Annotated in this window: 100 protein-coding genes, 3 tRNA genes and 1 pseudogene (2 of these 104 cut by a window edge); 58 read left to right on the top strand and 46 right to left on the bottom strand. The window is 61.1% G+C overall.

Annotation, left to right across the window (positions count from 1 at the left end):
- Window positions 1-92, bottom strand: the 5' end (the start) of a protein-coding gene (gene lptF, locus ACE3OA_RS17915) for an LPS export ABC transporter permease LptF (protein ID WP_374313258.1). It extends 1,117 nt beyond the left edge of the window; 92 of the gene's 1,209 nt are visible here — the first part of the coding sequence; its start codon is at window positions 90-92; its stop codon lies beyond the left edge, outside the window.
- Between the two features lie 43 nt (window positions 93-135).
- Window positions 136-1,104 (bottom strand): metallophosphoesterase, encoded by a 969-nt coding sequence (locus tag ACE3OA_RS17920; RefSeq protein WP_374313260.1) that lies wholly within the window; start codon window positions 1,102-1,104, stop codon window positions 136-138.
- A 186-nt stretch (window positions 1,105-1,290) separates the two neighbouring features.
- Here ACE3OA_RS17920 and ACE3OA_RS17925 point away from each other — a divergent pair, with 186 nt between their 5' ends.
- Genes ACE3OA_RS17925 through ACE3OA_RS17940 form a run of 4 tightly spaced genes read left to right on the top strand, consistent with a single transcriptional unit; the run spans window position 1,291 to window position 4,913 of the window.
- Entirely contained in the window at window positions 1,291-2,403 is a 1,113-nt protein-coding gene (locus ACE3OA_RS17925; protein WP_374313262.1) for a CDP-alcohol phosphatidyltransferase family protein, read from the top strand.
- Window positions 2,298-3,362: a diacylglycerol kinase family protein gene (locus tag ACE3OA_RS17930; RefSeq protein WP_374313264.1), complete on the top strand. Its 1,065-nt coding sequence runs from the start codon at window positions 2,298-2,300 to the stop codon at window positions 3,360-3,362. The genes ACE3OA_RS17925 and ACE3OA_RS17930 overlap by 106 nt, the downstream gene beginning before the upstream one ends.
- Before the next feature lie 20 nt (window positions 3,363-3,382).
- Window positions 3,383-4,294, top strand: coding sequence for a hypothetical protein (locus ACE3OA_RS17935; RefSeq protein WP_374313267.1), 912 nt, complete (start codon window positions 3,383-3,385; stop codon window positions 4,292-4,294).
- A gap of 43 nt (window positions 4,295-4,337) precedes the next feature.
- Window positions 4,338-4,913, top strand: a complete 576-nt coding sequence (locus ACE3OA_RS17940) for a DinB family protein (protein ID WP_374313269.1) — start codon at window positions 4,338-4,340, stop codon at window positions 4,911-4,913.
- 67 nt (window positions 4,914-4,980) lie between these two features.
- Here the strand turns inward: ACE3OA_RS17940 and ACE3OA_RS17945 are convergent, their stop codons facing one another.
- The 4 genes from ACE3OA_RS17945 to ACE3OA_RS17960 form a co-directional block, all read right to left on the bottom strand.
- Window positions 4,981-6,201, bottom strand: coding sequence for an aminotransferase class I/II-fold pyridoxal phosphate-dependent enzyme (locus tag ACE3OA_RS17945; RefSeq protein WP_374313271.1), 1,221 nt, complete (start codon window positions 6,199-6,201; stop codon window positions 4,981-4,983).
- A 1-nt stretch (window position 6,202) separates the two neighbouring features.
- Entirely contained in the window at window positions 6,203-6,478 is a 276-nt protein-coding gene (locus ACE3OA_RS17950; RefSeq protein WP_374313273.1) for an acyl carrier protein, read from the bottom strand.
- Between the two features lie 184 nt (window positions 6,479-6,662).
- On the bottom strand, window positions 6,663-7,610 hold the full coding sequence (locus ACE3OA_RS17955) for an NAD-dependent epimerase/dehydratase family protein (protein WP_374313275.1): 948 nt from the start codon (window positions 7,608-7,610) through the stop codon (window positions 6,663-6,665).
- A gap of 15 nt (window positions 7,611-7,625) precedes the next feature.
- Window positions 7,626-9,365, bottom strand: a complete 1,740-nt coding sequence (locus tag ACE3OA_RS17960; protein ID WP_374313277.1) for a fatty acyl-AMP ligase — start codon at window positions 9,363-9,365, stop codon at window positions 7,626-7,628.
- A 209-nt stretch (window positions 9,366-9,574) separates the two neighbouring features.
- On the opposite strand from ACE3OA_RS17960, the gene ACE3OA_RS17965 reads away from it, so the two are divergent.
- The 3 genes from ACE3OA_RS17965 to ACE3OA_RS17975 all read left to right on the top strand — a co-directional run bounded on the left by ACE3OA_RS17965 (window position 9,575) and on the right by ACE3OA_RS17975 (window position 13,976).
- Entirely contained in the window at window positions 9,575-11,572 is a 1,998-nt protein-coding gene (locus ACE3OA_RS17965; RefSeq protein WP_374313279.1) for a hypothetical protein, read from the top strand.
- 102 nt (window positions 11,573-11,674) lie between these two features.
- On the top strand, window positions 11,675-12,256 hold the full coding sequence (locus ACE3OA_RS17970) for a hypothetical protein (protein WP_374313281.1): 582 nt from the start codon (window positions 11,675-11,677) through the stop codon (window positions 12,254-12,256).
- Window positions 12,257-12,260: 4 nt separating this feature from the next.
- A complete protein-coding gene (locus ACE3OA_RS17975) occupies window positions 12,261-13,976 on the top strand; it encodes an ABC transporter ATP-binding protein (protein WP_374313283.1) in 1,716 nt (571 codons plus the stop codon).
- Here ACE3OA_RS17975 and ACE3OA_RS17980 read toward each other — a convergent pair.
- Entirely contained in the window at window positions 13,913-15,850 is a 1,938-nt protein-coding gene (locus ACE3OA_RS17980) for an ABC transporter ATP-binding protein (protein WP_374313285.1), read from the bottom strand. The two genes, ACE3OA_RS17975 and ACE3OA_RS17980, sit on opposite strands and share 64 nt — an antisense overlap.
- Window positions 15,851-15,998: 148 nt before the next feature.
- Here ACE3OA_RS17980 and ACE3OA_RS17985 point away from each other — a divergent pair, with 148 nt between their 5' ends.
- Both ACE3OA_RS17985 and ACE3OA_RS17990 read left to right on the top strand, forming a co-directional pair.
- Entirely contained in the window at window positions 15,999-16,901 is a 903-nt protein-coding gene (locus tag ACE3OA_RS17985) for a hypothetical protein (RefSeq protein ID WP_374313287.1), read from the top strand.
- A 138-nt stretch (window positions 16,902-17,039) separates the two neighbouring features.
- Window positions 17,040-17,894: a hypothetical protein gene (locus ACE3OA_RS17990; RefSeq protein ID WP_374313289.1), complete on the top strand. Its 855-nt coding sequence runs from the start codon at window positions 17,040-17,042 to the stop codon at window positions 17,892-17,894.
- A gap of 58 nt (window positions 17,895-17,952) precedes the next feature.
- Here the strand turns inward: ACE3OA_RS17990 and ACE3OA_RS17995 are convergent, their stop codons facing one another.
- Both ACE3OA_RS17995 and ACE3OA_RS18000 read right to left on the bottom strand, forming a co-directional pair.
- Window positions 17,953-19,248, bottom strand: a complete 1,296-nt coding sequence (locus tag ACE3OA_RS17995) for a CDP-alcohol phosphatidyltransferase family protein (RefSeq protein WP_374313291.1) — start codon at window positions 19,246-19,248, stop codon at window positions 17,953-17,955.
- A gap of 96 nt (window positions 19,249-19,344) precedes the next feature.
- Entirely contained in the window at window positions 19,345-20,514 is a 1,170-nt protein-coding gene (locus ACE3OA_RS18000) for a mitochondrial fission ELM1 family protein (protein ID WP_374313293.1), read from the bottom strand.
- A 226-nt stretch (window positions 20,515-20,740) separates the two neighbouring features.
- Between ACE3OA_RS18000 and ACE3OA_RS18005 the strand changes: the two genes are divergently transcribed.
- Both ACE3OA_RS18005 and pbpC read left to right on the top strand, forming a co-directional pair.
- Window positions 20,741-25,948: an MG2 domain-containing protein gene (locus tag ACE3OA_RS18005; protein WP_374313295.1), complete on the top strand. Its 5,208-nt coding sequence runs from the start codon at window positions 20,741-20,743 to the stop codon at window positions 25,946-25,948.
- Window positions 25,949-25,960: 12 nt separating this feature from the next.
- Window positions 25,961-28,057, top strand: a complete 2,097-nt coding sequence (gene pbpC, locus ACE3OA_RS18010) for a penicillin-binding protein 1C (protein WP_374313297.1) — start codon at window positions 25,961-25,963, stop codon at window positions 28,055-28,057.
- 15 nt (window positions 28,058-28,072) lie between these two features.
- Here the strand turns inward: pbpC and ACE3OA_RS18015 are convergent, their stop codons facing one another.
- Together ACE3OA_RS18015 and ACE3OA_RS18020 are read right to left on the bottom strand one after the other, a co-directional pair.
- Window positions 28,073-29,473 carry an aminotransferase gene (locus ACE3OA_RS18015; protein ID WP_374313299.1) on the bottom strand — a complete coding sequence of 467 codons (1,401 nt, stop codon included), beginning with the start codon at window positions 29,471-29,473 and terminating at the stop codon, window positions 28,073-28,075.
- A 20-nt stretch (window positions 29,474-29,493) separates the two neighbouring features.
- A complete protein-coding gene (locus ACE3OA_RS18020; RefSeq protein WP_374313302.1) occupies window positions 29,494-31,248 on the bottom strand; it encodes a tetratricopeptide repeat protein in 1,755 nt (584 codons plus the stop codon).
- Between the two features lie 57 nt (window positions 31,249-31,305).
- Here ACE3OA_RS18020 and ACE3OA_RS18025 point away from each other — a divergent pair, with 57 nt between their 5' ends.
- Complete coding sequence (locus ACE3OA_RS18025) at window positions 31,306-32,616, top strand: D-alanyl-D-alanine carboxypeptidase family protein (RefSeq protein WP_374313304.1); 1,311 nt, start codon at window positions 31,306-31,308, stop codon at window positions 32,614-32,616.
- Between the two features lie 67 nt (window positions 32,617-32,683).
- Entirely contained in the window at window positions 32,684-33,271 is a 588-nt protein-coding gene (locus ACE3OA_RS18030) for a hypothetical protein (protein WP_374313306.1), read from the top strand.
- A 3-nt stretch (window positions 33,272-33,274) separates the two neighbouring features.
- On the opposite strand, the gene ACE3OA_RS18035 is transcribed toward ACE3OA_RS18030, so the two are convergent.
- Entirely contained in the window at window positions 33,275-34,129 is an 855-nt protein-coding gene (locus ACE3OA_RS18035) for a tetratricopeptide repeat protein (RefSeq protein ID WP_374313308.1), read from the bottom strand.
- A 105-nt stretch (window positions 34,130-34,234) separates the two neighbouring features.
- On the opposite strand from ACE3OA_RS18035, the gene ACE3OA_RS18040 reads away from it, so the two are divergent.
- Window positions 34,235-34,960 (top strand): DUF502 domain-containing protein, encoded by a 726-nt coding sequence (locus ACE3OA_RS18040; RefSeq protein ID WP_374313310.1) that lies wholly within the window; start codon window positions 34,235-34,237, stop codon window positions 34,958-34,960.
- On the opposite strand, the gene recG is transcribed toward ACE3OA_RS18040, so the two are convergent.
- On the bottom strand, window positions 34,952-37,033 hold the full coding sequence (gene recG / locus ACE3OA_RS18045; RefSeq protein ID WP_374313312.1) for an ATP-dependent DNA helicase RecG: 2,082 nt from the start codon (window positions 37,031-37,033) through the stop codon (window positions 34,952-34,954). The genes ACE3OA_RS18040 and recG overlap by 9 nt on opposite strands.
- A 76-nt stretch (window positions 37,034-37,109) precedes the next feature.
- On the opposite strand from recG, the gene ACE3OA_RS18050 reads away from it, so the two are divergent.
- The gene (locus ACE3OA_RS18050) at window positions 37,110-37,403 is read left to right on the top strand and encodes a succinate dehydrogenase assembly factor 2 (RefSeq protein WP_374313314.1); all 294 of its coding nucleotides are present in this window, start codon (window positions 37,110-37,112) and stop codon (window positions 37,401-37,403) included.
- Window positions 37,403-40,882, top strand: a complete 3,480-nt coding sequence (gene mfd / locus ACE3OA_RS18055; RefSeq protein WP_374313316.1) for a transcription-repair coupling factor — start codon at window positions 37,403-37,405, stop codon at window positions 40,880-40,882. The genes ACE3OA_RS18050 and mfd overlap by 1 nt, the downstream gene beginning before the upstream one ends.
- A gap of 6 nt (window positions 40,883-40,888) precedes the next feature.
- Here the strand turns inward: mfd and ACE3OA_RS18060 are convergent, their stop codons facing one another.
- The 4 genes from ACE3OA_RS18060 to ACE3OA_RS18075 all read right to left on the bottom strand — a co-directional run bounded on the left by ACE3OA_RS18060 (window position 40,889) and on the right by ACE3OA_RS18075 (window position 45,299).
- Window positions 40,889-41,536, bottom strand: coding sequence for a DsbA family oxidoreductase (locus ACE3OA_RS18060; protein ID WP_374313318.1), 648 nt, complete (start codon window positions 41,534-41,536; stop codon window positions 40,889-40,891).
- 75 nt (window positions 41,537-41,611) lie between these two features.
- Window positions 41,612-43,831, bottom strand: a complete 2,220-nt coding sequence (locus ACE3OA_RS18065) for a N,N-dimethylformamidase beta subunit family domain-containing protein (protein ID WP_374313320.1) — start codon at window positions 43,829-43,831, stop codon at window positions 41,612-41,614.
- 7 nt (window positions 43,832-43,838) lie between these two features.
- Window positions 43,839-44,141 (bottom strand): hypothetical protein, encoded by a 303-nt coding sequence (locus ACE3OA_RS18070; protein WP_374313322.1) that lies wholly within the window; start codon window positions 44,139-44,141, stop codon window positions 43,839-43,841.
- Window positions 44,142-44,150: 9 nt separating this feature from the next.
- Entirely contained in the window at window positions 44,151-45,299 is a 1,149-nt protein-coding gene (locus tag ACE3OA_RS18075) for an aminotransferase (protein WP_374313323.1), read from the bottom strand.
- Window positions 45,300-45,444: 145 nt separating this feature from the next.
- Here ACE3OA_RS18075 and ACE3OA_RS18080 point away from each other — a divergent pair, with 145 nt between their 5' ends.
- Window positions 45,445-46,329 (top strand): sulfite oxidase heme-binding subunit YedZ, encoded by an 885-nt coding sequence (locus tag ACE3OA_RS18080; RefSeq protein WP_374313324.1) that lies wholly within the window; start codon window positions 45,445-45,447, stop codon window positions 46,327-46,329.
- A gap of 96 nt (window positions 46,330-46,425) precedes the next feature.
- Window positions 46,426-46,974, top strand: a complete 549-nt coding sequence (locus tag ACE3OA_RS18085) for a PAS domain-containing protein (RefSeq protein WP_374313326.1) — start codon at window positions 46,426-46,428, stop codon at window positions 46,972-46,974.
- A 19-nt stretch (window positions 46,975-46,993) separates the two neighbouring features.
- Here the strand turns inward: ACE3OA_RS18085 and ACE3OA_RS18090 are convergent, their stop codons facing one another.
- From ACE3OA_RS18090 to ACE3OA_RS18100, 3 genes are all read right to left on the bottom strand, one after another.
- Window positions 46,994-47,605, bottom strand: coding sequence for a PAS domain-containing protein (locus ACE3OA_RS18090; RefSeq protein ID WP_374313328.1), 612 nt, complete (start codon window positions 47,603-47,605; stop codon window positions 46,994-46,996).
- 156 nt (window positions 47,606-47,761) lie between these two features.
- Entirely contained in the window at window positions 47,762-48,235 is a 474-nt protein-coding gene (locus ACE3OA_RS18095) for a hypothetical protein (RefSeq protein WP_374313330.1), read from the bottom strand.
- A gap of 34 nt (window positions 48,236-48,269) precedes the next feature.
- Window positions 48,270-48,359 (bottom strand) — tRNA-Ser (locus tag ACE3OA_RS18100).
- Between the two features lie 309 nt (window positions 48,360-48,668).
- On the opposite strand from ACE3OA_RS18100, the gene ACE3OA_RS18105 reads away from it, so the two are divergent.
- The 7 genes from ACE3OA_RS18105 (at window position 48,669) to ACE3OA_RS18135 (ending at window position 55,947) form a co-directional block, all read left to right on the top strand.
- Window positions 48,669-49,619: a septal ring lytic transglycosylase RlpA family protein gene (locus ACE3OA_RS18105; protein WP_374313332.1), complete on the top strand. Its 951-nt coding sequence runs from the start codon at window positions 48,669-48,671 to the stop codon at window positions 49,617-49,619.
- A gap of 114 nt (window positions 49,620-49,733) precedes the next feature.
- On the top strand, window positions 49,734-50,879 hold the full coding sequence (locus ACE3OA_RS18110; RefSeq protein ID WP_374313334.1) for a D-alanyl-D-alanine carboxypeptidase family protein: 1,146 nt from the start codon (window positions 49,734-49,736) through the stop codon (window positions 50,877-50,879).
- Window positions 50,880-50,885: 6 nt separating this feature from the next.
- A complete protein-coding gene (tmk, locus tag ACE3OA_RS18115; protein WP_374313336.1) occupies window positions 50,886-51,518 on the top strand; it encodes a dTMP kinase in 633 nt (210 codons plus the stop codon).
- Window positions 51,519-51,522: 4 nt separating this feature from the next.
- Window positions 51,523-52,659, top strand: a complete 1,137-nt coding sequence (locus ACE3OA_RS18120; protein ID WP_374313338.1) for a DNA polymerase III subunit delta' — start codon at window positions 51,523-51,525, stop codon at window positions 52,657-52,659.
- Between the two features lie 146 nt (window positions 52,660-52,805).
- Window positions 52,806-54,359: a methionine--tRNA ligase gene (gene metG, locus ACE3OA_RS18125; protein WP_374313340.1), complete on the top strand. Its 1,554-nt coding sequence runs from the start codon at window positions 52,806-52,808 to the stop codon at window positions 54,357-54,359.
- 2 nt (window positions 54,360-54,361) lie between these two features.
- On the top strand, window positions 54,362-55,144 hold the full coding sequence (locus ACE3OA_RS18130) for a TatD family hydrolase (RefSeq protein WP_374313342.1): 783 nt from the start codon (window positions 54,362-54,364) through the stop codon (window positions 55,142-55,144).
- Window positions 55,141-55,947: an MBL fold metallo-hydrolase gene (locus ACE3OA_RS18135; protein ID WP_374313344.1), complete on the top strand. Its 807-nt coding sequence runs from the start codon at window positions 55,141-55,143 to the stop codon at window positions 55,945-55,947. Before ACE3OA_RS18130 ends, ACE3OA_RS18135 begins: the two co-directional genes overlap by 4 nt.
- Here ACE3OA_RS18135 and ACE3OA_RS18140 read toward each other — a convergent pair.
- From ACE3OA_RS18140 to gfa, 3 genes are all read right to left on the bottom strand, one after another.
- Window positions 55,944-56,927: a DUF4105 domain-containing protein gene (locus ACE3OA_RS18140; protein WP_374313346.1), complete on the bottom strand. Its 984-nt coding sequence runs from the start codon at window positions 56,925-56,927 to the stop codon at window positions 55,944-55,946. The genes ACE3OA_RS18135 and ACE3OA_RS18140 overlap by 4 nt on opposite strands.
- Window positions 56,928-56,958: 31 nt before the next feature.
- Window positions 56,959-58,095, bottom strand: a complete 1,137-nt coding sequence (locus ACE3OA_RS18145; RefSeq protein WP_374313348.1) for a patatin-like phospholipase family protein — start codon at window positions 58,093-58,095, stop codon at window positions 56,959-56,961.
- 227 nt (window positions 58,096-58,322) lie between these two features.
- A complete protein-coding gene (gene gfa / locus ACE3OA_RS18150; RefSeq protein ID WP_374313351.1) occupies window positions 58,323-58,892 on the bottom strand; it encodes an S-(hydroxymethyl)glutathione synthase in 570 nt (189 codons plus the stop codon).
- Between the two features lie 184 nt (window positions 58,893-59,076).
- Between gfa and ACE3OA_RS18155 the strand changes: the two genes are divergently transcribed.
- A complete protein-coding gene (locus ACE3OA_RS18155) occupies window positions 59,077-59,469 on the top strand; it encodes a RidA family protein (RefSeq protein ID WP_374313353.1) in 393 nt (130 codons plus the stop codon).
- Here ACE3OA_RS18155 and ACE3OA_RS18160 read toward each other — a convergent pair.
- Genes ACE3OA_RS18160 through ACE3OA_RS18170 form a run of 3 tightly spaced genes read right to left on the bottom strand, consistent with a single transcriptional unit; the run spans window position 59,355 to window position 61,931 of the window.
- Entirely contained in the window at window positions 59,355-60,266 is a 912-nt protein-coding gene (locus ACE3OA_RS18160; RefSeq protein WP_374313355.1) for a hypothetical protein, read from the bottom strand. The two genes, ACE3OA_RS18155 and ACE3OA_RS18160, sit on opposite strands and share 115 nt — an antisense overlap.
- A 9-nt stretch (window positions 60,267-60,275) precedes the next feature.
- Window positions 60,276-60,749, bottom strand: a complete 474-nt coding sequence (locus ACE3OA_RS18165) for a CinA family protein (protein WP_374313357.1) — start codon at window positions 60,747-60,749, stop codon at window positions 60,276-60,278.
- Between the two features lie 9 nt (window positions 60,750-60,758).
- A complete protein-coding gene (locus tag ACE3OA_RS18170) occupies window positions 60,759-61,931 on the bottom strand; it encodes a bifunctional 2-C-methyl-D-erythritol 4-phosphate cytidylyltransferase/2-C-methyl-D-erythritol 2,4-cyclodiphosphate synthase (protein ID WP_374313591.1) in 1,173 nt (390 codons plus the stop codon).
- A 100-nt stretch (window positions 61,932-62,031) separates the two neighbouring features.
- Here ACE3OA_RS18170 and ccsA point away from each other — a divergent pair, with 100 nt between their 5' ends.
- From ccsA to ACE3OA_RS18240, 14 genes are all read left to right on the top strand, one after another.
- Window positions 62,032-62,829, top strand: coding sequence for a cytochrome c biogenesis protein CcsA (gene ccsA, locus ACE3OA_RS18175; protein WP_374313359.1), 798 nt, complete (start codon window positions 62,032-62,034; stop codon window positions 62,827-62,829).
- A gap of 93 nt (window positions 62,830-62,922) precedes the next feature.
- On the top strand, window positions 62,923-63,909 hold the full coding sequence (gene dusB / locus ACE3OA_RS18180; RefSeq protein ID WP_374313361.1) for a tRNA dihydrouridine synthase DusB: 987 nt from the start codon (window positions 62,923-62,925) through the stop codon (window positions 63,907-63,909).
- Entirely contained in the window at window positions 63,906-65,051 is a 1,146-nt protein-coding gene (locus ACE3OA_RS18185; protein WP_374313363.1) for a nitrogen regulation protein NR(II), read from the top strand. The genes dusB and ACE3OA_RS18185 overlap by 4 nt, the downstream gene beginning before the upstream one ends.
- 4 nt (window positions 65,052-65,055) lie before the next feature.
- Window positions 65,056-66,501: a nitrogen regulation protein NR(I) gene (ntrC, locus tag ACE3OA_RS18190; RefSeq protein ID WP_374313365.1), complete on the top strand. Its 1,446-nt coding sequence runs from the start codon at window positions 65,056-65,058 to the stop codon at window positions 66,499-66,501.
- A gap of 3 nt (window positions 66,502-66,504) precedes the next feature.
- Window positions 66,505-68,820: an ATP-binding protein gene (locus tag ACE3OA_RS18195; RefSeq protein WP_374313367.1), complete on the top strand. Its 2,316-nt coding sequence runs from the start codon at window positions 66,505-66,507 to the stop codon at window positions 68,818-68,820.
- A 16-nt stretch (window positions 68,821-68,836) separates the two neighbouring features.
- Window positions 68,837-70,243, top strand: coding sequence for a sigma-54-dependent transcriptional regulator (locus ACE3OA_RS18200; protein ID WP_374313369.1), 1,407 nt, complete (start codon window positions 68,837-68,839; stop codon window positions 70,241-70,243).
- Window positions 70,244-70,271: 28 nt separating this feature from the next.
- Entirely contained in the window at window positions 70,272-71,135 is an 864-nt protein-coding gene (locus tag ACE3OA_RS18205; RefSeq protein ID WP_374313371.1) for a D-amino-acid transaminase, read from the top strand.
- On the top strand, window positions 71,132-71,782 hold the full coding sequence (locus tag ACE3OA_RS18210) for an HAD family hydrolase (RefSeq protein WP_374313373.1): 651 nt from the start codon (window positions 71,132-71,134) through the stop codon (window positions 71,780-71,782). The genes ACE3OA_RS18205 and ACE3OA_RS18210 overlap by 4 nt, the downstream gene beginning before the upstream one ends.
- Window positions 71,783-71,969: 187 nt before the next feature.
- Window positions 71,970-72,221, top strand: a complete 252-nt coding sequence (gene hfq / locus ACE3OA_RS18215; protein WP_298684627.1) for an RNA chaperone Hfq — start codon at window positions 71,970-71,972, stop codon at window positions 72,219-72,221.
- A 79-nt stretch (window positions 72,222-72,300) separates the two neighbouring features.
- The gene (gene hflX / locus ACE3OA_RS18220) at window positions 72,301-73,626 is read left to right on the top strand and encodes a GTPase HflX (RefSeq protein ID WP_374313593.1); all 1,326 of its coding nucleotides are present in this window, start codon (window positions 72,301-72,303) and stop codon (window positions 73,624-73,626) included.
- On the top strand, window positions 73,626-73,883 hold the full coding sequence (locus ACE3OA_RS18225; RefSeq protein WP_374313376.1) for a hypothetical protein: 258 nt from the start codon (window positions 73,626-73,628) through the stop codon (window positions 73,881-73,883). Before hflX ends, ACE3OA_RS18225 begins: the two co-directional genes overlap by 1 nt.
- Window positions 73,880-74,701, top strand: coding sequence for an inositol monophosphatase (locus tag ACE3OA_RS18230; RefSeq protein ID WP_374313378.1), 822 nt, complete (start codon window positions 73,880-73,882; stop codon window positions 74,699-74,701). Before ACE3OA_RS18225 ends, ACE3OA_RS18230 begins: the two co-directional genes overlap by 4 nt.
- Before the next feature lie 43 nt (window positions 74,702-74,744).
- Complete coding sequence (locus ACE3OA_RS18235) at window positions 74,745-75,611, top strand: NAD(P)-dependent oxidoreductase (protein ID WP_374313380.1); 867 nt, start codon at window positions 74,745-74,747, stop codon at window positions 75,609-75,611.
- Between the two features lie 82 nt (window positions 75,612-75,693).
- On the top strand, window positions 75,694-76,182 hold the full coding sequence (locus tag ACE3OA_RS18240; RefSeq protein ID WP_374313382.1) for a heme-degrading domain-containing protein: 489 nt from the start codon (window positions 75,694-75,696) through the stop codon (window positions 76,180-76,182).
- 28 nt (window positions 76,183-76,210) lie between these two features.
- Here the strand turns inward: ACE3OA_RS18240 and ACE3OA_RS18245 are convergent, their stop codons facing one another.
- Window positions 76,211-76,768, bottom strand: a complete 558-nt coding sequence (locus tag ACE3OA_RS18245) for a flavodoxin family protein (protein WP_374313384.1) — start codon at window positions 76,766-76,768, stop codon at window positions 76,211-76,213.
- A gap of 135 nt (window positions 76,769-76,903) precedes the next feature.
- Here ACE3OA_RS18245 and ACE3OA_RS18250 point away from each other — a divergent pair, with 135 nt between their 5' ends.
- The 4 genes from ACE3OA_RS18250 (at window position 76,904) to ACE3OA_RS18265 (ending at window position 81,394) form a co-directional block, all read left to right on the top strand.
- On the top strand, window positions 76,904-77,881 hold the full coding sequence (locus ACE3OA_RS18250; protein ID WP_374313386.1) for a LysR substrate-binding domain-containing protein: 978 nt from the start codon (window positions 76,904-76,906) through the stop codon (window positions 77,879-77,881).
- 8 nt (window positions 77,882-77,889) lie between these two features.
- On the top strand, window positions 77,890-78,597 hold the full coding sequence (locus tag ACE3OA_RS18255) for an HAD family hydrolase (protein ID WP_374313388.1): 708 nt from the start codon (window positions 77,890-77,892) through the stop codon (window positions 78,595-78,597).
- A 179-nt stretch (window positions 78,598-78,776) separates the two neighbouring features.
- Window positions 78,777-79,298, top strand: coding sequence for a MarR family winged helix-turn-helix transcriptional regulator (locus tag ACE3OA_RS18260; protein ID WP_374313390.1), 522 nt, complete (start codon window positions 78,777-78,779; stop codon window positions 79,296-79,298).
- A 371-nt stretch (window positions 79,299-79,669) separates the two neighbouring features.
- Entirely contained in the window at window positions 79,670-81,394 is a 1,725-nt protein-coding gene (locus ACE3OA_RS18265; RefSeq protein WP_374313392.1) for an ATP-binding protein, read from the top strand.
- Here the strand turns inward: ACE3OA_RS18265 and mazG are convergent.
- The gene (mazG, locus tag ACE3OA_RS18270; protein ID WP_374313394.1) at window positions 81,385-82,206 is read right to left on the bottom strand and encodes a nucleoside triphosphate pyrophosphohydrolase; all 822 of its coding nucleotides are present in this window, start codon (window positions 82,204-82,206) and stop codon (window positions 81,385-81,387) included. The genes ACE3OA_RS18265 and mazG overlap by 10 nt on opposite strands.
- A gap of 107 nt (window positions 82,207-82,313) precedes the next feature.
- Here mazG and ACE3OA_RS18275 point away from each other — a divergent pair, with 107 nt between their 5' ends.
- From ACE3OA_RS18275 to ACE3OA_RS18290, 4 genes are all read left to right on the top strand, one after another.
- Window positions 82,314-83,315, top strand: coding sequence for an isopenicillin N synthase family dioxygenase (locus ACE3OA_RS18275; RefSeq protein WP_374313396.1), 1,002 nt, complete (start codon window positions 82,314-82,316; stop codon window positions 83,313-83,315).
- 222 nt (window positions 83,316-83,537) lie between these two features.
- Window positions 83,538-83,765 carry a hypothetical protein gene (locus ACE3OA_RS18280; RefSeq protein ID WP_374313398.1) on the top strand — a complete coding sequence of 76 codons (228 nt, stop codon included), beginning with the start codon at window positions 83,538-83,540 and terminating at the stop codon, window positions 83,763-83,765.
- 112 nt (window positions 83,766-83,877) lie between these two features.
- Window positions 83,878-84,402 carry a GNAT family N-acetyltransferase gene (locus tag ACE3OA_RS18285; protein WP_374313400.1) on the top strand — a complete coding sequence of 175 codons (525 nt, stop codon included), beginning with the start codon at window positions 83,878-83,880 and terminating at the stop codon, window positions 84,400-84,402.
- 5 nt (window positions 84,403-84,407) lie between these two features.
- A complete protein-coding gene (locus ACE3OA_RS18290; protein ID WP_374313402.1) occupies window positions 84,408-85,253 on the top strand; it encodes a class I SAM-dependent methyltransferase in 846 nt (281 codons plus the stop codon).
- Window positions 85,254-85,276: 23 nt separating this feature from the next.
- Here the strand turns inward: ACE3OA_RS18290 and ACE3OA_RS18295 are convergent, their stop codons facing one another.
- Window positions 85,277-85,768 (bottom strand): PAS domain-containing protein, encoded by a 492-nt coding sequence (locus ACE3OA_RS18295; protein WP_374313404.1) that lies wholly within the window; start codon window positions 85,766-85,768, stop codon window positions 85,277-85,279.
- A gap of 183 nt (window positions 85,769-85,951) precedes the next feature.
- Here ACE3OA_RS18295 and ACE3OA_RS18300 point away from each other — a divergent pair, with 183 nt between their 5' ends.
- A complete protein-coding gene (locus tag ACE3OA_RS18300) occupies window positions 85,952-86,236 on the top strand; it encodes a DUF3303 domain-containing protein (RefSeq protein ID WP_374313406.1) in 285 nt (94 codons plus the stop codon).
- Between the two features lie 66 nt (window positions 86,237-86,302).
- Here ACE3OA_RS18300 and ACE3OA_RS18305 read toward each other — a convergent pair whose 3' ends face one another.
- Window positions 86,303-87,550 carry a caspase family protein gene (locus ACE3OA_RS18305; protein ID WP_374313408.1) on the bottom strand — a complete coding sequence of 416 codons (1,248 nt, stop codon included), beginning with the start codon at window positions 87,548-87,550 and terminating at the stop codon, window positions 86,303-86,305.
- A 574-nt stretch (window positions 87,551-88,124) separates the two neighbouring features.
- Window positions 88,125-88,331, bottom strand: a pseudogene (locus ACE3OA_RS18310) (alkylphosphonate utilization protein); the annotation flags it as partial.
- A gap of 207 nt (window positions 88,332-88,538) precedes the next feature.
- Between ACE3OA_RS18310 and ACE3OA_RS18315 the strand changes: the two are divergent.
- Entirely contained in the window at window positions 88,539-89,393 is an 855-nt protein-coding gene (locus ACE3OA_RS18315; protein ID WP_374313410.1) for a hypothetical protein, read from the top strand.
- A 171-nt stretch (window positions 89,394-89,564) separates the two neighbouring features.
- Here the strand turns inward: ACE3OA_RS18315 and clpX are convergent, their stop codons facing one another.
- From clpX to ACE3OA_RS18370, 11 genes are all read right to left on the bottom strand, one after another.
- Window positions 89,565-90,833, bottom strand: a complete 1,269-nt coding sequence (gene clpX / locus ACE3OA_RS18320) for an ATP-dependent Clp protease ATP-binding subunit ClpX (protein WP_374313412.1) — start codon at window positions 90,831-90,833, stop codon at window positions 89,565-89,567.
- 278 nt (window positions 90,834-91,111) lie between these two features.
- Window positions 91,112-91,756 carry an ATP-dependent Clp endopeptidase proteolytic subunit ClpP gene (clpP, locus tag ACE3OA_RS18325; protein WP_374313595.1) on the bottom strand — a complete coding sequence of 215 codons (645 nt, stop codon included), beginning with the start codon at window positions 91,754-91,756 and terminating at the stop codon, window positions 91,112-91,114.
- A gap of 152 nt (window positions 91,757-91,908) precedes the next feature.
- On the bottom strand, window positions 91,909-93,249 hold the full coding sequence (gene tig / locus ACE3OA_RS18330) for a trigger factor (RefSeq protein WP_374313414.1): 1,341 nt from the start codon (window positions 93,247-93,249) through the stop codon (window positions 91,909-91,911).
- Window positions 93,250-93,353: 104 nt separating this feature from the next.
- Window positions 93,354-93,438, bottom strand: a tRNA-Leu gene (locus tag ACE3OA_RS18335).
- 122 nt (window positions 93,439-93,560) lie between these two features.
- Window positions 93,561-93,998, bottom strand: coding sequence for an N-acetyltransferase family protein (locus ACE3OA_RS18340; RefSeq protein ID WP_374313416.1), 438 nt, complete (start codon window positions 93,996-93,998; stop codon window positions 93,561-93,563).
- Complete coding sequence (locus tag ACE3OA_RS18345; RefSeq protein ID WP_374313418.1) at window positions 93,995-95,500, bottom strand: NAD(P)H-hydrate dehydratase; 1,506 nt, start codon at window positions 95,498-95,500, stop codon at window positions 93,995-93,997. Before ACE3OA_RS18345 ends, ACE3OA_RS18340 begins: the two co-directional genes overlap by 4 nt.
- Window positions 95,501-95,502: 2 nt before the next feature.
- Window positions 95,503-97,203 carry an SPOR domain-containing protein gene (locus tag ACE3OA_RS18350; protein ID WP_374313420.1) on the bottom strand — a complete coding sequence of 567 codons (1,701 nt, stop codon included), beginning with the start codon at window positions 97,201-97,203 and terminating at the stop codon, window positions 95,503-95,505.
- Between the two features lie 33 nt (window positions 97,204-97,236).
- Window positions 97,237-97,653: a nuclear transport factor 2 family protein gene (locus tag ACE3OA_RS18355; RefSeq protein WP_374313422.1), complete on the bottom strand. Its 417-nt coding sequence runs from the start codon at window positions 97,651-97,653 to the stop codon at window positions 97,237-97,239.
- Between the two features lie 62 nt (window positions 97,654-97,715).
- The gene (locus ACE3OA_RS18360) at window positions 97,716-98,513 is read right to left on the bottom strand and encodes a FecR domain-containing protein (RefSeq protein ID WP_374313424.1); all 798 of its coding nucleotides are present in this window, start codon (window positions 98,511-98,513) and stop codon (window positions 97,716-97,718) included.
- A 69-nt stretch (window positions 98,514-98,582) separates the two neighbouring features.
- The gene (locus ACE3OA_RS18365) at window positions 98,583-98,720 is read right to left on the bottom strand and encodes a hypothetical protein (RefSeq protein ID WP_374313426.1); all 138 of its coding nucleotides are present in this window, start codon (window positions 98,718-98,720) and stop codon (window positions 98,583-98,585) included.
- Window positions 98,721-98,879: 159 nt separating this feature from the next.
- Entirely contained in the window at window positions 98,880-99,797 is a 918-nt protein-coding gene (locus tag ACE3OA_RS18370; RefSeq protein WP_374313428.1) for a FecR domain-containing protein, read from the bottom strand.
- A 289-nt stretch (window positions 99,798-100,086) separates the two neighbouring features.
- Here ACE3OA_RS18370 and mce point away from each other — a divergent pair, with 289 nt between their 5' ends.
- Genes mce through ACE3OA_RS18385 form a run of 3 tightly spaced genes read left to right on the top strand, consistent with a single transcriptional unit; the run spans window position 100,087 to window position 101,325 of the window.
- Window positions 100,087-100,491 carry a methylmalonyl-CoA epimerase gene (gene mce / locus ACE3OA_RS18375; protein WP_374313430.1) on the top strand — a complete coding sequence of 135 codons (405 nt, stop codon included), beginning with the start codon at window positions 100,087-100,089 and terminating at the stop codon, window positions 100,489-100,491.
- A gap of 21 nt (window positions 100,492-100,512) precedes the next feature.
- Window positions 100,513-100,758 (top strand): DUF1467 family protein, encoded by a 246-nt coding sequence (locus tag ACE3OA_RS18380; RefSeq protein ID WP_374313432.1) that lies wholly within the window; start codon window positions 100,513-100,515, stop codon window positions 100,756-100,758.
- 9 nt (window positions 100,759-100,767) lie between these two features.
- A complete protein-coding gene (locus ACE3OA_RS18385; RefSeq protein ID WP_374313434.1) occupies window positions 100,768-101,325 on the top strand; it encodes a DNA-3-methyladenine glycosylase I in 558 nt (185 codons plus the stop codon).
- 716 nt (window positions 101,326-102,041) lie between these two features.
- Here ACE3OA_RS18385 and ACE3OA_RS18390 read toward each other — a convergent pair.
- Window positions 102,042-102,118 (bottom strand) — tRNA-His (locus ACE3OA_RS18390).
- Between the two features lie 240 nt (window positions 102,119-102,358).
- Between ACE3OA_RS18390 and ACE3OA_RS18395 the strand changes: the two genes are divergently transcribed.
- Entirely contained in the window at window positions 102,359-103,543 is a 1,185-nt protein-coding gene (locus tag ACE3OA_RS18395; protein WP_374313436.1) for a pyridoxal phosphate-dependent aminotransferase, read from the top strand.
- A gap of 73 nt (window positions 103,544-103,616) precedes the next feature.
- Here the strand turns inward: ACE3OA_RS18395 and ACE3OA_RS18400 are convergent, their stop codons facing one another.
- Window positions 103,617-104,030, bottom strand: a complete 414-nt coding sequence (locus tag ACE3OA_RS18400; protein ID WP_374313438.1) for a DUF805 domain-containing protein — start codon at window positions 104,028-104,030, stop codon at window positions 103,617-103,619.
- A gap of 245 nt (window positions 104,031-104,275) precedes the next feature.
- On the opposite strand from ACE3OA_RS18400, the gene ACE3OA_RS18405 reads away from it, so the two are divergent.
- Window positions 104,276-107,212 (top strand): hypothetical protein, encoded by a 2,937-nt coding sequence (locus ACE3OA_RS18405; RefSeq protein WP_374313440.1) that lies wholly within the window; start codon window positions 104,276-104,278, stop codon window positions 107,210-107,212.
- Here the strand turns inward: ACE3OA_RS18405 and ACE3OA_RS18410 are convergent.
- The gene (locus tag ACE3OA_RS18410; RefSeq protein WP_374313442.1) at window positions 107,209-110,289 is read right to left on the bottom strand and encodes a CHAT domain-containing protein; all 3,081 of its coding nucleotides are present in this window, start codon (window positions 110,287-110,289) and stop codon (window positions 107,209-107,211) included. The two genes, ACE3OA_RS18405 and ACE3OA_RS18410, sit on opposite strands and share 4 nt — an antisense overlap.
- 133 nt (window positions 110,290-110,422) lie before the next feature.
- Between ACE3OA_RS18410 and ACE3OA_RS18415 the strand changes: the two genes are divergently transcribed.
- Both ACE3OA_RS18415 and ACE3OA_RS18420 read left to right on the top strand, forming a co-directional pair.
- Complete coding sequence (locus ACE3OA_RS18415) at window positions 110,423-111,745, top strand: NAD(P)/FAD-dependent oxidoreductase (RefSeq protein ID WP_374313445.1); 1,323 nt, start codon at window positions 110,423-110,425, stop codon at window positions 111,743-111,745.
- 128 nt (window positions 111,746-111,873) lie between these two features.
- Window positions 111,874-113,748 carry a hypothetical protein gene (locus ACE3OA_RS18420; RefSeq protein WP_374313447.1) on the top strand — a complete coding sequence of 625 codons (1,875 nt, stop codon included), beginning with the start codon at window positions 111,874-111,876 and terminating at the stop codon, window positions 113,746-113,748.
- Here the strand turns inward: ACE3OA_RS18420 and ACE3OA_RS18425 are convergent, their stop codons facing one another.
- Window positions 113,749-115,029 (bottom strand): flavin monoamine oxidase family protein, encoded by a 1,281-nt coding sequence (locus ACE3OA_RS18425; RefSeq protein ID WP_374313449.1) that lies wholly within the window; start codon window positions 115,027-115,029, stop codon window positions 113,749-113,751.
- 244 nt (window positions 115,030-115,273) lie between these two features.
- Between ACE3OA_RS18425 and ACE3OA_RS18430 the strand changes: the two genes are divergently transcribed.
- Window positions 115,274-115,343, top strand: the 5' portion of a protein-coding gene (locus ACE3OA_RS18430) for a P-II family nitrogen regulator (protein WP_133613898.1). Its footprint extends 269 nt past the window's final position; 70 of the gene's 339 nt are visible here — the first part of the coding sequence; the start codon lies at window positions 115,274-115,276; its stop codon lies beyond the right edge, outside the window.

The following is a 115,343-nucleotide window of genomic DNA, read 5'->3' on the forward strand; positions in this document are numbered from 1 at the left end:
AACAGCAACGCTGCCATAGCGATGCCAACCGTCGCAAGCAACGGCAGGGCCACGCGCTTCAGGATATAGAGGTCTATACGGAGGAATTTCATGAAACGATGAGTGCCTCAAGCCAACGCACGGCGCGGGTGAACATCATGCGGCCGCTCCGGCGACCGAGACATTTTTTGATACTATCAGGGGAATCGTAAGCGCCATACTGCCTTGCGGCACGAAAGCATCCTGGGTTGTGTTGAGACCGCGGATATCGACCTCCACCCGCCATGAATCGGCACTACGGCTGATTCGATAGAGGTGATAGCGGGATGGGTCCTTGTGGCCAGCGGCCACGGCCGATGCAGAAGGGACGCTGATAACAGGAATCGGTCCCTGAGGTGTCTGGATGCGTGCCAGACCCGACACATGGGTGTGGCCATGGAGAACGAGCTCGGCCCCGGCGTCTGCCAGAACCTCCTGGAAGTCCTGAGCGTCGAGCAGAGATTTCCGCTTATAGGCACCACCGCCGAATGGCGGATGGTGAATCAGAACGACACGAAACAGGCCGTCACGGCCCAGGTAACGCAATTGGTCGCGTAGCCGGCAGAGTTGTTCAGCCCCCAGGCGCCCAGCGGCGATGAAGGGCGGCATAGGAACGGCGGTCGATGTGCCCACAAGCGCTATGGAGCCGACGCGACGGACGAAGGGAAAGTCAGCCCCATTTTGAGGCAGCGTTTCCGGGCCGCCGGGAGCACGGGAGCCAAGCATATAGGGCGCCCAGCAAGCCAGAGAATCAGCCCACGGCATCGCAACATAGGCGTCATGGTTGCCAGGGATGATGGTGACATTGTCCGGCGTGCCGACAGTCTCCAGCCAGCGCGCTGCGGCTTTGAATTCGGCCGGCAGCGAGATGTTAACCAGGTCTCCCGTCACGGTGATGTGGTCCGGAGACTGAGCTTTCAGATCTTCGACCAGTAGTTTGAGGACCGCTGGCTTGTGAATTTTGACCCGGTTTCGGGTCCAGGAAAATAAACCTGACGCCCGCTTGTTGGCCAAATCCTGCCAGCTGGCGGCGGGCAGGGGGCCAAGATGCGGGTCGCTGAAATGCGCCAGGGTAAAGCCAGTCACGCGTCGTTCCTTGCAATGGGTGCCGTCATGGACGATCCGCCGCTCGGGGGGTGCTTTATCTGGGCCGATTATCTCGTTCGGTCAAGCTTCTAACACCTTTTGTCACCCACTGCCGATTTGGCTAGACGGGATAGCCCAATCGGCGCTAACAAAGCCCGTCACAGCCGCCGGTGCGATTAAAATAGCATGGTAATTCAATCGGATAGAGGATCTGAGGCGATCTTCGTCCACGAGTCGGGCGAGATCGTCTGGGGGCTGTCGCCGCGCCAGCGTTTGGAGCGTGCCTTGCGGCGCGCAGATACCGGCGTGGACCTGGGGCGCTTGGTCTTCCGGGCCGATTCCATTTTCGATGAGGCGCTTGTAAAGGCGCTGCTGCTACAGCCGGGAAAAGTGTTGCTCGACGGCGCCGGCCGACCGGTCGCTGCGCATTGCGTCAGCCTGCAGGAAACGGCGACCGTCCGTGCCGCGATCGAGCGGGGCGATATGACCGGTATGCCTACAGATCTCGTGCCGGTCGACGCCGCCGGTCTCGCCAGCAACTACAACAAGGCCCTCCGTCGTAAAGGTGCGCCCTATCTTTTCGCTGTCGGCCAGTTGCCGACGCCCGAGATCGAACGGCGCATGTATATGGAATCATATAAGGGTGTCACCGACGTCGTCACGAAGCATGTCTGGCCGATACCGGCCCTCCATGTCACGCGCTTCTGTGCCCAGAACAGGATTTCACCCAATATGGTGACCCTGATCAGCTTCATTTGCGTCCTCCTTGCGACCTGGGCGTTTGCGGTTGGGGCGTTTGGACTGGGGCTGATTGCCGCCTGGGCGATGTGTTTTCTCGACACGGTCGATGGCAAGCTTGCGCGCGTGACGCTGACGTCGAGCAAATGGGGCAATGTGTTCGACCATGGCACGGATCTGGTGCATCCGCCCTTCTGGTACTGGGCGTGGTATGCGGGCCTCGGCGGGGCAGCTGCCGTCGCGCCGTGGACCTTTTGGGTGATCATCGCCGGATACATACTCGGCCGTGGTCAGGAGGGGCTTTTCATCTGGCAGTTCGGCATCGAGATGCATATCTGGCGGCCGCTGGATTCAGCCTTCCGGCAAATCACGGCGCGGCGCAATCCCAACCTCATCATCCTCAGCATCGCCGTACTGCTGGGTGCGCCGGCTTTCGGCTTTGAACTCGTTGCCTGGTGGACGATCATCTCCTTTGCTTTCCATTGCTTTCGCATCGCCCAGGCATTCGTCGCGCGTGCACAGGGTGTTCGCCTGCAATCCTGGCTCACCGAGGTCGCCTGAGCATGGTGCGGATCGGCGTCATCAGCAATGCGCACAGTAAGCGCAATAAGATTTCGATGCGCGAGATCCACCATCTGCTGGCCGAACATCCGCATGTAAAGCACCGGTCCTTCAATCACATCAGCGAGTTGCCCAATTGCCTCGCGGAGATGGCGGCGGCGGGCATCACGCATCTGGCCGTCAGCGGTGGTGATGGCACCGTGCTGGCGGTCGTTTCTGCATTGCTCAACAACAGCCCCTTTGCCACGCCGCCTTGTCTCAGCCTCCTTTCCGCCGGCATGACCAATGTCATTGCTCACGAAGTCGGCCAGCCGGGTCTTCCTGCAAATGGCCTTAAGCGCCTAGTGATGCGCGTGGAGGCGGGTGAGCCGGGTGAAGTGCTGGAGCGGCCAGTGCTGTCGGTGGATTTTGGAGATGGCCGTGCTATCGAGCGTGGTTTTCTCATCGGCGGAATTGGCTTCTATCAGGGCACGCAGCTGGTACGGCGCGACATTCATAGCCTTGGGGCAAAGCAGATATTTGCCGCAAAGCTCGGTATCGCCTGGTCGATCATCAAGATCCTTGTGTTCGGCCCCGGACGGCGTTCCGGTTTTCATGGCGAGACCATCGGTCTGACCGTTGACGGGGTATCCGAACAGCGCGATTGCTTCATCTTTTTGGGATCGACGCTCAATTCGGTCCTGCCTGGCGTCGCCCCCTTCTGGGGTGAGGGGCCGGGCCGATTGCAGCTTACGACAATTGATTCACCGCCCCGCCGCCTTGCCTCCGCAGCCCTATCCGTCCTTCGCGGTAAACCGAAGTCTTGGATGCACAGCGCCGGCTACGTCAGTCGTCGCATCGAAAAACTTGAGCTTGATATCCGGTCGCCGGTGATGATTGATGGTGAGTGCTTCCAGCCGCCGGCCAGCGGACGTATCGTCGTCACGGCCGGACCGGTGATGCAATTCCACCGCTTCTAGCAGGGGAGATTTCGCGGGACATGGCGCCGGACGTGCTTGCCGCCTTGATCGCCGCGGAACTCCACGTTCCGGTGGGACCGGCCGCACGCGCGATGGCGGAATTTTGCCATACGCGGCATGGCGATGCCGCCGTTGCAGTTCTCTTTTATGGTTCCTGCCTGCGTCAGCCCGACCAGACCCTGGCGGACGCCCTGCTCGATTTTTATGTCATCGTCGACGACTATAAGCATGCCTATGACGGGAACCTCCTGGCGTGGGCCAATGCGATGCTCCCGCCCAATGTGTTCTACGTGGAACTGCCTTGGCAGGGCGTGCAACTGCGCGCCAAATATGCAGTCATTTCGTTGCGGCAATTCGCCGAAGGCTGTGCCCCGATGGCGCGGAATGTCTCGATCTGGGCGCGCTTTTGCCAGCCGACCCGGCTCATCTGGTGCCGTGATGACACGACTGACAAGGCGCTGACGGCTGCCTTGGCGCAGGCCTGCCGCACGATGTTCGCAAATGCCCTGCCGTTGTGCGAAGGGGTTGATGCCGCCGACCCGTTGGCGGTCTGGCGAGCGGGGTTCCGGGCAACCTACGCTGCCGAACTGCGGTCGGAATCCACTGAGCGCGCAGTTTCGATTGTCGCCGCAGATGAAGCCCGGTATCGCGCTATTGGCGTAGCCATGCTCAAGGAAATGCAGGGAGTGGTATCGTCGCGGGAGACCGCGCTGCGCAATTGGCAAAAACGACGCCGTCTTGGCAAGGCACTCAACTATTTGCGGCTGGTGAAGGCTGCCTTCACCTTTGACGGCGCTGTGGATTATGTGATGTGGAAAGTCCGGCGGCATTCCGGGGTTGTCATTCCCGTGAGTGATTGGCAACGCCGCCATCCGCTGCTGGCGGCGCCGACGTTGGCGTGGAAGCTCTATCGGCGCGGAGCGTTCAGATAGCGGCACAAGAGTCGCAATTGGGAAGCGCAATGGGGAGGGAAGCATGGCGAGTGGTGCTGGTCTCTATTTTCTGGCCATGGCACGCAACAATGCGTGGGCCAATCACCGCCTGCTGAAGGCGTGCGCACGATTAAGTGCCGATGAATTTGCAGCAAAGCGAACCAGCTTCTTTCCGTCGATCATGGAGACCTGCAACCACATCCTTGTCATCGACTGGTTTTATGTCGACGCGATGGAAGGCGGCACACTGGGGCCGAAAGCCTGGGAGAACGAAGTGCCGTTCCCGGATTTTGCCGGGCTTCGTGCCGCTCAGACCGCCGTCGACCTGCGTCTGATCAAATACTGTGACAGCCTTGATGATGCGAAGTTGGCGTTGCCAGTCAACGTGCACAGGGCAAAGCACATTCAGGTCGATCGCGCCGACCGGCTCCTTCTGCACGTTTTTGAGCATCAGATCCATCATCGCGGCCAGGTACATGCGATGCTGGCCGGGACGAATGTGCCGCCACCGCAGCTCGACGAATTTTTCTCCGAAGGAGACGCCAGGTTTCATGCCGAGGATTTTGCCGAACTCGGTTGGCGCGAGGAAGATGTCTGGCACGGCCTTGAACGGCGCTAAAAACAAAAGGGCCGATGCTTTCGCATCGGCCCTGTGAGACAGGTCTTAGGTTACCTACTCGAGAAACTTATTCAGCGGCCACTGCATGTGCCGGCGATTTCAGCAGGCCAAGGTCGCGACCGATATTGGTCAGGATCGCGACGACCTGTTCCAACTGCTCCGTGCTGTGCGCAGCCGAAACCGAGCAGCGGAGCAAGGCGGTACCCGACGGCGTCGCCGGCGGCAGGGCCAGATTAACATAGACCCCGTTGAGCAACAGCGCGCGCCAGGCGCGGGCAGCCAATGCCGGATCGGTGAGATGGATGGCTACCACCGGACCCTTCTGCTTGCCGACCGTGAAGCCGGCGTTCTGGGCGCCGTGATAAAGCGTGTCGACGTTCTGCCACAGCTTGTCCATCAGGCCCGGGTTCGCGCGGAGCTTGGCGAGCGCCATGCGCACCGAAGCGATTGTCGCGGGCGGCAGGGACGCCGTGAACATATAGGGGCGGCAGGCAACGCGCAGGACGTCGAAATCGTCCATGTTCGAGACCAGGAAGCCACCGACGGCGCCCATGCTCTTCGAAAAAGTGCCGGTAATGAAATCGACATCTTCCAGCACGCCGTCATGCTCGACGACACCCTGGCCTGTCTTGCCCATGACGCCCATCGAATGGGCCTCGTCGACCAGGATATAAGCGTTGTGCTTCTTGGTGACGGCAACGAATTCCTTGAGCGGAGCGTGGTCACCGAGCATCGAATAGATGCCCTCGACGACGACGATCTTGTTGCCAGGCTGATCGGCCAGACGCGCGAGACGCTTGTCGAGATCGGCCGGATCGTTGTGCTTGAAACGGATTACGGTGGCCGAACCGAGCTTGCAGGCATCGTAGATGCTGGCATGGCTGTCGGCGTCGATGATCAGGAAATCGTCCGGACCCGCGAGGGTCGAGATGGCGCCGAGATTGGCCTGATAGCCGGTCGTGAAGACCATGCAATGCTTCTTGCCGTAGAAATCGGCAAGATCGCCTTCGAGCGCTTTGTGGTCGTTGTAGGAGCCGTTGGCGATGCGTGAGCCGGTGGTGCCGGTGCCGCTCGTCTCAAGCGCCTTCTTGGCAGCTTCGATGCAATCGGCGTCGAAGGTGAAGCCCAGATAGTTGTTGGAACCGCAAAGGATGGTACGGCGGCCCTCGATCATCGCCTCGGTGGAGGACACGATCTTGTCCATCTTCACACCGAACGGATCGGCGCCGCAGGTTTTCACCGCGGCATGCAGCTCGCGCTGCGCCTTGAAGCGATCCATCAATCCCATCTTACGCCCCCTTCTTCGAATCGATCACGGTCTGGGCAAGCTGTCCGACCGTGGCAATCTCCGGCACCATGTTGAGCGGGATGGAGACGTCGAATTTGTCTTCAAGCTCCATCAGCAGATCCATGACTGCCAGCGAATCCATGTTGAGGTCACGAGCGATATCCGTTGCCGCGGTGATCTCGATGTCTGACTTCTTGAACGGCACCAGTGCGGTGGCGATCTCCGCCACGACATTGTCCAAATTGAAACTGGGAATCTGCGCTGCACTCGCCGTCACGATGCCGGACCAATCTGTTCTAATTGTCGAATCTGTTAACTTTGGGAACCCCTTAGGCCGGAAAGCGACTCACGCCGACCGTCCTGCTGAGGTTGTCGTAAATTTTGCTGCTAAAGTTAAATGACGAATTGTTACCGAATGTAACAAGTCATCGATTCCAACCGCTTAAGGCAGGAATCTAACCTCACAAAAGAGCCTCGGCGCGGTACCAGCGAAGGGTATCGGCAAATCCGTCAGCAAGACTGAAACGCGGCCGCCAGGGTGCCAATTCCGACAACCGCGGCCCACGGGCGACCCAGTCGGCATGGTAAAGTTCCGCCACTTTCTGCCACGACAGGACTTGGGCGTGGCCGGTCAGGGCGGAAACGATGCTCATGCCCCAGGCAATCGGCTCCATCATGGGGCGAGGCAGGCGGACGGCTTGTGGGTGCTTTCCGAAACAGTGGCCCAGGGTCTCGACGATTTCCATCCAGTCGTGACCGCCGGGATGCTCATCATCGAGTTCCACGATCCGCTGGGACCAGATGGGCATTTGAAGGGTAGAGACAATCGCCGTCGCCAGATCCGCCACATGAATTGTCGAAACGCGGGCTCCCGGACTGGCGGGATAGGCCAAGAACCCTAATTTGGCTGCTTTGAACAAAGGCAGCAGTTCGTGGTCATGAGGGCCGTAAACTGCCGGCGGCCTCAGAGCAATCCAATCCCGGGCCCCGGCTAGCGCCGCAAGTTTGGCTTCGGCCGCCTGTTTGCTGGCGGCATAGGGGGACAACTGCGGCTCACGTGCCGCCAAGGAGGAAATCTGCAAAAAGCGGGCGGTCGGCGCTATCCGGGCCGCTACTTCCAGCAGTTGAGCCGTGCCGCCCTCATTAACGCGGAAGAATTCGAGCGGGGTGAGGGCACGGACCAGACCGGCACTATGGACGATGGCATCGCAGCCGCCGAGCAGGCGCTGAAGGCTTGCTGCATCGTCAAGATCGCCCAGGACAACTTCCAGACAGTGATCCGGCATCAATGCCGCCTGGGGCATGCGCCGTACTAGAACCCGAACCCGCCAGCCGGCCGCAGCCAAACTGCGCGCCGCCGCAGCCCCGACAAAGCCGGTGGCGCCGGTCAGCGCGACAATGCCGGACATCAGCCCTGAACCTGATCAGGCACTGATGCCGAGATCGGCATCGGCATAGACGCCCTGAAGGAAGTTGGCCTTGGCCTTGGCACGCGAGAGTTTACCGGATGACGTCTGCGGCAGGCCCTTTGGCGGCACCAGTTCAATACGCGCCTCGACGCCCATCGAACGTTGCAAAAGGCCGGCAATATCCTGTTTCAATTTGGTGCGGGCGGCGAGATCGCTCGTGCGGCACTGAACCAGCACAACCACCTGCTCCTGCTCATCATCGCCGACGATCGAGAAGGCGGCGGCGTCGCCCCGACGCAGGTCTGGCAGAGTCTCCGCTGTCCATTCCAGATCCTGCGGCCAAATGTTACGGCCGTTGATAATGATGAGGTCCTTGGCGCGGCCGGTGATGACGATCTCGCCATCCTGGAGGTAGCCGAGATCCCCTGTATCCAGCCATCCATCCGGGCTCAAGGCTTCCGCGGTCAGTTCCGGCTGGCGAAAATAGCCGGTCATGACGCTGGGACCCTTGAAGAAAATACGGCCAATCCGGCGTTCCGGCAGCGGATTGCCTGCTTCGTCCCGTATTTCGAAGGCATGGCCTGGGAGAGCGGGACCGCAGGCGACTAGGCTGCGCGCGGCCTTACCCGCAGGCGCCGGCGTCGCCAACTGATTCTCGAGATCGGCCCGGTCGACATGATCGACGCGATATTCCGTTTCGAGCGGCGCGAAGCTCATCGCAAGGGTCGTTTCTGCCATCCCGTAGCTGGGTACGAAGGCCTTATGCTGGAAGCCGAAACGCGCGAAGGTCTCGCTGAACCGGCGCAAAATGGTGTCCTGCACCATGTCGCCGCCGATGCCGGCGCCGCGCCAGCTGGAAAGATCGCCGGCAAAGTCCGTATCGCTCCGCATGCGCTTGACGCAGAGCTCATAGCCGAAGGTCGGGGAGTAGGCGAGCGTGCCGCGATTCTCGGAGATAAGCTTCAGCCAGGTAAGCGGGCGGCGGGCAAAATCACGGGTCGCGATGTAGTCGACCGACACCTGTCCGGTCGCCGGCACCAGCAGGAACCCCACCAAGCCCATATCGTGGTAGAAGGGCAACCAGGATGCACAGCGATCAATCTCCATGATCGCCAGGCCATGATGCGTGATGGCGTACGCATTGGCCATCAGCACGCGCTGGTGGATTTCGATGCCTTTGGGAAATCGCGTCGAACCCGAAGAAAACTGCAGATAGCTTGGTTCATTGGCGGCAAATGGCCTTGCCTCAGCCTTGTCCGCTGGCAGGGCCATGAAGTCGGCAAGAGTCCCTACCATGCGCAAATGCGGCAGGCCGGCGGCGGCTTCGTTCAGAAAGCCCATGAGGGCTTCGGGTCCGATGGCGAGGCTGGCTTCGCAGCCCGACAATTGCTGCCGCAACTGGCTGATATAGGCATCGCGTCCGCCAAGGCTGGTCGGCACGGCCACGGGGACCGGCAACAGACCCGCATATTGCGTCGCAAAGAAGGCGGTCACGAAATCGGCATCTGTATCCGCGATCAGAACGACGCGGGACCCACGTTCCAGCCCCATACCGGCGAATCGCTGGGCCAAGTCGCGGGCCCGGTCCCGCAACTCGGCATAGGTGAGTACAGTGGCGAGATCACCCTTGGCCGTGTAGAAATTGAGCCCGGTTGCGCCGCCAGCAGCATAATCCAGCGCCTCCCACAGCGTCTCGAAGGTGCTGCGGCGATGTTTCAGGCTGGAATTGGTGGTGGCGGTTGGTTTCAAGGTCATATCGTCTGGGCTGTTCTTTTAGGCTCTGCTGAGATTAAATCTATGTATCGTGGGACCTTAGGTCGCAGTTGGATGAATTGCGTACAGGCCTTGTGGCCCCTAGGATTTCGCGGTCCATAGCAAATGTCCGGACCTCGGACAAGGCATTGCACATTGGACGCGCCGGGTGGACCATAAAACAAGCGCGTCCGTTTTAGGGAAGTTACCTAATGAAGACCTCGGATCTTGAACTGTCGGTAGCCCAGCGTTCCGGCGGTAAGGAGCATAAGTCTGGTGCAACAGGCCTGTTCGATTGGCTCCTCCCCAAGCCCAAGGCCAAGAAACAGAAGTTCAAGGCGGGTACGCCGCCCGTGGCTGCACCCGACGCGAAGACCAAGGTAAGCCAATCAGTCGCCGATGTGCTCGGCCTTCTGCGCGCCGATGGCGCGCGCCGCGTTGCCGTGCATAGCGATCAGGCCTTCTACGACGCCTTCCGCGGCGAATCGGATGGGCTTGAGACGATCTGGCTCTCGACCGACATCATCGGAGACCAACCCAAGGGGGCCAAGCCGGTCAACGCGGAGACGGTCAAGGATTGCGATGCGATCGTTACCGGCGGCACTGACGTCGGAACGAAGTTCCGCTACAGCCTGCGTCTGATCCATGCCCATGCACCGGCCACGCCGGTGCATTGGGTTGCGCAGAACTGGGAATTTTGCGCCGGCACGGCGGCCGTTCCGCTCGAAATCGAGGACGTGGACGCACTGGCCTTCAATCATTTCGAAGAATTCTTCGGCATCAAGGATCCGCTGCAGTTCCGCTTCGAGGTCATTGCGGAAGGCGAAACGCGCCGCTCCTATCTGGTGCTGGGGCCGAGCCAGTCGGTCAATCTCAACCTCAAATCCCTGATGCCGGACCGCAAGGGCGCGGTCTGCATGAAGGTTTTCGTGGCCCATCCGTTTCTGACTCGCGGTCGTCATTACCGCTTCCGTATATGCGGCGATGTGTTCTGGAAGGACAGCTTCACGATCATCCATGGCTCGCACCAGTTCTTCAAAAATCCAAATAAGGTACAGCCGTTCCGTCTGATCGACTCCGTCGTGCGCAACGGTGAAGTCATCATGACGGTGCCCAATTATGATCTCGATATGGGCGCCGATGACGAAGTGAAGATCGGCACAGGCTCCGCCAAATCGGCGATCAAGCGCTCGCGCACGCGGCCGGTTGAAGAGGTGCATTTCAAGCGCAACCCGGGACCGTCGAACGAGCGCAACTACTTCGCCGCGTCCTATGCAGGGTACGGCACATCGTTCTGGTATGCACTTGATCAGGGATTCTCGCCGCAACCCGGCAAGATCGCATCGATCGCGGCCAACCATCTGTGTCGCGTCGGGGTCGATAATCGTGATGACATTCTTTTCACGCCCGATGAGCGGCGCATCGTCGAAACAGCGATCAAATCCGGCTTCATGATTCATCCCTGCTGCCTGCCGGTGACACCGGCCAGCGATGCACTCTCGTTTGGCTTCAATTTCGACGCTTCCAATCCGCCCTTCGATGATTACTGGCTACGCTTCTACGACTCGCGCGGCGGCTTCGTGGGTGAGATGCGCTACCACAAGGATTTCATCGGCCCGGCCTATCTCGACGACGTCATGGCCGGCTGGTCCCATCCGCGCAAAAGCGAAGTCGTTATGGCGCTGGTGTGTCCGGACCACCTGAAGATCGGCCTTGCTCCGCAGCGCCTGGTGACGACGTCGGACATGGCGGTAAAGCACCGGGTGACGGGCGACCAGGATTTCACGGAGTTCCAATCTTCCTGGCGCAATGTCGGTGCCGATATTCCGACTCTGCCACATTGGCTGCACCCCTCGATCGGTATCATGGGGCGCACCAATCTGATTGGCCGGGTGCGCACGCGCGACTGGTTCCGCACCGGCGTGTTCGTCGCCAATGCCAGCGGCAATCTCAAATATGATATGCCGGCAAAGGTCGAGCTGGCGGCCATCAATCACGCTGGCGAGCGGCTCAGCTATTTCGTGACATTGCCGGCGTTTGGTGCGGACATCATTTGGCTGGATGACGTCTTGCCCACCTTGCGGCAGCATGTCGGGGAAAGTGGTATCGCGACTTTGCAGGTGAAATCGGCCGACGCCGATCTCACGGCGCACGTTCTCGGCACGTCACCCAAGGGTGCGGTCGGCTTGCAGCATCTCTGGGGGTATTGAGACAGCATGGGGAAATTGGGGGAGGGCATCCGGCGCGCCATCGCGCCGCTTTCCCTCAGGTTCTGGCCATCGCTCGAAAACCCCGCTTGGAATCTCGCCACCGTGGCCGAACGGGAGTTGGGGGCCTCGCTCAAAGTCACGGTCGATCCACGGCGTGTACGGCGTAAGTTGACGGCAAAGGCCGTCGCGCCGCTTAAGGATTGCTTTCTGGTGGAAGGCCTTGGGCGCTTGCCGTCTGACCTCCTGAAAGACCTTTATACTTATATGGATATGGCCGATATCGCCCGGTTCGAGAACGATTTCCCGCGCACGAGGCTCTATCAATGGCTTAAGGCGGCTTGGCAGGCCGGGCGGCCGGCGGAAGGGCGTGGCCAGATTTTCAACAGCGAGGCCGCGATCGAAGCCTATTGCCGAACTTACCTGGACCTATATCGCTCGCTGCAACGGGACGGCTACCGCTACTGCGGCGACGACGAAATTTGCCTCGGCCTGGCCGCCGATGGCGAAATCATCCATATTCGTCGCGGTACCCATCGAATGGCGGCAGCGCAAATACTTGAGTTGCCAAGCGTTTCGGCAAGGATTACCCATGTCGATAAGAGCTTCGCGCGCTCGGCCATAGGGTCCAGCGGCATGGACGTGCGGGCCGCGCTCATTAAGGCTATCGAAGTGGCGACGAGTTAGATTCGTGCGAGACGTATTCAGGATCTTTTTCAATACCGGCTGGCGACAGCAGATGCTCATACTGCTGGCACTGCTGGGTTCCGGCCTGGTGGAAATTGTCGGCATTGCAACGCTGTGGCCCGTGATTGGCCTCATCGGCGGGCAGCCCACAACCAAGTCGCATGCCATTGACGAATATGTGCGCTGGGCTCTCGACAAGCTGAACCTGCCGTTGACGATCGAAATCCTGCTATTGGTCGTGGTCGGCGCAGCGACGCTTTCCTTCGTGTTCGGGACTGCCGGATCCGTGTTCGTGGGGCGCACGGTTGCCAATTTCGGCATCAGCGTTCGACTGCAGCTGATCGACGCGTTAGTGCATGCGAAGTGGAGCTATTTCGTCGCGCAACCTGTTGCACGCTATACCGCAGCTATCAATTCGGATGCCGACCGAGCGGCAATCGCTTTCAAGTCCGCCAGCCTGTGTCTTGCCGGTTTGGTACAGACCTTGGTTCTGATGACAGCTGCGCTGTTCGTCTCTTGGCCGTTCTTCCTGGGCGCCGTTGCAGTTTCGGCCGTGCTTTGGCTTGGTGTCGGCCGCTACATGCGCATGGCCAAAAAAGCAGGTCGCGGTAAGTCCAAGCATAATTTGGCATTGCTGCACTCGGTGACCGATGCATTGACCAATGTAAAGGCTCTGAAGGCAATGAACCGTCATGGCTTCATTGGCCACACTTTTGCTGTGCACGTCGATCGCTTGCGTCGGGCGACCCAGGCGGAGACCTATAGCACGAGCGCCGTGCGCGCTATTCAGGAACCACTGTTCACGGTGCTCATACTGGCGGGACTCTATGTAGGGCATGCCATGCTCGGCATGGATCTGCGCGTCATGTTGGGTTCGACATTGTTGTTGAAGCGGATCGCCGATTCCATCGGGACGGTGCGCTCCAACTATCAGCGCGTCATTCTGGAGCGCCCATCCTTTTGGCAGTTGCAGCATCTGCTCCAGGAAGTGCGCGACAATCGCGAAGTGCTCGCGACGGGCAAGTTGCCGCCACTGCCGGCTACCATTGAACTAGACAAAGTCGGTTTCTCTTATCCCGGCAAGCGCGTGATGAGTGATGCCACAATCGATCTTCCCGCAGGAGACTTGACCACAGTCATCGGTCCATCAGGGGCCGGCAAGACAACCATTGCCGATCTAGTTGCAGGCCTTCACAAATCTTCCGAGGGAACCATCAGGATCGGGGGCATACCCATCGATGAACTCGATTTGGCCGGTTGGCGCCGTCAGCTCGGTTACATTCCGCAAGACAGCATCCTCTTCAACGATACAATCATCAACAACGTCACTTTGGGTGACCCGAGCATATCGCAAGGCCAAGTTGAGGCAGCCCTAAAAGCGGCCGATGCTTGGAGCTTTGTCTCCAAGCTGCCAGAGCAAATGGAGTTTATGATTGGTGTTCGGGGCAGCCTGCTGTCAGGTGGCCAGCGCCAGCGTCTCGCTATCGCCCGGGCCTTGATCGGTGATCCGAAGCTATTGATTCTTGATGAAGCGACCAGCGCCTTGGACAAGAAGACCGCGCGTGAAATCAGCCGTGCGGCACGGGCGTTAACCGGGAGCCGCACAATCCTGGCAATTACGCACCAGGCCCTTTGGGTGGATGCGGCCGATCGTGTCTACGAGATACGCGATGGAAAGGTAACGATGGCGCCTGTAGCGGGGACAGCCGAGCCGGCCTGAGTCGATATCATCTCTGCCGGCTGGTTGGTATGCTGGCCTGCCTGATCGTCGAAGACACTACCCTGGTCAATTCTATAGACCCGGTCCGCCAGTTCAACCCAAGCGGGTTGATGGGTAATTGCAAGCACAGTCAGCTTGCCGCGCTGCCGACCTACCGCCGCGCAGATCTCAGCCTCGGTCTCTGGATCGAGCGCGCTCGTGGCTTCATCCAGAATGAGGAGGGTTGGCTCTGTCACAAGTGCCCGCGCCAAGGCAATGCGCTGCCGCTGACCGCCCGAGAGTAGTACCCCGCGATCCCCTACGATGGTGAACAGGCCGTTCGGCAACTCGGCAACAAAGCGCATGGCCCCGGCCGTTTCCAGCGCGCGGATTGCCGCTGCTTCGCTGATGGTTGGGTCGCCCAGGGTGACGTTGGCAAGAATTGTATCATTGAACAGGAGGATCTCCTGCGGCACGTAGCCGACCTGGCTCCGCCACCGGCCGATGTCAATGTCATGCATCGGAACGCCGTCCAAGGTGATGCGCCCCTGTTCTGGTTCAAAGAGGCCGAGGATCAGATCAGCAATGGTCGTCTTGCCAGAGCCGGACTCTCCGACCAGCGTCGTGATCGACCCGGGTACGAGTTCAATCGAGACGTTGCGAAGCACCGGTGCGCGACCATAGGAAAAAGTCACGTTCTCCAGCCGGCACGCCACCTTGAGGCTTGGTTCCGCACGGCCACGGAAGGACTCGGCGGCCGCTTCCGTCTCCCGCAGCGTATCCATGAACGACCAGTATCCGACCTCGGCATGCGCGGATTCGCGAGTCGCTCGGTTTACTTTCGCGACGGAGCGGGTCAGGCCCAAAATAAGAAGCCCCGAAACGAGGATACTCGACAGGTCGAGGTGTAAGACGCTGACCGAGAAATAGGCAACTCCTGCCAGCATAATAATGATCAACAGGTCCGGCATCTGGCCTGCCAGCTGCTCCAAAAGCACCAATTCACGTAGCGATTGGCGGAGCGACTTCGTTTCGTGGCGTAGTTCCTGGATGAGCGCTTCGTGCCGATGCATGGCTTTCATCGGCTTGAAACTGACGACCACGTCGTTGAGATCTGTCACGATCGTTCTGCTCGTCATGAGCATGCGACGCCCGAATGTACGGGAACGGCGGATGAGGACGCGCATCGCAACGCCAACGACAACCGCAATTGCCGAGCCAACAAGAGCTACCCGCCAATCGACAAGGAAAACAATCGCCGCGAAGATTACGGCCTGGATGGACGCAATAATGAGGTTGAGAGAAGTCCGGTAGATCGCCGAACCCCAATTGGCTTCCGTAGTAATTGCGCCGGCAAATCGGCCGATCGGATTTACCGTATAATAGGACCAACGCGCCGCCAGCATGGCGTCAACCATCCGTGAGCGCATCTCGGTCGCGATTTCGGCGACTAGAAACCCGACATAGCGACTGACATTGAGCGATATGATCGCTTTAAGAATGGCAAAAGCGCCGAGGAGAAGGATGAAAGCGCCCAAGGTCGGCGAAATATGAAGCATGTCGAACGCCATCAAGATGAAGCGCTCTAGCTTGTTTGGCTTCTCGGTGGAGTCCCCCGAAACGATCGTGAGGATCGGAAACAGGCTGGCAACTGAAAGCCCTTCGAGCAAGCTGGCCGCCATGACGCCGATCATCACCGGAACTTGCCGCCATAGCCCATGCTTCCGAATCACGCCAAATGCGTTAGTCAAAGCGGAGGGAGTCTGCTTCGAATCCAGGGTATTCGTAAGTTCGCGGTCTGAACCGGCCAAGGGCGATGCCTTTAGAAAGACAAATCGGCCCGGCAAGGCCGATGGTTTCGTTTTGATATCACTCGGGCCGGGGAAGTCAATCACGGCCCGGCCCCACCACCGATTATCCCCTGGATTTTGCGGCAATTCGGCGCATTTTCAAGCGGTTCGGTTGCTCCTATGAGTTCGGACGATTATCATTCGCCGCAAAGGGGCAGGTGGGTGCCCATTGACCCGCATGAGGGGGCAATTCGTGCAGAACAAACTGTTCATACAATCGAACGACGAACAATATCTGGGTGCCCTGGTCGCTGGCTACGCGGCAAAGCGGAATAGCCGTCAGCCGGACGCGTTCGGCGTCGAGATCATGCATTTCAAGGACTATCCTTGGTTGAGCGCCCGGGTCGGTCAGAAATTTCTGCGCGGATTGGAGAATCGGGTCTGGACCGATGCGGATCTGCAATCCTTCACCCCGGTACGCTTCACCCCACCGAAGGCGATGGGTTATCAAGGGCGGGCAGTGGTGATCGATCCCGATTGCTTTGCCGTCGGCGATATCATGGAACTGTTCAACCGCGACATGAAGGGCGCAGGCGTCATGTGCTGTATGCGCCCGGCTCTCAAGGAGATGCCACCTTACCGCGCCTCCAGTGTCATGCTGCTGGAGAACGCCAAGCTGACACACTGGGATGCCGAACAGACCTTCGGCGAGTTGTTTGAGTTCAAGAAGGACTATCTGAAATGGATCAAACTCGAATACGAGGCTGATTCGAATGTCGGCATACTTGAGCCCGAATGGAACGACTTTGATCATTTGACGCCGGCCACCAAGATCCTGCACACGACCTACCGGCGGACGCAGCCATGGAAGACAGGCCTGCCGATCGACTTTTCAATCCGCGAAAAACCAAAGAAGTCGCTGGCCGGCAATCTGGTGAAGGCGCTTAAGAAGGGCATTGGCGTATCCCGACCCCGGGCGGTAAAGGACGGCTACTATCAGCCACATCCCGACCCCAATCAGGAGCGGTTGTTCTTCAGTTTGCTGACCGAAATGCTGGACAAAGGCATTGTCGACGTGGCGATGGTGGAACGGGAAATGGCGCTGAACCACGTTCGTCACGATGCCCTGGACCTTTGCCGCAAATTGGCTGCTTAGGCTGCGGCGACCGAACGTCGCTGCGGCGGGTTGTCAAATTGTAATCTGGCAATGATGTCAGCCAAAGTGCGACGGTTCCGATGAAATTTCCCTGGCGGCGATAAGACCGCGGCGGGGGCAGGAGTGGAGATAGAGTCGATGTTGGCAGCCATGGTTGAACAACGCGCACCTCACATGCTCGAAGGCGTTCGTCCCGAAGAGGTCGTTACCGAGCCCTACGCACATTATGCGCGCCCAAATGCCGTGCCTGCCGACGTGTATCGGCAACTGGAAGCCGACTTTCCCAGCCTTGAAACGATCCTCAACGGTCGTACTGAGCCCGGCAGCAATATTGCTGTCCGATTGACCGTGAAGCAGGTATTGGGCGACCGGCGCATTTCTCCGCTGTGGCGCGAGTTCTTTGAATACCATACGTCAGGTGACTATTGGCGCGACGTGACCCGCCTTTTCGGCGACCAGCTGCGTAGCGAGTTCCCGGATCTTGAAGCCAAGATCGGCCGGCGCTTTGAAGACTGGCGTGTCATGCCCCGCGGTTTCTCCGGCGAAGCGGATATTCGGCTGGACTGTCAATTCGTCATGAACACACCCGTTCGTCAGGTGACGAGCGTGAAGACGCCGCATGTCGACCTGTGCGACAAGATTTTCTCGGCCTTGTTCTATTTCCGCGATCCGCGCGACAATGTCAGTGGCGGCGATTTTGACATTTATCGTTGGCGTCGCGAGCCGCGCTTCATCAAGCATCGCTCGATGGATCGTGATGTCGAGTTGGTGAAGACGCTCAAGTATGCTGCCAATTCCTATGCCTGCTTCGTCAATTCTGCGAAGGCAATCCATGGCGTCAGCCCGCGTGGCATCACGGACATTCCCCGGCGGTATATTAACTTCATTGCCGAATTGCCGTTCAAGGCTTTCGAGCCCAAGCAACTCAATCGCCTGCAGCAGATCTGGTACTCGAAGGATGTGAGTGCCGCCGTGCAGGATGACAAATACTGACGACCGATCACCCAGGCTGAATCAACTGCGCCGCCCATTCTGGGCGGCGCTTTTCTTTTCAGTCGACCTGCTTGAGGGCGGCAGCGACGTCCGTCGGGCGCCGATCCTTGAGATGCGCGCGGTCCACCACCAGAATCCAGAATGTGCGCCCGCCGTGATAGGCCGCGGTCAGGATCTGCCAGGCAACGATCAGATAAAATGCCTCAAGGGCATAGCCCAGCGCATAGCCGACAATGAACATCGGCAATGTGATGTTCCGCCGGGCGATGAATGTCCGCATGCGACCGTCGAGCTTCGAATGCGTATGGAAGGCGCGCTGAAAGAAGGTCGGATAGACCTTGAGGATCAGCCGATCGACAACGTAGAAAGCCATGATCAGGATGGTCGCCAAGCCCAGCGTCGACCCCCAGCCCAAGGTTGCCAAGCCCAATCCATAGGCCCAGGAGAGGTACCAGAAAGGCGGGTGCACCATGTCCAGCCCATGGTCTAGGAAGTTGCCCAAGCGGGAGTCAGTGAAGGTGAGGCGCGCAAGCTTGCCGTCGACCGAATCCAGGACGCTCATGCCGTAGGCCATGGCAAAGCCTGTCCAGAACGACCAGGTTTCGCCGATCGCCCAGATCGGAATGGCCCCCAGGGCCAGGATGATGCTGAAGATCGTGACGGCGTTGGGGTGCACCCGCGCGCGCGCCAAGGGGCCGACGGAGATCCAGACCAAGGGAGGATAGACGTAACGGGTGAAGAAGTCGGTGGAACCCTTGTAGTTCGACCAGAACATGAATTTCTCGACCTTTGCCGCTTTGTCGGCCGATTCAACACGGAACATGTAGTAGGGGATGGTTCGCCGCAGCTTGCGAATGAAGCCGTTGAATTCGCCTTGGCCGTAAGCTCGGACGGTCCCAGCGGCGAGCAGTTTGACGGCGAGAGCCGGCAGGTCGGCAGCATCAATCGTTGCGTTGTTGAGGCGACCCGGTTCGAGGCGGACGATGGCGGCGCGCTCTTCATCCTTGGGCGCCAACACGGCAACCGAGTCAGCAAGGCCCGTCAGCGAGGCATGAAGGCGTGCGTCCGGCAGCGTCGTGCCGTCCAGCAGCATGACCGGCATATCCCCGGACTCGGTCAGGAAACGTTCAAGGCGCGCAGCAAAATCGCCGGACTCCTGACGCCACTCGATCGGGAATGCGTCGTTGAGGCTGGGATCGATTTTCGGCTTTTGTCCGTCAGAACCGAGGTCGACCACGACGCGTGCCGGGCGGGGCAGGGAGCGCTTCAACGCCTGCAAGTGCCGTTCGACCAGGGTCAGGCCAAAAATCTTCGGAGCCCGTCCACATTGGACGGCATCGATCCAAACCAGCATTTATCGGGATTCCCAGGGAAATTTCATGCGCGCGTCATATCATGCGGCTTGCACCGGCCTCAAGCTTTGGCTCGAGGCAGATAAAGCAATAAAAGCCTATTGCATTGATAGTCTATCGGCCCAAAGCGCATTTATCCGTCGCAGGACCTCCTCCCGCTCCCTGCCAAGCTGGGCAAAGGCCGCTGTGACCTTTTCGCCCTCGGTGGGGCCTGACCCGGACAAGGGTTGGGCTATACCCATGCCGATCAGCCGGTTCTCCAACTGGTCGATGTCCCGCCGCGGACGGGCCTTTCCGCGCCTGGTCCAGAAATCATAGAGCTTATCGAGCGGGTCAGCCGGCAAATCGGCGTCCTGGCGCGCCTTGCGCCGCAGCCGCCAATTGCGCGACAGGGCGGATTTGAGCCCCGGCTTCACCTTGGGCGGGATCTTCGGCAGGTGGAACAGGTGGATCGGCTTTTGTCTTGTCGCCGCCTCGGCCACCATCGAAGCACTATCGACGGAAATGACGAAACTGTCGGCCAGCGCCAACATGGCCAAATAGGGATTGTCGCTATCGCGGGCGAAGGGGAAGAAGAGATGCCCTGACGGGCCCAGGCCCTGCAAGCCGCTGCTAAGAGCCTCACTAACCTCGACCGGTGTTCGCGGCGACGTCGTGACAAGCAGACTTGCGCCGGCTTTGGCCCGGAAGGCCAGCAATTCGGCCAGCATTCGCTCGGCTTCAGCCGGGCCGAAAGCCAATTGCGGGGTCGGCCCGCCAACCATGACCGCTGTCCAAGGGCGGGGAACCTGCGCAAAGCGGTCGTGCCAGCTGCCTGCGGCCCGGCCCAGGGCCTCGGCATCGACCGAAACAAAGGGAAGGGTGATTTCAATCACATTCTCGGCTTCGGGCAGATTGTATTGAGGGGTGGTGACGACGAGGTCAAACAACTCAAGCTCCACCCGAGGGCGCCCCAGATGCACATGAAGGATCGGCGACGGCGACTGCGCGCGGATCCAGCGTGCGATCGGCACGGAACGGCGGCCGATGGCAATAAGCACGTCGGGCCATGGTCCGGCCAAAGGGGTACTGGCGGCGAGGTCAACCCCTGTCAGGCTGGCGCCGCGATCCTTGAAGTCGATCGTGCAGCTATCGTCATAGCGGATCTGCTTCACCGTGCAGGGCCAGCCGAGGGCCCGGCCCAAGGCGAGTACCTGAGCGTTGTCGCCGGCGCGCTCGCCGAGGATCAGCCAGGTCGTCGGCAGCTTGTTGGTGGCAGGAGTGTTCATGGTCGGCGGACCTTAGCAACCGAATCGGACAGCGCCAAGGCAGCGAAAAAAATCGCGGCAAAGTGGTATCGCGCCCAAATCCTGTCGCAATCATCGGGTATCAAATCAGTCCGTCGGCGCTATAATTGGCGACCATGGATTTGCGGGAAGGGCAAATCGATACCGGCTTCGATCGTCAATCGTCGACACGGCCATCTGACTCATTCGTTCATGCGGGATCATTGACATGCGCGCGCCCATCTTCCGCCTCGGTTTTTTCCTCCTGCTCGTCCTTCAACTCCTCCATCCGCAAATCGCCAAAGCAGCCGACCTGACCGATATCGCGCGGGAAGCTGCGGCCTATCGAGCTGAACTTCTCGCGGCGGCCAAGGGCGATGACCCGCGCCGGATCGATCTTCTTGTCCAGCAGTCAAAGGCGGAAGGCGATGCTCATAGGTTCAGGGAGGCGGCGACCCTGCGGGCCAGGGCGATCGGCCTGGGCGACGAAAGCTATGACAGCTGGATCACACTGGCGAACTTGCTTCAAGGTGCGGGCGAGAAGCGCAAGGCAGCGCTCGCGGCCTATCGCGCTTTCGTCGAGACCAACCAATATGAATTGCAGGCGTCGTCCATGAATATGGTTGCCAAGCAGTTCGATAATCTGGACGAAAAGCGCTTGGCGCTGGCAGCCTATGAAGAGGCGCAGCGCTACAATTACGACGAGCAGGCAGCCAATCGCGCCGAGCAGATTCGCCAGATGCTGGCCTTTTCCCTCACCAACACCAAGCTCAACACGGAAGGCGAGACGCCGGAGGCCTGCCTTGAATTCCGCGGTGACCTCGCCACACCGGACGCCGTGAACTATCAGGACTATGTGCGCGTGGAGCCGGAGGTGAAGGCGACCTATCGCGTGTCCGGCGCGCAGCTTTGTGTCGGCAATCTCAGTTTCGGCGAATCATTCAAACTCACTGTGCTGCAGGGTCTGCCCGCGCTCGATGGACAAAAGCTGACCGAGAACGAGGCGTGGGCCTTCACTATTGGCGACCGTGCCCCCAGTATTGGCTTTCGCAACCAGGCCTATGTGCTCCCGAAGATCGGCAGCACTGGCGTGCCGCTAATCACGGTCAATGTCGACAAGGCAAAATTGCGCCTGATGCGTATCAACGACCGCAACTTGATCAACGAACTCTATGATGGCCGTTTCCTCAACAATCTCGAGGAATATGACCGCGAACGCATTGCGGAGAAGTCGGGCGAAGAGATCTGGACCGGTGAGATGGACGTTGCCATCGACCGCAACAAGCGCGTGGTGACGGCGTTCCCGATCGATGAGGTCGTCCCGGACACCAAGCCAGGCATCTATATTCTGATGGCGCACAATGCGGCCGACGAGGAAACCCAGGATGATTATTCCTGGCGTTGGCAGCCGCAGGCGACACAATGGCTGGTCGTCTCCGACGTCGGATTGACGGCCTTCAGCGGCACGGATGGTCTCAACGTGCAGGCACGTTCGCTGGAAAGCGGGCGGCCGATGCATCGGTTGGAATTGCGTCTCATCGCGCGCAACAACGAAGTGCTGGGCAAGGTGCTGACCGATACGGCCGGCATGGCCCGTTTTGATGCGGGCCTTTTGCGTGGCGCTGGCGGCCGCACGGCAACGGCGGTGATGGCCTTCCGGCGCGACGGCGATTTCAGTTTTCTCGACATCAGCGGTCCGGCCTTCGATCTCTCCGATCGAGGCGTCGGTGGGAGGGCCATGCCGGCCGACCTCGACATCTTCTTCTACACAGATCGTGGCGTGTATCGCCCGGGTGAAACGGCACATGTGATGGCCCTCTCGCGCGACCCCGCCGCGGCGGCCCTCAGGGATCAGAAGCTGACATTCCGCCTGCTGCGCCCGGATGGCATTGAAGCGCGTCGGTATGTCGATGTCACGGATACCGGCGGCGGTTATTCCGTCGATGTCGACCTGCCTAGCTCTGCTCGCACTGGTCCCTGGACACTGGAAGCCTATCTCGATCCCGAAGGTGATGCGCTTTCCAGTACGCATTTCCTGGTCGAGGATGTCGTTCCCGCGCGCATCGAGGCCAAGCTAAGTGCTGCTGCTGAAGTGCTGACGCCGCCGGCGCCACTGCCAGTCCAGATCGACGCCAAATATCTCTATGGCGCCCCGGCGGCCAATTTGCCGGTGAAAGCTGAAGTTGTTATCGCCGCCGATCCCAAGCCGTTCCCGGAGTTGGTCGGCTATCGCTTTGGCCTGGCCGATGAAAAGGTCGAGGCGGAACGTCTTGCCTATGACGATACGACCACCGATGATCAGGGGCATCTCGAACTCGACATGTCCTTTGACACGGTCCCGGAGGCCCAGGTTCCCCTGGCGGCGACCTTAAGGGTTGAAGTCTATGAATTCGGCGGCCGACCGGTTATCGAGACGCTGACCAGGCCGATCCGCGACAAGCAACTTTATCTCGGTATCAAGCCGCTCTTTGCAGACGACCAGGCGCAGGAAGGTTCGCCAGCCGAGTTTGAAGTGCTCGCCGTCGGCAGCGACGGTAAGACCAAGGCGCTGCCGAACCTCTCCTACCGCCTCGTGCGCGAGGATTGGGACTATGTCTGGTTCTACCGCGACAATCGCTGGGACTACGACTATGTCGTCCGCGATGCCGAGTCCTCAACCGGCACACTGAGCGTCACGGCCGATCAGCCGGGCAAGCTGAGCATGCCGGTCGACTGGGGGCGCTATCGCCTGGAGATCTTCGATCCGTCCAGCGGCAGCGCCAGTTCGGTTCGCTTCTATGCGGGCTGGTGGTCGGCGCCGGGTACGGGCGGCACGCCGGATAAGATGCAGGTCGTAGCCGACAAGGAACTCTACAATGTCGGGGAGAAGGCGGAAATCCGCCTCAGCGCGCCGTTCGCCGGCGAGGCACAGGTGACGATCGCCACCGATCACATCCTCGACAGCTTCGCCGTTTCGATCCCCCAGGACGGCAAGACCATCAAGATTCCGGTCGACAAGAAATGGGGCGCCGGCGCCTACGTACTGGTCAATGCCTATCGCGCAGGTAAGGTCAATGAACATGGACCGGGCCGGGCCATTGGTCTCAGCTGGCTCGCCATCGACCCGCAGCAACGTGCCATGCAGATATCGATGAGCGTGCCGGAGACGATGAAACCGCGCCAGTCGATCGACATCCCTATCGCTGTCACCAACCTTGCCGGCAAGGATGCTTATGTCACCCTGGCGGCGGTTGATGAGGGCATTCTGCAACTGACCGATTTCGCCAGTCCGGACCCGATCGACCACTATTTCGGCAAGCGCCGGCTTGGTGTCGAAATTCGCGACCTCTATGGCCAACTCATCGACGGCAAGGAGGGGAAGCGCGGCGTCATCCGCAGCGGTGGTGACGGCGAAGGTCTCGCAAAGCGCGGCGCGCCCAAGGAGATCAAGTTGGTTGCGCTGTTCTCCGGCATCGTGAAACTCGATGCCGCCGGCAAGGCAACGGTGAAATTCGAAGTGCCCGATTACAACGGCCGCCTGCGTCTGATGGCCGTGGCCTGGGACGACCAGAACGTGGGGGCCGCGGAGGCACCTCTCATCGTGCGCGATCCGATCGTCGCCTTGGCATCTGCCGCGCGCTTTCTGGCGCCCGGAGACAACAGCAATGTCTCGCTCTCATTGCAGAATGTCGAAGCAGCTTCCGGTGCCTATGAGATCGATCTCACAGCCAGCGACAATCTGCGCCTTACAGGCGAAACGCATCTATCCGTGGACCTGGCCAAGGGAGCCGGCAAGGATTGGCGGACCGGCGTCCAGGCACTCGCGGTGGGCGAAGGTCATCTCACCATGACGATGAAGGGGCCGGATGGCTTTGCGCTCACGCGCGAGATCAATCTGCCGGTCCGGCCGGCCCAGGCCGCCATCAGTCAGACCTTGACGGAACGTCTGCTGCCGGGTGCACCGCTCAAGATTTCCGCCAACGCCATGGCCGATTTCCTGCCGGAGACGGCGGAATTGCGCCTGTCCTTCAGCCCGCATCCCAATCTTGACGTACAGAGTGTGCTGGCCAACCTTTATCACTATCCCTATGGCTGCCTCGAGCAGACTACCAGTGTGGCCTTCCCATTGCTCTTCACCAACGAAGTGGCGGAGATCTGGAGCCTCGAGAACAAATACGCCAAGAGCGACCCGAAAGAAGTGCAGATCGCCATTGGCCGCATTCTCGAGCGTCAGCGCAGCGATGGCCTCTTTGGCCTCTGGACCAGCTTCAGCCCGCCAGAAAATTGGCTCTCGGCCTTTGCCATGGATTTTCTGACCCAGGCACGGGCACGCGGTTATGAGGTGTCGGACATCGCTTACAATCACGGCCTAGATGGGCTGCGGTACGTGGCGACCGACTACAACAATGACAGTGCCGACAATCTGGCCGCCCGCGCCTATGCCGTCTACGTTCTGGCAAAAGCCAAGGAGGGGAAGCTCAGCGAACTGCGCTATCTGGCCGACAATTATCTCGACCGTATGCCTACCGGTCTCGCTTTGGCTCAGCTCGGCACGGCCCTGGCGCTCAACGGTGATATCGTGCGCGCCAACGCGGCTTTCGACGCGGCAATGCTGGCGGCCAATCGCGCGCGCCGGCATATGCTGGATTACGGTTCGGATCTCCGCGACATCGCTGCGATCATCACGCTGCTCAGCGAAGCCAAGCTGCCGGGTCGAGATCCGACCCTCTATTTGGATACGCTAGCCAATCTCCAGGCCGGCCGCGGATATCTCAGCACCCAGGAGGAAGCCTGGATTCTGATGGCGGCGAAAGCGACGACGTCAACATCGCAGCCCGTGGTGAGCATCGGTCGTGACGCCCAGGCCGCCGTGAAACAGTCCAAACCCTATTACCTGCACATGGCATCGGAGGATCTGGGGGCAGGCTCGGTCTTCACCAATAACGGCACCGATCCCATCTATGCCAAGGCGACGGTCGCCGGTGTTCCCATCGCCGACCTGCCGCCGGAACAGAGCGGCTTCGAGATCACGCGCGTCTTCTACACTTTGACCGGGGAGCCGGTTGATCTGAAGAATGTCCGCCAGAACGACGTCCTTGTTGCCGTCATCAGCGGCAAGATCAAGGCCGCCGACTACCGCCGCGCCCTCGTGGTGGACCTGCTGCCGGCGGGGTTGGAGATCGAAAACGAAAGGCTGACCGATACCCGGCGCACGGGCGACCTTTCCTGGCTACCCACCTTGGCGTCGCTCACCTACAGCGAGTTCCTGGATGATCGCTATATCGGGGCTCTCGATGTCGACGCAGAGAGCGAAACGGCCAACTTTAACCTGGCCTATATGGTTCGCGCAGTAACGCCTGGAAGCTATACAGTGCCGGCGGTGCAGGTTGAGGACATGTACGCCCCGGATATTAGGGCGCGCGGTGGCAGGGACATGCTCAACGTTACGGCCTATTGAGGCGTCGGCTTGGTGTCGCTCCGACATCAATACCTGAAACGCTCCGCTTTCATCGCTGGCGGGTTCGTCCTGCTGGCGATGATGGGCGGATTGTTGGCTGATGCCCTCTATCCGCCCTTCCTGGGTCGGTTGCGGGATCATTCGACGCTCGTCCTGGCGGCGGATGATAGCGTATTGCGCGCCTTCGCCACGGCCGACGGCGCCTGGCGGTTTCCGACCAGGACGACCGACGTTGATCCGAAATTCCTGCGCTATCTGAAGACGTTCGAAGATGGCCGCTTCGGCTGGCACCCGGGTGTCGATCCGCTGGCCGTCCTTCGCGCAGGCTTCCAGGCTGCAGCGGCGGGGGAGGTCGTCTCCGGCGCCTCGACCCTGACCATGCAGACGGCTCGCTTGCTGGAACCGAGACCGCGCGGCCTCAGGGCCAAGGCCATCGAGGCCTTGCGCGCTTTCCAGCTTACCTGGCGGCTGGGCGGCGAAGGGGTCTTGGATATTTACCTAACGCTGGCACCTTATGGCGGCAATCTTGAAGGCGTTCGGGCGGCAAGCCTCGGTTACTTCGGCAAGGAGCCGTCGCATCTGACCGAGGCTGAGGCGGCACTCCTGGTCGCATTGCCGCAGAGCCCGGAGCGGTTGCGTCCGGATCGTTTCCCTGCGGCGGCCAAGCGGGCGCGCGACAAGGTGCTGGCGCGCCTCCTCGCCGATGGCGATCTCGACGCGGCAACATATCAGACGGCGCTTGCTGAACCGATCCCGGCACGGCGATTGCCGGCCCTGAGCGATGCACCGCATCTGGCGGAACGGTTGGCTCGAGAACGGCCCGGTGATGCCGTCATCCACACAACCATCGATCACGATCTGCAACGCAATCTGCAGGCGCTGCTCGCGCGACGGTCCATGAACCTAGAGCCAGGCGCAACGGTTGCAACCCTGGTAGTCGCCAACGATAGCCGCCGCGTACTCGCCTATCTGGGTTCAGCCAACTATTTCGACCATCGCCAATTCGGGCCGATCGACATGGTTACAGCGATCCGCTCGCCGGGCTCTGCGCTCAAACCCTTCATCTACGGCATGGCTTTCGATGGATTGGTCGTACATCCGGAGACCATCATGGTCGACCAGCCGATGCGTTTCGGTGAATGGGCACCGGAGAATTTCGACCACCTATTTCGCGGCGAAATTTCGGCCCGCGAGGCGCTTCAGCTGTCCTTGAATCTCCCCGCCGTGACTCTCATGGACGCCATAGGCGCGCCGCCTTTTGCACAGAGGCTGGCCGACGCAGGTATTCCGCTGCACTTGCCAAAGGAAGCTGGGCGGCCGGGGCTGCCCATTGCCCTTGGCGGCGTCGGTATTTCGCTTGAGGAAATGGTGACCCTTTATGCCGCCTTCTCCGAACAAGGAGTCGCGCGGTCGCTGAACTATATCAAGGATCAGCCGGCAGGCGATGCCAAGCCGTTCATCGGCCCGCTGGGTAGCTACTATGTCACCCGGATTCTCGAAGATACGCCGCCGCCGGCCTCGTGGCTTGCCAGTGCCAACCGGCGGCAGGCCAGTCGCATCGCCTACAAGACCGGCACGTCCTATGGCTATCGTGACGCATGGGCCATTGGCTACACGAAGGACTATACGATCGGCATCTGGGTCGGTCGTCCGGACGGCTCATTCTCGGGTGGTCGCATGGGCCGCGATGCTGCGGCACCTATATTGTTCGAAGCCTTCGACCAGTTGCCGCCGAGCGACAGCGCCTTGCCGGGTATAGCACCCGTCGGGGCGCTCCTGGTCGGCAACACGAGCCTTCCAGCCAATCTCAGGCGCTATGACATCGGTCCGGCTCTAAGCTCGGCGGAGCGTCCCCAAAATCGACTGCGCATCGCCTTTCCATTGGATGGCTCGACGGTACCACTCCCGGAAACCGAACTGCCGATGGCGCTGGTGCTGAAGGCAGAGGGCGGCAATCTGCCCCTACGCTGGCTCGTCAATGGAAAGCCGGTCAGTGCGCCGCCCTATCTCAGGCAAGCGCAATGGGATCCTGATGGGAAGGGCGCGCAACGTGTAACCGTCATCGATGCGGATGGTCGCTCTGCCAGCGCGGAAATCTGGCTGAAATAGCCGCCAGGCTTGGTGTCACCCCTGCCAGAGACCTTCGCGCTTCAAATCATCCATTACCTGAAGAATACCTTGCCGCAGCGTTTCGACGGCAAAGTCGATCTGCGCGCGGTTGATGATGAGCGGGGGCGACATGACGATCAGATGCCCCATCGGCCGCGCCAGCAAACCTTTGCCTTGGCACTTCTCGAAGATGCGTTTGCCGACATTCCATTCCGCCGGCGGGACGGTCTTGTTCTTCTTGTCCGACGTGCATTCGACGCAAACCATGAAGTGACTGCCGCGCACATCGCCCACCATATCGATATTGATGAGCTCGCTAAGGCGGTCCCGGAAATATGGGCCCGTCTGGCGGACGTGGCCGCAAATATCTTCGCGCTCGAAGATATCTAGATTGGCCATCCCCGCGGCGCAGGAAACCGGATGTGCCGAATAAGTATAACCGTTGGCGAAAGTCTGGCCGCGGCCGGCCTTGTCGGTCAGCGTCGAATAGAGTCGGTCGGAAACGATCATGGCACCCAGGGGCACATAGCCCGACGTCAGGCCCTTGGCGCAGGTGATGATATCCGGCTCGATATCGAAAACATGCTTGGAGGCAAAGATATGCCCCAGGCGACCGAAGCCGGTTACCACTTCGTCGGAGATATAGAGCACGTCATATTTGCGGCAGATTTCCCAGGTGCGCCGTTGATAGCCCGGCGGCGGCACGATAACACCGCCCGAAGCCAGAAGCGGCTCGGCAATGAAGGCCGCAACATTGTCTGGGCCCAGTTGCAGAATCTTGTCTTCGAGATCTTTCACCTTGGCATCGCAGAAGGCTTCGAGCGACATGCCTTCCGGCCGGCGGTAGGGGTTGGGTGCTGGTAGATGATGAATAAAGCCGGTCTCAAGATCCATGTTGCCGCGATCGGCCGGCTTACCGGAGACCGAGGCAGTCAGATAGGTCGATCCGTGATAGGCATATTCGCGGGTGATGATCTGCTTTTTCTGCTTGCGGCCATGGAAATTGTTGAAGAAATGGACGAAGCGCAAAGCTGAATCGACTGCAGTCGAACCACCGGTGGTGAAGAAGACATGCTTCAGATCGCCTGGCGTGTGCTGCGTCAGGCGATGCGCGAACTCGATGGCCGGCGGATTGCCAATGACGCCGAAGGGTGAAAAATACGCCATGCGGCGGGCTTGTTCCGCCATTGCATCGGCGATTTCGCCGCGACCGTAGCCCGCATTGACGCACCACATGCCGCCGATGCCGTCCAGCATCTTCTGCCCATGCACATTGTAGACATAGGCACCTTCGGCCGCGGAAACGATCAGCGGTTCCGTATCCTTGACCAGTCCCAGGTCCACCCAGGGATGAATGAGGTGTGCGCGATCCTTAGCGGCAAGATCGACCGCGTCGAAGGCGAGATTGCTGGACATGGAAAACTCCGGAAAAGCGGTCACTCTTTCTTGACAGAACTTTTGGCGAGTGACTTGGCATCATCGATATCGTCCAGAGTCATGTTCGCCGTCAGGACCGATAGCAATTGCTGCGACCAAATCGTGACGGGCTGCCCAGCCGGCCCCTTGGCCGCCAAACTGGTCCAGCGATATGCCTCGATCATGTCCTGCGGAACCGTCGGGCTGTTGAAATAAAGCGTACCGGCCTGATACTGGGCCTTGGCATTTCCGCTGGCCGCGGCCATCAGATACCACTGCAGCGCCTGGACGTCGTCCTGTGGCACACCCTGGCCATAATCGTACATGTTTCCGACCAGCACCTGCATGTTGCTGTTGCCTGCCTCCGCCAGCGATTTGAAGACGGCAAGCGCCTCCTCATACTGGCCTTGCTCGAAGGCCTTCCATCCAGCTGCGGCCTTGTCATCGTTGGCCGTCGCCGATTCTGCGAACGCCGCCTGTTCCTTCAGAGTGTATTGAGGGGCAGCGCCCACGGGCGCGGAAGGCGCGGGCGAGGCCGCGGCCGCCGTGTCGGCTGCAGGCACGCTTGCGGGCTCAGTGCTGACAGTCGGCGTGCTGGTTGGCAGGCCTGACGAGGACGCACCGCCGCCGATGATCGGCGTGGTCGCCGGCACGGGTGAGGGCTCCGTGGTGCCGGTGGCAGGCGACGCAGCCGATTGTGTGGCGCTAGGGACAGCACCACAGCGGCGATAGGCGATGCCCAAAAGTGATTTCGGCATCGACGGCGGGATGCTGACGATGATCATCTTGTCGGGCCCGCTGCGCTGATAGGTGTATTGCTGAGCGGCACCGTCGCTGCCGGAGGCGTTGACGACGATATTGTCGCCCGAAACCTGATAGGTCGTGGCGAGACGCACGGCGACCTGTCCGTCAAACCAGCTCAGCGTCTCATTCTCGGTGAACTCAACGCCGCCACCCTTGGGGCAGCCCAGAGATGGGCCCTGCCACTGTCCGATCAGCCAGTTGCCGTCGGTGCGCGCCGGGGCGGGTTGGATCGGTGTGATGGAGGCTTGCTGCACGGGCGCCGCCGGTTGCGCCGCGGCGCCACTGGAGGCCGGCATGGTAACGGTATTACCGCCAAGATCGAGTGCAATCGGCGCATCAGTGGACGGCGCAGGCGCCGCTGGTGCGGCTGGCGCATCGGCGATGACCAATTCGTCTTCGCTAGTTGCCGGGGCCATTGCACCGGAAGTTGCTGGTGCAGCGCCTTCGACGGGTTCGGCCAGATTGCCGGTCGTGCTCGGCGCGCTGAAGGTGGGCGAAGCCGCCGCAGCGGCGGAATCCGTCGGAGGTGTCGTCGCCGGCCGCAAATGAGCGAGCAGCGCGGCCGATTGTTGGTCGCCAAGGGCCGCTGCCTTTTCATACCATTGCTTGGCAAGCTCAAGGTCGAACGGAACGCCGTGGCCGGTAGCGTATTGATTGCCGAGATTGCGCATCGCCAGAGGCAGGCCCTGCTGGGCGGCCATTTCGTACCAGCGCGCTGCCTCGGCATTGTCTTCCATGACACCGAGGCCGTGATCATAGAGTGCGCCCAGGCTGTTCTGCGCCACCGCGTCGCCGGCTTCCGCCAAGGGCAGCCACTCATTGTAGGCAGCCTGGAAGTCGCCTTTGTAATAGGCGTCCACCCCCGTCTGATAATCCGCCCAGGCGGGCAGGGCGGCCGCCACGACTGCACCGGCCGAGATGGCGAGGCGCAAGCAGCCGCCAACCATGAGATTGCGCGTGATTCGGATCACAGATACCCCCAAAAGCCGTCCAATTCCGTCACCATAACGTCGCCGAATGCAGGAACAATGCCTAAAACGGCTTGTAACCCGTCGCAGACTCATGTCTTAACATCCAACCCGATTTTGGGACTTGAGGGAAGTATGTTGCACAAAGCAAGGCCGCTATTGATTTGGCCGATTTTGGCGCTTTTTCTGGTATTGAACCTGAGTTTGGCGGCTGTGCCAGCTGTGGCCAGGAGCGTCAATGTCCTGGTCGATGCCAAGGATGGCACGGTTCTGCGTGCCGACGGTGCCAATGCCCTCTGGTACCCCGCTTCCCTCACCAAAATGATGACGGCCTTCATGGTTTTTGAGGCAGCCAAGGCCGGCGAGATCCACCTGAGCGACAAGATCACAGTTTCCGCCAACGCCGCTAGCCAGTCCCCCACCAAGTTCGGCTTCAAGACCGGGCAGAAAATTACTATAGAACAAGCGCTTACGGCGATGATTGTGGTGTCGGGCAACGACGCAGCCGTGGCGCTTGCTGAGGCAATCGGTGGCTCGGAGGAACATTTTGCACAGATGATGACTGCGACCGCGCATCGCATCGGCATGACGCGCAGCGAGTTTCGCAACGCATCCGGTCTTCCGAATGCCGGTCAGGTCACGACCGCCCGTGATATGGCGGAGCTTGCCATGCACATCCTGGAAAGCTACCCGGAGCACTATCATTTCTTCGGTAAGCGGAGTGTTACCATCGCTGGCCGGACACAGCCTTCGGTCAACGGAATCCTCTCCTCCTATCAGGGGGCCGATGGCATGAAGACCGGCTTCACCTGCGGCTCCGGTTACAACCTGGTGGCTTCTGCCAAGCGAAATGGCCGGCGTTTGATCGGCGTCGTCCTTGGCGGCAGCAACCGTGGCGAGCGGGCGGCCCTAATGACCCAACTTCTCAATGCCGGGTTCCAGCAGGCTTCTGCCGAACGGCCCAAGCTCAGGGACATGGCAATCAAGGTTGCGGCCGAGGAGCAGGGGCCGCCGCCGACCCTCTTGAAGGGGGGGGATTGCGATCAGCGCGTGGCCGAAGACGGTAACTCAACCATCACGACAACGGCGCGAATTTCCGGCTGGGGCGTCGTCTTCGGCGCTTTCCCGCAGAAGGGCCAAGCCGAGAAGACGGTCGCGACGATGAAAACGCGTCTCAAGGACACCATTAAGAAGGGGCGGCCGGCCATCATCCAACGGACCTGGGAAGGGCTCACGCGCTATTCGGCCCTGCTGGTCGGCCTCGATCAGGCAGAGGCTGGTAAGGCCTGCAAGAAGGTCTGGGCGGAACAGGGATATTGCCTGGCGCTCAGCCCGGCCGTGCTCTCGAATCCGGATGCCGATTGGCGCTGATCACTTTTCCTTGAGTGGGTTGGGGGGAGTGGCAGCGGTTAGGCCTCAGCGATGTTATGATCGCCCCATGAGGATAGTACACATTTCCCTGCTCCTCGGCCTGATTGCCGCTTTGGCAGCCTGTACGACACCGCCGCCGCCGCGACCGGCGATGCAGGCCCTGTCGGCGGCCGGCAATTTTGGCTTCATGGACCGTGTCGTTGATGCCGATACGATCGAGGTCACCTATCTCGGCGCAGAGGTGAGAGTTTCGGCCAGCAACCCCCGCGGCGACACCAGGGTCGCGGCGGAAAAGGAAAAGGTCCGTGATCTTGCCGTGCTGCGGGCAGCCCGCATGGCGCAGGAGCGTGGCATTGTGGCCCTGCGCATCGTCACCGAGAAGACCGACAGCGACATCAACGTGCAATCCTATCCGCATTGCCGGCCGGCGCCGTTCTGGGGCTATCCCGGCTTTGGCTATTACGGGCATCGCCATGGCTATTATGGCTGGCCAGACGACTACATCTGCTCGGAGCGGCGCTGGGCGACCGCCAGGGCCAAATCGATCATCATCGTCGATTTCGTCGCCGCGCCAGTGGCGGGCGATCTTTCGGTTTCCACGGCCGAAACCGTCACCCGCCTGGAAAAGATCTACGCGGGTGCGACTTACCAATAGACGTCATTGAGGCGCCGGTTGGTCCTGCGCTTCCGGCTTGGGATTACGGATGGCGATAACGCGCTCAGCGGCTTTGATGGCGCCATCCTCGAGCCGACCCTCCAGTTCTTCAACCAGCGAAGCGGCCCTCTTCGAATCCTGGCCCGGCTGCAGTCGGTCAACGGCGATGCGCGCCCAGACATAGGCCTCGATGTCGTTCTTTTCGGCGCCATTGCCGGTGGCATAGATTTGCCCCATCAGCAGCGCCGCCTTGGCATTGCCGGCGTGAGCGGCTTTGAGAGCATAATCCGCCCCTTTCACCGGATCGGGCTGCAGGCCGTCGCCTTCAACCAGCATATGCCCGACTTCATATTGCGCGGCGGCGTTGCCGGCATCAGCCGCTTTGACGATCCATTTCAGCCCTTCGATTTTGTCCTGTGGGACACCTTCGCCGTCGGCATACATCAGGCCCAGATAATACTGTGCTCCCAGGTGGCCACGCTTGGCTGCCTCGAGATACCAGGCTGCGGCCTGCTTTAAGTCGCGCTGCACGCCGTTGCCGGAATAGAGCAGGTTGGCGAGGTTGAACTGAGCATTGGCGTAGCCGAATTCGGCGGCGCGGCGATACCATTCCGCGGCCTTGGCCGGGTCCTTCTCGACGCCGAGCCCCTTGTTGTAGAGGATGCCGATATTGTTGATTGCCTCGGCGTCGCCTGCCTGCGCTTTTTTCCACCATTCCTGCATTGCGAGGGCATAGTCGCCATGCATGAAGGCGGCGGAACCGGCATCGACCGGGCTGGTGCTTTGCGCCCATGCCGTCAGTGGTGAAAACAGCAACGTAAGGCCGAGCAACAATCTGGCGACCGGATGACCCATCATTTCCGACTCTTATTCCCCCGCATGTGCAAAGTCTGCCGGAGTTGCGCCGACCCTGCCAGTGCTATTTGATAGGCCGGAAATGCCAGAGAAAGGGTGCCGAAGACCATGAGCGAGCCAGAGATCCCGCCGGTTCCGGGGCAGGAAACGCCACATTCACCGGGTGAACTGCCACCCAGGCGCTCGTTCGGGCTCAGTCTCGGCGTGCGCCTGCGCAACTATTTCCTGGCCGGCATCCTCATCACCGCCCCGGTCTCCCTTACCATCTACATCGCCTGGCTGTTCATTAACTGGGTCGACCTGACGGTGCTGCCTCTGGTACCGCCGGAATACAATCCGGAAAACTATCTGCCGTTCTCCATTCCCGGCATCGGCCTCATCATCGTCCTCATTGTGCTGACCACCATCGGCGCCGTCACCGCTGGCCTTTTCGGACGCCTGACGCGGCAGTTAATGGAGAGCATCCTTAATCGCCTGCCGATCATCCGCAGCATCTACAGTGCCATCAAGCAGATCATCGAAACCGTGCTGGCCAATCAGTCGGCGGCCTTCCGTGATTGTGTGCTGGTCGAATTTCCGCGCCCCGGCGCCTGGACTTTGGGCTTCGTCACCGGCACCACCCCGCCTGAGGTCTCGGCGGCGATCGGTGGAGATGCACTTACCATCTTTGTGCCGACCACGCCGAACCCGACCTCCGGCTATCTCATCTTCGTGCCGCGGGCGGACGTCAAATATCTGCACATGACTGTCGAAGACGGCATCAAGCTGGTCGTTTCCGGCGGCATCGTGGCGCCGGGCAAGAATCCAACGAAGAAGCCGAAGGCCTCAGCCTGAACGGATCGTCTTTACCACCGCGTCCTTCTCAAAAAGATAGAGCAGGACGCGCAAGGCGAGCCCGCGCTCGCTGACCAGTTCCGGATCCATTTCCAGCACCAGGCGCGCATCGTCGCGAGCGATCTGGATGAGATCGGCATGCGCTACCAGATCGGCTAGGTGAAACTCCGGCATGCCGCTCTGCCGGGTGCCGAGAAGCTCGCCGGCACCGCGCAGGCGTAGATCCTCCTCGGCGATACGGAAGCCGTCCTCGGTCTCGCGCATGATGTTAAGCCGCGCCTTGGCGGTCTCGCTCAATGGCGTCTGGTAGAGCAGCAGGCAGCTCGATTTCCCTGAGCCGCGCCCCACACGGCCACGCAATTGATGAAGCTGGGCAAGGCCGAAGCGCTCGGCATGTTCGATCACCATTACGGTTGCCTGCGGAACATCGACACCGACTTCGATCACCGTCGTCGCCACCAGGATGTCGATCTCGCCGGCCTGGAATTGAGCCATGGTCTTGTCGCGCTCGGCGGCCTTCATCTGGCCATGAACGAGGCCCACGCGCAGGCCGAAAATCGATTTCAGCATGTCATAGCGTTCGCTGGCCGCCGCGAGATCGATGAGTTCGGATTCATCGACCAACGGGCAGACCCAATAGATACGCGAACCTTGCGCGATGGCCCGGCGGAGCCCACCCGCCACCTCCTCCAGACGGTCGATGGCGATGGTGCGCGTATCGATCGGCTGCCGTCCCGGCGGCTTCTCGGTGAGGCGAGAGACGTCGATATCACCGTAGGCGGTGAGGGTGAGGGTGCGCGGGATTGGCGTTGCCGTCATGACCAGGAGATCGACGCCTTTGCCCTTCTCCGACAAGGCGACACGCTGCTGCACGCCGAAGCGGTGCTGCTCGTCAACCACAGCAAGGCGCAGATCGTGAAAGACGATGCTCTCCTGGACCAAGGCATGGGTGCCGACGACGAGCGGCACCTCGCCAGACGCGAGTCCTGCTAGGATGCGCTCGCGGTTCTTGCCCTTGTCGCGTCCGGTGAGGAGCTCTAACCGCAACCCAGCCGCACGCAGCAGGGGTTCCAAAGTCGCAAAATGCTGCCGTGCCAGAATATCGGTTGGCGCCAGCAGGGCTGCCTGGCCACCGGCCTCTGCCGCAATCAGCATGGCAAAGAGTGCCACCACGGTCTTGCCGCTGCCGACATCGCCCTGCAACAGACGAAGCATGCGCTGTGGCGAGGCCATGTCGGCGGCGATCTCCTCGATCGCCTGGCGCTGCGAACCGGTGAGGTCGTAGGGGAGCTTTGCTTTCACGCGCGAGGTCAGGACCCCCGTTGCCACGCAGGGTCGCCCGGCGAGGCGCCGGTTATGCTGGCGTACCAAGGCAAGAGCCACCTGGCTTGCCAGTACTTCGTCATAGGCGAGGCGTTGCCGGGCCAATGTCTCCGGCCCAAGATCCGCCTGGGTGGCTGGGTGATGCACCGCCTCCAGCGCCTGTTTCCATTTCGGCCATTGATGCCGCTTCATCACATGGGTGTCGATCCATTCGGGCAGCTCCGGCGCCCTGTCTATGGCCGCTGCCACTGCTTTCAGCACGAGCCGCGGCGTCAGGCCCGCGGTCAGGCCATAGGTTGGCTCCAGCTTTTTGATCTCTGCCATCCGCTCCGGCGGCAGGATATAGTCCGGATGCACCATATTGAGGGTGCCGGCATAGCGCTCGACCCGGCCCGACACCACACGCCATTCGCCCGGTGGTAGCAGGTTGGTGAGGTAATCGACGCGGGGGTTGAAGAACACCAGGTCGACCGCGCCGGAATCATTGACGCAGGAGACCCGGTAAGGCTGGCGCGGCCTTTGCGGGGGCAGGTGGATCGTCACCTGAACCCTCAGCGTCACCGTGGCACCGTCGGTCACCGTATCGATCGGAGGTTCCTGCTGACGTTCCAGCATGCCGGTCGGCAGATGCCATAGCAGCCCGGCGACGCTGGGCCCGGTCAGCTTCTCGAACAGCTTGCCGAGCCTCGGCCCGATACCGGGCAGGCTGGTCACCGGCGCAAAGAGCGGGTAAAGGATTTGCGGTCGCAAGGGATTCTAAGGTCCGGCAGCTGCTGGAAATGGGGTGACTCTATGCGCCAAACGTAAAAGAGGGAAGGGTATCGGCATGGAGGAGGTGGAGCGACAGCGCAAAAAGCTGATGTTCCAATGCCATCATCGGGGCACCAAGGAACTTGACCTGGTTCTGGGGCCTTTTGCCGACGACCATTTGTCCGCCATGTCTGCTGACGAGTTACGCGTTTTGACTGCCTTCCTCACTGAAATCGACCCCGACATCTATGACTGGCTCTCTGGGCGGGAACCCTTGCCGGAACGGCTGCGCAGTCCCGTCACGGAGCGCCTCGTCGCCTACGGCCGCGTGCGCCTGGGCGATTCGACCGCCAGCGGCGAGACCGCCTGATGCGCGAGCCGTTGCCCTTTGACGTTCCGGAGGCCGGCCGGCATGACGTCGCCGGTGTCCCCGACGGCCATGACGCCCAACTCGTCGCCGGTATTGCCCGGGCGCGCTCGCTCAACGGCATCCTCCACGTCGCGCGCGATGATCTGCGCATGACGCGCATGGTCGAGGCGCTGCACTTTGTGGCCCCCGACCTCGAAGTTCTGACATTCCCCGCCTGGGACTGCCTGCCTTACGACCGCTCCTCACCCCATCGAGACATTCTGGCCGCGCGCATCGAAACGCTGACCGCCTTGGCTGCGGCCGGCGCCGCCGGCAAGCCACTGCCCATCGTCGTCACCACGGTGGGCGCCTTGCTGCAGAAGGTGCCAGGCGCCGCTTCTTTCACCAATAGCGGCCTGGATCTGGCCAAGGGCAAGACCCTCGGCCAGGACGCACTCACCACCTATCTGCTCGGCAATGGCTATCTCAGGAATGCGACTGTAAGCGAGCCTGGCGAGTTCGCTTTGCGCGGCGGTATTGTCGATCTCTTCCCGCCGGGAACCCAACAGCCGCTGCGCGTCGATTTCTTCGGTGATGAGATCGAGGATATCCGGCTGTTCGATCCGCTGACGCAGCGCAGCCAGGAAAAGCTCGACCGGTTCCAGATCAAGCCGGTCAACGAAATCACGCTCACGCCGGCGGCGATCGAGGCGTTCCGAACCGGCTATCGCCAGACTTTCGGCTCGAGCGGGTCCGACGATCCACTTTACGAGGCGATCAGTGCCGGTCGGCATTATCCCGGCATGGAACATTGGCTGCCCCTCTTCGGCGCGGCCCTTGTGACGTTGGACAGCTATCTCCCGCAATGCGTCATCACGCTCGATCATCAGGCCGATGAAGCCAAGCGTGCGCGATTGGACACTATCGCCGACTTCTATTCGGCGCGGCGCGATTTGCACCGGGCTGAAAGGGAATCCGGTGCCCCGGCCTACAAGCCGCTGCCGCCAGACCAGCTTTATCTTACGGATGCCGACTGGAAGAACCTGGCGCGCCGGCACACGATCTTTGCCTTCCATCATTTCGGCACAGGCAGCGAGACAAGCTTGCGTGCGATGGGGGCGCCGGGCCTCAATTTCGCCGAAGCCCGCATCAATCCAGACGTCAATGTCTATGACGCCGCTGCCAAGGCCATCCGTGCCGAGCAGCAGGCCGGCAGGCGTGTGCTGCTTACGGCCGTGAGCCAAGGTGCCGTCGAACGCATCGGCCATCTGCTGAGCGAGCACGGCCTGACCAAGCAGGTAGCGGTTGGCAACCTCGCCGAATTCATGGCTTGGCCGCGCGATAATCTGGGCCGCGCTGTCTTGGGTTTGGAGCAGGGCTATCGCGCCAACGACCTGCTGGTTGTCACCGAACAGGACATCCTCGGCGACCGCCTGACGCGCACGGTGACCCGAAAGCGCAAGACCGAAACCTTCCTGGCAGAACTCGCCAACTTCGCTGCCGGCGATTTCATCGTCCATGTCGATCACGGCGTCGGTCGTTACGAGGGACTGGAAACGCTTGATGTCGGCGGGGCGCCGCATGATTGCCTGCGGCTCACTTATGCCGGCAATGACAAGCTCTATGTCCCGGTCGAAAACATCGAGGTCCTCACCCGCTATGGCGGCGAGGATGCTTTGGTCGAGCTAGATAAATTGGGCGGTGCTGCCTGGCAGGCCCGGAAGGCCCGCGTCAAGCAGCGCATCAAGGACATCGCCAACCATCTCCTCAAAGTGGCAGCGCAGCGCGCCATCCGCGAAAGCGATCCCCTGCAGGCGCCGGCGGGTCTGTTCGACGAATTCTGTGCCCGTTTCGCCTATGCCGAAACGGAGGACCAGCAGCGCGCCATCGACGATGTCCTGACGGATATGGCTGCCGGCAAGCCGATGGATCGCCTGGTCTGCGGCGACGTGGGTTTCGGCAAGACCGAGGTGGCCCTGCGCGCTGCGTTTGCGGCGGCCATGAGCGGCAAGCAGGTCGCCGTCGTGACGCCCACCACCTTGCTCTGCCGGCAGCATTTCAAGACCTTCAGCGAACGCTTCCGTGGTTTCCCCGTGCAAGTCCGCCAGCTCTCGCGCCTGGTAGGTACAAAGGAGACGAAGGAAACCAAGGAAGCCCTCAAGGAAGGCAAGGTCGAAATCGTTATCGGCACCCATGCGCTGCTCTCGAAATCTATCGAGTTTGCCGATCTCGGCCTGCTCATTGTCGACGAGGAGCAGCATTTCGGCGTCAGCCAGAAGGAACGCCTGAAGGAATTGCGCGGCGACATCCACGTGCTGACCCTGACCGCGACGCCGATCCCACGCACCCTGCAATTGGCGCTGACCGGTATTCGCGAAATGAGTCTCATTACGACGCCGCCGGTCGACCGGTTGGCCGTTCGGACCTTCGTGCTGCCCTTTGATCCGGTCGTCATTCGCGAAGCAATTCTCCGCGAACAGTTCCGTGGCGGCCAGATCTTCTACGTCTGCCCGCGCATCGAAGATCTCGAAACCGTAGCGGAGCGGGTGCGCAAGCTGGTACCGGAGGTCAAGATCGTCACTGCCCATGGCCAGATGTCCGCAACGGCCCTTGAGAAGGCGATGACCGCCTTCTATGACCGCAGCTACGACATGCTGCTCGCCACCAACATCATCGAATCCGGCCTGGATATCCCCAGCGCCAATACGATGATTATTCACCGCGCTGACATTCTAGGGCTTTCGCAGCTTTACCAGCTGCGCGGGCGCATTGGCCGCTCCAAGCTGCGCGGCTATTGCTACCTCACCACGGTCCCCAACAAGAACCTCACCGAGACCGCGCAGAAGAGGTTGGAAGTGATGCAGACGCTCGATCAGCTCGGTGCCGGTTTCACCCTCGCCAGCCACGATCTCGATATCCGCGGCGCCGGGAACCTGCTGGGCGAGGAACAGTCGGGGCAGGTTCGGGAAGTGGGCGTCGAGCTTTATCAGCAACTGCTCGAGGAAGCCGTCGCCGAAGCGCGCGGCGATCTCCGGGCACAACAGAAACAGGAATGGGCGCCGCAGATCAATCTCGGTACCTCGGTCCTCATCCCGGAGAACTATGTCACCGACCTTTCTGTGCGCCTGGGGCTCTATCGCCGCATAGCCACGCTGGAAAACGACCAGGAAGCCGAAGCCTTCGCCGCCGAAATGATCGACCGCTTCGGATCGCTGCCGAACGAGGTGGAAAATCTGCTGAAGATCGTGGCGGTGAAGCGCCTGTGCCGCAGCGCGGGTATTGAACGCATTGAAGCCGGTCCCAAGGGGGCGGTTTTGAGTTTCCGCAACAACCGCTACGCCAAACCCGAGCGCCTCATCGACTACATCTCGAAGCGTTCCGACATCATGTCAGTCCGCCCCGATCAGAAACTGGTCTATCGCCAAGACTGGCTTGATGCCGACGCTCGCGTCAGCGGGGTGAGGAAGCTCATGGATAGATTGGCAGAGATGGCTGCGTGAACCGACTTAGGAAGCAACCCGCTCCTTGTCATCCTCGCGGGCAAGATCGAACATCGAATAGAGAACTTCGGGTTCCTGCGCGCCGGAAAGGCCGAAGCGGCCATTGAAGATGAGGTAGGGCACGCCGGTGATGCCCAGTCGCCGCGATTGGAAATCCTCAGCCAATGCCAGATCGATCTCTGGAATGCCCTCGACGGCCGCGCGCGCCGTATCGGCGGAGAGCCCCATTTCCTCGGCCAGGCCGATCAGCTTTTCCGGATCGCCGATATCGATCCCTTCGATGAAATAAGCGACATAGAGGCGGTCGAGCAGGGCGGCCTCGCGGCCTATCCTGGCCGCCGCTTGTAGCAGTCGATGCGATCGCAGCGTGTTAGGCGTGCGCTTGATACGCTCGAACTGGAACTCGATCCCCTCATTGCGGCCGACACGGGCGACGCTGTCGAACACCCGTTGCGCCCGCTCGAGCGACCCGAACTTTGCGGTCATATACTGCGCCCGGTCGATGCCCGCCATCGGCATCCCCGGATTGAGCTGAAATGCCCGCCAGCGGATGACCAGATCGGCCTGCGGCCGATTGGCCAGCGCACGCATCAACCGGCGCTTCCCGATGTAGCACCATGGGCAGACCGTATCGGCGAAGATTTCCAGCAACATGGGGGTATTCTGGGAGCCGGGGAGGGATATGGCAAGAGTGGAGAGGGAGCGGGCCAGCCCCCGTCTGCCCGCGGGCTAACCGAAGATCTTCGGATCCAGGAAGCGCCGGAGGACATTCAGAGTCATCCGAGACACATTGTTGTCATAATTATTGTGCGCCAGGGAACTCGACCAGCCGATCGAGCCGGTCGAGAAGACTGCGCCGCCACTTGGGGTTTCGAAGAATACGATTTCCGCCCGGCAGCGGTCACTTTCAATGGCATCAAGGCCGGGAAAACCCGCCAGCAATTCCTCGGGTGTCAGGAGGAATGTGTTCGAATGCTCGACGGATTTAGCGAGGATCAAGGCGTGGGCCGGCGTTCCGAGTTCAGGATCAGAGGCGTCGAGTTCTAATCCGGCGGCGCCACCCAGGATGCCGAAGTTGCCGATGCTCTCATCCGGCCCGATCCCGTCGAAAATGAAGGCCGCACGTGGATCGAAGCTGTCGGCAAGGCGCGTGTAATAGGAACTGGCATCGAATCCTTCGGTCACGAAGCCGACGCCGAACACCTTTTGCGGAGCGCGGCCTTGGCTCCGCCACAATCCGCCGAACTCCCCGGTGAAGGCGTGGTAGCGCTCGCCCGGCGGCAGTTCATAGCAGCGCGTGCCGGCCTCGCCACGGCGCACCTCAATGGCGGCCGGCCATTCCGGATTGGTGGCGATACGCCAATAGAAACCGTTACCGCCGAGATACATGAGGCGGCCGCCGTCCTTTTGATAACGCTCGAACGCATCCAGCATCTGGGTCGTATGATATTCGGGATGGGTTCCAGCGATGACGCAACGGTAGTTCTTCAACAGCTCGACGCCTTCGGCATGGATGCGGTCGTCGGTGATGATGTCATAGGGCTGGCCGATCGCGTGCAGCCAGTCGGTGATATGAAGATCGGCGTTGAAATTCCAGATGGCGCGCTTGGGGCGCGTATTGAGGATCGGCCGCAGCCAGGAGGAATAGGAACTGCCAGATCCGTCGCGGTGCCGGTCATAAAGCGACACGCCAAAATCGCGCCGCTCTTTCAGGAACTGCTCCGCCGGTCCCAGTTCCAGCAGGGCACCGTAGCAGACTTCCGACAACGCGTCCTCGTAACCGTGATGCGAATTGGCGTATGCGAGATAGGTATAGGTTGAGGCAAGCAGGGCTACCGACGCCGTCGCCTTGCCTTTGGGTGGCAGCACGAAGAAGGGCAGAATGTCTTCGCCGCCATCCTGGGTCGTCAGCTCGCAGGCATAGATGCCGCTGGCGAGGTCGGCCGGCAGGTTCCAGGTGAAATCCGTCGCCCAGCCCATGTCGTAGAGATCGTCGCAATGGAAATGGATGGCGCCGTAGAGATCTGGCCGTTCCTTCCAATTGGTCGTCTCAGAGTGCCAATTCGATGCGGTGACGGCGCGGGTCGGCAGATTGACCAGCGAGCCATCAAGGCCGTTGCCGCTCTGGTCCCTGACGTGGCGGGCGGCCATATCACGGCTGAAATCCCACCGCGCGAGGCAGGGCAGCGGCGCCCAGCTCGGGTGGCTGATACGCGTCGGGTCTAGATAGCCGATATAGAGCGCCGGCGCTTCGATCTTACCGTCGAAATGGTTCTGCGAGTGGCGGCGGTCGGGAAGGCCCGGCTGCAGGGAAGCACCGACGGTGATGGTGGCGGCCATCATGTCCGGCAGGGTGAAGGGGATGACGGCTGAACCGTCGCTGATCTCGGGTTCGCCGAATTGCCGCTCCAAGGGGCGCTGGATGACGATCAGGCGTCGGTCTGCCGCATCGTAGCTTGCCGCCAGCAGATACCAATGCCTGGGCAGTAGCGGTCTGCCGGTGCCGAGCGTGATCTGCCCGCGCCCGTCGCCCACGGTGACGGCGCCGGCACCGCTGCGATCCAGACACAAGGTGACGCCACGCGTTGACCCGGCCTGCGCCAAGTCATGGCAGGCGATGATGGCCTGCGGCGCTTCTTTGTCGATCCAATGGCCTTGCACGATGGCGGCCAGGGTGAAACCGGCGGAGGCGAGCAGGGTGGCCGGCTTCTCGACAAGCATGTAGGAACCGACATCGATTGCCTGTTTGCGGCCGGGATAGGTCGCGTTCACCTTGGCATCGATCGGGATCACCTTATAGCCGGGACTGATCGGCCCATCGTCGCCGCAAATCAGACGCACGATGCGTGCATTGAACGCGTTGGCGCCTTCTTCGCAAGAAACCTTGAAATCAAGACGTTCGCCAGGCCGTGCCGAGGGGCGATCCGTATAGCCGACGATTTTGAGCATGATCAGGTCAATCCAATGCCAGGTCCTGGCCGGTGAGACGCCGCCAGCGCAGTTTGAACACGGCCCATTCCGCCGTGACACGATCTTCGAAGACATGACCGGTCAGCATCATCGGATCCTGCGGCCGCCTGCCAAGTTGGGCGAGCTTCCACGGGCCGAAACGGCCATCGCGCAGAAGCACGTAATGCCCCTCGAACGGTTCCGAACGCATGCGGTTGAGCACCCGCTGCAGTTCTGCGCTGTGGCGACCGAAGGGCTTGCGTTTGAATTCTTGCGCCAGGTCGATCCGGCTTGGGTCGATTTCATACATGGTGGGAGCCTAGCAGAGCTGTTTGATTCGGCGCAGCGCCTCGTCGAGCGTCTCGAACTTCTTGGCAAAGCAGAAGCGCACGACACTCGTCACCGCATCCTCGGCATAAAAGGCGCTGACCGGAATCGATGCCACGCGCGCCTCTTCGACCAACAGCTTGGCAAAGGCATTATCGTCCATGCCGGCGAAGCGTCCCTTGGTGAGATCGACATTGAGGAAATAGGTCGCATTGGACGGGATGACATGGAAGCCGAGCTTGGTAAGGCCGTCGGCAAAACGATCCTGGGCCTCCTGGAAGTCGCGGCGCATGCCGGTGAAATAGTCGTCCGACTTGTCGAGCCCATATGCCACCGCAGCCTGTAGATTGGGCGGGGTGGTGAAGGTGATGTACTGATGCGCTTTTGCAACCACCTTCAGGATCTCCGGAGCCGCGCAGACGAAGCCGACTTTCCAGCCGGTAAGAGAGAAGATTTTCCCCGCGGAACCGATTTTAAGCGTTTTTCGGCGAAGTGACGGGATGGTTAGGGTGGGCCTGAATTCTACGTTGTAAAATAAGACATGCTCCCAGACCTCGTCGCAGACCAGAATGGCGTCATGCTGGACGATGTAACTGGCCAACAGATCAAGATCGGCAGGCGAGAACACCGAACCGCTCGGGTTGAGCGGATGGTTGAGCAGTACGACTTTGGTCTTGGCATTAAAGACCGCCTTTAGTTGCGCCTCATCGATGCCCCAATGCGGCGGCCGGAGAGTCACGAAGCGGGGGATGCCGCCAGCCCGCTTCACCAAGGGCAGATAGGCATCATACATCGGTTGGAACAGCACGACCTCATCGCCGGGCTCGATCAAGGCGAGCAGGGCACCGGCCAGGGCCTCGGTGGCGCCCGAAGTCACCATGACCTCGGTTTCCCAATCCAAATCAAGATGATGGAAGCGCTTGTAGTGCCGCGCAATAGCCTGGCGGAGTTCCGGAATGCCCATCATCGGGGGGTACTGGTTCCACCCATTGACCACCGCATCGGCCGCCTGCCGGCGCACGTCGAGCGGACCTGGATCGTCGGGGAAACCTTGGCCGAGATTGACGGCATCGAATTGCCGAGCCATGCGTGACATGGTTTCAAAGACGCTGGTCGAGGTCTGGGCAAAGATCGGATTCATGCGAGCACTCGTAACAAAGGCGAGTGACCCTTGTGCGCTGGGGCACAAGGCTTGTCAACCTACTGTTATAGCGTCAAATTTTGCGAGCGATGTAACGGAAGCCCGTGTCTGGCCGAATGGTCTTCATCAGGCAAAGGAGTAGACCTTGTATCCATGGCTCGACAGATCCGGCCGATTGTCCTGGCTGAAACTTGGCGTTTTCATCGGCATCCTGCTGCCGGGACTCTGGGCTGCCTATATCTGGGCCTTCGCGCCGCCGCCGGCACCTGGCGCCCTTGGCAGCAGCGCCATGCCAGTGACGGCGGCCCTGCATCTCATCGGCCTGTGGTCTGTGCGTTTCCTGTTGATCACGCTCAGCGTAACGCCGCTGCGGCGGATTGGCGCCTGGCCGCGCGCCGTTACTTTGCGGCGCATGTTGGGCGTCGCCGCCTTTGCCTATGTGCTGCTTCATTTCTGCCTTTACATCGTGCAACAGAACTATCGCCTGCTATTCGTGGCGAGCGAGGTCGCCTTGCGGATCTATCTCACCATCGGTTTCGTGGCCCTCATCGGCCTTACAGCCCTTGCCGTCACGTCGACCGACAGCGCGATGCGCCGATTGGGAGGCAAGAGGTGGCAGCGCCTTCATTACCTCGTCTATCCGTTGGCGGTGCTGGGCCTTGCGCATTTCTTCATGCAATCGAAGGTCAATGTCGGCGAGCCTGTCCTGATGAGTGGCCTGTTTCTGTGGCTGATGCTCTATCGCCTGGCCTTCCGTTGGAACGGCGAACGGGCGCTCGGGGTCTGGCAGCTTGTCACGCTGACGCTCGCGACAACTCTGCTCACATTGTTGGGGGAAGCGGCATGGTACCAATTCGCGACGGGGATCGGCGGCGAGCGGATTCTCGCCGCGACGTTCGATTTCCGCCACGTCCGGCCGGCTTGGTGGGTGCTGCTGGTCACCGCGGCGTTCATTCCCCTGAAGCTGGCGGCAGACCGGATCTGGAGCCAGCGTAAGACCTCCCCGAAAAGGGCGCCGCTCGCTGCGTGAGGCACCGAGTTCGCAAGGGTGTTTGGTTAAGGGGGACGTTCCGGCTATGGTGCTTTGCGAAGTACCATCCTTAAGCGGTCAGGCCGTGGCGATACTGTGATTTCGTTCGACGAGTTGATCATCCGGCACCCGGCCCTGAAGGCGCTTTTGCGCTACTGGCGCAGCCTGTCGCGGAAGGGCTCGGTGCCGCGGCGACGGGATATCGATCCGGTTGCGCTGCGCAAGCTGTTGCCGCATCTCTATCTGATCGACGCCGGTGCCACGCCGGATGAGTTGCGATATCGTCTGGCCGGCAGCATCATCGTGCAGGCTTTCGGCTTTGAGCCAGGCCGTTTGAGCCGCGCCCAGATACGTGCCTGCCATGTAAAGCCGGAGCGGTACGATGAGTTCAACCGCACCAGTGCCGAAACGCACCGCATCGTGACCCACAGGATTGTCGCCTACACGCACGATCACATGACGTCCTATACCAAGGATTATCTGGCGTATGCGCGTTTGAATCTGCCTATCTCGGAGGATGGCGAGACGCCCTCAGGTATCTTCGGCGCGATCTATCTGTCCAGTGATGGCGATCCGTTCTGGAACCGGTTCGAGGAACTGCACGTGGAAACACCGCTTGATCAGGTCCTCGCTGCGCCAGCCTGAGGCAAGCCTAGCGCCGCCCTTACTCAGTCTGGACGATATCCTCGAAATCTGCATCGACACCGAAACCGAGGTCGATGAGGTCACGGTGCACCACATTGGCACCGCGCAGTTGCGGGTGCACCTCGTGATAGAGCTGATCCGGCTCGATCGCCTGGTCGGCGAAGAGGATGAATCCGTCGATGCCGGGTTCGGAGGACTTCAAGGGAAATCCGGTGGCCTCGATCATGAGTGCCGAGCCGCCGGAATAGCTCTGCTGGATTTCCGCGCGCACGGCGCAGGGCGTGTCGATAACCATGTGCATTGCCCGCGCGGCCACGTCTCGCCTTTCTGGCGGGACGAAGTCATAGTAGTTGCGACCCGCGAGATTGAGTCCCACCCGTTCCTTTAGCCTTTCCCCGGCGACGCGATAGATGCATTTGTCCGGCTTGGTAACGGCGACCAGGGCGAGATGAGGAATGACGGCGACGAAGTTCTGCAGATTGAGGTCGTTTTTCTGGGGAATGACGCCACCAGCTTCATCGAGCATGCTCAGAAACCCGTTGGCAAGCATACGGCAGGCCGGGGTGCGGTAGCGCTCGATGGCATCCTTAAGGGCGCCCGCATAGTTCGGCTTCAACCTAGTCCAGCCCATGCCCCCAAGACACCTGCGATCATTGTCCCTGGCAAAGACACTAGAACGGCTGTGAGCAGCGCGCCAATACTATTATACGAGGAATGAAATGCTCGAGGACATCGATCCCATCGCAATCACTGCGGCGACGCTTTCTTCGCAATTTCAAGCGGGGCCTCAGCGCAGATAGATATCGACATAGTCCGCCGCGAGGTCGCAAGGATTGTCGATCGACTGCATGCGCCAATATCTGCGTTTGCCCTTTTTGAGGAAGAGAAAATCACCTTCCCGTATACACGCTTTCCCGCCGTTGATGTGGCTGACCTCTGTGACGATCTTGCCGCGGAACCTGAAACTCGTTGCATCGATTGAAGTGACAATGCCGTCGACCGAAACGAAACCTTCGGCCGCTTCCTGGCGCCCGCTTAGCCGCCATTCCCCATCCATCGCCTTTACCTCGGCCGTGCCCGCATCCTTCAGCGTGCCGCTGCCCAGCCATTGCAGCGTGATGGCGTGGGTGCCGAGAAGTTTTTGCGCCATGGCGGGATCGGCAATGGCAGGATCCGCAAATGCGGGTTGCAACTGGCCACCAAGGAGCAGGACGGTAAGGAGGGCCATCCTGACCGCAACTAGCCATTGCAGCAAGGTCATCAGCCTTCTCCATGTCATCGGTCATTAAGCAGGATGGCGGAAGGGGTGGGATTCGAACCCACGGTGAGCTTACACCCACGCCAGTTTTCAAGACTGGAGCCTTAAACCACTCGGCCACCCTTCCGGCTTGCGGAAGGTCCTTATCCATCCTGGCAGGCTAAATCAAGCCATCATAGCCCTGGCCATTCGCCAAGCGGAGTTCATTGCCGAGCAGATGAAGAGGAAGGCGATCTAGCCCGGCCCGCCATCCTTCAGCCCGTACCTGTACCTCGAGTCGACCGCCATGCTCTGCCATGGCGGTCTTTTTTCGCAGGCGGATCGGTCGTTCTGATCAGAATCCCTTTCCATTCTTGCGCAAACCGACCTGGGCGGATAGTTTATGGACCGCAAATTTCCACTATATCTTGATGATTCAGGGGTCCGGGCGGTCCAGATGCAGGGGTTTCGTCACTTTTCTCGTCTTCTGGCCGTTCTTGGGCTGCTGACGCTGGCCGCCGCCTGCGCCGAGACCAATCTGGCGGTTGAAACGACCAAGGTGGTCACGCGCCAGGAGCCGGACGTCAGCGGCCCCTACAAGGTCGGCAAGCCCTATCAGGTGAAGGGTGTCTGGTATTACCCGCAGGCCGATTACAATTACGACGAAACCGGTATCGCCTCGTGGTACGGGCCGGGCTTCCATACCAAGGCCACCGCGAATGGCGAAACCTATGACGAGAACGACCTGACGGCGGCGCATAAAACGCTGCCGATGCCGTCCCTGGTGCGCGTCACCAATCTGGAAAACGGCCGTTCGATCGTCGTGCGCATCAATGATCGCGGGCCTTTCGTCAACAACCGAGTCATCGACATGTCGCGACGCGGCGCCCAGCTTCTCGGTTTCGAGCAGAACGGGACGGCCAAGGTCCGTGTCCAGGTGATGAAGGAAGAAAGCATGCTGCTGGCGGCGAAGGCCTCGTCCCAAGGCGGCGATGTCTTCAGCCCGTCGCCGACCGCCGCGCCGGCCGGAGCTGTCACCGCCCAGGCTCTGCCACCCGCCGGGGGGAGCGCGGCACCAGCGCCGGCGGCCCCGGCCCCGGCCGCCAAGCAATCAGCCGTCGGCAGCGTTAAAATTCCGCAGCTGACCGGCCAGGTTTCGGTGGTGCCGGTGAAAGCGACCAACATCTTCATTCAAGCGGGAGCCTTCCTCCGCCAGGCCAATGCCCAGCAACTGCAGCGCAAGCTGACCAGCCTCGGCCATCCCACCCGCATCACGCAGTTCATGCTCAACCAGCAGCGCTTCTACCGTGTCCAGCTGGGGCCGCTGGCCTCGGTCGAGGAGGCGGATCAGGTCTTGCAGAAGCTACTCGATAGCGGGCATCCGGATGCCCGTATCGCCGTGAACTGACTGGATTTCCTGCCGAACCGGATGTTGCTTGACGTTGTTGGGCTCGAGGATCAATTTGCCGCGCTAAAGTGCCCAATTCGGGCGAGTCTTATGTGAGTTTCTGAGGTCGGAAATATGTTGAAGCTTCTGCTGGCTTGCGTTCTTGCCACGGGTCTCATTCTGGGTGTCCCCGCCGGGCAGAGCCGGGCCGAGCCGCTCGTGACCAACGCGCAGCACGCCTATATCGTCGACTATCAGACCGGTGCGGTTCTGTTCGACAAGCTGGCCACCGAGCGTCTGCATCCGGCTTCGATGAGCAAGCTGATGACCATCTATATGCTGTTCGACGCGCTCAAGCGTGGCGACGTCAAGCTCACCGACAGTTTTCATGTCAGCGAGAAGGCCTGGTCGACACAGGGCTCGAAGATGTTCGTCGAGATCAACGCCTCGATCCCGGTCGAAGACCTCATTCGGGGCATTATCATACAGTCCGGCAACGACGCTTGCGTCGTCGTTGCCGAGGGCCTTGCCGGTTCGGAAGAAGCCTTTGCCGACCGCATGAACAAGAAAGCCAAGGAAATCGGCCTCACCGACAGCAATTTCGTCAATGCCTCGGGCCTCCCGGACCCCAATCATCTGATGACTGCCAAAGACCTGGCTACCCTGGCTCGGCACCTCATCGACGACTTCCCCGAGTTCTACAAATATTTCTCCGAGCATGAATTCGTCTGGCACGGGATCAAGCAGGGCAATCGCAACCCGTTGCTCTATCGCAAGGGTTCCGGCGTTGACGGGTTGAAGACGGGCCATACGGAAGAAGCCGGCTTCGGCCTTACCGCCTCGGCGGTACGCGACGGCCGCCGCATCATTATGGTCGTTCATGGCCTCAATGGCATGCAGGAGCGCGCTGACGAAGCCGGCGGCTTGCTCGATTGGGCCTATCGTGAATATGGCAACTTCACCATCGCCACCCCGGGCACGGTCCTGGGCGAAGCCGAGGTCTGGATGGGTGCTGAAAAGACGGTGCCGCTCACCGTGGAATCCGATCTGCTGGTGACCCTGCCGCGCGCCGAGCGTGAGAAGATCGTTGCCAAGGCGGTTTATCAGGGCCCCGTTCAGGCGCCGATCAAGAAGGGCCAGGAAATCGGCGAACTGGTCATCGATATCCCCGGCATGCCGCAGGCGCACGCCAAACTGGTGGCAGCCAAGGACGTCGCCGATCTCAGCTTCGGTGGACGCATCGCCGCGGCCCTGCAGCATTTCGTCTTCGGCGCGAATTGATCGTTCATGCCGCCGGTCACCCCTTTGCGCTTCGTCACGTTTGAAGGCGGCGAGGGGGCCGGAAAGTCAACCCAGATCCGCTTGCTGGCCGAAGCCCTGCGGCAGGCGGGAGAACTGGTCGAGGTTACCCGCGAGCCCGGCGGCACCAAAGGTGCCGAGGAAATCCGTGCCTTGCTGGTCGAAGGCGCGGCGGGGCGCTGGCAGGCGGAGACTGAGGCACTGCTCCATTTTGCTGCCCGCGCCGAACATCTGGCCCATGTCATCCGGCCGGCCCTGGCTGCCGGCAAATGGGTGCTCTGCGACCGGTTTGCCGACAGCACCCTGGCCTATCAAGGCTACGGCCAGGGGCTCGATCTCGATTGGCTGTGGACCCTGCGCCGGCGCATTGTCGGCCCAACCGAGCCGGGCCTCACGTTCATGATGGATCTACCAGTCGAAAAGGGGCTGGCGCGCGCCGAGACCGAACAGCGCTATGAGCGGATGGGGGTCGATTTCCATCGGCGGCTGGCCGACGGCTTCCGCCAGCTGGCCGCCGCCGATCCCACCCGTTGCCGCATAATCGATGCCGCACGTGCCCGCGAGGTGATCGCCGCCGACATCGCCGGCTTGATCCGGGACCGTTTCGGCGTCAGCCTCTGACAGCATGACGGACGAAACGCGTTTTCCACCGCCGGAGGCTACGGCGCAACTTCTTGGCCACCAGGAGGCGGAGGCCGCTTTCCTGCGTGCCTATCAATCCGGGCGGATGCCGCATGCCTGGCTGATCACCGGACCGCGCGGCATTGGCAAGGCGACGCTGGCTTTCCGCATGGCGCGCTTCCTGCTGAGCCATGGGCTTCCTGCCCCCGCCGCTGCCGAACCTGCCGGCATGGGCCTGTTCGGCGATGCGCCCGAACCGGAACCGATCCCGGAACTCACCAGCCTCGATATCCCGCCTGACCACCCGATCTTCCGCCGAGTACGCGAGTTGTCGCATTCCGATTTGCGCGTCCTGCGTCGCAGCGCCAATGAAAAAACCGGGAAGCTGCGTGCCGAGATCACCATCGACGAGGTCCGCGGGGCCATCGAATTTCTGCACATGACGCCGGGTGAATCCGATTGGCGCGTGCTGGTGGTGGATGCCGCCGACGAACTCAACCGGAATGCCGCCAATGCGCTGCTGAAGATCCTGGAGGAACCGCGCCCGCGCACGGTGATCCTGCTCATCTCGCATGCGCCGGGCCGCTTGCTGCCGACGATTCGGTCGCGTTGCCGCAAGCTGGCGCTGGAGCCCTTGCCGCCGGCCGTTATCGTTTCGGAACTGAAGCGTCACGGAATCGATCTGGGCAGCGCCGAACTTGCCCTGTGCACGGCGCTGGCTGAAGGATCGCTTGGCCGGGCCCTGGGTTTCGGCAGCGATAGCGCCGGGCTGGACCTCTTTCAGTCGATCGCCACCTTGCTGGCCAGCTGGCCGAACTACGACGCCAACATCCTCCATAAGCTCGGCGACAAGCTTGCGGGCAAGGGCGGCGAGGGGCAGTTCGAGATCGCCACGGCCCTGCTGGACTGGTGGCTGACCCGCTTCATTCGCTGGTCTGCCGTGCAAGACCTTCAGATAGCTGAGGTTTTTCCGGGAGAAGCCGGGCTCATGCAACGCCTGCGCGGGGCCGCCAGCCTTGATCACTGGCTGCAATCATGGGAAAAGGTCACCCGATTGTTTGCTCGGGTCACCAGTGCCAATCTCGACCGCAAGCAAGCTTGGGCCACGGCCTGGCTGGTGCTCGCGTCGCCGGGGCGGTAGCCCGTTCATTCTTCGCTTTGGTCCGGCCCATGACTGTGATTGGGGGCTGCCCAGCCACGCGATCTCTGGCAGTACGTCGAGAATAGCGCGTGGGTCCTGCGCCATTGCGCAGGATGGCAATAATTGAGGTTTTATTGGAACCATCCATGTCAAAAGACAAATTCTACATCACCACGGCCATTGCCTATCCCAATGGCGCCCCACATATCGGGCATGGCTATGAGCTGATCGCCACGGACGCGATCGCCCGTTTCATGCGGCTTGATGGGCGTGATGTCCTGTTCCTGACCGGCTCGGACGAGCATGGGCAGAAGATGCAGCAGACAGCGGAACGCGAAGGCGTGACGCCCAAGGAATTGGCCGATCGCAACACGGCGCGCTTTCGCGAGATGGGCCCGGCCCTCAATTCGTCGAATGACGATTACATCCGCACCTCCGAGGCGCGGCACTACAAGACCTGCGCCGCCCTGTGGGAAAAGATGGAAGCGGCCGGCGATATCTATCTCGACAAATATGCCGGCTGGTACTCGGTCCGCGACGAGGCCTATTACGACGAAAGCGAACTCTCGCAGAACGCCGACGGCAAGCGTCTGGCGCCCACGGGTACGCCGGTCGAATGGGTTGAGGAGGAAAGCTATTTCTTCCGCCTCTCCAACTACCAGGAGAAGCTGCTCGATCTTTACGAACGCGTGCCCAATTTCATCGGCCCCGATGCCCGCCGCAACGAAGTGATGAGCTTCGTGAAGGGTGGCCTCAAGGATCTGTCGATCAGCCGCACGACCTTCGACTGGGGAATTCCTGTGCCCGGCAATCCCAAGCACATCATGTATGTCTGGGTCGACGCACTGACCAATTATGTGACCGCGACCGGCTGGCCGGATACGAACCATCCACGCGCGGCCTATTGGCCGGCGGATGTACATATCATCGGCAAGGACATCGTGCGGTTCCATACGGTCTATTGGCCGGCCTTCCTGATGTCGGCGGGCCTGCCCTTGCCAAAGCGCGTCTATTGCCACGGCTTCCTGTTCAACAAGGGCGAGAAGATGTCGAAATCGGTCGGCAACGTCATCGACCCCTTCAACCTTGCCAAGGCCTATGGCGTCGACGCGATGCGCTATTTCTTTCTGCGCGAAGTGCCGTTTGGGCAGGATGGCAGCTACAGCCCGGAAGCGATCGTGCAGCGCATGAATGCCGATCTTGCCAACGATCTCGGCAATCTGGCGCAACGTTCGCTCTCCATGATCGCAAAGAATCTCGACGGCAGGCTGCCGGAGCCGACCGCGCTCAATGAAGAAGACGCCACGATGCTTGAGCAGGCCGACGCGCTTCTCGGCAAGGCGCGCGAAAGCATGGGGGACTATGCGCTCCACCAGATCCTCACAGCCACCTGGGCAGTCGTCGCGGAAGCAAACAGGTATTTCGCCGGCAACGAACCGTGGGCGCTGCGTAAGACCAACCCGGAGCGTTTCGGCACGGTATTGTGGGTAACGGCAGAGGTGCTGCGCCAGGTGGCGATCCTGACGCAGCCTGTGATGCCGGAAGCGACCGCGAAGCTACTCGACATCCTTGGCGTTGCGGCAACGGAGCGGGATTTCAGCCAGATCGGCGGCAAGAGCCGGATCAAGGGCGGTACAACACTGCCGGCGCCGGTCGCGATCTTCCCGCGATATGTCGAACCCGAGGAAGCTAAGGGCTGATCATGGTTTCTCTCGTCGACAGCCATTGCCATCTCGATTTCGACGATTTCGGGACGGATTTCGATGCCGTCTTGACTCGCGCCAGAGAGAACGGCGTCGAGCGCATGCTGACCATCTGCACGCGCGTGACCAAGTTCGAACAGGTGCTGGCCATCGCTGCGGCGCATGACAATATCCGCTGCACCGTCGGTATTCATCCGCACGAAGCAGAGCACGAGCCGGATGTGGATGTTGCGCGCCTGGTCGATCTCGCGAAGCATCCGAAAGTCGTTGGAATCGGCGAAGCCGGGCTCGATTACTTCTACGATAAGAGCCCGCGCGAACGGCAGCAGGTCGTTTTCGCTACCCATATCGAGGCCTCGCGCGCAAGCGGCCTGCCGATCGTCGTACATAGCCGCGACGCGGATGAAGACACCGTCCGTCTGTTGCAGGATGGGGCGAAAAAGGGCGGCCTCACGGGCGTGATACACTGTTTTACATCGACGCAGTATCTGGCCGATGCAGCGCTCGAGATGGGCTTCTATATTTCGCTTTCCGGCATCGTCACCTTCAAGAACGCAACCGCCTTGCGCGACGTCGCCCGCACCATCCCCCATAACCGACTGCTGGTCGAGACAGACTCGCCCTATCTGGCGCCGATCCCGATGCGCGGCAAACGCAACGAGCCGGCCTTCGTGAAGCACACGGCAAGCTTTGTCGCTGATTTTCTTGGCCTCTCCTTAGCTGATCTTGCCGCGCAGACCACGGCAAATTTCGATCGCCTGTTCACCAAGGCGGCGGCATGAAGGTCACCATCCTCGGCTGCGGTGGCTCGGGCGGGGTGCCGCTTATCGGTCCCGGTTGGGGCGAATGCAATCCGGACAATCCGAAGAACCGGCGGCGTCGTGTTTCCATTCTGGTACAGCAGAAGCATGTGAACATCATCTGCGACACCAGCCCGGATTTCCGCGAACAGGTGTTGGGTGCAGGTATCCATCATCTCGATGCCGTCCTCTATACGCATGACCACGCCGATCATACGCAAGGCATCGATGATCTCCGTTTCGTTCGCAGCAAGGACAAGTCGATCGACAACCGGGTACCCATCTATGGATCGGCGGAGACTTTGGCGACGCTGCGGCAGCGTTTCGATTATGCCTTCGCTCAGAACAACAAGGGCTCCGGCCATCTCTACAAGCCGTTCATCCAATCGCATCTGATCGGCAATCAGCCCTTCAATGTGTGTGGTATCGACATCGTGCCCTATGCGCAGGATCACGGTTTTGGTACGAGCTCGACTGGCTACCGCATCGGCAATATGGCCTATTCAACGGATTGCGTGGAAATGCCGGATGAGAGCCTCGACAAATTGGAGGACCTCGACCTCTTCATTGTCGATTGCTTGCGTTTCGAGCCACATCGGACCCATGCCAATTTTGACAAGGCCATGTCCTGGGTAGAATTGCTGAAGCCCAAGCACACTGTGCTGACGCACATGAACCATTTGGTCGATTATGATGTCATCAAAGCGCGCTGTCCGGTGGGGGTCGAGCCCGCCTATGACGGACTGACGATCGAAATTCCCGATTTCATCAGCGCGCTTTCTTAACGGAAACCGGCACGTCCGGCGCGGATGCGGGCAGAAAAATCCGGCGCCTGACCGGCTGCACGCGCGGCGTCATTGATATGGGCACGCGCCTTCAATTCGTCGAAGGGCAGGGCACCGGCGAGCCTGCCGTGCTGATAGGCATATTCGTCGCCCTTGCCATTCAGCAGCAGGCGCCAATCCCAGGGAGGCATTTTGCCCGAGGCCGCCGAGGTATGAATGCGGATGTTGGTGGTGCAGTTGGACGTGATGGCATTATAGTATTGCGCCCGCTGATGCAGCCTGTTCAAGCTATGTAGATAGTCAATAAAAATGCTGCGGGCGGCCTCGGGCGTTGCCGTCGTGCGATAGAGGTAGACTTCTTCGTCTTTTCGATAGTTGGTACGCAAGCGAATGACGTCGCGTTCGTCCGCGACGGTATAGATCAGCTCATATTGACGAAAGAAACCGAGGATAGCGGAGTATTTCTGCCCGATCACCTTGCGCGTTTCGACTGAGAAGGCGATGTGCTGGCCATCGCTGAATTGAAAACTGACGATCGGATGCGCGATCCAGGGCGAACCCCAAAAGGTGATGAAGATGTCGACGCCTTGGATCTGCGAGAGGTCATAGCGGCGTGTCTCCCAACGCGGCCGATAGTCCATCTCCGTGCGGTAATCGAAGTTGCGAACATTGTGGATGGTGACAATGTCGCCACTGATATCGGCCCAGGCGGTGCGATCTACATCCATCTGCCATTGACGACTATTGCTGGGCGACAGCGACAGCCACCAGATGAGAACCACGGCAAAGCTCGCTAGCCAGACGGACATTCGCAATAACGGGCTGCGGCAGGCGAACAGCGTGCAGACGAGAAGCGCGGCATAGGATACGGCCGCCGCCGTACTCCAAGAGGCGGGCAGGTCGATGTAGAGCGCTGCAATAGCCCAGGCCGACATGCCGACGAGAACGAGCCAAGCGAGCCCGATCGCGGCCAGGCGCATCAATCGCGTCAATCCACGCGCACCATTCCGCTTATTTGATTGCATAGCCCGGTGGTGTTGTCATCCATGGGATGCCCTGGCTGGCCAGCTTTTCACCATACTTGTACTGGTTGATCATCTCAGCTTCGTTGAACTGCTGCTCCGTCGTGCCCTCGTATTCCAGCGGTATGGCAATGTACCTGAACTCGATTTCGTCGTGGATGGTGGACAGATAGAGCCGCCACAGGTCGTTGATTCCTGATACTTTGAACATTGAACCGATGGCGCGCACGGCGATACTGGAAAGGCCACGCTCAACCTGTTTGGGATCGGGTGTAATTCGGCCGTTACGGATGACATAGAGGCGCTGCGTGAACTTGCCGGTGTATTCGGGGTGCGCATTCTTGATCGTCGACGGGAGATCGATGATGGAGCCGATCGAGAACGATTGAAAGAACACGCCCCCATCGACATGCATTTCATCGTACTTCTTGCCGTCTACCTCGACCTCGAACATCACCGGCGGGAAGACTGCCGGAATCGCGGCTGAGGCGACCAGGATAGAGCGGAATAGCTGCAGCTTGTTCTTGGCGTTGCTGCTGGCAATTGCACCGAGATCCCAGACCACCGGCTCCTCCGCATCGAGATTGGTCGAGGCGACGAGCAACCGGCGGCCCTTGGCATGTTCGATGGCGATATCGGCAAGGACCTTGTCGTCGATGAACGATGCCACCATTTCCCGCAAGGGCGCCGTGTCGGTCAGGGATTCCTGCCACAGGATCGACAGCAAGGAGTGCACGACGAAGACGCGGCTTTGGTCGACTGTCGTATAGGCTTTCTTTAGCGTTTCGTCATACTTGGAACCGAGGAAGGCGAAAGGGGCGATGAGGGCGCCAGTACTGACGCCGGTGACGACCTTGAACTTCGGCCGGCCCCCGACCTTGGTCCAACCATTCAGCAGGCCAGCGCCGAAGGCGCCGTCGGAACCGCCGCCGGAGACGGCGAGGTAATTGTAGACGCGGGTGCCGTCTGGCTGCACTTCATAGCAGTCAGCCGTTTCTTCCGCGTATGCCTCCTTCAGCATCGTTCGCACAGCTTCGGGATGCGTGAACACCATATAGCGGATATCGGTAAAACCGGCGATCGATGCTGTGCCTGCACTTCCCGGCGGTTCGGCTTGGCGCGGCACCGACGAGCAGCCGACCGTTATCGCAAGGACGGCGGAGCACAGCAGAAATTTCAGACAGCGACTGTACCGCCACACAATTTGACGCATCGATTCCCCCTGAAAGATATGATGCATTCGCGCAATCATTGACGCACGCATTCCCCAGAGAAGGCCCGAGCCATCGCTGCCACCCTGTCACCGAAGCTGGGCCGGACTTCCTGGTTTATGCCGCACGGCTTCCTGCTTCTCTATTTCAGTATGCCCTTGGCCTTGGCCGTATGTGTGGCGATGAGATCCATGATCGGCGGCGAAAGGCAGTCATAGGGCTCTAGCTTGAGTTCACGCAGGCGCGCGCGCACCGCGCTCATATTGGCGGGGTCCGCACCGCCTTCGATGATCGACGAGACAAAGGCCGCGAACTCCGGCGGCGACCAGCCGTCGTCATTCGACAGTTCGGTGTGGATGAAATCTAGGCCGTACAGCGGATGGCCCTTGTTCTCGATGCGGCTGTACATGTGGACGCCGCAGCCGGTGCAGGCATAGCGCTGCAGCGGTGCACTGGCGTCTACGATCTTCAGTTTTTCGGCATGCTTGGTGACGGTGACTTTGTCGCGCGGCACGACAGCGATCTGGCTGAACAGCGCGCCGGCGGGTTTCCAGCATTTGGTGCAACCACAGACATGGTTATGCGCCGTCTGACCGGTGATCTTCACTTCGACCGGATCCTTGCTGCATTTGCAGTGCAACGTACCACCGGAAAATCCTGGCTTTGCCGGCTTGAAGCCCTTGTCGACCGCCGGATGAATTGAAAAAGCCATGCTCATGCCTCCCGATCTGCTGGCGTGTTGATCTCGCATTGGGTCGCGTGAAGCAACGGTTGATCCTAGGCACGATCCGCTTGAATGGTCGAGTGGGTGATGAGGTCATATTATTTCGTTTGCGAGTTGGATCTAGATGGCGAAAGGATTGCGGTCACAACCTACCCCCGACAGGAGATTTCGGATGGCCACCTCATTGCAAACCGTTCGCCTTGACTCGCTGCCGCCCGTCCTGCCGTTCAGTTCGGCGGTTCGGGTCGGTGACATGGTCCATGTGTCGGGACAGATCGGCCATCTTCCTGGCGAACTGAAACTGGTGCCGGGCGGTCTCGCCCCGGAAGCACGTCAGGCGCTCAGCTACCTCCGCGATGCGCTCACTGCAGCCGGGTCGTGCCTGGAGCGCGTCATCAAATGCACTGTCTATTTCGCCGACATCGGCGATTTTCAAGCCTTCAACGCGATTTACGCCGAGTTCTTCGGCACGCATCGGCCGGCACGGACCGGTGTTGCTGTGGCTGGACTGGCGCTTGGTGCCAGGATCGAGCTCGACTGTATCGCCTTGGCCAACGACGCCTGATTGAGATCGTAGTAAACGCGCCCCTCGAGCCGGTCGATACGATCGCGCGTGTGATCAAGCCGAGCGCGGTTGACGGCGATGGCGCCGATCACGGCGTCCAAGGCATCCCCGCCCTGATTGTCGAGGAGAAGGGTGCGCAGGCTGCGTTTCGGCGGTGCCAGAAAGCCGCCTGAGACCAGTTGATCGAGGATACGCTGCCGGGCCTTGCGGTGGGCAGGAGTCCGGCCTTTATAGGGCGGATAGAGGTCGAGGCGGATCAGGCTGCAGGCGGCGCAGACCTCGATGATGACCGGCTTGCCTGACACCTGGTCCATCTGCGGCCAGACCGTGGCCGCCTTCGCAGCGACGAGTGGTGCCAGCAGATGGCCGATGCCCCACCACGTTTGGCGATAAAGGCGCAGGTTGAAGGAGTTGAACGGGGTCCTGTCTTCGCGGTCGGTGCGCCGCTTCACTTCGATGCCGCCGGTCTCACGGTGGCAGATATCGTGAAAGCTCAGTGGGTCAACAAAGCGCTGACGGAAACTCAATGCAAAGCCGCGCCAGGCCGGCGCCAGCACCAGATCCACCGGCAGGCTGAAAGGAAAATCGCAGCCGGCGATAGTGTCCGCCTCGGCCACGATGTGGCGGGCGAGGGCGGTGATAGCAATCCCCGGCTCCTTGCTGCTGCCCGGCAAGGCGCTTGCCGGAAGGCAGTTCTCGATCGCAAGGGGGCCGTCGCTGCGCCGTGCCTCTGCAATCCAGATCTTCCGTCCGGCATCCCGGGCCCCGCTGAAATCGATGCCCAGAATGCGGGTCAAGCGACCGCCTCAGCTCGCCGAAGGGGCTGTGACGAGATGGGCCAGCGCACGGGCGACAGTATGCGCACGCACGGTGTCGCGATTCCCGGGGAATAGGCAACGTTCAACCTGCGACCAGCCATCCTTGCGCGCCAACCCGATGAAGACGAGGCCCACCGGCTTCTCTTCCGAGCCGCCGCCGGGACCGGCCACGCCCGTGACGGAGACAGCGACATCGGCTTGGGAGCGGCGCAGGGCACCCTTGGCCATTGCCTCGGCTACTTCCAGGCTGACGGCGCCTTTGTCGGCGATCAGTTCTGCCGACACGCCGAGACTTTCACTCTTGGCTTGATTGGAATAGGTGACCCAGCCACGGTCGAAAACATCGGACGATCCGGCAACAGCCGTGAGGCTTGCTGCGATCAGGCCGCCAGTGCAGCTCTCCGCCGTTGCGATCTTCAATCCCTGGCTTCGGTAGAGATCGAGCAGGCCGGCGACATCCATGATGCCCCCTTACGCCTTGATCGGCAAGGCGACGGTCGCTGTCGCCTGTGCGGCAATGCCTTCGCCGCGGCCGGTGAAGCCCAATTGTTCAGTCGTCGTCGCCTTGACGCTGACCCGGTCCGGCGCGATCCCCAGTATTTCGGCGAGCTTTGCCTGCATCGCCGCCCGGTGTGGCCCGACCTTGGGCTTCTCGCAGATGAGGGTTACGTCGCAATGCGCAATGCGACCGCCCTTATCGGCCACCAGCCTAGCGGCATGGGCGAGGAACTTCCATGAAGCGGCACCACGCCATTGCGGATCCGAGGGTGGAAAATGCTGGCCGATATCGCCGGCACCGATGGCACCAAGAATGGCATCCGTCAAAGCGTGCATGCCAACATCCGCATCGGAATGGCCTTCGAGTTTCTGGTGATAGGGGATGGTCACCCCGCACATGATGACACCATCACCGGCAATCAACCGATGCACGTCGAAACCATTGCCGGTCCGGTATTCCATCTGCTCACTCATCAAGCGCTCCGCGCGTTCGAGGTCGGCCGGAGCCGTGATCTTGAAATTGTTTTCGTGCCCTGTCACCAGCACAACCTTCATGCCAGCCGCTTCGGCCACCGCCGCATCGTCGGTCATCTCCGGGCCGGCCGCAGCCTGCCGGTGTGCCGCCAGCAGCGGGGCGAAGCGGAAGCCCTGCGGTGTCTGTGCGCGCCAAAGGCCGCTGCGGTCCACCGTGGCGCCACTGAAGGTGACACCCGCCGCGACCGTCTCGCGCTTGAGCGTATCGACCACCGGCACGGCGACGAGCGCGCCGTCATGGAGACCTAGTGTCTCAATGGTGCGGTCGATCGTGGCATCGTCGATGAAGGGGCGGGCGGCGTCATGGATCAACACCAGGTCCGGTCGTTCGGCGACAAGGCTTTCCAGCCCCAGCCTGACCGAATCCTGACGGCGCTGACCGCCGGCGACGGGCGCCAGCAGATCCAGTCCAACGACGGAAGCGTCATATAGATCGCGCAGGGCGTCGTTGATGACGACCCGGACGGCGCTGATGCGCGGATGGCGTCGAAATGTTTCCAGGCTATGACGCAGCACCGTCTTGCCGCCCAGCGGCAGGTATTGCTTGGGCATGTCCTTGCCCATGCGGGTACCGCTGCCGGCAGCGACGATAAGGGCAATGACCCGAGGCACGGCCGGGGATTTCTGGGGATTCCGTGAATGTGACATGATGGCTCTCTAGGCCATCCGATCTGGTTTGCCAAGGGGGCGGCACCTCACCATAATGCGCGCCATGTCGAGCCCCCTGAATCTACAAATCGCCGGCCTTCTCACGCTGCTGCCATTGGCCCTCCTGGCCGTTACTGCCAAGCTGCAGCGTAACCTCCAGTTCTGGCTGTTCCTGGCTGCCGCCATCGCCGGCAGCGGCGGGGTCTTCGGTCAATCCATGGCCAATGGCTGGGAAGCGGGCCTCTCGGCCAATCTCTGGGCCAGTTGTGCTGTGACGCTCATCGCCTTTGCCGCCCTCAATCTGGTCAATGCCGAGGCCTTCAAGCTCGCGGCCCTCCTGCTGCCCTATCTGCTGGTCCTGGCATTGCTGGCCCTTCTCTTTGCGTCTTTCAGCGAACCCACGCCGGTGATTGCCTCAGCGGGCTGGTTCCGGGCACATGTCGTCCTGGCCATTGCCAGCTACGGTGTACTCACCCTTGGAGCCATCGCCGGTAGCGCCGTCCTTATTCAGGAACGGGCCTTGAAGCGTCGGCAATCCGGCTGGTCGGAGCGCGCTTTACCGCCACTGATGGTCGCCGAAGAATTGCAAATCAAGCTGTTGCTTTGGGCTGCGATTTTCATGGCGGCCGCCCTGGCCAGCGGCTTTGCCAACACTTTCATGGAGACCGGGGCGCTGCCGGTCCTCAGTCACAAGGTCCTTTTGTCCCTTCTGGCCTTTGTCGTGCTGGTTGTTCTGCTGGTGACGCATCGCCTGACCGGCATGCGGGGCAGGCGGGCAGCCCGGTGGGTTCTCGCGGGCTATCTCCTGCTCACTCTGGGGTATTCCGGGGTGAAGTTCGTCAAGGATGTGCTGCTCACCTGATTTTCTGCGTCCACCAGCCTTTTCTGTTGCAATTGCGAGAGATAACGGTAGAAATCGCCTAAGAAATAGGCATTGAACTTGGTTGCCCGAAAAATGAGCATTCAAATCGGTCCCATCAAGATTGAGGACCCCGTCATCCTGGCGCCGATGTCGGGCGTTACCGACATGCCCTTCCGCCGCCTGGTGAAGCAGGAAGGGGCAGGGCTGGTCGTCTCCGAGATGATTGCCAGCGAAGCCATGATCCGCCAAACGCGGCAGACCATGAAAATGGTGACCAACTGCGCCGAGGAAGCACCGATGTCGGTCCAGCTGGCCGGCTGCGAACCCAGAGTTATGGGCGAGGCTGCCAAGCTCAATGCCGACCGGGGCGCCGCCATCATCGACATCAATTTCGGCTGCCCCGTGAAGAAGGTCGTGAATGGCCATGCCGGCTCCGCGCTGATGCGCGACGAAGTGCATGCCGGGAAGATTCTCGAGGCAACGGTCAAGGCGGTCGACCTGCCCGTTACCTTGAAGATGCGCATGGGTTGGGATTCGACCAATCTCAATGCGCCGAGCTTAGCGCGTGTCGCCGAGAACAGCGGCATCAAGATGATCACCGTCCACGGTCGTACGCGTTGCCAGATGTATGCCGGTGAAGCCGACTGGGCTTTCATCCGCAAGGTCAAGGAAGCCGTATCGATTCCCGTCATTGTCAATGGCGACATCACGACGATTGAAAAGGCCAAGGAAGCGCTCACTCTGAGCGGCGCCGATGGCGTCATGATCGGCCGCGGCGCCTATGGCCGTCCTTGGTTTCCCAATCAGGTGATCAAGTATTTGAAGACGGGCGATCGCCTGCAGGATCCGCCGCTTTGGCGGCAATATGAACTGCTGCTCGGTCATTACGAGGCGATGATCGAGCATTATGGCCGCGATACCGGTCTCAAAATCGCGCGCAAGCATGTCGCCTGGTATTCCAAGGGACTGACGGGGTCGGCCGAATTCCGCGTACGGATCAATACGCTGGAAACGCCGGAATTGGTCAAGGCTGCAATTCGAGAGTTTTACGAACCGCAGCTCGATCGGCAGGCCGCATGAACCGCGCAGCCCCCGCTGCCGTCATCCCCAAGCTGGCCCTGGCGCCCGGCACGCGTAGCATTGCCAAACTGCCGGACGCTTTGGCCCTGCTCGAAGCCCTGCCGCTGGCCATCATCGCACTTGATGCCGAAAATCACGTCACCAGCGTCAACGCCGCCGCCGAAGCCTTGCTCGGGCTCAGCCGGGCGCAGTTGATCGCCAAGCCGCTTAGCGAGCATGTCGCTGCGGATTCCCCGCTCTTCGCGCTGATCGACGCGGCGCGTGCCGGCGCCAGTGCTGTGGGCGAATCCGACATGTCGCTTTCCGGGCCGCGCCTCACCATCGAACATGCCGCGGTCGACGTCGCCATGCTCAATCAGCCGAGCGGCCATATCGCGTTGCTGCTGCAGGATCGCGGGCTGGAATGGCGACTGGCGCAACAGGCCGTCAGCCGCGACGCTGCGCGTTCGGCCAAGGCGATTGCCGCCATGCTGGCGCATGAAGTGAAGAACCCGCTCTCGGGCATTCGCGGGGCGGCCCAATTGCTCGAATCCAAGGTCTCGGCCGGTGATCGTCAATTGACCCAGCTTATCTGCGAAGAGACCGACCGTATCGTGGGAATGGTGAATGGCCTCGAAGTCTTCACGGACTCACGTCCCGCCGCGATGCAGCCGGTCAACATCCACGAGGTGCTCGAGCATGTGCGTCGCCTGGCGCAGGCAGGATTCGCCCGCGACGTAGCTTTCCGCGAGGAATACGACCCGTCGCTGCCGCCGGTGCTCGGCAATCGCGATCAACTGATCCAGGTCTTCCTCAACTTGTTCAAGAACGCTGCGGAGGCCGCGCCGGCCAGTGGGGGCGTGATCACCCTCAACACCCGGTATCGTCCAGGCCTTTCTGTCAGCGAGCCCGGTACGGCATCGCGTCGACGCCTTGGCCTCGTCATTACAGTGCAAGACAATGGTACCGGTGTGCCCGAAGCCCTGAAAGCGCAACTCTTCGAGCCCTTCGTCAGCGGCAAGGCCGGCGGCAAAGGGCTCGGCCTCGCTCTGGTAGCCAAGATCGTCACCGACCATGGCGGCTTGATCGACTGCGACAGCCAGCCCGGTCGCACGACATTTTCGGTCATTTTGCCGATCGCCGATGGCCGTGGAGACGCGTGAACTCATGAGCAAAACCGTCCTCATCGCCGACGATGACCGCGCCATCCGAATGGTGCTGAGCCAGGCGCTGGCCGAACGTGGCCATCTGGTCAAAACGGCCGCCAACGCAGCAACCCTTTGGCAATGGGTTAAGGGCGGAGAGGGCGATGTCATTATCACCGACGTCATGATGCCCGACGGCGATGGTCTCGATCTCGTACCACGCATCAAGGCGGAACGACCGGACATCCCGATCATCGTCATGAGTGCCCAGAACACTATCCTCACCGCCATCAAGGCGACCGAGCGTGGGGCGTTCGAATATCTGCCCAAACCATTCGACCTAGGTGCCCTTACCGCCGCTGTCGACCGTGCCTTGACTCGTCCCCGTAATGACAGCGTTGCCAGTCCGGCAGCTAGTTCAGTCAAGGAAGACAAGCTCCCCATCATCGGCCGCTCGGCCGCGATGCAGGAGATCTACCGTGTCGTAGCCCGTCTCGTTGGCACCGACATGACAGCGCTGATCCATGGCGAGTCCGGCACCGGCAAGGAATTGGTGGCCAGGGCGCTCCATGATTTCGGCCGCCGTCGCGACCGGCCCTTCATCGCCGTCAACATGGCGGCCATCCCGCGCGAACTTATCGAAAGCGAACTGTTTGGCCACGAAAAGGGCGCCTTCACAGGCGCCATTCAGCGCGGGATCGGCAAATTCGAAGCGGCCTCCGGCGGTACCCTGTTCCTGGATGAGATCGGGGACATGCCGCTCGAGGCACAGACCCGGCTCCTGCGCGTGCTGCAATCTGGCGAATTCACGCCGGTCGGCGGGCGCACGCCGATCCGGGCCGACGTCCGCATTGTAGCGGCGACCCACCGCGACCTGCGCCAGTTGATCCAGCAGGGCCGCTTCCGCGAAGATCTCTATTACCGCCTCAACGTCGTTCCGATCACTCTGCCGCCATTGCGCGACCGGGCCGAAGATATCCCGGACCTGGCGCGACACTTTCTGGAAATGATTGCCGCCGAAGGCCTGCCCCTGAAGACGCTCGATCCGGAAGCGCAGACACTGCTGAAGCGCCACCGTTGGCCCGGCAACGTGCGGGAACTCGAAAACCTGATGCGGCGTATTGCTGTCCTTTATAGCGAACCGGCAATTGACGCCCGCATCGTGACCGAGCAGTTGAAAGCACAGGAACAAGCCGCCAATGTTGGCGCCCGTGCCAGTGACGAAACGCTTGGGCAATCGGTCGAGCGCCATCTGCGTGCCTATTTTGACGCGCATGAAGGCGCCTTGCCGGCGCGTGGCCTTTACGACCGGATTCTTCATGAGATCGAACGGCCATTGCTGTCGATTTCGATGGAAGCGACACGTGGCAATCAGATCCGCGCCGCCGATCTCCTTGGCCTCAACCGCAACACTTTGCGCAAGAAGCTGAAGGAGCTGGAGTTGCAACCGACTCGCGGGAGCCGCTAGGCCGTGACGTCGCCAGATCCCGACAGCAATCCGACTTACAGGAGCAAGAAGGTCGGCACCGCCTGGCGGAGCCGCGCGCTGAAGCATTGGGCAATAGAAATCGGCTTTGAACGCCTGTTCGCGATCTTCCTGATGCTGGCAGGGTCCGGTCTTGGACTGCTCACTTATTTTGCGCTGACAGATGTCTGGGACACGGAAGAGCCGGTCCGGACCGTCACATGGCTGTTGACCGGCGATCTGGTCGTTGCCTTGTCATTAGCCACCATCATTGCGCGGCGCGCCGTCCTGCTGTGGATGGGGCGGCGCAAGGGCCTTGCCGGTGCGCGGTTGCACGCGCGCATGGTGGTCATGTTCGCCCTCATTGCGGTGATCCCCACCATCGTCGTCTCGATCTTCTCAGTGGCCTTCCTCAATTATGGCCTAAATACGTGGTTTTCCGACCGCATCAAGAATGCCGTCGAAAGCTCACTGAACGTCGCCCAATCCTATCTGGCCGAATCCCAGCAGCGTATTGGCGATGACACCTCGGCAATCGCCACGGAAATCCAGCTCAGCGGCCTCGCTGAAATCGGCAACGCCGACCGGTTTCAGGCAATCCTGGACCGCCAGCTCAACTTGCGCGGTCTTTCCGAGGGGATCGTCATCGACCGCCGGCTGCAGGTGGTGGCACGCTCAAGCTTCAGCGTCATGATGGAATTCAGCCTCGATATTCCCGAGGATGTCTTCGACAAGGCCGACCGGGGCGAAACCGCGATCCTGCTGATGCCGACCGGCGACCGGGTGCGGGCTCTGATCCTGCTGGACCCCCTGGCCGGACTCTATCTCTATACCGGCCGCCTGATTGATGACCGGGTCTTAAGCGCCGTACGTGGCAATGAAGATGCGGTCCGTCTCTATCGCTACCTCGAGCGTGACCGCTCGACACTACAGATCACGGTCGGCGTCATCTATGCGGTTCTGGCATTGCTCATGCTGCTTGGCGCCGTTTGGTACGCCATCGTTTCCGCGAGCAAGCTGGTAAAGCCGCTTTCGCGCCTGGCGGTAGCTGCACAGAAGGTGGGTGGCGGCGACCTGTCGGCGCGCGTCAAGGTGGGCTCCCGCGACGACGAACTGGCAGCGCTGAGTCGCACCTTCAACGTCATGGTCTCGCAACTGCAGAGCCAGCAGGCGGCGCTCATTTCCGCCAACCGGGACCTGAATGACCGCAGCCGGCTGACGGGCCTCATCCTGTCCGGCGTCTCGGCCGGCGTCATAGGCGTCACGGAAACCGGCATCGTCGATTTTGCCAACCGGTCCGCTTCGACCTTGCTTGGCCAAGATCTCGACCAGGGCATCGGCCAGCCGATCGCCGATTTGGTGCCGGAAATGGCTGAACTTCTCATCCAGGCCCAGCAGCGGAATTCCGGCACCGCCGATGGTCAGATTTCCCTGAACCGCAATGGGGCAACGAGCACGTTCCATGTCCGCATCGTTTCCGAGCGCGGCCAGGACGAGCATATGCGCCTCGTCGTGACCTTTGACGATGTCACTGAGCTGCTGTCGGCGCAGCGCAAGGCGGCCTGGTCAGATATCGCCCGCCGTATCGCCCACGAGATCAAGAATCCGCTGACCCCGATCCAGCTGTCGGCCGAGCGGCTCAAGCGCAAATATCTGAAACAGATCTCCGACGACCCGGAGACGTTCAACGTCTGCACAGATACGATCATCCGCCAGGTCGGCGATATCGGTCGCATGGTCGACGAATTCTCCGCCTTTGCCCGCATGCCGGCGCCGGTGCTCAATCTGGAAAGCCCGGTGGCTCTGGCCAAGGAACTGGTTTTCCTGCAGCAAAGCGCGCACCCGGCGATCGACTATTCGCTCGACCTGCCGGAAATCCCCGTGACGATCCAATGCGACTCGAGCCAGTTCAACCGCGCCCTGACTAACCTGCTGCAAAACGCCGCGGATGCCATTGAGGGACGCCTCGAGGAAGGGCGCATGCGCGCGGCGGAAGAACTCTTGACGCCAGGGCATATCCATTTATGGATAAGACGTGAGGACGATGCGCTGCTGCTCAGCGTGGCCGACAACGGTAAGGGATTGCCGAAGGAAGGACGCGAACGCTTGACCGAACCCTATGTGACGACGCGCAGCAAGGGGACCGGGCTGGGCCTCGCCATCGTCAAGAAGATCATGGAGGATCACGGTGGTCGTTTGTCATTGGCGGATCGCCCCGGCGGCGGGGCGGTTGTGACTTTGAGCTTCCCCCTCAACGTGCCGCACGTGCAGGGATCCACGAGTGCCGCACCGGCGCCCGGCCTGCAGATCGCCAGCAGATAGTACGAGGCAGTAACGCATGGCGCGCGACATTCTGATCGTCGATGACGAAGCGGACATTCGCCTGCTGATCAGCGGCATCCTCGGCGACGAAGGCTTCCAGACGCGCGAAGCGGCTGACAGCGACGCGGCGCTCGCACAACTGCGCAGCCGTCGGCCCAATCTCATCATCCTCGACATCTGGCTCAACAATTCCGCTCTCGACGGCATGGGCCTGCTCGAGGTGCTCAAAGTCGAATTCCCGGACGTCCCGGTCATCATGATCAGCGGTCACGGCAATATCGAGACCGCCGTCACCGCCATCAAGCACGGCGCCTACGATTTCATCGAAAAGCCCTTCAAATCGGACCGCCTGCTGCTGACGATCGAACGGGCACTCGAAGCCGCCCGGCTGCGGCGCGAGGTCGAGGAACTGAAGCACCGCGCTGGCGGGGAGGGGGAGCTCATCGGCTCCTCCCAGGCCATCCTGCAACTACGCCTGGCGATCGAGCGGGTCGCCCCGACGGGCAGCCGCGTGCTCTTTTCCGGTCCGCCGGGCAGCGGCAAGGAAGTGGCGGCGCGCCTCCTTCACCGGCGATCGAAACGTGCCGGCGGGCCATTCGTCGTGCTCAATTGTGCCACCATGCATCCCGACCGGCTGGAGAGCGAGCTTTTCGGCCTCGAGCGGGATGGCGAGGGCGCGGCCAAGATCGGCTTCCTCGAACAGGCCCATGGCGGCACCCTGCTGCTCGACGAAGTGGCCGACATGCCGCTGGAGACCCAGGGCAAGATCCTGCGCGTGCTGCAAGAACAGACCTTCGAACGCGTCGGCGGCAAGATCCGGGTCGAGGTGGATGTCCGCGTCATCGCCGCCACCGCCCGCGACCTGCAGGCGGAGATGACCGCCGGCCGCTTCCGCCAGGATCTCTTCTACCGGCTCAACGTCGTGCCCATGCGCCTACCACCCTTGAAGGAGCGCCGCGACGATATCGTCGATCTGCTCGATTTTTTCATGGCCCGCGCCTCGGAGCAGACCGGGCTGCCGGCGCGGCGCCTCGCCGAAGACGCCGTCGCCGTGCTTCAGGCCTATGAATGGCCAGGCAATGTCCGCCAGCTGCGCAATGTCATCGACTGGATTCTGATCATGACCGGGGGTACCCCGGACGAGCCGATCCGCGCCGACATGCTGCCGCCCGATATCGGCTCCGTCTCCATTGCCCCGGCCTCGCTGGCCGAAGGTACCGAAGTGATGTCGCTGCCGCTGCGCGAGGCGCGCGAGATTTTTGAACGGCGCTATCTGGAAAGCCAAGTGGCCCGTTTCGGCGGCAACATTTCGCGCACCGCGCATTTCGTCGGCATGGAACGATCGGCGCTGCATCGCAAGCTGCGCTCGCTCGGCATCAATACCAATGAACGCGAAGGCGGCCTGAAGCCGGAAGGCGCGTAAAGCAAGCATCCATGAGGAATTCCTGAAAATGGGCCGTCTCGCCTATGTCAACGGTCGCTATGTGCCGCATGCCCAAGCCATGGTCCATGTCGAGGACAGGGGCTACCAGTTCGCTGATGGCGTCTATGAGGTGGTGCCGGTCATCGACGGCGTGCTGGTCGACGAGGAACCGCATCTCGACCGTCTCGGCTATTCTCTGGGCGAATTGAAGATTGCCTGGCCGGTGACCCGGCCCGTGCTGCGGCTGATCCTGCGCGAACTGGTGGCGAAGAACGGGCTGCAGCGGGGCCTCGTCTATTTCCAGGTGACGCGCGGTGTCGCTCCCCGCGATCACAAATTTCCGGCGACAGCGAAGAGCGCCCTCGTCATCACCACCAAGCGCATGCCGGCACCTTCCGAGGCGGTGCTGCGCGATGGCGTCCCCGTTTCCAGCCAGCCGGATCTGCGCTGGCCGCGCCGCGACATCAAATCGATCTCACTCTTGCCCAATATCCTCGCCAAGCAGGCGGCCTTTGAAGCCAAGGCCTTCGAGGCCTGGCTGGTCGACGCGGCTGGCGTGGTGAGCGAAGGTTCCTCCACCAATGCGTGGATCGTCAAGGATGGCGCCGTCATCACGGCCCCCAGGACCCACGACATTCTGGGTGGCATCACCCGCCTGTCGCTGCTGGATCTGGCCCGGAACACAGGCATCAAGCTGGTCGAACGCAGTTTCACCCTCGCTGAGGCCCTGGCGGCCGACGAGGCGTTTCTCACCTCGTCATCGGCCTTCGTCCTCCCCGTCACCAGCATCGACGGCAAGAAGATCGGTACCGGCAAGCCCGGGTCGGTCACCCAGCAATTGCGCGCCATCTATCTCGACAACGTAACGCGCCAGATCAAGGCCGCATCATGAGCGCCAAACCGAGCGTCCTGCTGTTCGATTGGGATAATACCCTGGTCGATTCCTGGGGCGTCATTCACGCCGCCATGAACACGACCTTGGAAGCCATGGGCCATCCGCGCTGGTCGCGTTCGGATGCCGAGAACCGCATCCGCGCCTCCTTGCGCGACAGCTTCCCCGGCCTTTTCGGCGATCGCTGGAAGGAAGCCGAGAAGATTTTCTATGACGCCTTCGAGCGGCTCCATCTCCTCGAACTGCAGCCGCTCCCCGGTGCCGGCGATCTCCTGGCTTGGGCGGCCGAAGCCGGCTTCTATCTTGGCGTCGTCAGCAACAAGCGCGGGCCCTATCTGCGCCAGGAGGCGGCGCATCTCGGATGGGACCGGTATTTTACGGCCCTCGCCGGGGCCGGGGATGCTGCCCGGGACAAGCCCGCGCGTGAGCATGTGCAATTGGCGCTGGATCCCGGCAAATGGCAGCCGGGGCCCCATGTCTGGTTCATCGGCGATACCGATATCGATCTGATTTGCGCGCATAGCAACGGTTGCGTGCCGGTCCTGGTGCGCCCGCAGCCACCCCATGCCGGCGAGTTCGGCGAGGCGGCCCCGCAGCACTATTTTCCTGCTCTGTCAGGACTTCAGGCGGTTCTGGCGGCTTTCTAGCCCGATTCCTGGCGCCGCCGACACGCGTTTTCACCGACAGAAGTTTCATTCTGTCAAGTTCTGTGTTAACCAAGCGCTGAAGGTCAGGGCCATGGCTGGGCGGGAGCGCTCCGTTCCATCGCGGGCATGGACAAGCGAAAAATAATGAAACGGCTCAAAACGGGCCCAATGAGAAAAGGATAGGACGATGGCAAACGAAAAATCACAAAGCGTCCAGGACGTCTTCCTCAACAATATTCGCAAGAACAAGATCCCGGTCACGATCTTCCTGGTCAACGGCGTGAAGTTGCAGGGCATCGTCACATGGTTCGACAATTTCTCCGTGCTGCTGCGCCGCGACTCCCATGTCCAGCTGGTCTACAAGCACGCGATTTCGACCATCATGCCGGGAACACCCATCCAGCTGTTCGAGCCCGTGAAAGAGGGCGACGAAGCTTGATCGGGTTTTTACCCACGAAAGTAGGAAATTGACGGCAACCACCGAACAGACCGGCGGGGTACATACCGACCTCGACGGCATCCGCCATGGCGACCGCGCTCTGGTCATCCATCCCGCTTTCAAGACCGGGCCGCGCGCGCAATACAGCGGCGGCCGCACACCGGACACGCGTCTCGAAGAAGCCTGCGGCCTGGCCCGCGCCATCGATCTCAACGTCGTGGCGGCCGAGGTCGTGCGCATCAACGACCCCAAGCCCAACACCCTCATGGGCATGGGCAATGTCGAGCGCATCACGGCTCTCATCGAGGCGGAGAAGGTTGGGCTCGTCGTTTTCGACGCAGCCCTTACCCCGGTGCAGCAGCGCAATCTCGAAACCGAGTGGAAGGTGAAGGTCATCGACCGCACCGGCCTCATCCTCGAAATCTTCGGCGAACGCGCCCGCACCCGTGAAGGCCAGATGCAGGTCGAGCTGGCAGCACTCTCCTATCAGCGCAGCCGACTGGTCCGCTCCTGGACCCATCTGGAGCGCCAGCGCGGCGGCTTCGGCTTCATCGGCGGTCCCGGCGAGAGCCAGATCGAAATGGATCGCCGGCTGATCGATGAACGCATCGTCCGCATCAAGAAGGACCTCGAGGACGTCAAACGCACCCGGGCCCTGCATCGCCAGGCCAGGAAGCGCGTGCCCTATCCGGTCGTGGCCCTGGTGGGCTACACCAATGCCGGTAAGTCGACGCTCTTCAACCGCCTGACCAAAGCCTCGGTGATGGCGGCCGATCTCCTCTTCGCAACGCTCGATCCGACGATGCGTAGGGTACATCTTGCCTCCGGGCGCGAAATCATCCTCTCCGACACCGTGGGTTTCATCTCGGACCTGCCTACCGAACTGGTTGCCGCCTTCCGCGCCACGCTGGAAGAGGTGCTGGAAGCTGACGTCATTCTCCATGTGCGCGACGTGGCGCATCCGGAAACGGATGGGCAGAAGGCCGACGTCGAAGCGGTGTTGGCAGGCCTCGGGCTCGGTCACGAGGTGACCGACACCATGTTCGAGGTATTGAACAAGACCGACCTGCTGGACGATGCCGCCCGCGATGCGCTGATGGCGCAGTCGGCGCGCGATCCGCGCCTGCGGCCGATCTCGGCGCTCACCGGCGACGGCATCGATGCGCTGCTGGCGGCGGTTGATGCAAGGCTCTCGGCGCAGCGCGTCGTTGAAACCTATCGCCTCGGCCATGAAGAGGGTGCCGCCATGGCCTGGCTCTACAGCCATGGCGAGGTGCTGAACCGCACCGATGACGAGGAACAGACTGAAATCACGGTGCGTTTGGCACCCGAAGATGTTCAGCGCTTTGAACGCCAACGCAACGTCCGCGATGGCAACGCAAAATCAAATGGAGGAGGGCGCTGATGAGCGGCATCCCGGTCCCGACGCGCCAGGAATTAGTCAATCTTTTGCTGGCGGTGCTCGATGGCACCAGCAGCCGCTTGGCCGCTGCCGAATGGGCGGCTGAGGTTCAGGAGAATATCGAGAGCGAGGACCCTGAGGCAGTCGATCCGGAAATGTGGCATCTGCTGCGCCTCGCAGCCTCTCTTGATGTGAAGTCGGGCGCGGACTATCTCCATAGCGAGAATGACGTCCGGGAATGGATCGAAGGCCGCAAGTGACCGCAACGTCGCCCCGCATCGACCTCGATAAAGTCGCCGCCCTCATCCGTGAAGTCGCGGCGGTCGAAATCCTGCCGCGCTTCCGCAATCTCAAGGAAGGCGATACGCGCCAGAAATCGCCAGGCGATTTTGTCACGATCGCCGACGAATCGGCTGAGCTCGCTTTGACGCCGGGCCTCATCGCCCTGTTGCCGGGTTCGGTCGTGGTCGGCGAGGAAGCGACCGCGAAAGATCCGGCCGTGATGAACGCCCTGGCCGGCGATGCGCCCGTCTGGGTGGTCGACCCGATCGACGGTACCGGCAATTTTGCCGGCGGCAACGAAGGTTTCGTTTCCATGCTGGCGCTGATCCAGGCCGATGACGTCCTTGCCAGCTGGATCTATCACCCCATCACCGGCGAGATGACGATCGCGGAGAAGGGTGGCGGCGTCGTTATAGATGGCCGCCGCGTGGCCTCGTTCCAGCCGGCCATCGACCCGAGAGGTGTCCTTGCCTATGGCTCGCGCGGCGTTCCCGGCATCGCCTCCCTGGTCGACAAGCGCCGCGACCGCCTCAAACAGGTGAAGAGTTCCCGCGCCGCCGGCATCGACTATGTGCGCATGGCCAAGGGTGAGATCGATTTCACCTTCTTCAGCGGCATCATGCCCTGGGATCATGCCCCCGGCGCCATGATCATCCGCGAACTGGGCGGGCATATCGCCTATATCCGCGGTGACGAAACCTACCGACCGAGCCAGGCGCTCAGTGCAGCTGGCATCCTTTCCGCCACCAGCCACGCCACTTGGCGCGATGTGCACGACAAGCTGTTCGGGGAATAGCGGCTGGTCTCAGCAATAGCTCCGTCGTCATAGGAGACGATCAATGAAAGTAACCTTCCTCGGCCTCGGCGTCATGGGCTTCCCCATGGCCGGCCACCTCAAGCGTAACGGCCACGAGGTCACGGTCTATAACCGCACCGGCACGAAGGCGGCGAAGTGGGCTGAGGTTCATGGCGGCACCTCCGCGCCGACGCCGGCCCTGGCGGCCAAGGGCGCCGAGATCGTCTTCGCCTGCGTCGGCAATGACGATGATCTGCGCTCGATCGTCTATGGCGAGGAGGGGGCCTTTGCCGGCATGAGCCTGGGTGCCCTCTTCGTCGATCACACCACGGCATCTGCCGAAGTGGCGCGCGAGATCGACGCAGCGGCCCGTGACGCCGGCCTCGGTTTCCTCGACGCGCCGGTTTCAGGTGGTCAGGCCGGTGCCGAGAACGGCAAGCTCACGGTCATGGTGGGCGGTGCGCAAAAGGATTTCGATCGTGCCAAACCGGTCATCGATTCATACGCGCGCGCCTGCGAACTGATGGGCCCGGCCGGTTCCGGGCAGCTCGCCAAGATGGTCAATCAGATCTGCATTGCCGGTCTCGTGCAGGCACTGGCCGAAGGCATGCATTTCGCCCAGAAGGCGGGGCTCGACGGCGCCAAGCTGCTCGACGTCATCTCGAAGGGCGCTGCCCAATCCTGGCAGATGGAAAATCGTGGTCTCACCATGCTGCAGGGCAAGTTCGATTTCGGCTTCGCCGTCGACTGGATGCGCAAGGATCTTGGCATCTGCCTCACCGAAGCCAAGCGCAACGGCGCGCAATTGCCGGTCACGGCCCTGGTCGACCAGTTCTACGCCCGCATCCAGAAGCGCGGTGGCGGCCGCTGGGACACATCGTCACTGATGCAGCCTCTCAGCGAGCCTTAAGCGGCGCGAGCCAGGACGCGGATGCCCAATTTTACGTCATCCCGGGTCAAGCCCGAGGATGACGCAGCGAACAGGAGCCCCGATGACGGTCGAGCCCGACACCAGCCCGGAATTCCTGGCTGAATTGCTTGAGCTTGAACAGCGTCTGGTCTTCAAGCAGTTCGACAATGAGACGGCGATCGCGCTGGGCCTGCTGCTGGTCGACATGGCGCGTGAGCGCAAGCTGCCTGTCGTTATCGATATAACCCGGGTTGGCCAGCAGCTTTTCCACGTCGCCATGCCCGGCTCTTCCGCCGACAATGACGAATGGATCAAGCGCAAGGTCGCGACCGTTATGCGCTTCGGCCATTCATCCTATTACATGGGCCGGTCGTGTGCTGCGAAGGGCGTGGTCTTCACGGAGCGTTATTACCTCGATCCCATGCGCTATGCGCCGCAGGGCGGCGGCTTTCCGATCATCCTCGCCGGCACCGGTCATGTCGGCACGGTCACCATTTCCGGCCTGCCGCAAGCCGAGGATCACGCCCTCGTCGTCGAAGCACTGACGAAGTTTCTGGCCGACCAGCGGTAGTGTCATCACCTAAGACGAACTGAGCCGATCAGGCCGCGAACAATGTGTTCGCCCGCGTCAGTGCCGCCTCGTCGACGAGGACATCGCCCGGCTTGTTGCCATAGCCCAACAACGAGCCGCCCCAGCGCATGCCGAGATACTTTGCTGTCCATTGCAGGCAACCGAGCAGCGGATCGGCTTGGGCGGTATCGCGGTCGCTCAGCATGGTGATGGCCCACATCGTCTTGCCCGCCATGCGCGGCCGGAAATCGACGCCGGGAAGGCGCATCCAGCCGCTCCAATGGTCCAGATAGAGCTTGGCGTCGGCCGGCAATCCGTACCAATAGACCGGCGCCACGAAGACCAGGTCGGTGGCAGCCAATGTGGCATCAAGGAGCACCCGGCCATTGCCTTCCGGCATGGGATAGGTACCGTCACCACTGTGGCGGATGTCGACAAAGGGGGGCAGGGGCAGGTCCACATGCCGCAGCCAGGTCTGGCGGACGCTGGCTGGCAGTTTCGCGGCAGCCGTCTGCGCCAGCGTTTCGGTGTTCCCGCCGCTGCGGCAGCTCGAGGACAGGAACAGGAAATGACGCGGGTCGGTCATGGGAAGCTCCGGTTGAACAATTGCGGCGACTGGCAGGCTTGCCGGCCCAAATGTCCAACCCTGGCCGCAAAATGACAAACGACATTCCTTGCGCGTCAGGATAGTTTTATTCACCTGAACCAGCGCCTGGCACTCATGTCCAACCGTTCCCGTCTCGCCACCTTGCCGCTTGGCGCCTTGCGTGCCTTCGACGCGGCCGCGCGCCTCGGCAGCTTCAAGGCGGCGGCCATCGACCTCGCCGTGACGCCCGCAGCCGTCAGCCACCAGATCAAGGCTCTGGAAACGCATTTGGGCACATCGCTGTTCGAGCGTCTCAATCGCGGCTTGCGCCTGACGACGGCCGGTCAACGCCTTGCCGCCGTCGCAGCGGATTCCTTTGCCCGGTTGGAAGCGGGCCTGCGCGATCTCGATGCGTCCGGCCTCACGAAAGGGGTCGCCACGCTTACCATCAGCTCGGCCCCATCGATTGCCGCCAAATGGCTGGTGCCACGCCTGCACCGCTTCCAGGCCGCCCATCCGCAGATCGAACTCAGGCTGCAATCCGGGGATTCACTGGCTGACGTCACAGCGGGCGGCGTCGACGTCGCCTTGCGCTACGGCACTGGCGGATATGGTGCGGACGCCACCGAAACCCAGATCTGGCCAAAGGGCGAGATCGTGGTCGTCTGTGCACCGTCGCTGGCCGCTGCAGGCGGGCTCAGAAGGCCGCAGGATGTCCTGGCGCACCCGCTGCTGCGGACGGCAATGCCGGCGCGTCGTCAGAATGTGACCAATGGCGCTGCGGACAACTGCGAGGTGGAGCTGGGCGGCTGGTCGAGCTGGCTGGCCGCCGCCGGGGTCGAGGCGGTTGGGATCAGGCCCAATACCTTGCGTGGGCCGCTTTTCGGTTCGTCGCACCTTGCCATCGATGCCGCTGCGGCCGGACGTGGGCTGGCCCTGGCGCCGCGCATCCTGGTGGCCGCGGATCTCGCCGCCGGCAGGCTGGTAGAGCCTTTTCGGATTGCCGTGCCGGATCCCTTCGCCTATTGGCTGGTTCATGCCGCCCGCCGCGCCGACGAACCGCGCATCAGCGCCTTCGTCCGGTGGGTTCAGGAAGAAGCGGCGGCAGGATAGGGCAGAATATGGGGCGCCAACTCACCACAATCGGCTTCGATGCCGACGACACGCTTTGGCAGAACGAGCAGTTCTTCCGCCTGACCGAAACCCGCTTCGCTTCCCTGCTGGCCGATCACGCCAGTCCAGAGGCCATCTCGGGCCATCTTCTGGAGGTAGAGCGGCGCAACCTCCAATTCTATGGCTACGGAATCAAGGGCTTCACCCTCTCGATGGTCGAGACGGCGATTACGCTGACCGGCGGCAAGGTGCCGACGACCGTCATCGCCGAGATCCTCTCCGCCGGGCGCGAGATGCTGACTCATCCGGTCGAAGCCTTGCCCCATGCCCGTGAGGCGCTGGAACGGCTCTCGGGTGACTATCGGCTGGTGTTGATCACCAAGGGCGATCTTTTCGACCAGGAGCGCAAGCTCGCCCAATCCGGTCTCGGCGATTTCTTTACGGCCGTCGAGATCGTTTCGGAAAAGACCGCCGCCACCTACCAGACCGTGTTCTCCCGCCATGGCGATGGAGCAGGGCAGAGCATGATGGTCGGCAACTCGCTGAAATCCGACATCGTCCCGGCGATCGAGGCCGGCAGCTGGGGCGTGCATGTGCCGCACGAACTGACCTGGGCGCTGGAGCATAGCGAGGCACCGAGCACTTCGCCGCGCTTCCGGCGGGTCGAGCATCTCGGAAATTTGTATTCTCTGATAATGGAAATCGACAATAAGTAAATGTATTAGATTAAAAACGCATCATAAAGCATTAATATATAACTAACAATCTGAATCAATATATTGATTTTCGTTGCGCTTGACAATTGCATGCGTCATGCATATAATACCTAACAGATAGTCAAGCAAACCAGTCAGCCCGTATAGAACTCGCTGGCGCATCCCAAAGGGAGAGTGTCATGAACAAGGCCGACGCCCGAACTGCCAATCTCCTTGGCGCCCTGTCGCTGATGATGACGGATGCCATGGGCAAGGAACTCGGCGACCTCACCGACATTTGCGAGAGCGACTGGGCGGCCCTCATCGTCATCGAGCAGAATCCCGGAATTACCGTCGATCGCTTGGCCCGCATCGTCCGCCTGTCTCAGCCCGGCGCCGTGCGCATGATCAACCGGCTGGTCGAAGAGGGCCGGGTCGAGCGCCAGCAGGGCGCCGACCGCCGCGCCCGTCCGCTCGTGCTGACGGCCGAGGGCCAGCGCATGGTTCGCGCCATGCTCCTGGGCCGCGAAAAGGTCCTGGCGGAACCTCTTGATGCCCTTGAGCCAGAAGAACGACGCACGCTCACGCGACTGATCGAGAAGATGCTGCAGAGCCTGGCCACCGACGAGGCCACCGCCGACACCGCCTGCCGTCTCTGTGACGACAGCGCTTGCCCGCAGGAGAGCTGCCCGCTGACACCGGGCTGCAAGTCTGCCGCTTGAGATAGGGGCCGACGCAGCAAGTCCGGCCAAGTAAGCCAGCCCGCCACATCCGATAACGCATCCAACGGCGTCTAGCGCAGAGGAGAATCTGCCATGGGACATCTTGCCTTCGCCACAGCCATCGAAGCGATCGTAGCCGAGAAAATGCGGCAATGTTCCTGCCGCAACGATTTGGACACCGGCGCGCCGTCTTCGAATAAGACAATGGTCACACGAAGCATCGCATCTTGCAGGAAGCTGGTCCGACTCATGGCCCGCTTGTCTCGGCGTGTTCGCGTCAATCGCGGTAAGCACAGATTAACCTGCACTGGCTAGGCTCTCAGAACGGAGCCCAACAATGCTGCTTGGGCCGAGGGGAAGGCTGTGTGTTGATGCCGACATCGGCGAAATACGGTGGTTTCACGCGGCCCTTGTTCCGATCTGTCGTTCCGGCCCTCTTGTTCACCGGCGTCGTTCTGCTGGCAATCTGGGCGACCTTGTTCGCGTTCGTCGTCGAGCGACGTTCTTCCGTAGATGATGAGGCAAGGCAGGAACTCAACAATGCGATCAATGCCATGCGCGCCCAAACGGCAAGCGTCTACCTGGATGCCAAGCAGCTCTTGCGCTTGACCGACGAATGGATATCGCACCAGCCTGAGGGACGTTCTTTCGGCGCGTTTGAGCAATTGCGTGCGATGCTCAGGAACATTCAGTTGCCAGGTGAGCAGAAGCTATCGGTCGGTCTCATCAATGCGGCCGGCAACGGTGTTTGGAGGGATCCTGCGCCGGCCACATGGGGCAATACGTCTCTTGGTGATCGCGATTACGTAACCGGTCTCTTGAACAGACCGCCCGGCACGTATTTCGTCGGCGCCCCCGTGCTTGGTCGGGGGAGTGGCAAGAAGGCGTTGCCGATCGCCTTGCGGGCAATGCCCAACCATCTCGGCATTCGCATCGTCTCTACCTCGATCGACGAGGACAATTTCAGCAATGCCATGAGTGGGCTCACGGACCTCGTCCCGGCGACGGTCGGACTCCTGCGCGACGACGGCACGTTGCTGTTCGTCTGGCCCGCCAGAGAGGACCTCAAGGGCCGGCATATCCCCGGCTTTACCGATGTGCTGGCACGGGCAGCCATGGCAGCGCGCTCGGAGGACGTTCTGCCGTCACTCGATGGTGATGGACAATTGCGCGTCACATTCTCAAGGATCGCTGCGGAACCGCTCATCGCCTTCGCCGGCATGAAGGAAAGCGATCTTTCCGCCGTGGTTCGGTCCGAGAGCCTGGTCCCCGTGACGATCGCCGCATTGGCAACCGCCGTCATTGCGCCCATGGGCCTGTGGCTGATCTTGCTGATGCAGCGGCGAGCAGCCGAGGCCGCCAAGCTCGCTCTGGCCCTCGACCGGGCCGAAGCGGCCAACGAATCGAAGTCGCATTTCCTCGCCAATATGAGCCACGAACTTCGCACGCCGCTCAATGCGATCATCGGCTTTTCAGACGTTTTGAAGGGAGAATTGTTCGGGCCGCTCGGGTCCAGGAACTATCTCGACTATTCCAAGGATATCGGGGATGCCGGCCGCCATCTTCTCGGCATCATCAGCCAAATTCTGGAATCGGCCAAGCTGGACTCCGGCACGCTGGTAAAGGCAGATGCGGCGGCCGATGTGCATGCCAGCGTTGCCGCCACCATCCGCCTGCTGGCGGAGCGCGCCGAAGCGCGCGGAATATCGGTGGCTTCTCACCTGCCGGCGCAGCTGCCGCAAGTCAAAATGGATGCGGTGCATCTGCGCCAGATCCTCATCAATTTCATCGGCAATGCGATCAAGTTTTCGCATCCTGGCGGGCAGGTCGAAATCGACGCCGCGATTGAGCCCCCGGGGTTCCTTCGCGTCTCGATCCGCGATCATGGCATTGGCATCAAGCCGGAAGATCTGGACGAATTGTTCAAGCCCTTCGCTCAGGTCGAAAAGAGCCTTAGCCGTCAGCATGACGGGGTTGGTCTCGGCCTCGTCAATTCCCGCCGCATCGTCGAAGCCTATGGCGGCAGGGCCTGGCTCGAAAGCACTTATGGCCGGGGTACGAGCGCCATCTTCACCGTCCCGGTCATTCAGGGGTGAGACGCGCGCTCCTCGGCCTTGACCTGGTTCCAGGCTTCTTCCATGCGGTCGATGCCGGCGGACGCCGGATCGGTCCCCTGTTGGCGGAGAATCTCTTCGACCCGGCGGAAGCGTCGCTCGAACTTGGCATTGGCGCGCCGCAGCGCTCCTTCCGGCTCGACCTTGAGATGCCGGGCGAGGTTGGCGACGGCGAATAGCAGGTCGCCGATCTCCTCATCGACATGCGCGGGCCTCGCTTCGCCGGCGAGTTCGGCGCGGATCTCGGCCAGTTCTTCCTCGACCTTGGCGGTAACCTCGGCGGCATTGCGCCAGTCAAAACCGACCCGGGCGGCGCGCTTCTGCAGCTTGTCGGCGCGGGCGAGGGCCGGCAGCGCCGCGATCACACCGTCGATGGCCGAGGGTGCCCGGCCCGAAGCAACGGCAATCTTCGCCCGCTCGGCGGCCTTATGAGTCTCCCAGGCAACGGTCTGGGCCGCGGCGGTATTGATCTCTGCGCTCGAAAACACATGAGGATGCCGCTCTATCATTTTGTTATTTATAGATTCAAGAACGTCGACCATAGCGAAGTCGCCGGCTTCCGAGGCCATCTGGGCATAGAAGACCACCTGGAACATCAGGTCGCCCAGCTCGCCGACCAGGCCCGGCATGTCGCCGGCCTCGATCGCGTCGGCGACTTCGTAAGCTTCTTCAAGGGTATGCGGGACGATGCTGGCGAAATTCTGCTCCAGGTCCCAAGGGCAACCGGAATTCGGGTCGCGCAGCCGCGCCATGATGTCGAGCAGGCGGTCCAGCGCAGTGGCGGCAGCGGTCATGAGGCAATATCCGAGACGATGAAACGGGCCGGCACTATAGCCAAATCGGATCGGACGATCGACAAAACGCATTTGTTCCAGGCGGACGATAGCCTAGCCTCGGCCTCATGATTCCTCTGATCGATGCCAGGCCGCTTCTGGGTCCATCCGGCGCCGCGCGCGACGCGACCGACGCTGCCATCCTGGCCGCCGCCACGGACAGCGGCTTCATGACCTTGACCCATCTTCCGCCGCCCGTGCCGCTCGACCGCCTGCTGCGCATCTTTCAGTTGCCGCAAGAGGTTGCGCGGGGTCTCTGGCGCCAGAAATTCGCGCCCGGCAATGCCAATGTCTATCGCGGCTGGTTCCCGCTGCAGAACGGCCACCCGACCTACAAGGAGGGTTTTGACGCGGGGCCGGACATTGCCTATGGCCCGGCACGCATCGTTTCCGGCGATCCGCTCACCGAGGCGACACCACGTCCGCCGGCCGAGCTGTTGCCGGACTGGCAGGACGAAATGGCGCGTTATTACAAGGCGATGGAGCAGGTGGGAACAGCTCTGCTACGCGCTATCGCCCGCGGCCTCGGCCTGCCCGAGGCGACTTTCACGCCGGCCTTCGCCAACGGGATATCGACCCTGCGGCTGCTCCATTATCCGATCCGCCCGCCGCAATCCTTCGAGGGCGTGCACGCCGACGCGATCTGGACTGAACATGCCGGCCGGCGCGTCGACCTCGTTGGCAAACCCCATGTCGATTCCGGCTTCATCACCTTGCTTTGCCAGCACGGTATCGGCGGGCTGCAGGCCATTGATGCGGATGGCAACTGGCGCGACGTGCCACCGCAGCCCGATAGCCTGGTGGTGAATTTCGGCAAACTCCTCGAACGCTGGACCGGTGGCCGCATCAAGGCGACCACCCACCGGGTCATCGGCAGCGGTACCGCGGCGGCGGGGCGGGCGCGTCATTCGGTGCCGTTCTTCTTCGAGCCGGCACCTGATGCCGTCATCGCCCCGATCCCGGGCCTCGGCACCGGGTTCCAGCCGTTTCTCTATGGCGATCTGGTCTGGGAGGCGATGATGAAGTTCGTCGAATTCGAAGGCTTGGATCATCTGCGAAAAAGGGGGTGAGCTAATCGATTAGCTAATCCATTAGCGGCGAAAAACGAGGCCATGTCGGAAGGCTGGAAATACCCATTCCACGGGGTTTTTGCCTATCCGATAGTCGCATAATATATATTATGGAAAATATTATTTACGATCTCAATCGGCCGCCGACAGGAAGGCGCATGCCTCGACGAGGAAGCGCGCTCCAGACCGTTGGCATTCAGCACAGCCTCAAGATCGCCGACCATGGCATCCAAGGAGACGTCCTCGACTTCGCGGTCGGACAGTCCGTTGCCGCGCTGGTCATACCTGATCAGCGGCCCGGCGAAGGCTATTGCCGAAGCCGTCCTCGCTCACGACCCGCTGGCGGTGGCCCTTCTCATCTTCCACATCGAATGGATGTCACAGCGTCACTATGTCGACAGCATCCACGACAACCGCGACCTCGAAGCGCTCACGACCGCGACCGGATGACGGTCCGGCCGGTTGGCCTGTCCCCTCCTCGCCCCCTGAAATTCCGGCGGCGGTTTTGACAATCGCCCGATGAACGGCAATCCTGCGGCAGCCACAGGAGGTAAGCCGATCGATGCCGTTCCGGATTCGACCCTATCGCCCAGAGGATGAGGAATGGGTGCTGGCCTCTGAGGTCGACCTGCAGGAGCATGAGCGCGCCATTCACGATCCGCGCCTGCCGCAGACGCGGCTTCCCGGCCTGCCGCATAGCCGGGCCTATTTGGCCATGCTGTGGGACGTGCTCGACTCCCATGACGGGGTCATGCTGGTGGCCGAGGATGAAACGGGCGCCCGTCGCGGCCTTATCGCCGGCAGCGTCGTCGATGAGCCTTGGCCGATGGAGACGCGGGATTCCTGGCACTTTGCCTATGTAAGCGACATCTATATCGAGCCGGCGGCGCGCGGCACGGGCCTGGCAGGGGCGCTGCTCGATGCGCTGGCGGAACATTTCCGAGCCATCGACCCGAGCCTCACGCGGCTGCGCATCAACGTGCTGGCAGCCAACGCCGTCGCGCGCCGCGCCTATGAGAAGACCGGGTTCGTGCCCTATGAAGTGATGTATGAGCGGCCGCTCCGGCCCCCCGCAGATAAGGAATAGGCCGCATGGCAGATCAAGCCGCGCATCAGGAAAGTTTCGCCGTCAACAAGGCCCGCTGGGATGAGGTCGTGCCGATCCATGTCGCCTCGACGGATTATCAGGTGCGGCCGTTCCTTGCCGGGCAGGAGACTCTGCTGCCCATCGAGGCACGCGAGATCGGCGACATACGCGGCAAATCGGTCGTTCACCTGCAATGCCATTTCGGCCTCGACACACTTAACCTGGCGCGCCGCGGTGCGCACGTGACCGGGCTCGACTTCTCGCCCCAGGCCGTGGCCGCAGCCCGTGACCTTGCCGCCCGCGCGGGGCTCGAGGCGCGCTTTGTGGAAGGCAATCTCTACGACGCGCCGCAGATCATCGCCGAGCGCTTCGACCTCGCTTACGTCACCTGGGGCGCCATCAACTGGCTGCCCGATATCAGGGCTTGGGCAAAAGTCGTGGCGGCAATGCTGAAACCCGGCGGCGAACTCTACCTCCTCGAAGCGCATCCCTTCGCCTTCGCCCTCGACCAGTTGGGCGAGGACAAGCAACAGCGCCTCGCAGCACCCTTGGTCCCGACCTATGATTATTTCCAGCCCGGCCGGCCGCTCGTCTTCGAGTCAGACGTCACCTATACCGGCGACGACACCAAGGTCGCCAACACCAAGACCCACGAGTTCCTGCACGCGATCAGCGACATCATCACCGGGCTCCTCAATGCCGGCCTTGCCCTCACCTATTTCGCCGAGCACGACAGCATCGCTTGGTCGATGTGGCCGAAGATGGTGGAAGGCCCGGACCGCATGTACCGGTTGCCGGAGGGCGCACCGAACTTGCCGCTCAGTTTCTCGTTGAGGGCAAGGAAGGGGTGAGTGAGATTGAAGAGCAAGTGACATCACAGTCGCACCAGCGGCAGCGCTTCCTCGACGATCGGCTCGGGTGAGTATTCCCAGTCTTCTATTGCGATGGCCTGGGCGACGGTATCATTCACCTTCAGCGGAAACATGGCGAATTTCACGTCGAGGTGGCCGCCGGACCGGGTCGGCCAGGAATAGGCGCTGAAGCAAGGGGCGCCGGTTTGCCAGCAGCGCCGGTAATAGGCCTGGAGATGGGCGGCACCGCCGCCGCTCTGATCGGTCTTGATGAGCTGGTCGAGATAGGTACCGGTCAGGTTGACGCCGTTGAACTCGTCGACCTTGGTGCCGGTGAGGCGGTAGTGGACGCGGAACGGGTCACGCTCGAATGCCACGATGCAGATGTAGGGCAGCAAGGGCTTGATCAATGCAGGGTCGAGTTGGCTGCGTTCCGGCACGGCGCCGCCAGCGAGCCCCTGCCAATAGGCATGGAGGCGCTGGATGTTCGCAATGTCGGCGTGGTCCTGGGTCACGGCCATTTTGCGCGGGCGCTGTGGATAGCTGCTGCTATCGACAGCGTGGTATCAATCTCCCAGGACGGCAAGGATTTTTCCGGTCTCCTGCTGCCATCGCCGACCCTGCTGACTGGCCGGCCCTTTTCGGGCAGAGTCGGCCCCTCGCCCACCCAACCTCACCCCTCGCCGGATGGAGCCTGCATGCTTTTCATGATCATCGAGCGCTTCAAGGACAATGACATGGTCCCGGTCTATCGGCGCGTGCGCGAGAGCGGGCGGTCGCTGCCGGCGGGGTTGAAATATGTCGACAGCTGGATCGAGCCCAATTTCGCGCGCTGCTTCCAGCTGATGGAAACGGACGACGCGCGGCTGCTGCAGGAATGGGTGCTGGGCTGGCGGGGGCTCGGTGTCACCTTTGAAATCGTGCCGGTGGTGCCGAGTGCCGAGACACGTGCCGTCGTGGCGCCGTTCCTCGAAGGGGCATAGCTGAAATACCAGGCGGCCTCCCATACGCCCGTCTAGGAAGGCCGCCCATGGAAGCGCAGTGGCGGCCTAAAACGAGCCGCTGAGACCGATTGAACCGCTATTGCCGGAAGAACCTGTGCTGATTGTGACGGACCCACTCACGCCGCCACCGATCGGACCGGAGGCCGTAACGCTGGCGCCCCAATCTCTCGATGTATAGGTTCCCGACACCGTGCCGGTGGTACCACCTGATGTCGTTGTCACAGTCCCCGAAACCGACCATTCTCTGTTGTTGTTGATGGATTCCGATAGCGCCTTCGCGATCATGGGTGTGATACAGCCTACCATGTTGTCCAGATCGGCTGCTTGTTTGATTTGGATGCCATTGAAGCGAATGACGATTTGCCGACCGTCCAGATCGTACCATTGATCGCCGGACACAATCTTGTTGCTCATGATGCGGCCTCCTCCTCTTGGATAGATGGCGAATGGTGCCTGTGCTTTGAAGGTTTCGATGTCACGACCCAGCGGAAACAGGTTCGGAGTCTGATCTGGCGGCATACCTTTCAGGATCATGTTGTAGAAATCGGCATAACTGCCTTTGAAGCGGCCGTTGCTCCAAACCACTTTAAGCTGACCGGTAAATCGCCCATTCTCGCTGCCGTCAGCCGACAACTGGTTATCCTGGCAGCCGGAAAAGAGAAGGCAGCTTGCGGCGATCTGATTTTGCGCACGCAGAACGGCTGCGTCCCGAAGGATGATGTCATACATGCTTTTGTTGGCCTGATAGACCCGCTGCTGCACTGCCGCCGGCATCGCCTTGTAGCGAACGCTACCCAGGGTCGGCACAGGCAATGAACCGCCCGCGACGCGCACGGACGACATGTTGTCAGCTAGCAACATCTCCTTCGTCGACGTTCCACTGTGGCAGCTGTCGGCAAAGACGAGTACGCGTACGCCAGGCTTGAATGCAGAAAGTAGGAGATAGGTTTCATCGTCGACGAATTGACCATCGTACAGGCACCATGTTTCGTCCTTGTGATCGTCTTGTTCATCTCCGTTCAAATCACCAAGCTGTCCGCCATGTCCGGAATAGGAGATCATCACCAAGTCACCGGCTCCCGCCGTTCCCGCAAGGGAGCGGATTGCTGCGATGAAGTTGGAGCGTGTTGCGCTCGATGTCAGGAGAAGCTTCGCTTGAAAGCCATTTGCTTGGGCGATTGTTGCCATATCGCGCGCATCCGCCTCGCAGGCGCGTAGCTCACCACTCCATCCCTGGTAGTGATGGGGATCGACAGAGTTAAGGCCTAGGCAGAGTGCATAACCGGAAGCCATTCTCTCCTCCCTTTGCAGGTGTCGGAGAAATATCATACTCTCTTAAGTAGTGAGTCAATTGGTACCGCAATTATTATTATTAACTTCTTAGGGTGATAGAACGTGAATGTCACCCGCTACACTAACGGATGCCGGCAAGTCTCTGCGAAAGGATGCAAAGGGCGCAGCGCTGCACGAGCATTGTCGTTTTGGTTGATGGGGTAGGTGACGGGCAGATTGCGGCGCGTCCCACCCCGACACAGGCTCAGTATCCGTTGTTTGCTGTTCGACCTACTTGACGCTGCGGCTGGGGGGCTTCAGGTGTACTGATCCCGCCAGGGTGTGAGATCGCACGTTGAGAAAAAGGCGAGGTTCCAGCCTGCTATAGCCTTCGAGGGCGAAGACAGGGGCGACATCGTCACGGTTGGGCGCCGCACTTGCTGCCCCACTATTGCAGAAGAGATTCGATCCTCTCCGAAGAAATCGCGCCGAGACCCGGCACAAGAGGCATGATCCTCACCTGTTTTCACAGCCGGTCGGGCGTGCAGAAAGGACATGGTTTCGCCGGAGATACGGTCCGCGGATGGCCTTCGTTTTACGCCTTCTTCAGGAACTCCGTGCGCAGGACCAGGCCTTTGACCTTGTCGGCGTTGCATTCGATTTCGGCGGGGTCGTTGGTGAGGCGGATGTTCTTGATGCGGGTGCCGCGCTTCAGGGTGACGGAGCTGCCCTTCACCTTCAGGTCCTTGATGAGCGTGACGGAATCGCCGTCCTGCAGAATGGCGCCGTTGCTGTCCTTGACCTCGTCCATGATCATTTCCCCATTGGGTTTAAGGTGATGTTGGCGGCGTTATAGACCCTTGCCCCATCTCCTAACAAGCTTTCCCACAACAAGCTTTCCGGCAACAAGCTTTCCTGGTCGTATCCCTTTTGTCGCAGGACGCTCCTGCGCGCATCCGTGCCGGTGGCGGCGCATTTCCCTGCCCGCACGGCAGCGAGACTAGACTTCATGCATACGCCAAGGGTCGTCGACAGAAAGCTGGACAGCCTCGCCATCGGGCGCGAGTTGCTTGGGGGCGCTCTTCTCGTCTGGCGCCGGGTGCCGGCGCTGGTGGAGCTTGCCAGCCGCGCCGATACGGCCCTGCGCGCCGGCTTCGAGGGCGACCCGCTGTCGGCCGAGGCGCGCTTTGCACCGGATGAGTATCTCAAGCGCGTGCGGCGGCTGCGCAGCGCCTTCCGGGCCGATGAGGCGATCAATGTCGCCTTCAAGCGCGCCCTCTCAGAGGTGGGCCTGGCGCCCGGTCCCTGCTATTGGGACCCGCTGCAATTGCGCGCGGTGCCGTCGCGGGTGACTCATCAAGGCAGGCGCATCATGCCGCTGCCGCAGCATCGCGACAATTGGGGCTCCAACATCGCGCAGCAGCTCAATTGGTGGTCGCCGATCTATCCGGTGAGCGAGGGCCGCACGATCCTGTTCTATCCGCGCTATTTCGACCGCGCCGTCGCCAACAGCAGTGCCGATTGGGACTTCCTTGAACTGAAGCGGCTGATGGATGCGGGCAAGGCAGAGCAATATCCGGTGCTGCCGGTGTTGACCGAGGCGTTGCCGCCTGACGAAGCCTTGGCCGTGGTGATCGAGCCCGGCGACATGCTGGGCTTTTCCGGTCAGCATCTCCATGGCTCGATCGCGACGGACACTACCCTGCCCCGCTTCAGCGTCGAATGCCGCTCGGTCAATCTCGATCATGTACAGGCCGGGCTCGCCGCACCCAACCCCGACGGCCGCGCCCCGCGCGTGGTGCCGGACTGGTTCGAGCACGTGGTGACGGGGGAAAGGTTGCGTATGGGTCTTCTTGGCGCGTAATTACAATTGTCATGGCCCGCTTTAGGCGGGCCATCCATGAGTTTGTTTGTCCCTGAAGAGTAGCAACTCATGGATGCCCCGCCTTCGCGGGGCATGACAATGAAAGCCATACCAAACAAAAAGGCCGGGCGATTGCCCGGCCTTCTGCATTCGGAAAGTCAGAGAAGCACTTCAGGCGCCGGCCGTCGCGTCGCTGCGGCGGTCGGTGTAGATGTAGAGCGGCTTCGCCTTGCCTTCGACCACTTCGCGGCTGATGACGATGGCTTCGACGCCATCGAGGCCGGGGAGGTCGAACATCGGTTCCAAGAGGATGCTTTCCATGATCGAGCGCAGGCCGCGGGCGCCGGTCTTGCGGGCGATGGCACGGCGGGCGATGGCGCCGAGGGCATCCTCGGCGAATTCGAGGCGCACGTCTTCCATTTCAAAGAGGCGCTGGTACTGCTTCACCAGCGCGTTCTTCGGCTCAGTCAGGATCTTGATGAGGGCCGGCTCGTCGAGGTCCTCGAGCGTCGCCACGACCGGCAGACGGCCGACGAATTCGGGGATGAGGCCGAACTTCAACAGATCCTCGGGCTCGACCTCTTTCAGGATCTCGCCGGTGCCGCGTTCATCCGGGCCACGCACATCGGCACCGAAGCCGATTGCCGAACCCGAACGGCCGCGCTGGCCGATGATGCGCTCGAGGCCCGCAAAGGCGCCGCCGCAGATGAAGAGGATGTTGGTGGTGTCGACCTGCAGGAATTCCTGCTGCGGATGCTTGCGCCCGCCTTGCGGCGGCACGGAGGCGACGGTGCCTTCCATGATCTTCAAGAGCGCCTGCTGGACACCCTCGCCTGACACATCGCGGGTGATCGAAGGATTGTCCGACTTGCGGCTGATCTTGTCGACTTCGTCGATATAGACGATGCCGCGCTGGGCGCGTTCGACATTGTAGTCGGCAGCCTGCAGCAGCTTGAGGATGATGTTCTCGACATCCTCGCCGACATAGCCGGCTTCGGTGAGGGTCGTGGCGTCCGCCATGGTGAAGGGCACGTCGATAATGCGTGCCAAGGTTTGCGCAAGCAAAGTCTTGCCACAGCCCGTCGGGCCGACGAGCAGGATGTTCGACTTCGCCAATTCGACGTCGTTGTTCTTCCCCAGATGCGCCAGGCGCTTGTAGTGGTTGTGCACCGCCACGCTCAGGATGCGCTTGGCATGCTGCTGACCGATCACGTAATCGTCGAGGACCTTGCAGATGTCCTTCGGGCTGGGCACGCCGTCGCGGGACTTGACCAGGGTGGTCTTGTGCTCCTCGCGGATGATGTCCATGCACAATTCGACGCATTCGTCGCAGATGAACACCGTGGGACCGGCGATGAGCTTGCGAACCTCGTGCTGCGACTTGCCGCAGAAGGAGCAGTAGAGGGTGTTTTTGGAGTCACCGCTGGCGGATTTGTTCATTTCCGATCCATTCGAGCTTCGGGCAGCATTGATTCAATTGGCTGAATCGCCCGGTCAGTGGTCAATGTAGCCCCCGGTTCCGACGCGACACAACGTGATTTTGCGCGGGTGCGGGGATTTTGGCACGTTACGGGAACAAAGAAGGCTCGATGTTCCCATTCTCGGCTCTATTCTAGCCCAGCTTTCGTCCATAAAAGGTTAAGGCCCGGCTGGCGGAATCTCCGACAGTCCGGGCCGTGACCATAACGAGAACGCGGCCAATACGTCGTTGGATGGCCTCAGCTCTTGTCCTTGCCGTCGAGCGGCGCCGGACGTTCGTTCACCACTTCGTCGATGAGGCCGAATTCCTTGGCCTCTTCTGGCGTCATGTAGCGGTCGCGCTCCATGGCGTTCTCGATGGTGGCGAGGTCCTGGCCGGTGTGGCGGACATAGATCTTGTTCAGCCGGTCGCGGGTGCGCAGGATCTCCTTGGCGTGGATCTCGATATCCGTCGCCTGGCCCTGATAGCCGCCCGAGGGCTGGTGGATCATGATGTTGGAATGCGGCAGGCTGAAGCGCTTGCCCTTGGCGCCGGCAGTCAGCAGCAGGGAGCCAGCCGAGGCGGCAAGACCGATGCAGACGGTCGACACTTCGGGGCGGATGTACTGCATGGTGTCGTACATCGCGAGGCCCGACGAGACGACGCCGCCCGGCGAGTTGATGTAGATCGAGATTTCCTTGTTCGGATTTTCCGATTCCAGGAACAGCAGCTGGGCGCAAACCACGCTCGCCATGCCGTCATTGACGGGACCGACCAGGAAAATGATGCGCTCCTTGAGGAGGCGCGAATAGATGTCGTAGGAGCGTTCGCCGCGATTGGTCTGCTCGACCACCATCGGCACAAGGTAGTTGTTGTAGATCTCGACGGGATCTCTGTCTCTCATCATCCACTCTCAAGATGGGGCTAAGCGACCTGACGCGGGGCGCGCCAAGCGACTCACCCGAATGCTCTGAAGCGCGATCTTAGCGAGTGGTGGGATTCTGGCAAACCGTTCCGGCGGAGTCGCACGGAACGATTTGCCAGTCTCGCATTCACTTAGTCGCGGCGGCCTTTCAGCTCCGCCTCGCCTTCGGCCGAGAAGACCTCCGGCGAAACCTTCCGCTCACTGACCTTGGCGCGCTCGAGGATGAAGTCGACGACCTTCTCCTCATAAAGCGGCGCACGCAGCTGATTGAGGGCTTCCGGCGAACGCTGGTAGTACTCGATCACCTGCTGCTGCTGACCGGGATAGCGCTGCGCTTCCTGGATGAGGGCGCGGCTCAATTCCTCGTTCGGCACCTGGATGTTGTTCTGCCGGCCCACTTCCGAGAGCAGCAGGCCAAGCTTCACGCGACGCTCGGCGATGTCGCGATATTCCTTCTTCAGCACGTCTTCCGACTTGCCCTTGTCTTCCTCGTCCAGGCGATCCGCCTTCAGATCGGCTTCGATCTGCTGCCAGATGGCGCCAAACTCGGCTTCAACCAGACTCTCCGGAAGAGTGAAATTGTGATTGTCGGCCAGAATATCAAGGAGCTTGCGCTTCACGCGGGCGCGGGAGACGGCGCCATATTCCTTTTCGATGCGCTCGCGGGCCTGCTTCTTGAGGTCGGCCAAGTCTGCAAGACCCAGCGACTTCGCCAGCTCGTCATCGACCGGCACGTCCTTCAGACGACGGACTTCCTGCACGGTGACGGCGAAGCTCGCTTCCTTGCCGGCCAGCTCCGCATTGCCGTATTCGGCCGGGAACGTGACCTTCACGGTCTTCTTGTCGCCCTTCTTGGCACCTACCAGCTGGTCCTCGAAGCCCGGGATGAACTGGCCCGAACCGAGTTCCAGATAGTGACCCTCGGCCTTGCCGCCGTCGAAGTCGACGCCGTCGATGGAGCCGACGAAATCGATGACGACGATGTCGCCGTTGGCGGCAGCCTCATCAACCGGGTCCGAGGCGCGCTGGCGCTTGGCGATGCGCTTCAGGCTCTCGTCGACTTCCGATTCCGGCACCTCGACCGCGACGCGTTCCAGCGACACGGTGGTGAAGTCCATCGGCGTCACCTCGGGGATGACTTCCATCTTCATGGAGAATTCGAGATCGGCGCCGTCCTTGAACTCGCCGACGAGTTCGACCTTGGGCTGGCCGGCCGGACGCAGATTGCGCTCGGTCAGGAGCTGCTGCGAGCTCTGCTGCACGCTCTCTTCCAGCACCTCGCCCATCACCGACTGTTCATAGCGCTGCTTCAGCAGGGTCATCGGCACCTTGCCGGGGCGGAAGCCGGGGATCTTCAGCTTGTGGCTGAGTTCGGTCAACTTGCCGTCGACCTTCTCGCGCAGCTGCGCGGCGGGGACGGCGATCTTGTATTCCCGCTTCAGGCCCTGGTTCAGGGTTTCGGTGATCTGCATGGCAGCACTCTTTCAGACTTAGGGTTCAAACGCAGTTAAGGTGCCTCTTTCCGGGACCCAAAGGCATCCGGCGCCCACGCGAAACGACCAATTCCGGGCTGCATTGGTGCGGGCGGAGGGACTTGAACCCACACGACTTGCGTCACAGGAACCTAAATCCTGCGCGTCTACCAATTTCGCCACGCCCGCAAAGGTCATTCCGAGCCGCGCCAAGGCATGCCCGCAGCCCCGGTTTGCACCGGTTCCGGGCCGGGGATGTAGCCCACCCCGGCCTGAGCGACAAGCGAAAAAGGCCCAAAGCTACGAATGGGCTAGAGGATGCCACCGGCCCGGCGCAGGCGCCACCAGGGGCCCGTGGCGGCCATTCCCTCGCCCACCACCCGCCAACCCTGCCGCCGGTAGAAGGCGAAGGCGCGCGTATTGAACTTGTCGGTCTTCAATTCCATGTCGCCCTTGGCGCTCCGCAGGGCCACCGCCAGCAAGGCGCGGCCGGCACCCTGCCCCTGGCTATCCGGTCGAACGTAGAGACTATGGATGAAGTTCGTCGGACAATATATTGAAATATATCCTATAATTCTGGAGCCGCTGACTGCCACCCATTGCTCCTCGCCAGCGATGCTGTTGGCATAGGCCTCGGCCGTCCTGCCCTCCGGCGGCTCGTTGGGGAAGGTCGCAGTCACGGTCTCGATGAAGATTTCGGCGCAGATGGGCTGATCGGCCGGCACCGCCCGCCGGACGCTGATGGTCATGCGGGGCGGTCCAGGTCCCGGAGCAATCCGGGAATGGCGCCGGGCAGATCCTCGGCAATCAGGCCGGGACCCAAGGCGAGCCCCGCCTGGGCGTGGAACCATACCCCGGCCGCTGCCGCCTGATAGGCTGGCATTCCTTGCGCCAGCAAGCCCAGGATGAGGCCGGCTAGAACGTCCCCCGAACCGGCGGTCGCAAGATACGGGCTGGCGGCGTCATTGATCAGCACCTGTCCGTTCGGGGCGGCAATGGCGCTGTCCGCCCCTTTGAGCACGATCACCGACCGCGCACGGCTGGCCGCCTGCCGGATACGGGCCAGCTTGCCAAGCTCGGGCCCGAGATCTGGAAAGAGGCGCGCAAACTCCCCGTCATGGGGGGTGAGGACGATGTCGCCCCGACCCAGGGTGAAAAGATCGTCCGGCCGGTCGGCGAAGGCGGTCAAGCCGCCGCCATCCACCACGCTCGGCCGGCCGGCAGCCAGCCCCGTAATGACCGCCTCGCGCGCGGCAGCATTGGGCACGAGGCCCGAGCCGACAAGAACGGCCGAAACGCGCCGGTCCATCAGGATCTCGACCAGATCGTCGGCCCTCGCGGCCGGCCTAGCGATGATGCCGGGCTGGTCGGCCATATAGAGCGGCAGCGTCGCTGCAGGTGCCGCCACGCTCAGCATGCCGGCACCGATGCGGCGGGCGGCAAGTGCCGCGAGGCGCCCTGCCCCCGGCATGTCGCTGCTGCCGATCACAAGGGCATGGCCGCGGCTGTATTTGTGATCGAGCGGTCCGGGCTGCGGCAGAAGCGACAGCCAGGCCGACGGCGCATTGCGCCAGGTGGCATGGTTTGGAGCCAGCAAGTCGCCCTCGAGCCCGATCGGGGCCACCTCGAGCCGTCCGCAATGGATCTTTCCCGGCAACAGGAGATGCCCAACCTTGGCCCAGCCGAAAGTGACCGTATGCTTGGCGCGGATGGCGGTCCCGAGCACGCGCCCATCGTCAGCGGAAATCCCGCTGGGGATATCAACCGACCAGATATCCGCACCTGATCGATTGACCCAGTCGATCAAGGTGGCGACTTTTCCCTCAAGCGGTCGATCAAGACCGATGCCAAACAGCGCATCGACGATGATGGCCGCCTTCGGCAGCGCAGCCGGATCGAATGGCAAAACGCTGCCACCGTCGAGCCAGGTTTTCACCGCTTCGCCGGCATCCCCCGTATAGGATTCCGGCGCGCGCATGGCGGTAACGCTCACCGGCCGGCCGGCACGCCGCAGCAGATCGGCAATCACAAAGCCGTCGCCCCCGTTATTGCCGGGGCCGCAAAGGACCAGTATCTCGCCATCCACACCGGCATGCGCCTGATGGATCGAATCCGCGACAGCTGCACCAGCCTTGCGCATTAAGGCATAGCTGTCATTGCCCCGCGCAAAATACGCCCGCTCGGCCGCGCGCATTTCGGCGGCGGTGACAACCGGCTGCGCTTCCGACGATGGGAACTGGCGCGTGGCCATAGCTAGTTGATGACGGTTCGGCAGAACTGGCCGCTGACGCGCGAGCGGATATTGTCGCACATTGCCTGGGCATCCTTCAGTGTCGGGAACGGGCCGACATAGAGGCGATAGACAGTCCCGGTGGCGCTGACGAAGGGGCGAACCTGCAACGCCGATTTGTCCAGGATCGGGCGGAACTGCAGTTTCAGGTTCGAAAATTGCGTTTCGGCCGACTTGCTGGTGCCGCGCTCATCGAGCCAGATGTGAAAGACCTTCTCGTGCGGCGACAGCGTCTCCGCCACCGGCAATTCCGGCTTCACACCATCTTCGACAATGGGCTCTTCTTCGGCCGGCGCTGCTTCTCCTTCGGCCGGAGCGGCAGCGTGATCGCCCTCGGTGGGCTGTTCACCATCGGCTGCATGCTCGGTGGCACTTGCCACGGCTTCACCGGCAGCTTCCTCGACAGGGGCTGCGGCCTCGCCTTCGGCAGGGGCTGCATCGTGACCTGCTTCAGGTTCAGCGGCCGGTTCAGTTGGTAGGGCGTTGGCGGCCTCCTCGGCAGCGTGATCGCCAGTGGCGGCCTCCTCGGCCGGCGCTGGTTCGGCGGCATGCCCTTCGGCCACCTGGACAGGTGCTTCTTCAGCGGGAGCCTCGGCGGTCGCTTCCACGGCAGCCTGCTCAGTCGGGGCGGGTTCGGCGGCATGCGAGTCAGCGGTATGCGCCTCTGCTGGGGGTGCGGCAGCCTCACCTTCAGCCGGTTGTTCGGTTGCAGCGTGACCTTCGGCAGGGGCTTCGTTGTTGCTGGTCGCTTCAGTGGCCACCGCGTTTTCAGCAGGTTGTTGCTGGTGCCCAGCTTCCGCAGCTTGCGTGTCGGAAGCATGTGCTTCGCTGGTTGCAGGAGCGGGTACCGCTTCGGCTGCCGGGGCGGTTTCGGCAGGGGCCGCTGCAGTCGTCGCAGCCGGCTTTGGCTTGGGAAGTTCCGTGAGTTTCTGCTTGGCCTTCATATTGCCGGATGCAGCGGCCTTTTCCAGCCACATATAGGCCTGGTCCGGATTCTTGGCGACGCCATGGCCGGTCCGGTAGAACTCGGCCAGATCAATCTGCGCTTCGGCCAGGCCATTTTCGGCGGCCTGGGCGATCCAATGCGCCGCCTGCTTCTCGTCCTTTTCAACCCCGTCCCCGCGATCGTAAAGCAGGCCCAGATTGTATTGCGCCTGGACGTTCTTGGCCTCGGCCGCCTTGGTCCAGAGCCGGATCGTCTGCTTCTTGTCGCTGGGGACACCATTCCCAAGCATATACTGGACGCCCAGATTGAATTCGGCGGTCGCGTTGCCCGCCTCGGCCGCCTTGGTCCAATAGGCGATCGCCTTGTTCTGGTCCTTCTTCACGCCGCGCCCATCGGCATAAAGCATGGCGAGATTGTTCATTGCGGGGGCAAAGCCCTGTTCGGCAGCGGCTTCGTACCATTTAAGCGCCTGGGCGACGTCCGGTTTGGTTCCGCGCCCGCTTTCCAGCAATAGGCCGAGGGCATGCTGGGCCCGCTTGTCGCCGGCCAATGCGGCCTTCTGCCATTCCGCCAGCGCCTGCTCATACGCGCCGGCATTGAAGGCATCGAGGCCGGTGCCGTAATCGGCGCGCGCCATCATGGGGGCGGCGCCCAGGAGGACGGCCGCGTAAAGGGGCGTTCCCAGCAGGAGACGCCGGAAGGTCCGACTCAGCTTCATGACCGTTAATATGCCGTCCGGCGACAGCGGGGGCTAGTGCCGCGTGACGGGGCCGCTTTCCGGGTCGCGGGTGGATTGGCGCATACTGGCTGGAATGACCGGGCCACCCTGGTGGTGGATCATCCGCCATTCGCCGTCTTCCTCAGCAAAGAGGTTGGTGCAAGCAATCTGGCCGCCGCCGATGACTTCCAGCCCGCAGGCGATGCCGACTCCGCCGATCAGGGTCATTTGCTGCGGAACAAAGGTGATCTCGCCCGGATGGCCGTGGATGAAGATCTGACTCCATGAATCCAGGATATCGGTCCTGGACAGGAGGGGGGCCGCGCCTGGGTGGAAACACGAAACGGCCAGCTTCACCGCCCAGAGCCGGCGCATGCCATCCAAATCCGCCCGCGCGAACGCGCGGTAGAATTCGGCGTTGGCGGTTTCAAATGCGGGCTTGCTCGACATGAAGGGTTCCTCCTGTTCAGGGACCCCATGCTTAGTGCAAGCCGGCGCCAAGGTCGATCACGTCACGTAACGCTGTGAGAACTGCCACCGGATGGCCCGCTCCCGCCATTATTTTGGTGATCGGGATCGGAATTGTCGTTGCCGTGATCTTTGCTGCCGTCGTTATGGCCGCGATCATCCGTACCGTCCTTGCCGCCGTCCTCGGTGTCGCCACTGGGCTTGGCGCGGGTGCGATCAGGTAAGGTCAAGGCCTCCATCCCGGCCGGCAAGGCCGGCGCCGGCGCCACATGCGTCGAGCAGTCGGGGGAAACAGTGACTTGCATGCCGGTCATCGCCAGGCTGCTCTTGGCTCCGGCGCAACCATGGACCTCGACCGCACCGGAAACCACGTTCACCTCAGTGGTGCCGTCCTGCCAGACATAGATCACGAGTTCCGTGCCGCGGATCACCATAGTAGCTGTTGGTGTTTCCAGACGGATATTCTCTTCCGTCGTCATCTTGCCACCGACATAGCGGAAGGCGCCTACGGCAAAGGAAATCTGTCCGCCGCCCCGGGTCGTGCCGGCGTCATAGACGAAATTGTCCAGCCGCAATTGGGCGCCGGCGCCGACCTGCACCTTGGTCTCGTCGAGAAACTCCAGGGCGGTCGTACCGGTGGCGCCCGTCTTCACGGTATCAAGCGCAAACACGTCGTCGCGATAGAGAATTGCATGCTCGGCCGCGGAGCCATTCGGCTCGGCGACGGCGCCATTGTATTCCTGCTGCACGACCGCGCCGATGCGTGGTTCAGCCGCGGCTGCGTGCGCTGCAATCAGCGATGCCAGAAGCGATATGGCAGTGCTGGTGAGGATATTGTTCATGATCACTTAAGCTCCGGCCGTCCTGAAGGGATAGTCGCTACAGGGCGCGGATCGGTTCAATATCTCAGATCATTCATACATGATCGGCAGCTGGGCGACGTCCTCTGCCACGGCAACAGTCGCCTGGGCCGGCATGTTCTCCAGCACCAACAGAATTGCGCCCAAAGCGGCAAAGCTGAGCGAGAGGGCAAGCTGACGGATCGACATGGTCAAGCATCCAGAACGATTTCGATGCTCGTTAAGTTAGGTCTAACCGCTCAACACCGCTGTGACGCAGGACACATGCCAATGCCAAAATGTTCCAAAAAAGAAGACGGCCCCGCAGAATTTCCACGGGGCCGTCCATGTCTACCAACGAACTTGAACTTAGAGATTATCCCCGCAATCTCCGCCTTCGCACCCACTTCCCTCGCCGCTTCCACCGCCCCCGCCGGTATCGGGGTCAGGTTCGGAATCGGGAGCCGGACCAGCATCGGGCGGGCTGTCGGGCTGTTCGCGGCTGCGATCGCGATCGCGATCGAGGCCGTTGTCGCCGCCTCCGCCACCACCACCACCGGGCTCGCCGCCATCATCGCCACCGGCGGCGGTCGAGAAGTCGCCGAGATCATCCGGAACATCCAGAGCGGCAAGGTCTTCCGGGACAGGACGCGCAACGGTCACACTGGCTTCGCAGGTCGGCGGAATGATCACACGCTGGCCAATGGTGGCCGGCACAACTTCTGCCTTGTTGCAGACCTGAACGTCGATGGCGCCGTCGACCACGTTGACTTCGGTCGTGCCGTCGATGCCAACGAAGATCACGAGTTCGGTGCCACGAATGGTCATGGTCGAGGTAGGGGTCACCAGCTTGACGTTCTCGTCGCTTTTCATCTTGCCGCCAACATAGCGGAAGGCGCCAACGGCCATGGAAATCTTGCCCGCGCCGATGGTGCTCATCGGGTCAAAGACGAAATCGTCGAGTTTCACCATCGCGTTCGGACCGACATCGAAACGCGTCTCGTCAAGGAACTGCATCGAGGTGGCGCCGCCCTCACCGGTCTGGACCGTGTCGAGTGCCGAAACCTGATCCTGGTAATAGATCGGCTTGGTATCTGGCTGGCCGTTCGGCGTTGCCGTCGCACCGCGATAGTCCTGCAGGATTACCTTGCCGATAACCTCGGCCGAGGCCGTCGAGGCAAGCAGGGTTGCGAAGCTGGTGAAGGCCACCAGCAATGTACCGGGCTGCAAGAACTTGCGCAGCTTCGGGCGACGGGCATTCGACATGGCTCCCGGATGGCGGGTCATCTGATACCTTCCATTTTCACGACGGTGCCGGGCGAACTTGGTGTCCGCTCCGTGCATTCCAATTTTTAACGAATTGATAACGAATTTTAGCTAACAGCCGGCTGAAAATCCAGGCCAGAGGGGCCCTGGCACCACACTTATTTGTAGCTGAACGCCCTTTCAAAGCCCGTTTCAGGTTCTTTTAGGATCTAAACTTATTCCAAAAGGCACGCAGTTCCCCGCCTTGACCATTCCGGCGCTGCGCCGCACCATCGCGGCGACTCAGGTTAGACCAGGAAGGACCAGTTTGATGATCGGCCGCCTCAATCACGTTGCCATTGCCGTGCCCGATCTTGAGCAAGCCGCTACCCTTTACCGCCAGACACTCGGGGCCAGGGTCTCCGCTGCCATGCCGCAGCCAAAGCATGGTGTCAGCGTGGTTTTTGTCGAACTCGGCAATACCAAGATCGAACTGCTGCATCCCTTGGGGGAAGATTCTCCGATTGCGGCTTTCCTCGGCCGCAATCCTGCCGGTGGCATTCATCACATCTGCTATGAAGTCGAAGATATCCTGGCTGCGCGGGACAAGTTGAAGGCGAGCGGCGCCCGGGTACTCGGCGACGGCGAACCCAAGATCGGGGCCCATGACAAGCCAGTGCTTTTCCTACACCCCAAGGATTTCCTGGGCACACTCATTGAACTCGAACAGGCCTGAGGCGTAATTATGTCAGGTATCATGACGCAAATCTTTATGTTCCTGGTCATTTGGTGGCTAACCCTGTTCGTCGTCCTGCCGTGGGGCGTGCGGCGGACTGAAAATGCCGATGCCGGACACGACCCGGGCGCACCGGCCAATCCGATGCTGCTGAAGAAGGCACTGGCCACGACGGCCATTGCCGCCGTCATTTGGGGCGCCGCCTTCATCTTTTTTCGGGTCTATGGCTTTTCGCTGCTGGAACTGATTGAAAAGTTCGGTTTCTGAGGGACAGGAATGAGCAGCTATTGCCTCATCGCACCTGGGCACGAATTCCACGGGCCATATCACGACCGGCATTACGGCTTCCCGATCGACGACGACAATCAGCTTTTCGAACGCTTGGTCCTGGAGATCAACCAGGCCGGACTGTCCTGGCTCACCATCCTCAAGAAGCAGGAAGCCTTTCGGAAGGCCTACAGCGGTTTCGAGATTGCGAAGGTCGCGCGCTATGGCGACAAGCAGCGCGCGCGGCTGCTGGCCGATGCCGGGATTATCCGCAATCGCCTGAAGATCGATGCCGCCATCGAAAATGCCAAGCGCATCCGGATTCTGCAGCAGGAGCACGGGTCTTTTGCGCATTGGCTGGCGGCGCAGCATCCGCTGGCAAAGCCTGATTGGGTGAAACTGTTCAAGCGCCAGTTCGTCTTCACCGGCGGCGAGATCGTTGGTGAGTTTCTGATGTCGATCGGCTACCTGCCCGGCACCCATGCCGAGGATTGCCCTGTCTACCGCCGGATCGCCAAGCTGCAGCCGCCTTGGGCAAAGGCCGTCAAAGCCGGAATGCGCTATTGAACCTTGGGAGCGATCCGGAACCGCTGAAATGGAAAGGGGCAGACCCTTGTCGGACCTGCCCCTTTATGGACCGAAAAATGGTCCCTCCCCCACCGAACTGATCTTCTTTGGTCGTCCCAGAACTTGGACCGTGCGGTCTCTTATTTATTCGCCGACTCCCCAGCCGGCGGACAGAACCCTAGCCAAAATTTTGGCGGAAGTCACGGCAGGTTTTATAGGGCCAGGTTTCTGATCTAAAGCCGTTTTTAATGCGCGCCGCGAAAGCAAACGAAAGCAGGAATCTCTTGATGAAGAGGCTGCGACCCTTAGCTCGGGTCCCATGCCAATTGAGGAAGTGCAATGTTCTCATAGTACGCCAGGGCAGAAAGCGAACTCACTAGTCATGCCGCAATGCAGCAATTTCGGTAAGAAATCAGGCTGCCTCTGGAACTCACTCGATGTACCAGATCTGCGGCTACGTTGAATTGACATTGCCTAACCACACCCGGGACGGCCACTCCTCATGCCAGATTCAACCTCGCCACGGCAGCAGCCAGAAGTATGCCGCAGCCCTATCGATCGATGGGAAATCGAGGGGCATGAGGAAGGGGTGTGCACTCGATCATCGAAGCGATCGAGGTCAAATGAACCTTTCATGCGAAGAAGTGCTGACGGAAATATCCGCCTGACGCATTAACGCATTAACGCATTATAATATAGTTGTTTTTTTGGGAAAATGGGGCGAGTGACGGAACTTGAATCCGCAACCTCCGGAATCACAATCCGGCGCTCTAACCAATTGAGCTACACCCGCCATCCGAAGCAGCGCCGGAAGCATGTTCCGGCGTGCGGGCTGCGATGTAACCTACCCCTCCCCTGCCGTCAAGGATCACGGGGCCGCAGGACCTGGACCGGGCCAAAAACCCTTGCTGTCGCCCAGGTATAACAATCCGTCGCGCAGAGCCTGTCAGCCTGTCGCGCCCGACCTAAACTGCCAGTCCGTTCCGGACCCGGAAAGCCAGGGCCGGTAAGAAAATTGATCGGGGAAAGACCAATGCTTCAGCTTGCCAGCGGCATGAGCCGCCTTGGAACCGAATCCGCCTTCGAGGTGTTGGCCCGTGCCAATGCGCTGCGCGCCCAGGGGCGTAGCATTGTCGCCCTCTCGATCGGCCAGCCCGACTTCCAGACCCCCGCCCATATCGTCGAAGCCGGCATCAAGGCGCTGCGCGACGGCCATCACGGCTATACCCCGGCCAATGGCATTCCCGAAGTGCGCCAGGCCGTGGCCGACGACCTCAACCGCCGTCACGGCATCACCACCGTCGACCCCAACAATGTGCTGATCGTGCCGGGCGGCAAGGTCACCATGTATTTCGCCATCATGATGTTCGGCGAGCCGGGGGCGGAGATCATCTACCCGAACCCGGGTTTCCCGATCTACGAATCGACCATCAAGTTTTCCGGCGCAACCCCAGTGCCGCTGCCCCTCCTCGAGGAGAACGGTTTCGGCTTCAAGGCCGAGGACGTGCTGTCGCGCATCACGCCGAAGACCCGCCTCATTATCGTCAACTCGCCGGCCAATCCGACCGGCGGCATCGTTGAGAAGGGCGAAATCGACAAGTTGGTGAAGGGGCTCGAGAAGCACCCCAACGTGGCCATCATGTCGGACGAGATCTATTCCGAGATGCTTTATGACGGCAAGGTTCACACCAGCTTCCTGAAATACCCTGAAATCGCCGACCGCCTGATCATGCTCGATGGATGGTCGAAGACCTATGCCATGACCGGCTGGCGCATGGGCTATTCGGTTTGGCCCAAGCAGCTCATCGAGCATGCGACACGCCTGTGCATCAACGTGCATTCCTGCGTCAATGCCTCGGCCCAGTGGGCGGGCCTTGCCGCCCTCACCGGTCCGAAGGATGAAGTCGCCAAGATGATGGTGGCCTTCGACGAGCGCCGCCGCTTCACGGTGGCCGAACTCAACAAGCTGTCGGGCGTTTCCTGCATCACACCTTATGGCGCCTTCTACGCCTTCCCGAACATCAAGGGTACCGGCTTCAAGTCGAAGGCGCTGGAAGTGGCTCTGCTCGATGAAGCTGGTGTTGCCAGCATCGCCGGCACCAGCTTCGGCTCATATGGCGAAGGGTATCTGCGCATCTCCTACGCTAACTCGATCGAGAATATCGGCGAGGCGATCAAGCGCATCGGTAGCTTCCTGGAGAAGCGTAGGGCAGCGTAAACGCCACTACTGCGGATAAGAGAAAGCGGGCGGGATATCACAGGATATCCCGCCCGTTTCGTTTGCAGCTCTCTCAGACTATCGCGAATTTATCCGGCTGAGCACCATAGTCGTTGGCACCCGCCGTACCGGGAACGAGCAGGATGGCAAGGCCGACCAAGAACTGAACGAAGCTGACGGCGTAACCGATGCCGTGCAGGGCCTCGATGAACTGGAGCAGTGCCGCCACAATGCCGCCGGCGATCACAGCGATGGCCCATTTCCCGGGCTGGTTGAAGTCCTGCAGGCGCTTGGCCATGAGGCAGTAATAGGGAAAGGCGATGACGGCGTAGAGGCCAATGATCAGAACCGAGCCCAGCGTCCCCAACAGGGTCACCAGCAGGTAGGTCAGCAACATATAGGGAAGGGTCAGAGCGATGCTGTAGCAGAAATACGGCAGCCGGGCGATACGGCCCGCATTGCTTAGATAGACGTTACGCAGATCCATAATTTGAGTCCCTTGTCGGTTACCGCGGCCGGTTTGCGCCGACCACACCACGGCATCTCTGTCGCCGCTCACCGTCGAAAGGTTCAGGCATTCCTATGCATCCGAGTGTGTATTCTTGTGCCCAAATGCTGGTTTCCTTGAAGAAATAGGTCCAATTTTAGTGTTATTGTTTGCTTTCTGCGCACCGAAACATGTCCTTAGCTCGGTCGATCGTGCGAGTGAGGACCGATCTGCGGAATACCTGAATGGCAGCAGCCCAAGGCAACATTTCCGCCGCGACACTCGACCCCGCCTTGCTCGCCGCCCTGAAGGCGGCAACGCCGGACCAGGTCGGTGACGACCTGGTCCTGCGCCTTGCTGATGGCAGGCTCTTCTACATCGACGGATTCTTCGCGGTCGATGAGATAGGCGATGGTCTTCCACCGGTACCCAGCGCCATCCCCCTGGCGCGCGACATAGCAGATCTACTCCTAGGGTCAAACGAGGCAGATATCGAGACTGCCGCCGGCGCCCAGGAACCGGATTCGCCGCCACCTAGCGGCAGTACCGGCTTCCAGTCATTTGCCGCCACACCGACACCCGAAAAGATCGCGACACGAGAAACGACCGCGGGCACCGACGCGCTAGAGAAGCTCGACGAAGAAGAAGCTAGATTGGAGCAGCGACGCAATTCGACAATTACTGAGACCGCAAACGATGCCGATGGCGCAACCGGATTTCAGCCTCTAAACTTGTCGGCAATCGGAACAATCTCTTTGACCGCCGGCGCCGCTGGAGCGCCGAGCTGGTCCAAGTTGTTCCACATCCGCCGGCTCTTCGCCCTTGAGGAACTCGCTGACAGCGCAACGGATGGCTGGTTCGATGGCCTGACAATGGCGCATCCCTTGTCAGACCCGCTTGACCTCGCAACATTCACAGTACGATTCGATCCGCGCAACAGCTACCCCACCATCGAACTACAGCGCACCTATGACGAATATTTGGCTGCGCATCAGTCACTGGTCGCCTTTGCCGACGGCCGATGGATCTGGGCCAATTTGTCGCCGCAGGATGGCGATCATGACAATGGTGCGGTCAATCCGGGCGCAAACCTCCCCCGTGACGCCGCCTACATTTTCCGAAATGACGATTTGATCTTCGGCAGCAGCAAGGGAGTCGACCGCCTCTATGGGTTCGCGGGCAATGACATTCTGATCAGTTTTCACGGTGAAAACCATCTTTACGGTGGAACCGGCAACGACCTGCTTTCCTTCGTCCAGGGGTCCCCGATCGTCACAGCCGATGGCGGCGAAGGTGACGACACTCTGCTCCTGGTCATACAGAACGAAGCCTTTCCGGTATTCGCCAAGGACCTTGGCAGTATCGACAGCATTGAGCGACTGGTTCTATTGCCAGAGGATCCGAACAACCCGATTTTCCTGAACGAGGACAATGGTAGCGGTCGCATCGTGACTGGGAACTTCGTCTTCGACCTTGATGCTGCGACGATCCTGGACTGGGGAGGATCGCTGACGATCGATTGTGACGTGGCCGATATCCGACTAAGCGACGTCAACATTTGGACCAGATTACCGCTCGACCCGACCGACCCAAACTATATTCACTATGTAGCAGAGAGCGCCGGACAGACCGTTACTCTTGCAATTCTAGCCAGTGCCGACCAACCAATTGCAGATGTCGTCGTGGGTACCAGCCGTGACGATGACTTCTTTCTTGGTGACCGTATTTTTGGCCTGATCGATGGCGGTGCCGGCAACGACCAGATCTTTGGCGGACTGATGGGGGGGCCGCTCGGCTCTTTCGATCTGAGCGATGCAGACCTAGCGCCCTTCCGCAACATTGAAAATATAGTCCTCGGTGCCAGTGGCGATCATTTGACTTTATCCGCCGTCGGTGTTGCCAGCATCACCGACAGTCGCAACACGCTCTGGATTACGAGTGCCGCACTCCGCTCCGACGCTGCCATCGGGCAGGTAACGCTCGCCGACCCGGCATCCTGGACAGCCCTTGGCTATCTATCGGTTGAGACCGATGCCCTTTTCAAGGAAACGCGAAACGGTCAGGTCTACGGAGCCACGATCAATGGCGAGAATATCTATCTATTCGTCCAACTAGGCATGCAGCAACCGCTTGCCGGCGGCGCCACCAACATGGATCACTGGTATGTGAGCCATGGCGGCAACGTCGCCCTGCCACCGCCAGGAACCATGTCGGAAACGGCGGTAGTCGACCTTACGAACGCTCACGAGAACTACTTCATCCTTGATGTCGTAGCACTCGCGGACCTGGCCGGTGCGGATGGACCCGTGTCAGTCATTGGCGACAGCCGTCTCGATGTGGTCGAATTTTCCGATACAGCGCATTGGACGTTCAGCCATTCTGACGGAGCCTTCAATATCTATCTAGGGAACAACAATTCAGGGACGACGGTAGAACTGCGGATCGCTTCGGATCTCGATCAACCCTATATACTCCCAGATCCGACGGCAGGAGACCTTGACAGCATTGACCTCAGCAACGGCCATAAGAACGTTCTCACCCTCGATGCGGAAATGGCTATTCGCCTGGCGGGCTCCGATCAGCGGCTATCGCTCTACGGCGACGCGACGCAGGATAGCCTCGCACTTGCCGATCCGGCGCATTGGCGCCTGATGGGTCGGGAAGACGTCTTTCTTGTGTACGAAGCGGATGACGGCGCCGGTCACACGATGCAACTGCGCCTGCATGGGAACGTTCAAGATCCTCTACTTCAACCGCTCGGAACCGACGGCGACGACAGGCTCTATGCCGTCAGCGTGAACTTCCTTGATGCGATAGACGGTAAGAACGGATTCGATATTCTGACATATCTGGACGGCGGCCAACTCATCCTTGTCAGCAACTTCGTCAAGAATGTGGAAGCCATCGACCTGCACAACGGCTTCGACAACCAGATTTCGTTCGGCGCAGAAACACTCGTCAGTAACGGGATCGGCAGCCCACTCTTCGTCACCGGCGAAGCCACGGATATGGTCAAGATTGGCGACCCAGCACGCTGGGTCGACACCAATGTGACGATCAGCAATCCGGCTATATCCAGCCATGATTTCCACGTCTATCAAGCTAGCTTTCAAACAGCTGGCGGCATGGTCGTCAAAGAATTGGCGATCGACGTGACCCTGGTCCAACCTGACCTGGTCTAGGCACCCTCACCCACCAACTCGAAAGGCGCCCAGAAGATTGGATGTGCCATGTAATCCGGCTGTTCTTCACTCATCATCGACAGGATCGAATGCTGCAGGGCATCCGCGCGTCCGAGAGTTGTATCTGTCATCATTTGCTCGAATATCCCATTGGTAAGTCCCACGGCCGCCACCGACAATACTTCCCATTGCGATACAAGGAGTGTGCGCGAGCCCGCGAAGAAGAATGCGCGTGCGAGGCCCGAAAGGCCCTCTGCGCCAGGCGAACCATCCGGCGCAGCGGTGTTGCAGGCCGATAGCACGACCCAATCGGCATCCAGTTTCAATTGGGCGATTTCGCCCACCGTTAACAAGCCATCATCATCGCCGGTCGCAGTGGCTGGTGGCGTCAGCACCAGACCGGGCTCCCGCAACCGGCCGAAATCGCCGGCCATGAGACCATGCGTCGCAAAGGCAATGACGTGATAGTCGCCAAGGGTGGATGCCTTCAACGCCGCTTCCGTCGCGGCCGCCCCCGTTACAATGTCGGTGGGCGCTGCCTTCAATGCTGTTGCAAGGCCGGCCAGTTCGTCGGCGGAGTCAGGCAACGGCTGCAAGCCCCGCAGCAGGTCGGCCACACTTGCCGTACCCGTATCAGCCGGCATCTGACCCAGGAGAACCGGGTCGCCGAACCCGATGAACGGGCGGGTCGCTGCCGAGGACCGGGCGGACTTTCGCAGCGCCCTTAGCGCGCCAATCTCCGGCAGGATGCTGATCGCCCGATCGCGAACCAGCCAGGGCAGCCGCCTGTAATCGGAAAAGTCCGTCGGCGACGCAACCTTTGCCGACAGCAGGGCGGCAAAGGGAAGGCTTTGCAGCACACCATCAGGCACGATGATCATTTGCGTTGCGTCAGCCGATAGCCGCGCAGGTGCGACAAGGGTCTCATAGAGTCCGTTCGCAGTCTCTACGTCGTAGGGCTGGATATCAGAAAGGCCTTGCACGACCTTTGGGTCGAGCGTCTTTCGCAGCGATCTGATTTGAGATCGCAGCAAACTTTCATTTGTATCCAGCGAGATGAGAGACGACTGCTCCCGGCGCAAAACCCAGAGATAGGCGCCGTCATCGAGTGCAAGATATACCAGCATTGCTTCGTTGGGCTTCAGCAAGGCGTCAAGGTCTGCAAGCGGCAGCGGTTCCTGTGTCTGTAGTTCTGCCACCGAGGGGAACGACGCCAGCAGCGCCAGTTGCAGATCGGATACCTTCCGCGCGAACGCATCGACATCATCCTGCGACGCTTCGTACGGTTCGGCAGAAGATGTCGCATGCGCCGAAACGACACTGGCAGCAAGGCTGCGTTCCGCCATCTGCCATTGCAAGACAGCTTCCTGTACCTGACGTAATGCGGCTGTTGCTGCCGGATCGGTCAGTGCCTGACGCTGGCCCAATCCTGCAATTGCCGTTCCGGCAGCAGAATTGCGTGCCAGTTGCGCCAAATCGACCGATTCCGCCAGCAGCTTGGACTTAACGGCACCGTCCTGGGTCTGTCGCAACGCCATATCTATCACATGCACATGCCGTCCGATGAGCCGACGCAATGCCGCGATCTCTTCAATGGCAGCACCAGATTGAACCGACTGGATTACTGCAATGCGCTGTCGCAATGCTGCGGTCACGGAACGGGCCGCCTCTAACCCCTCGCCCAAATCACCGCTTTCGGCGAGAGCGAGTGCCAGCAGGCTGCTTGCCTCCAATGTTGCGATATGGGACGCGCCCACCCAATTGGTGCGGATATTCCGGGCACGCCTAAGCAAATCGAGGGCGTCGACCGGCGATCCTCGTGCCATGGCAACTTCCGCACGGCCTACGAGAACGTCGCTGAGGGCGAAGCTGTCCGGGCCGAAGATGTGTTCGAGCGTGGTGCCTGCTTGATCGAGCGATTGAACGGCTCCATCATAGTCACCGGAGCGGCGTAGTGCCTCTGCCAGCCAGACGGACGCACCGGCCGCTGCGCGCGGATTCCGTGTCGCCGGCGCCGACCAAAGGTCAATGGCAGCTGCCAGATCAACCTTTGCCCCCGGGATATCGTTCTGCCTCAGCTTGGCAAAGCCGAGATGGAGCAAAGCAGCAGCCTCCGCCTGGCTGGCGCGGCCGAATGCCTGCCGAGCCAACTTGACGGACCGGTCCAGGGCCAGGACCGCCAGCGCGTAGCGGCCAGTGGTATAGTATACTTGGCCGAGGTTAGTGAGCGCCGTTGCCGCTGCCGGCGCGAAGTAGTCTGGCCGGGTATCGTAGATGCTGATCGCCTGCTGCAGGGACTTTTCCGCTTCCTGATAGCGCCCAGCACTGAAGAGAACGGCGCCAAGTGAGGTTTCGGCCCTGGCCACCTCCGGATGCGCTGGACCATATGCCGCCTGTAGAAGACGCAGTGATTCCTCCTGCGCCGCCAGGGCGGGCGCATAGCGATACTGGCGAAAATTGAGCTCACCCAGCGCGCCTTGATAGAGCGCTGCGAGCCGAGGTGTCGCCGACTTTGCCCGAGGCTCCAGGACCGCCAGGCGCTTTGTCGCTTCGGGCAGGCGGAAGCTGCGGATTTCGGCGAACGCCAACATCAACTCGCCTTCCAGAATTGCTGGATCACCGACGGTCACGAGTCGCTTGGCGATGGACAGGCCTTTGAGCAAGGCAATCTGGGCCCGGCTCATATCGCCGCGTGCCATCGCTATCGCACCCAGCTGCAAATAGATAGCGGCTAAACCGGGTTGTGCGGATGGATCGGCAGCCGGCAGCAATGCCAGTGCCTCAAGCAGGGGTCGTTCGGCACCGGCCATATCACCGGCCAGTTGAGCCAGTTGCGCCAATCGTAGGGCACCGCCCGCAAGCACGGCCGGTACCGCATCTGCCGCCATCACACTGAGAATTTGCTGCCGCGCTGCCACCGGGTCGCCGACGGTCATCAAGCGATCGGCCTCCGAAAAGATCGAGCCCGGGTCAGGCGCCTGCTGCGACCACGCCGGAACCGTCAGTAGCAACCAGCATAAGCAGGCCAGGTAAAAGTGACAGCGATATGCCGTGGGCAGTCGCAATTCGCGGCGCATGCACGCTCCCCTCCCAGTGGCCACGCTGTGACCGTGCCGGAAGGACGATCCGATTGCAATGCCTGCACCTTCAACCAGGCGCTGAGATCCAGGCAGCTTCCCACGCTGCACAACCTTCGTTATGAGTCAGGTCATGAGCATATTGTCGACCTTCAATCAGCAGGCCATGCCGGTCCAGGCCGATGCCGTCATCGTCGGTGCCGGAATCCAGGGTTGCGCCGCTGCCTATTACCTGGCCAAGCGCGGCGCCAAAGTCGTCGTGTTGGAGAAGGCGCGTATCGCCGGACAGCAATCGGGCCGCGCCTGGGGCTTTGTGCGGGCCATGGACCGTGATCCGGCGGAGACGCCGCTGATGCTCGCCTGCCTGAAGCTGTGGCAAGGCCTGGAGGCCGAACTCGGCGCAGATATTGAATGGCGGCAAGGAGGCAATCTGTTCCTAGCCGCCGACGAGGCCGAGCTGGCGCGCTTTGAAATCGGCGCGGCGCGGGATCGCGTCTTCGGCGTCGACACGAAGGTGATCACACCAAAGGAGGTCTTGTCGCTTATCCCTGGCCTTGTGGATGCCGGGCCCGGCGGTCTTTGGGGGCCGAAGGAAGGACAGGCGGAACCGCGCAAGGTTTCTGCCGCTTTTGCCCGAAAAGCCACGGAACTCGGCGCCCTCTTTTTCGAAGGCTGTGGCGCCGTCGGTATCGACCGTCAGGCCGGCGCCGTCACGGCAGTTGTGTCGGAGGCCGGCACGATCCGCAGCAAGGTTGTGATTCTGGCCGCCGGCGCCTCTTCTTTCCGGGTCATGCGAGGCTTGGGCCTTTCCCTGCCTCAACAATTGGCGCGCTTCACCTGCTCACGCACGAATGCGGTGCCGCCATTGGGCAATATCGCCTTCTATGGACATCATATCGGATTCCGGCAACGGCCGGACGGCACCCTTAATCTGGCTGAAGAACTGCAGGTTGACGTCGATCTCACCTTGGACCGATTTCGCGCATTGCAGTGGTTCCTGCCGTCACTGTGGGAAAACCGTCACGCAACCTCCTTTCGAATCAATGACGTGACGGCACGCGACCTGCTCCACCGCCTGCCCTGGCGGCCCGAAACGCAGCAGCCTTGGATTCACGACCGCGATCCTTTGATTCCCCCGAACATGAAGCGGGTCCGCAATGCCGTGGCACAAATCGGGAAGCTCTTCCCTTCAACCATCGGGGTTCAGGCGGTCGAAAGCTGGGCCGGCAATGTCGACTTGATGCCGGACGGTATTCCTGTCCTTGGTCCTGTTGCCGAGGTACCAGGGCTTATTCTCGCAACAGGCCTGACCGGCCACGGGTTCGGCATGGGTCCAATCGTCGGCAGGTTAATGAGTGAGATCGTCCTCGACGGAGAGCCCAGTCTCGATCTTCACGCATTTCGCTTCAGCCGCTATGCCGAAGGCAAGGTCGGAAGATTCAGCACGCGCTACTGATCGCCGCTGCGAAAACTGGCGCCCCGCCTCGCTTTATAATATTGTTGGCGACAATCCCATCTACCAGCACATGCGTCCCGTGCCGCAACATATGCGATGCGCCAAGAGCTTGTTTCAGGGAGGGACAAATGGAATTCGCCGCCAGAAAGATCTCGGTGAAGCCGGAGCGCATGACCATCCTGCGCGGGCGAAAGCTCGACGCGCTCAAGGACATTCCAGACATACGCGACCGGATCTATGAGCCGACTCTGCTTCCGCTACCGCCCAAAGTGGCACCGCCCAAAGGGCTGAAAATCCTCGATCAGGGCAAGAACGGCGCCTGTACAGGCTTCGCCCTGGCGGCCACGATCAATCTGCTGCTGGCCAAGAACGAGCAGCTGCCGGATACCGATCGCGGCCGGCGGGTCAGTCCGCACATGCTCTATGTCATGGCACGTCAACATGACGAATGGCCGGGCGAGCGCTATGAGGGATCCAGCCTGCGCGGCGCTTTGCGCGGCTTTTACAATTGCGGTGCGTGCCGAGAAACACTCTGGAGAGAATTCAATCTCAAGGAATTGTCGTTGGCCTCGGCACAGGATGCGCGGCGAACCACCCTCGGTGCCTATTTCCGTTTGCGGCCACATCTGCCCGACTATCACGCGGCGCTGAGCGAAGCAGGCGTCATCTACGCATCGGCCAATGTGCATCGCTGGTGGGACGAACCCGTCGATGGAAAGATCCTGACCGGACAGGGCGTATCTCTGCACGCCTTTGCGATCGTCGGCTACGATGCCGATGGCTTCTGGATCCAGAATTCCTGGGGCAAGAAATGGGGTAAAGGCGGGCTGGCACACTGGGCTTATGAGGATTGGGCCAGCAATATCCAGGATGCGTGGGTACTGCAGCTGGCAATCCCTGCACCATCTGCCTTCGGCTTGGGTCGCGTGCGTGGACAGGGCCGCAGTGGCGCCGATATTTCACGCAGCAAGCGCTCGGCGCCGACACGATCCGATATTGCCGGCCACTTCGTTCATGTCGACAACGGCAATCTCTCCGCGACGCAGCCATATTGGAGCACCAAATCTGACGTCGCCGCGACCGCCGGACTGATTGGCAAGACCAAAGAGTATGGTCATTTTCTATTCTATGCCCATGGCGGGCTCAATGCGCCTGATGAGGCTGCGAAGCGAACGGCAGCGATGAAGGACGTCTTCAAGGAGAACACCATCTATCCCTACAGCGTCTTCTATGACACCGGACTGCTCAAGACGTTGAAGGATGTCATTCTGGGACGGGCGCAGGAGATCAACGAACGTACTGGCGGACTGCTCGACCTGACCGATGCGCTGATCGAAAAGGCGATCGGCGGTGTCGGAACCAAGCTTTGGAACGAAATGAAGGCCGATGCCAGACTTCCCTTTGAACCGACGCGCGATGGAGAGGCATCGATCCAGCTCTTTGTCGATCAGTTGAAGGCGCGGGTGCAGGCCGGGTTGCCGTCATTGGAAATCCATCTGGCCGGCCATTCGACGGGGGCGATCCTCATCGGTCATCTCCTGACAGCACTCGATCGCGTCCTGCCCGCGGGCGTGCATGTACAATCCTGCTCCTTGATGGCACCAGCCTGCTCGATCGAATTTTTTCAGCAGTGCTATCGCCCGCGCCTCGGGAAATCGTCTCAAGCGGCTACAAAAATCGATCGCTTGAAGATCTATTGCTTGAAGGATTCAGAGGAACAGGACGATGAGGTAACGCCCCTCTATAACAAATCTCTGCTGTATCTCGTTTCCAATGCGTTCGAAACCATAGAGCGGATGCCTATCCTGGGCATGGAGAAATTCAAGGATCAGATCGGGACCAATCTCGCGGAGGTCGTCTATGCCGACAAAGCGTCGACCGTGACGCGCAGTACCAGTCATGGCGGGTTCGACAATGATCCATTCACCATGAACGATATTCTTCGCGGCATCCTGAAGAAGGCGCCCAAGCGTCCCTTTTCTATCCGAGATCTGGACTTTTGATCAGCGCAAGGTGGCGACGGCTTCCGCCGCCGCAGCTCCGCTTGACATAGCGCCTTCGAACCAGCCGGCGGCATCAGGAGCAAAATCCGACGTCGCGAAGGCGATGCGTGTCGCGTCCGACCAGTTTGCAGCGGACAGATCGGCGCCTTGGGCTGGTGCCGAGAGCCAGGTACCGCGCGCGAACGGGTCACCACACCAGTCGTGCCAATCCCAGCCAATGAGATCTGCCTGCGGTACCAGGCGCGCGACGGCTTCTGCCACATCGGCATGGCGGTCGGGATGCCAACTGCTATCGTCGAGTCCGAAGCCAACTGCCAAGACAGTATCGTTTTCGGACGCATATGGCGCAAACAGCCATTGCAGCCCGGTGAGGCCACCCGTCACAAGATGGCCGGGCGCGATCCCCTTGAGCCGCAGCCACAGCTTCACAGCCCGGCCGTCATGACCGCGCATCGCGCTCGTCTGCTGCGTCGGTGTCAGCACATTCACGAAATCGATGTCGCGCAAAACATTCGCCGGCAGCGCAACGACGGCACCTCGCGCCTCCAGGACGCGCCCGTCGCGGGACATCACGCGGACCCGGTCCAGCCCCTGCTCTATCCTCGCGACGGGAAAGCCGAGTTGCAGTCTGGCACCGGAGCTACTGATCATCCTGTCGACCAGCGTAGAAACGCCCGGTGACAAGGTGTGCGTGAGCGCCTGCATCATCCCCTCGGGCGTGCCGTCGATATAGCCGCAGGAAGCGAGGAACTCGCCGGCCGAGACTGTTGCCGGGTCACCGGAGCCGGAAATGGTCCACCAAGCCATGATCTGCGCCTCGGCAGATCGGCAGACGCGGTGGCGCGCCAGATACTCGTCCAGCGTGATCGTCAGCAGCGGAGCGCCGGTCCGGTCCTGGTCGAAGCCCTGCTTCAAGCGCCTTGCGTCATCGACAATAGCGGCAATGACGCGGTCGTACTCAACCCGCTCAGCCGGCGCCACCGGGCCGTCGCTACGCAGGAACGACCCATCGTGCCATTCCCGTGTCGTCACGGGAATCGTCGGCTGGAGGTCGATGCCATGGCGACGGCAGGCATCCTTCATCCGCTCGTGCCAGGGCGTGATCCAGGACCCACCAAACTCGAGGACCGGCGCCTGCTGGGCAAAACCACGGGTAAAACCACGACCGCCGACCCTGTCCCTGGCTTCGACGACCAGGACTGAGCGGCCGGCCTTAGCCAGACATTCTGCGGCGTGAGCACCCGCCAGACCGGCGCCGATGATGAGAATCTCGCATTGCATGGCGCCGATCCTGCCCGCCGCCCGTGGCCACCTCAAGCATGATGTTGCGTGTGCCTATTTTTTAGACAATGACGCATATTTTTTCGGCAACACACCTAAGGTTGGCATCTTTATCGTTATGAAATCAACAGCTTGGCTTGTGGCATGGGCCTTGCTCTGTCGCGCGGGCAGCCTCGTCGTGGCGCAAGCAGCACCGGCAACAACGCCTTGGCCGCAAGCCGGGGTAACAACATTGGGGAATCCCATGAAGAAAATCGAAGCCATCATCAAGCCGTTCAAGCTGGATGAAGTGAAAGACGCCCTCCACGAGGTTG

This window comes from Dongia sp., from assembly GCF_041906375.1.
Classification (GTDB): Bacteria; Pseudomonadota; Alphaproteobacteria; order Dongiales; family Dongiaceae; genus Dongia.

Coding starts and splice junctions, on each gene's coding strand:
- ACE3OA_RS18395 (WP_374313436.1), top strand. CDS start 102,359: ATGCTTCAGCTTGCCAGCGGCATGAGCCGCCTTGGAACCGAATCCGCC.
- ACE3OA_RS18345 (WP_374313418.1), bottom strand. CDS start 95,500: ATGGCCACGCGCCAGTTCCCATCGTCGGAAGCGCAGCCGGTTGTCACC.
- ACE3OA_RS17940 (WP_374313269.1), top strand. CDS start 4,338: ATGGCGAGTGGTGCTGGTCTCTATTTTCTGGCCATGGCACGCAACAAT.
- ACE3OA_RS17995 (WP_374313291.1), bottom strand. CDS start 19,248: ATGCTGGTTTGGATCGATGCCGTCCAATGTGGACGGGCTCCGAAGATT.
- ACE3OA_RS18140 (WP_374313346.1), bottom strand. CDS start 56,927: ATGCGCCTGGCCGCGATCGGGCTCGCTTGGCTCGTTCTCGTCGGCATG.
- ACE3OA_RS17945 (WP_374313271.1), bottom strand. CDS start 6,201: ATGGGATTGATGGATCGCTTCAAGGCGCAGCGCGAGCTGCATGCCGCG.
- ACE3OA_RS18120 (WP_374313338.1), top strand. CDS start 51,523: ATGACGGACGAAACGCGTTTTCCACCGCCGGAGGCTACGGCGCAACTT.
- ACE3OA_RS18400 (WP_374313438.1), bottom strand. CDS start 104,030: ATGGATCTGCGTAACGTCTATCTAAGCAATGCGGGCCGTATCGCCCGG.
- ACE3OA_RS18070 (WP_374313322.1), bottom strand. CDS start 44,141: ATGTATGAAATCGACCCAAGCCGGATCGACCTGGCGCAAGAATTCAAA.
- ACE3OA_RS18420 (WP_374313447.1), top strand. CDS start 111,874: ATGGAATTCGCCGCCAGAAAGATCTCGGTGAAGCCGGAGCGCATGACC.
- ACE3OA_RS18235 (WP_374313380.1), top strand. CDS start 74,745: ATGAAAGTAACCTTCCTCGGCCTCGGCGTCATGGGCTTCCCCATGGCC.
- ACE3OA_RS17960 (WP_374313277.1), bottom strand. CDS start 9,365: ATGACCTTGAAACCAACCGCCACCACCAATTCCAGCCTGAAACATCGC.
- ACE3OA_RS17955 (WP_374313275.1), bottom strand. CDS start 7,610: ATGTCCGGCATTGTCGCGCTGACCGGCGCCACCGGCTTTGTCGGGGCT.
- ACE3OA_RS18370 (WP_374313428.1), bottom strand. CDS start 99,797: ATGACCCGCCATCCGGGAGCCATGTCGAATGCCCGTCGCCCGAAGCTG.
- ACE3OA_RS18405 (WP_374313440.1), top strand. CDS start 104,276: ATGGCAGCAGCCCAAGGCAACATTTCCGCCGCGACACTCGACCCCGCC.
- ACE3OA_RS18075 (WP_374313323.1), bottom strand. CDS start 45,299: ATGAATCCGATCTTTGCCCAGACCTCGACCAGCGTCTTTGAAACCATG.
- ACE3OA_RS18110 (WP_374313334.1), top strand. CDS start 49,734: ATGTTGAAGCTTCTGCTGGCTTGCGTTCTTGCCACGGGTCTCATTCTG.
- ACE3OA_RS18355 (WP_374313422.1), bottom strand. CDS start 97,653: ATGTCGAGCAAGCCCGCATTTGAAACCGCCAACGCCGAATTCTACCGC.
- gfa (WP_374313351.1), bottom strand. CDS start 58,892: ATGGCTTTTTCAATTCATCCGGCGGTCGACAAGGGCTTCAAGCCGGCA.
- ACE3OA_RS18285 (WP_374313400.1), top strand. CDS start 83,878: ATGCCGTTCCGGATTCGACCCTATCGCCCAGAGGATGAGGAATGGGTG.
- ACE3OA_RS18250 (WP_374313386.1), top strand. CDS start 76,904: ATGTCCAACCGTTCCCGTCTCGCCACCTTGCCGCTTGGCGCCTTGCGT.
- ACE3OA_RS18165 (WP_374313357.1), bottom strand. CDS start 60,749: ATGGATGTCGCCGGCCTGCTCGATCTCTACCGAAGCCAGGGATTGAAG.
- ACE3OA_RS18260 (WP_374313390.1), top strand. CDS start 78,777: ATGAACAAGGCCGACGCCCGAACTGCCAATCTCCTTGGCGCCCTGTCG.
- ACE3OA_RS18380 (WP_374313432.1), top strand. CDS start 100,513: ATGACGCAAATCTTTATGTTCCTGGTCATTTGGTGGCTAACCCTGTTC.
- ACE3OA_RS18265 (WP_374313392.1), top strand. CDS start 79,670: ATGCCGACATCGGCGAAATACGGTGGTTTCACGCGGCCCTTGTTCCGA.
- clpP (WP_374313595.1), bottom strand. CDS start 91,756: ATGAGAGACAGAGATCCCGTCGAGATCTACAACAACTACCTTGTGCCG.
- hfq (WP_298684627.1), top strand. CDS start 71,970: ATGGCAAACGAAAAATCACAAAGCGTCCAGGACGTCTTCCTCAACAAT.
- ACE3OA_RS18005 (WP_374313295.1), top strand. CDS start 20,741: ATGCGCGCGCCCATCTTCCGCCTCGGTTTTTTCCTCCTGCTCGTCCTT.
- ACE3OA_RS18015 (WP_374313299.1), bottom strand. CDS start 29,473: ATGTCCAGCAATCTCGCCTTCGACGCGGTCGATCTTGCCGCTAAGGAT.
- ccsA (WP_374313359.1), top strand. CDS start 62,032: ATGTCGAGCCCCCTGAATCTACAAATCGCCGGCCTTCTCACGCTGCTG.
- ACE3OA_RS18185 (WP_374313363.1), top strand. CDS start 63,906: ATGAACCGCGCAGCCCCCGCTGCCGTCATCCCCAAGCTGGCCCTGGCG.
- ACE3OA_RS18095 (WP_374313330.1), bottom strand. CDS start 48,235: ATGACCTTGCTGCAATGGCTAGTTGCGGTCAGGATGGCCCTCCTTACC.
- ACE3OA_RS18315 (WP_374313410.1), top strand. CDS start 88,539: ATGCATACGCCAAGGGTCGTCGACAGAAAGCTGGACAGCCTCGCCATC.
- clpX (WP_374313412.1), bottom strand. CDS start 90,833: ATGAACAAATCCGCCAGCGGTGACTCCAAAAACACCCTCTACTGCTCC.
- ACE3OA_RS17935 (WP_374313267.1), top strand. CDS start 3,383: ATGGCGCCGGACGTGCTTGCCGCCTTGATCGCCGCGGAACTCCACGTT.
- ACE3OA_RS18305 (WP_374313408.1), bottom strand. CDS start 87,550: ATGGCTTCCGGTTATGCACTCTGCCTAGGCCTTAACTCTGTCGATCCC.
- ACE3OA_RS17925 (WP_374313262.1), top strand. CDS start 1,291: ATGGTAATTCAATCGGATAGAGGATCTGAGGCGATCTTCGTCCACGAG.
- ACE3OA_RS18410 (WP_374313442.1), bottom strand. CDS start 110,289: ATGCGCCGCGAATTGCGACTGCCCACGGCATATCGCTGTCACTTTTAC.
- ACE3OA_RS18245 (WP_374313384.1), bottom strand. CDS start 76,768: ATGACCGACCCGCGTCATTTCCTGTTCCTGTCCTCGAGCTGCCGCAGC.
- ntrC (WP_374313365.1), top strand. CDS start 65,056: ATGAGCAAAACCGTCCTCATCGCCGACGATGACCGCGCCATCCGAATG.
- ACE3OA_RS18135 (WP_374313344.1), top strand. CDS start 55,141: ATGAAGGTCACCATCCTCGGCTGCGGTGGCTCGGGCGGGGTGCCGCTT.
- ACE3OA_RS18155 (WP_374313353.1), top strand. CDS start 59,077: ATGGCCACCTCATTGCAAACCGTTCGCCTTGACTCGCTGCCGCCCGTC.
- mazG (WP_374313394.1), bottom strand. CDS start 82,206: ATGACCGCTGCCGCCACTGCGCTGGACCGCCTGCTCGACATCATGGCG.
- metG (WP_374313340.1), top strand. CDS start 52,806: ATGTCAAAAGACAAATTCTACATCACCACGGCCATTGCCTATCCCAAT.
- ACE3OA_RS18050 (WP_374313314.1), top strand. CDS start 37,110: ATGGAGGAGGTGGAGCGACAGCGCAAAAAGCTGATGTTCCAATGCCAT.
- ACE3OA_RS18275 (WP_374313396.1), top strand. CDS start 82,314: ATGATTCCTCTGATCGATGCCAGGCCGCTTCTGGGTCCATCCGGCGCC.
- ACE3OA_RS18040 (WP_374313310.1), top strand. CDS start 34,235: ATGAGCGAGCCAGAGATCCCGCCGGTTCCGGGGCAGGAAACGCCACAT.
- ACE3OA_RS18000 (WP_374313293.1), bottom strand. CDS start 20,514: ATGAACACTCCTGCCACCAACAAGCTGCCGACGACCTGGCTGATCCTC.
- ACE3OA_RS18025 (WP_374313304.1), top strand. CDS start 31,306: ATGCCTAAAACGGCTTGTAACCCGTCGCAGACTCATGTCTTAACATCC.
- mce (WP_374313430.1), top strand. CDS start 100,087: ATGATCGGCCGCCTCAATCACGTTGCCATTGCCGTGCCCGATCTTGAG.
- ACE3OA_RS18105 (WP_374313332.1), top strand. CDS start 48,669: ATGCAGGGGTTTCGTCACTTTTCTCGTCTTCTGGCCGTTCTTGGGCTG.
- ACE3OA_RS18365 (WP_374313426.1), bottom strand. CDS start 98,720: ATGTCGATCCGTCAGCTTGCCCTCTCGCTCAGCTTTGCCGCTTTGGGC.
- ACE3OA_RS18130 (WP_374313342.1), top strand. CDS start 54,362: ATGGTTTCTCTCGTCGACAGCCATTGCCATCTCGATTTCGACGATTTC.
- ACE3OA_RS18385 (WP_374313434.1), top strand. CDS start 100,768: ATGAGCAGCTATTGCCTCATCGCACCTGGGCACGAATTCCACGGGCCA.
- ACE3OA_RS17965 (WP_374313279.1), top strand. CDS start 9,575: ATGAAGACCTCGGATCTTGAACTGTCGGTAGCCCAGCGTTCCGGCGGT.
- ACE3OA_RS18090 (WP_374313328.1), bottom strand. CDS start 47,605: ATGGGCTGGACTAGGTTGAAGCCGAACTATGCGGGCGCCCTTAAGGAT.
- ACE3OA_RS18350 (WP_374313420.1), bottom strand. CDS start 97,203: ATGAAGCTGAGTCGGACCTTCCGGCGTCTCCTGCTGGGAACGCCCCTT.
- ACE3OA_RS18210 (WP_374313373.1), top strand. CDS start 71,132: ATGAGCGCCAAACCGAGCGTCCTGCTGTTCGATTGGGATAATACCCTG.
- ACE3OA_RS18425 (WP_374313449.1), bottom strand. CDS start 115,029: ATGCAATGCGAGATTCTCATCATCGGCGCCGGTCTGGCGGGTGCTCAC.
- ACE3OA_RS18290 (WP_374313402.1), top strand. CDS start 84,408: ATGGCAGATCAAGCCGCGCATCAGGAAAGTTTCGCCGTCAACAAGGCC.
- ACE3OA_RS18225 (WP_374313376.1), top strand. CDS start 73,626: ATGAGCGGCATCCCGGTCCCGACGCGCCAGGAATTAGTCAATCTTTTG.
- ACE3OA_RS18200 (WP_374313369.1), top strand. CDS start 68,837: ATGGCGCGCGACATTCTGATCGTCGATGACGAAGCGGACATTCGCCTG.
- ACE3OA_RS18360 (WP_374313424.1), bottom strand. CDS start 98,513: ATGAACAATATCCTCACCAGCACTGCCATATCGCTTCTGGCATCGCTG.
- tmk (WP_374313336.1), top strand. CDS start 50,886: ATGCCGCCGGTCACCCCTTTGCGCTTCGTCACGTTTGAAGGCGGCGAG.
- ACE3OA_RS18340 (WP_374313416.1), bottom strand. CDS start 93,998: ATGACCATCAGCGTCCGGCGGGCGGTGCCGGCCGATCAGCCCATCTGC.
- ACE3OA_RS18065 (WP_374313320.1), bottom strand. CDS start 43,831: ATGCTCAAAATCGTCGGCTATACGGATCGCCCCTCGGCACGGCCTGGC.
- ACE3OA_RS18415 (WP_374313445.1), top strand. CDS start 110,423: ATGAGCATATTGTCGACCTTCAATCAGCAGGCCATGCCGGTCCAGGCC.
- tig (WP_374313414.1), bottom strand. CDS start 93,249: ATGCAGATCACCGAAACCCTGAACCAGGGCCTGAAGCGGGAATACAAG.
- ACE3OA_RS18205 (WP_374313371.1), top strand. CDS start 70,272: ATGGGCCGTCTCGCCTATGTCAACGGTCGCTATGTGCCGCATGCCCAA.
- ACE3OA_RS18240 (WP_374313382.1), top strand. CDS start 75,694: ATGACGGTCGAGCCCGACACCAGCCCGGAATTCCTGGCTGAATTGCTT.
- ACE3OA_RS18255 (WP_374313388.1), top strand. CDS start 77,890: ATGGGGCGCCAACTCACCACAATCGGCTTCGATGCCGACGACACGCTT.
- mfd (WP_374313316.1), top strand. CDS start 37,403: ATGCGCGAGCCGTTGCCCTTTGACGTTCCGGAGGCCGGCCGGCATGAC.
- ACE3OA_RS17990 (WP_374313289.1), top strand. CDS start 17,040: ATGTTGGCAGCCATGGTTGAACAACGCGCACCTCACATGCTCGAAGGC.
- ACE3OA_RS18060 (WP_374313318.1), bottom strand. CDS start 41,536: ATGTTGCTGGAAATCTTCGCCGATACGGTCTGCCCATGGTGCTACATC.
- ACE3OA_RS18030 (WP_374313306.1), top strand. CDS start 32,684: ATGAGGATAGTACACATTTCCCTGCTCCTCGGCCTGATTGCCGCTTTG.
- ACE3OA_RS18280 (WP_374313398.1), top strand. CDS start 83,538: ATGGCATCCAAGGAGACGTCCTCGACTTCGCGGTCGGACAGTCCGTTG.
- dusB (WP_374313361.1), top strand. CDS start 62,923: ATGAGCATTCAAATCGGTCCCATCAAGATTGAGGACCCCGTCATCCTG.
- ACE3OA_RS18300 (WP_374313406.1), top strand. CDS start 85,952: ATGCTTTTCATGATCATCGAGCGCTTCAAGGACAATGACATGGTCCCG.
- ACE3OA_RS18035 (WP_374313308.1), bottom strand. CDS start 34,129: ATGATGGGTCATCCGGTCGCCAGATTGTTGCTCGGCCTTACGTTGCTG.